General features: G+C 74.0%; 97 protein-coding genes and 3 pseudogenes (1 of these 100 running past the window's edge). 48 read left to right on the forward strand and 52 right to left on the reverse strand.

From position 1 onward, the window contains the following. The 3 genes in view from IE170_RS01110 to IE170_RS01120 are tightly spaced (at most 20 nt apart) and all read right to left on the reverse strand, a layout consistent with a single transcriptional unit that may run on beyond the window. On the reverse strand, positions 1-1,090 hold the 5' portion of the coding sequence (locus IE170_RS01110; protein ID WP_189807384.1) for a lipase maturation factor family protein. Its footprint begins 371 nt before the window's first position; 1,090 of the gene's 1,461 nt are visible here — the first part of the coding sequence; it begins with the start codon at positions 1,088-1,090; its stop codon lies beyond the left edge, outside the window. Positions 1,091-1,110: 20 nt separating this feature from the next. Further along, positions 1,111-1,644, reverse strand: coding sequence for a DUF1990 domain-containing protein (locus IE170_RS01115; protein WP_189807385.1), 534 nt, complete (start codon positions 1,642-1,644; stop codon positions 1,111-1,113). After that, positions 1,641-2,585 carry a YndJ family protein gene (locus tag IE170_RS01120; protein WP_189807386.1) on the reverse strand — a complete coding sequence of 315 codons (945 nt, stop codon included), beginning with the start codon at positions 2,583-2,585 and terminating at the stop codon, positions 1,641-1,643. Before IE170_RS01120 ends, IE170_RS01115 begins: the two co-directional genes overlap by 4 nt. Positions 2,586-2,892: 307 nt before the next feature. Between IE170_RS01120 and IE170_RS01125 the strand changes: the two genes are divergently transcribed. From IE170_RS01125 to IE170_RS01140, 4 genes are all read left to right on the forward strand, one after another. Further along, positions 2,893-4,215: a DUF6777 domain-containing protein gene (locus IE170_RS01125; RefSeq protein ID WP_189807387.1), complete on the forward strand. Its 1,323-nt coding sequence runs from the start codon at positions 2,893-2,895 to the stop codon at positions 4,213-4,215. 7 nt (positions 4,216-4,222) lie between these two features. Further along, positions 4,223-6,286, forward strand: coding sequence for a SpoIIE family protein phosphatase (locus IE170_RS01130; protein WP_229884540.1), 2,064 nt, complete (start codon positions 4,223-4,225; stop codon positions 6,284-6,286). Positions 6,287-6,367: 81 nt separating this feature from the next. Continuing rightward, positions 6,368-7,228, forward strand: coding sequence for an Fpg/Nei family DNA glycosylase (locus IE170_RS01135; RefSeq protein ID WP_189807388.1), 861 nt, complete (start codon positions 6,368-6,370; stop codon positions 7,226-7,228). Positions 7,229-7,267: 39 nt separating this feature from the next. Then, positions 7,268-7,687, forward strand: a complete 420-nt coding sequence (locus IE170_RS01140; protein ID WP_189807389.1) for a hypothetical protein — start codon at positions 7,268-7,270, stop codon at positions 7,685-7,687. Between the two features lie 34 nt (positions 7,688-7,721). On the opposite strand, the gene IE170_RS01145 is transcribed toward IE170_RS01140, so the two are convergent. Together IE170_RS01145 and IE170_RS01150 are read right to left on the reverse strand one after the other, a co-directional pair. Beyond that, positions 7,722-8,186, reverse strand: a complete 465-nt coding sequence (locus IE170_RS01145) for a hypothetical protein (RefSeq protein ID WP_189807585.1) — start codon at positions 8,184-8,186, stop codon at positions 7,722-7,724. A gap of 233 nt (positions 8,187-8,419) precedes the next feature. Further along, positions 8,420-8,959 carry a sigma-70 family RNA polymerase sigma factor gene (locus tag IE170_RS01150; protein ID WP_125546621.1) on the reverse strand — a complete coding sequence of 180 codons (540 nt, stop codon included), beginning with the start codon at positions 8,957-8,959 and terminating at the stop codon, positions 8,420-8,422. A 299-nt stretch (positions 8,960-9,258) separates the two neighbouring features. Here IE170_RS01150 and IE170_RS01155 point away from each other — a divergent pair, with 299 nt between their 5' ends. The 3 genes from IE170_RS01155 to IE170_RS01165 all read left to right on the forward strand — a co-directional run bounded on the left by IE170_RS01155 (position 9,259) and on the right by IE170_RS01165 (position 14,863). Continuing rightward, entirely contained in the window at positions 9,259-10,458 is a 1,200-nt protein-coding gene (locus tag IE170_RS01155; RefSeq protein WP_189807390.1) for a CapA family protein, read from the forward strand. A 105-nt stretch (positions 10,459-10,563) separates the two neighbouring features. Then, the gene (gene lysX, locus IE170_RS01160) at positions 10,564-13,869 is read left to right on the forward strand and encodes a bifunctional lysylphosphatidylglycerol synthetase/lysine--tRNA ligase LysX (RefSeq protein WP_189807391.1); all 3,306 of its coding nucleotides are present in this window, start codon (positions 10,564-10,566) and stop codon (positions 13,867-13,869) included. Between the two features lie 70 nt (positions 13,870-13,939). Beyond that, positions 13,940-14,863 carry a polysaccharide deacetylase family protein gene (locus tag IE170_RS01165; RefSeq protein ID WP_189807392.1) on the forward strand — a complete coding sequence of 308 codons (924 nt, stop codon included), beginning with the start codon at positions 13,940-13,942 and terminating at the stop codon, positions 14,861-14,863. Positions 14,864-14,900: 37 nt separating this feature from the next. Here the strand turns inward: IE170_RS01165 and IE170_RS01170 are convergent, their stop codons facing one another. Continuing rightward, a complete protein-coding gene (locus IE170_RS01170) occupies positions 14,901-15,587 on the reverse strand; it encodes a class F sortase (RefSeq protein WP_189807393.1) in 687 nt (228 codons plus the stop codon). Positions 15,588-15,939: 352 nt separating this feature from the next. Here IE170_RS01170 and IE170_RS01175 point away from each other — a divergent pair, with 352 nt between their 5' ends. Beyond that, the gene (locus IE170_RS01175) at positions 15,940-16,470 is read left to right on the forward strand and encodes a hypothetical protein (RefSeq protein ID WP_189807394.1); all 531 of its coding nucleotides are present in this window, start codon (positions 15,940-15,942) and stop codon (positions 16,468-16,470) included. 165 nt (positions 16,471-16,635) lie between these two features. Here the strand turns inward: IE170_RS01175 and IE170_RS01180 are convergent, their stop codons facing one another. Beyond that, a complete protein-coding gene (locus IE170_RS01180; protein WP_189807395.1) occupies positions 16,636-17,232 on the reverse strand; it encodes a hypothetical protein in 597 nt (198 codons plus the stop codon). 182 nt (positions 17,233-17,414) lie between these two features. After that, complete coding sequence (locus IE170_RS01185; RefSeq protein ID WP_189807396.1) at positions 17,415-18,185, reverse strand: bestrophin-like domain; 771 nt, start codon at positions 18,183-18,185, stop codon at positions 17,415-17,417. 1,136 nt (positions 18,186-19,321) lie between these two features. Here IE170_RS01185 and IE170_RS01190 point away from each other — a divergent pair. Together IE170_RS01190 and IE170_RS01195 are read left to right on the forward strand one after the other, a co-directional pair. Continuing rightward, complete coding sequence (locus tag IE170_RS01190; RefSeq protein WP_189807586.1) at positions 19,322-20,152, forward strand: SAM-dependent methyltransferase; 831 nt, start codon at positions 19,322-19,324, stop codon at positions 20,150-20,152. Positions 20,153-20,205: 53 nt separating this feature from the next. Further along, positions 20,206-22,395, forward strand: a complete 2,190-nt coding sequence (locus IE170_RS01195; RefSeq protein ID WP_189807587.1) for a putative bifunctional diguanylate cyclase/phosphodiesterase — start codon at positions 20,206-20,208, stop codon at positions 22,393-22,395. 320 nt (positions 22,396-22,715) lie between these two features. Here the strand turns inward: IE170_RS01195 and IE170_RS01200 are convergent, their stop codons facing one another. Further along, positions 22,716-23,240, reverse strand: coding sequence for a VOC family protein (locus IE170_RS01200; RefSeq protein ID WP_189807397.1), 525 nt, complete (start codon positions 23,238-23,240; stop codon positions 22,716-22,718). 118 nt (positions 23,241-23,358) lie between these two features. On the opposite strand from IE170_RS01200, the gene IE170_RS01205 reads away from it, so the two are divergent. Both IE170_RS01205 and IE170_RS01210 read left to right on the forward strand, forming a co-directional pair. Beyond that, entirely contained in the window at positions 23,359-23,784 is a 426-nt protein-coding gene (locus tag IE170_RS01205; RefSeq protein ID WP_189807398.1) for a contact-dependent growth inhibition system immunity protein, read from the forward strand. A 108-nt stretch (positions 23,785-23,892) separates the two neighbouring features. Then, entirely contained in the window at positions 23,893-24,087 is a 195-nt protein-coding gene (locus IE170_RS01210) for a hypothetical protein (protein WP_189807399.1), read from the forward strand. 105 nt (positions 24,088-24,192) lie between these two features. Here IE170_RS01210 and IE170_RS01215 read toward each other — a convergent pair whose 3' ends face one another. Beyond that, entirely contained in the window at positions 24,193-25,287 is a 1,095-nt protein-coding gene (locus IE170_RS01215) for an FAD-dependent monooxygenase (RefSeq protein WP_223855782.1), read from the reverse strand. 105 nt (positions 25,288-25,392) lie between these two features. On the opposite strand from IE170_RS01215, the gene IE170_RS01220 reads away from it, so the two are divergent. Next, on the forward strand, positions 25,393-26,037 hold the full coding sequence (locus IE170_RS01220; RefSeq protein ID WP_189807400.1) for a TetR/AcrR family transcriptional regulator: 645 nt from the start codon (positions 25,393-25,395) through the stop codon (positions 26,035-26,037). 42 nt (positions 26,038-26,079) lie between these two features. Here the strand turns inward: IE170_RS01220 and IE170_RS01225 are convergent, their stop codons facing one another. Beyond that, positions 26,080-26,961: a LysR family transcriptional regulator gene (locus IE170_RS01225; RefSeq protein WP_189807401.1), complete on the reverse strand. Its 882-nt coding sequence runs from the start codon at positions 26,959-26,961 to the stop codon at positions 26,080-26,082. 95 nt (positions 26,962-27,056) lie between these two features. Here IE170_RS01225 and IE170_RS01230 point away from each other — a divergent pair, with 95 nt between their 5' ends. The 4 genes from IE170_RS01230 to IE170_RS01245 all read left to right on the forward strand — a co-directional run bounded on the left by IE170_RS01230 (position 27,057) and on the right by IE170_RS01245 (position 31,287). Next, a complete protein-coding gene (locus IE170_RS01230) occupies positions 27,057-27,761 on the forward strand; it encodes a succinate dehydrogenase (protein WP_189807402.1) in 705 nt (234 codons plus the stop codon). 32 nt (positions 27,762-27,793) lie between these two features. After that, the gene (locus tag IE170_RS01235; protein ID WP_189807403.1) at positions 27,794-29,746 is read left to right on the forward strand and encodes a fumarate reductase/succinate dehydrogenase flavoprotein subunit; all 1,953 of its coding nucleotides are present in this window, start codon (positions 27,794-27,796) and stop codon (positions 29,744-29,746) included. After that, positions 29,743-30,498: a succinate dehydrogenase/fumarate reductase iron-sulfur subunit gene (locus IE170_RS01240; RefSeq protein WP_189807404.1), complete on the forward strand. Its 756-nt coding sequence runs from the start codon at positions 29,743-29,745 to the stop codon at positions 30,496-30,498. Before IE170_RS01235 ends, IE170_RS01240 begins: the two co-directional genes overlap by 4 nt. Before the next feature lie 132 nt (positions 30,499-30,630). Next, on the forward strand, positions 30,631-31,287 hold the full coding sequence (locus IE170_RS01245) for a hypothetical protein (RefSeq protein WP_223855781.1): 657 nt from the start codon (positions 30,631-30,633) through the stop codon (positions 31,285-31,287). 54 nt (positions 31,288-31,341) lie between these two features. Here the strand turns inward: IE170_RS01245 and IE170_RS01250 are convergent, their stop codons facing one another. After that, entirely contained in the window at positions 31,342-33,747 is a 2,406-nt protein-coding gene (locus IE170_RS01250) for an excinuclease ABC subunit UvrA (protein ID WP_189807405.1), read from the reverse strand. Positions 33,748-33,774: 27 nt separating this feature from the next. Next, positions 33,775-34,851, reverse strand: coding sequence for an MsnO8 family LLM class oxidoreductase (locus tag IE170_RS01255; protein ID WP_189807406.1), 1,077 nt, complete (start codon positions 34,849-34,851; stop codon positions 33,775-33,777). A gap of 60 nt (positions 34,852-34,911) precedes the next feature. Between IE170_RS01255 and IE170_RS01260 the strand changes: the two genes are divergently transcribed. Next, on the forward strand, positions 34,912-35,406 hold the full coding sequence (locus IE170_RS01260; RefSeq protein WP_189807407.1) for a phosphatase domain-containing protein: 495 nt from the start codon (positions 34,912-34,914) through the stop codon (positions 35,404-35,406). 73 nt (positions 35,407-35,479) lie between these two features. On the opposite strand, the gene IE170_RS01265 is transcribed toward IE170_RS01260, so the two are convergent. Further along, positions 35,480-35,695 carry a dodecin gene (locus IE170_RS01265; protein WP_189807408.1) on the reverse strand — a complete coding sequence of 72 codons (216 nt, stop codon included), beginning with the start codon at positions 35,693-35,695 and terminating at the stop codon, positions 35,480-35,482. 163 nt (positions 35,696-35,858) lie between these two features. Here IE170_RS01265 and IE170_RS01270 point away from each other — a divergent pair, with 163 nt between their 5' ends. From IE170_RS01270 to IE170_RS33315, 3 genes and pseudogenes are all read left to right on the forward strand, one after another. Then, positions 35,859-37,121, forward strand: a complete 1,263-nt coding sequence (locus IE170_RS01270) for an extracellular solute-binding protein (RefSeq protein WP_373298933.1) — start codon at positions 35,859-35,861, stop codon at positions 37,119-37,121. Positions 37,122-37,254: 133 nt separating this feature from the next. Next, the gene (locus IE170_RS01275; RefSeq protein ID WP_189807409.1) at positions 37,255-38,073 is read left to right on the forward strand and encodes a GNAT family N-acetyltransferase; all 819 of its coding nucleotides are present in this window, start codon (positions 37,255-37,257) and stop codon (positions 38,071-38,073) included. Continuing rightward, a pseudogene (locus IE170_RS33315) lies at positions 38,070-38,597 on the forward strand (lysophospholipid acyltransferase family protein); the annotation flags it as partial. The gene IE170_RS01275 and the pseudogene IE170_RS33315, both read left to right, overlap by 4 nt. A 239-nt stretch (positions 38,598-38,836) precedes the next feature. Here the strand turns inward: IE170_RS33315 and egtD are convergent. The 4 genes from egtD to egtA are packed head-to-tail and all read right to left on the reverse strand — an operon-like array spanning position 38,837 to position 43,309. After that, entirely contained in the window at positions 38,837-39,847 is a 1,011-nt protein-coding gene (gene egtD, locus IE170_RS01285; protein WP_308428346.1) for an L-histidine N(alpha)-methyltransferase, read from the reverse strand. Continuing rightward, a complete protein-coding gene (egtC, locus tag IE170_RS01290) occupies positions 39,844-40,602 on the reverse strand; it encodes an ergothioneine biosynthesis protein EgtC (RefSeq protein ID WP_189807411.1) in 759 nt (252 codons plus the stop codon). Before egtC ends, egtD begins: the two co-directional genes overlap by 4 nt. Next, the gene (egtB, locus tag IE170_RS01295; protein WP_189807412.1) at positions 40,602-41,924 is read right to left on the reverse strand and encodes an ergothioneine biosynthesis protein EgtB; all 1,323 of its coding nucleotides are present in this window, start codon (positions 41,922-41,924) and stop codon (positions 40,602-40,604) included. The genes egtC and egtB overlap by 1 nt, the downstream gene beginning before the upstream one ends. Next, entirely contained in the window at positions 41,921-43,309 is a 1,389-nt protein-coding gene (gene egtA / locus IE170_RS01300; RefSeq protein ID WP_189807413.1) for an ergothioneine biosynthesis glutamate--cysteine ligase EgtA, read from the reverse strand. The genes egtB and egtA overlap by 4 nt, the downstream gene beginning before the upstream one ends. A 131-nt stretch (positions 43,310-43,440) precedes the next feature. Between egtA and IE170_RS01305 the strand changes: the two genes are divergently transcribed. The 6 genes from IE170_RS01305 to IE170_RS01330 all read left to right on the forward strand — a co-directional run bounded on the left by IE170_RS01305 (position 43,441) and on the right by IE170_RS01330 (position 51,010). Beyond that, positions 43,441-44,280 carry a TIGR02452 family protein gene (locus IE170_RS01305; RefSeq protein ID WP_189807414.1) on the forward strand — a complete coding sequence of 280 codons (840 nt, stop codon included), beginning with the start codon at positions 43,441-43,443 and terminating at the stop codon, positions 44,278-44,280. Between the two features lie 747 nt (positions 44,281-45,027). After that, positions 45,028-46,017 carry a LacI family DNA-binding transcriptional regulator gene (locus tag IE170_RS01310; protein WP_229884557.1) on the forward strand — a complete coding sequence of 330 codons (990 nt, stop codon included), beginning with the start codon at positions 45,028-45,030 and terminating at the stop codon, positions 46,015-46,017. 159 nt (positions 46,018-46,176) lie between these two features. Next, positions 46,177-47,376, forward strand: a complete 1,200-nt coding sequence (locus IE170_RS01315; RefSeq protein WP_189807416.1) for a thiolase family protein — start codon at positions 46,177-46,179, stop codon at positions 47,374-47,376. Positions 47,377-47,564: 188 nt separating this feature from the next. Beyond that, complete coding sequence (locus IE170_RS01320; RefSeq protein WP_189807591.1) at positions 47,565-49,004, forward strand: aldehyde dehydrogenase family protein; 1,440 nt, start codon at positions 47,565-47,567, stop codon at positions 49,002-49,004. A gap of 88 nt (positions 49,005-49,092) precedes the next feature. After that, on the forward strand, positions 49,093-49,464 hold the full coding sequence (locus IE170_RS01325; protein WP_189807417.1) for a thioredoxin family protein: 372 nt from the start codon (positions 49,093-49,095) through the stop codon (positions 49,462-49,464). A 103-nt stretch (positions 49,465-49,567) separates the two neighbouring features. Continuing rightward, the gene (locus tag IE170_RS01330) at positions 49,568-51,010 is read left to right on the forward strand and encodes a dihydrolipoyl dehydrogenase family protein (protein WP_189807418.1); all 1,443 of its coding nucleotides are present in this window, start codon (positions 49,568-49,570) and stop codon (positions 51,008-51,010) included. A gap of 68 nt (positions 51,011-51,078) precedes the next feature. Here the strand turns inward: IE170_RS01330 and IE170_RS01335 are convergent, their stop codons facing one another. From IE170_RS01335 to IE170_RS01360, 6 genes are all read right to left on the reverse strand, one after another. Next, complete coding sequence (locus IE170_RS01335) at positions 51,079-51,750, reverse strand: hypothetical protein (protein WP_189807419.1); 672 nt, start codon at positions 51,748-51,750, stop codon at positions 51,079-51,081. Next, the gene (locus tag IE170_RS01340) at positions 51,747-52,238 is read right to left on the reverse strand and encodes a DUF6114 domain-containing protein (protein ID WP_223855777.1); all 492 of its coding nucleotides are present in this window, start codon (positions 52,236-52,238) and stop codon (positions 51,747-51,749) included. The genes IE170_RS01335 and IE170_RS01340 overlap by 4 nt, the downstream gene beginning before the upstream one ends. After that, the gene (locus tag IE170_RS01345; RefSeq protein WP_189807420.1) at positions 52,229-52,894 is read right to left on the reverse strand and encodes a DUF6230 family protein; all 666 of its coding nucleotides are present in this window, start codon (positions 52,892-52,894) and stop codon (positions 52,229-52,231) included. The genes IE170_RS01340 and IE170_RS01345 overlap by 10 nt, the downstream gene beginning before the upstream one ends. Positions 52,895-53,024: 130 nt before the next feature. Further along, positions 53,025-53,849, reverse strand: coding sequence for a MerR family transcriptional regulator (locus IE170_RS33105; protein WP_268255630.1), 825 nt, complete (start codon positions 53,847-53,849; stop codon positions 53,025-53,027). A 27-nt stretch (positions 53,850-53,876) separates the two neighbouring features. Then, positions 53,877-55,091 (reverse strand): methyltransferase, encoded by a 1,215-nt coding sequence (locus IE170_RS01355; RefSeq protein ID WP_189807421.1) that lies wholly within the window; start codon positions 55,089-55,091, stop codon positions 53,877-53,879. A 73-nt stretch (positions 55,092-55,164) separates the two neighbouring features. Beyond that, entirely contained in the window at positions 55,165-55,515 is a 351-nt protein-coding gene (locus tag IE170_RS01360; RefSeq protein WP_189807422.1) for a tetratricopeptide repeat protein, read from the reverse strand. A gap of 105 nt (positions 55,516-55,620) precedes the next feature. Between IE170_RS01360 and IE170_RS01365 the strand changes: the two genes are divergently transcribed. After that, positions 55,621-56,586 (forward strand): pirin family protein, encoded by a 966-nt coding sequence (locus tag IE170_RS01365; RefSeq protein ID WP_189807423.1) that lies wholly within the window; start codon positions 55,621-55,623, stop codon positions 56,584-56,586. A gap of 57 nt (positions 56,587-56,643) precedes the next feature. Here the strand turns inward: IE170_RS01365 and IE170_RS01370 are convergent, their stop codons facing one another. Next, positions 56,644-56,745 (reverse strand): hypothetical protein, encoded by a 102-nt coding sequence (locus IE170_RS01370; RefSeq protein ID WP_308428347.1) that lies wholly within the window; start codon positions 56,743-56,745, stop codon positions 56,644-56,646. A 24-nt stretch (positions 56,746-56,769) separates the two neighbouring features. Here IE170_RS01370 and IE170_RS01375 point away from each other — a divergent pair, with 24 nt between their 5' ends. The 8 genes from IE170_RS01375 to IE170_RS01410 all read left to right on the forward strand — a co-directional run bounded on the left by IE170_RS01375 (position 56,770) and on the right by IE170_RS01410 (position 66,236). Continuing rightward, positions 56,770-57,702 carry an HAD-IC family P-type ATPase gene (locus IE170_RS01375; protein ID WP_229884541.1) on the forward strand — a complete coding sequence of 311 codons (933 nt, stop codon included), beginning with the start codon at positions 56,770-56,772 and terminating at the stop codon, positions 57,700-57,702. Positions 57,703-57,977: 275 nt separating this feature from the next. Next, a complete protein-coding gene (locus IE170_RS01380; protein ID WP_189807424.1) occupies positions 57,978-59,267 on the forward strand; it encodes a hypothetical protein in 1,290 nt (429 codons plus the stop codon). Positions 59,268-59,353: 86 nt separating this feature from the next. Beyond that, positions 59,354-60,031, forward strand: coding sequence for a FadR/GntR family transcriptional regulator (locus IE170_RS01385; protein ID WP_189807594.1), 678 nt, complete (start codon positions 59,354-59,356; stop codon positions 60,029-60,031). Beyond that, on the forward strand, positions 60,028-61,458 hold the full coding sequence (locus IE170_RS01390) for an amino acid permease (RefSeq protein ID WP_189807425.1): 1,431 nt from the start codon (positions 60,028-60,030) through the stop codon (positions 61,456-61,458). The genes IE170_RS01385 and IE170_RS01390 overlap by 4 nt, the downstream gene beginning before the upstream one ends. Positions 61,459-61,556: 98 nt before the next feature. Further along, positions 61,557-62,573: an asparaginase gene (locus tag IE170_RS01395; RefSeq protein WP_189807426.1), complete on the forward strand. Its 1,017-nt coding sequence runs from the start codon at positions 61,557-61,559 to the stop codon at positions 62,571-62,573. A gap of 54 nt (positions 62,574-62,627) precedes the next feature. Beyond that, the gene (gene aspA / locus IE170_RS01400) at positions 62,628-64,037 is read left to right on the forward strand and encodes an aspartate ammonia-lyase (protein ID WP_189807427.1); all 1,410 of its coding nucleotides are present in this window, start codon (positions 62,628-62,630) and stop codon (positions 64,035-64,037) included. A 685-nt stretch (positions 64,038-64,722) separates the two neighbouring features. Further along, positions 64,723-65,580, forward strand: a complete 858-nt coding sequence (locus tag IE170_RS01405) for an ATP-binding cassette domain-containing protein (RefSeq protein ID WP_189807595.1) — start codon at positions 64,723-64,725, stop codon at positions 65,578-65,580. Further along, on the forward strand, positions 65,577-66,236 hold the full coding sequence (locus tag IE170_RS01410) for a hypothetical protein (protein ID WP_189807428.1): 660 nt from the start codon (positions 65,577-65,579) through the stop codon (positions 66,234-66,236). Before IE170_RS01405 ends, IE170_RS01410 begins: the two co-directional genes overlap by 4 nt. A 37-nt stretch (positions 66,237-66,273) precedes the next feature. Here IE170_RS01410 and IE170_RS33320 read toward each other — a convergent pair whose 3' ends face one another. The 4 genes and pseudogenes from IE170_RS33320 to IE170_RS01420 all read right to left on the reverse strand — a co-directional run bounded on the left by IE170_RS33320 (position 66,274) and on the right by IE170_RS01420 (position 67,709). Next, on the reverse strand, positions 66,274-66,471 hold the full coding sequence (locus IE170_RS33320) for a hypothetical protein (protein ID WP_308428350.1): 198 nt from the start codon (positions 66,469-66,471) through the stop codon (positions 66,274-66,276). A 229-nt stretch (positions 66,472-66,700) separates the two neighbouring features. Then, positions 66,701-66,997, reverse strand: a pseudogene (locus tag IE170_RS33325) (PIG-L deacetylase family protein); the annotation flags it as partial. Positions 66,998-67,035: 38 nt separating this feature from the next. After that, the gene (locus IE170_RS33110; RefSeq protein ID WP_263406960.1) at positions 67,036-67,161 is read right to left on the reverse strand and encodes a hypothetical protein; all 126 of its coding nucleotides are present in this window, start codon (positions 67,159-67,161) and stop codon (positions 67,036-67,038) included. Between the two features lie 86 nt (positions 67,162-67,247). Next, positions 67,248-67,709: a phosphotransferase family protein gene (locus IE170_RS01420; protein WP_189807429.1), complete on the reverse strand. Its 462-nt coding sequence runs from the start codon at positions 67,707-67,709 to the stop codon at positions 67,248-67,250. A 90-nt stretch (positions 67,710-67,799) separates the two neighbouring features. Between IE170_RS01420 and IE170_RS01425 the strand changes: the two genes are divergently transcribed. Beyond that, positions 67,800-68,066: a hypothetical protein gene (locus IE170_RS01425; protein ID WP_189807430.1), complete on the forward strand. Its 267-nt coding sequence runs from the start codon at positions 67,800-67,802 to the stop codon at positions 68,064-68,066. A gap of 213 nt (positions 68,067-68,279) precedes the next feature. Here the strand turns inward: IE170_RS01425 and IE170_RS01430 are convergent, their stop codons facing one another. From IE170_RS01430 to IE170_RS33435, 3 genes and pseudogenes are all read right to left on the reverse strand, one after another. Beyond that, positions 68,280-68,888, reverse strand: a complete 609-nt coding sequence (locus IE170_RS01430; protein ID WP_223855776.1) for a hypothetical protein — start codon at positions 68,886-68,888, stop codon at positions 68,280-68,282. Between the two features lie 192 nt (positions 68,889-69,080). Next, positions 69,081-69,566, reverse strand: a complete 486-nt coding sequence (locus IE170_RS01435) for a lactococcin 972 family bacteriocin (RefSeq protein ID WP_189807432.1) — start codon at positions 69,564-69,566, stop codon at positions 69,081-69,083. Between the two features lie 161 nt (positions 69,567-69,727). Continuing rightward, positions 69,728-71,560 (reverse strand): annotated as a pseudogene (locus IE170_RS33435) (ATP-binding cassette domain-containing protein). Between the two features lie 317 nt (positions 71,561-71,877). On the opposite strand from IE170_RS33435, the gene IE170_RS01445 reads away from it, so the two are divergent. Next, positions 71,878-73,590, forward strand: a complete 1,713-nt coding sequence (locus tag IE170_RS01445; RefSeq protein ID WP_189807433.1) for an alpha/beta hydrolase — start codon at positions 71,878-71,880, stop codon at positions 73,588-73,590. Positions 73,591-73,592: 2 nt separating this feature from the next. Here the strand turns inward: IE170_RS01445 and IE170_RS01450 are convergent, their stop codons facing one another. After that, positions 73,593-74,270 carry a CPBP family intramembrane glutamic endopeptidase gene (locus tag IE170_RS01450; RefSeq protein WP_229884543.1) on the reverse strand — a complete coding sequence of 226 codons (678 nt, stop codon included), beginning with the start codon at positions 74,268-74,270 and terminating at the stop codon, positions 73,593-73,595. A gap of 440 nt (positions 74,271-74,710) precedes the next feature. On the opposite strand from IE170_RS01450, the gene IE170_RS01455 reads away from it, so the two are divergent. Continuing rightward, a complete protein-coding gene (locus IE170_RS01455; RefSeq protein ID WP_189807435.1) occupies positions 74,711-76,612 on the forward strand; it encodes a copper resistance CopC/CopD family protein in 1,902 nt (633 codons plus the stop codon). A gap of 130 nt (positions 76,613-76,742) precedes the next feature. On the opposite strand, the gene IE170_RS01460 is transcribed toward IE170_RS01455, so the two are convergent. Together IE170_RS01460 and IE170_RS01465 are read right to left on the reverse strand one after the other, a co-directional pair. Next, positions 76,743-77,276, reverse strand: a complete 534-nt coding sequence (locus tag IE170_RS01460) for a hypothetical protein (RefSeq protein WP_189807436.1) — start codon at positions 77,274-77,276, stop codon at positions 76,743-76,745. A gap of 68 nt (positions 77,277-77,344) precedes the next feature. Next, a complete protein-coding gene (locus tag IE170_RS01465) occupies positions 77,345-77,875 on the reverse strand; it encodes a stress protein (protein ID WP_189807437.1) in 531 nt (176 codons plus the stop codon). 882 nt (positions 77,876-78,757) lie between these two features. Here IE170_RS01465 and IE170_RS01470 point away from each other — a divergent pair. Beyond that, positions 78,758-79,903: a LuxR C-terminal-related transcriptional regulator gene (locus IE170_RS01470; RefSeq protein WP_189807438.1), complete on the forward strand. Its 1,146-nt coding sequence runs from the start codon at positions 78,758-78,760 to the stop codon at positions 79,901-79,903. Between the two features lie 53 nt (positions 79,904-79,956). Here IE170_RS01470 and IE170_RS01475 read toward each other — a convergent pair whose 3' ends face one another. The 9 genes from IE170_RS01475 to IE170_RS01515 form a co-directional block, all read right to left on the reverse strand. After that, positions 79,957-81,000, reverse strand: a complete 1,044-nt coding sequence (locus IE170_RS01475; RefSeq protein WP_189807439.1) for a PI-PLC domain-containing protein — start codon at positions 80,998-81,000, stop codon at positions 79,957-79,959. A 78-nt stretch (positions 81,001-81,078) separates the two neighbouring features. Continuing rightward, positions 81,079-81,735 carry a DUF5825 family protein gene (locus IE170_RS01480; protein WP_189807440.1) on the reverse strand — a complete coding sequence of 219 codons (657 nt, stop codon included), beginning with the start codon at positions 81,733-81,735 and terminating at the stop codon, positions 81,079-81,081. Then, positions 81,716-83,623, reverse strand: a complete 1,908-nt coding sequence (locus IE170_RS01485; RefSeq protein ID WP_189807441.1) for a RiPP maturation radical SAM C-methyltransferase — start codon at positions 83,621-83,623, stop codon at positions 81,716-81,718. Before IE170_RS01485 ends, IE170_RS01480 begins: the two co-directional genes overlap by 20 nt. Positions 83,624-83,890: 267 nt before the next feature. Continuing rightward, the gene (locus IE170_RS01490; protein WP_189807442.1) at positions 83,891-85,051 is read right to left on the reverse strand and encodes an AMP-binding protein; all 1,161 of its coding nucleotides are present in this window, start codon (positions 85,049-85,051) and stop codon (positions 83,891-83,893) included. Then, positions 85,048-86,040: an ATP-grasp domain-containing protein gene (locus tag IE170_RS33115; protein WP_189807443.1), complete on the reverse strand. Its 993-nt coding sequence runs from the start codon at positions 86,038-86,040 to the stop codon at positions 85,048-85,050. The genes IE170_RS01490 and IE170_RS33115 overlap by 4 nt, the downstream gene beginning before the upstream one ends. Continuing rightward, a complete protein-coding gene (locus tag IE170_RS01500; protein ID WP_189807444.1) occupies positions 86,033-86,815 on the reverse strand; it encodes an alpha/beta fold hydrolase in 783 nt (260 codons plus the stop codon). Before IE170_RS01500 ends, IE170_RS33115 begins: the two co-directional genes overlap by 8 nt. Further along, positions 86,812-88,245, reverse strand: coding sequence for a class I adenylate-forming enzyme family protein (locus IE170_RS01505; RefSeq protein WP_189807445.1), 1,434 nt, complete (start codon positions 88,243-88,245; stop codon positions 86,812-86,814). Before IE170_RS01505 ends, IE170_RS01500 begins: the two co-directional genes overlap by 4 nt. Then, a complete protein-coding gene (locus IE170_RS01510; RefSeq protein ID WP_189807446.1) occupies positions 88,242-88,922 on the reverse strand; it encodes a class I SAM-dependent methyltransferase in 681 nt (226 codons plus the stop codon). Before IE170_RS01510 ends, IE170_RS01505 begins: the two co-directional genes overlap by 4 nt. 143 nt (positions 88,923-89,065) lie before the next feature. After that, a complete protein-coding gene (locus IE170_RS01515) occupies positions 89,066-90,019 on the reverse strand; it encodes an ion transporter (protein ID WP_229884558.1) in 954 nt (317 codons plus the stop codon). 1,001 nt (positions 90,020-91,020) lie between these two features. Here IE170_RS01515 and IE170_RS01520 point away from each other — a divergent pair. Both IE170_RS01520 and IE170_RS01525 read left to right on the forward strand, forming a co-directional pair. Further along, positions 91,021-91,971 (forward strand): AEC family transporter, encoded by a 951-nt coding sequence (locus tag IE170_RS01520; protein WP_189807597.1) that lies wholly within the window; start codon positions 91,021-91,023, stop codon positions 91,969-91,971. A 74-nt stretch (positions 91,972-92,045) separates the two neighbouring features. Further along, positions 92,046-92,357, forward strand: coding sequence for a DUF2087 domain-containing protein (locus IE170_RS01525; protein WP_189807447.1), 312 nt, complete (start codon positions 92,046-92,048; stop codon positions 92,355-92,357). Between the two features lie 10 nt (positions 92,358-92,367). Here IE170_RS01525 and IE170_RS01530 read toward each other — a convergent pair whose 3' ends face one another. Continuing rightward, positions 92,368-93,189 (reverse strand): peptidoglycan recognition protein family protein, encoded by an 822-nt coding sequence (locus IE170_RS01530; RefSeq protein WP_189807448.1) that lies wholly within the window; start codon positions 93,187-93,189, stop codon positions 92,368-92,370. A gap of 219 nt (positions 93,190-93,408) precedes the next feature. On the opposite strand from IE170_RS01530, the gene IE170_RS01535 reads away from it, so the two are divergent. Next, positions 93,409-93,624, forward strand: coding sequence for a hypothetical protein (locus IE170_RS01535; protein ID WP_189807449.1), 216 nt, complete (start codon positions 93,409-93,411; stop codon positions 93,622-93,624). A gap of 120 nt (positions 93,625-93,744) precedes the next feature. On the opposite strand, the gene IE170_RS01540 is transcribed toward IE170_RS01535, so the two are convergent. From IE170_RS01540 to IE170_RS01550, 3 genes are all read right to left on the reverse strand, one after another. Beyond that, a complete protein-coding gene (locus IE170_RS01540; protein ID WP_189807450.1) occupies positions 93,745-96,645 on the reverse strand; it encodes an ATP-binding protein in 2,901 nt (966 codons plus the stop codon). A gap of 194 nt (positions 96,646-96,839) precedes the next feature. Then, positions 96,840-98,195 carry a cytochrome P450 gene (locus IE170_RS01545; protein ID WP_189807451.1) on the reverse strand — a complete coding sequence of 452 codons (1,356 nt, stop codon included), beginning with the start codon at positions 98,193-98,195 and terminating at the stop codon, positions 96,840-96,842. A 14-nt stretch (positions 98,196-98,209) separates the two neighbouring features. After that, a complete protein-coding gene (locus IE170_RS01550) occupies positions 98,210-99,223 on the reverse strand; it encodes a terpene synthase family protein (RefSeq protein ID WP_229884544.1) in 1,014 nt (337 codons plus the stop codon). 453 nt (positions 99,224-99,676) lie between these two features. Between IE170_RS01550 and IE170_RS01555 the strand changes: the two genes are divergently transcribed. Beyond that, positions 99,677-100,153, forward strand: a complete 477-nt coding sequence (locus tag IE170_RS01555) for a hypothetical protein (RefSeq protein ID WP_189807453.1) — start codon at positions 99,677-99,679, stop codon at positions 100,151-100,153. Between the two features lie 357 nt (positions 100,154-100,510). Here the strand turns inward: IE170_RS01555 and IE170_RS01560 are convergent, their stop codons facing one another. Continuing rightward, the gene (locus tag IE170_RS01560; RefSeq protein WP_189807454.1) at positions 100,511-102,379 is read right to left on the reverse strand and encodes a serine/threonine-protein kinase; all 1,869 of its coding nucleotides are present in this window, start codon (positions 102,377-102,379) and stop codon (positions 100,511-100,513) included. A gap of 302 nt (positions 102,380-102,681) precedes the next feature. Between IE170_RS01560 and IE170_RS01565 the strand changes: the two genes are divergently transcribed. Together IE170_RS01565 and IE170_RS01570 are read left to right on the forward strand one after the other, a co-directional pair. Then, the gene (locus IE170_RS01565; RefSeq protein ID WP_189807455.1) at positions 102,682-103,842 is read left to right on the forward strand and encodes an alkaline phosphatase PhoX; all 1,161 of its coding nucleotides are present in this window, start codon (positions 102,682-102,684) and stop codon (positions 103,840-103,842) included. 90 nt (positions 103,843-103,932) lie between these two features. After that, the gene (locus tag IE170_RS01570) at positions 103,933-104,250 is read left to right on the forward strand and encodes a PRC-barrel domain containing protein (RefSeq protein ID WP_189807456.1); all 318 of its coding nucleotides are present in this window, start codon (positions 103,933-103,935) and stop codon (positions 104,248-104,250) included. Positions 104,251-104,287: 37 nt separating this feature from the next. Here IE170_RS01570 and IE170_RS01575 read toward each other — a convergent pair whose 3' ends face one another. Next, a complete protein-coding gene (locus IE170_RS01575) occupies positions 104,288-104,983 on the reverse strand; it encodes a DsbA family protein (protein WP_189807457.1) in 696 nt (231 codons plus the stop codon). An 83-nt stretch (positions 104,984-105,066) separates the two neighbouring features. Further along, complete coding sequence (locus IE170_RS01580; RefSeq protein ID WP_229884559.1) at positions 105,067-106,527, reverse strand: FAD-dependent monooxygenase; 1,461 nt, start codon at positions 106,525-106,527, stop codon at positions 105,067-105,069. A 255-nt stretch (positions 106,528-106,782) separates the two neighbouring features. On the opposite strand from IE170_RS01580, the gene IE170_RS01585 reads away from it, so the two are divergent. Both IE170_RS01585 and IE170_RS01590 read left to right on the forward strand, forming a co-directional pair. Beyond that, the gene (locus IE170_RS01585; protein ID WP_189807459.1) at positions 106,783-107,472 is read left to right on the forward strand and encodes a TetR/AcrR family transcriptional regulator C-terminal domain-containing protein; all 690 of its coding nucleotides are present in this window, start codon (positions 106,783-106,785) and stop codon (positions 107,470-107,472) included. Positions 107,473-107,571: 99 nt separating this feature from the next. Beyond that, positions 107,572-108,042, forward strand: a complete 471-nt coding sequence (locus IE170_RS01590; protein ID WP_229884545.1) for a barstar family protein — start codon at positions 107,572-107,574, stop codon at positions 108,040-108,042. Positions 108,043-108,102: 60 nt separating this feature from the next. Here the strand turns inward: IE170_RS01590 and IE170_RS01595 are convergent. Next, the coding region (locus IE170_RS01595) for a SpoIIE family protein phosphatase (RefSeq protein WP_229884546.1) at positions 108,103-110,573 on the reverse strand (2,471 nt) is incomplete at its 5' end.

A 110,573-nucleotide genomic window follows, 5' to 3' on the forward strand; every position in this document is an offset into this window, starting at 1 on the left:
AGCCGTACTCCCGCCACTCCCCGTCCTCCCGAGGCACCGCGTCCGGGGTGCCCTCCACCACGACCTCGTCGCGGACCCGGCTCACCGTGCCGAAGGCCCCGTAGGTGTTCACCAGGTGCAGCGAGTCGAAGGAGCGGTTCATCACCTGCCGCCGCGAGACCATGTTGCGCACCGGATGCCTGCTCAGCACCAGCACCAGCAGCGTCACCGCGCACACCAGCACCGCGAACCACACCGGCGGCGGTGCGGAGGCAGCGGCCGGCGGCGGGCCGGCGACCGGGGTGAAGTCGACCGCCGGCAGCGCGAGCGTGATCGTCAGCCAGTTCAGCCAGGCGAAGTTCCCGGAGAGCACCAGCCACAACTGCGTCGCCACGATCGCGCAGGCGGCGTACGAGGCCACCGGCTGCGGCGCGAACAGCAGCACCGGCACGACCAGTTGGGTGACGTGGTTGGCGGCGCACTCCACCCGGTGCAGCGGCTTCGGCAGGTGGTGGAAGAACCAGCTCAGCGGGCCGGGCATGGGCTGCGTCTCGTGGTGGTGGTAGAGGCAGGTCAGCTTCCGCCAGCAGGCGTCCCCCCGCATCTTGATCAGCCCGGCGCCGAACTCCACCCGGAACGCGGCCCACCGAAGCAGCCACAGCACCAGCACCGGCGGCCCGGTGTCGGCGTTGCCGAGGAACACCGCGAGGAAGCCGGCCTCCAGCAGGAGGGACTCCCAGCCGAAGGAGTACCAGGTCTGGCCCACGTTCACGATCGACAGGTACAGCGCCCACAGCACCGCCCACATCGCCATCGCCGCACCGAGCGGCACGGCGTCCCCCGCTCCGGCCGCCAGCGCCGCGGCCAGGGCCGCCCCCGTCCAGGCGCAGCCGGCGAAGAACCGGTCCGAGTAGTGGAGTTGGAAGAGGCTCGGGGCGCGTTTGAAGGGCACGAACCGCACGTACCGCGGGACGGGCAGCATGCCGCGGCTCCCGATCAGGGCCCGGAACTGGAGGGCGGCCGCCAGGAAGGCGACGAGGTAGACGCCGGCGAGGGCCCGCTGGAAGACCAGCCGGCCCAGCCAGAGGTCGGGCGCCGTGAACCAGTCCATCCCCCCCAGTATCGGCCGGTTCAGGTCGCGGCGGCCAGCCTGCGCAGGGTCCGGCCCAGGTGGCGGGCGTAGCAGCGCTGGAGGAAGGGGACCAGCGGTCCGGCGGCCCGCGTGTACCAGCGGGCGGGACGGCTGAAGGCGGTCACCTCGAACCACACCGTGCCGTCCCGGTCGAGGAGGACCAGGAAGGACTCCTCTCCCTGCTCGGGGTGGCCGGCCAGGGTCCCGTACGCGAACCCGGTCCGGGCGGGCTCGTACACCGTCCAGACGACCTCGCAGGGCACCTCGATCCGCAGCGGGCCCCAGCCCAGCCCGACCGCGACGCGGGTCCCCGGCCGGACGGCGCCGTGGCCGCAGCGGACCGACACGCCCGCGGCGCGGTGCGCGCCGAACGTGGTGACCGCGGCTCCGGCCGCCTCGAAGACGGCGCGGCCGCTGCCGATCCGGGTGCGGTGGCGGAGGTGGTTGTACTGCCGGGGCAGCGGCAGCGAGGCGGTGGCGCCCCGCTCCGGGTAGGTGAGCGAGGGGCGGGCAGCCCCGGTGAGTCGGGTCATCGGATCGTCTCCTCCTTCTGCGTCACGGTCTGCTTCTGCCCCGGCCGCCCGCGGTGCCCGCCGGCCCACCGGGGCTGCCGCCCGCGCGGTACGGGACCGGGCGGGCCGGCGGCCGCCAGACGGCGCCACGCGAGCAGCGAGCACACGGCGAAGCCGAGGGCGTTGCCGACGCCGTGGGTGGCGGCCGTCCAGGTCAGGGTGGGGTGCACGGTTCCGGTGGCCTCGCCGACCGCCCACCACAGGGCGAGGAGCATCGTGGCCCCGAGGACGGCCGACGACGCGGCGAGGAGCCCCCGGGTGAGCCGGTCGCGGGCCACAGGGCGCACCTCCCGCCAGGTCGCCAGCGCCACCGCCCACATCCCGGCGGTGAGCACGACCGCGCCCGCCAGCTCCGCCCAGTCGTCCACGAAGTAGCCGAAGAGCACCAGCAGGGTCCCGCCGGGGACGCTGTACGCCGCCAGGCGCGCCGCGGGCCCGGGGGCCGCCCGGCACACCAGCCCGGCGACGAGGGCCGCCGCGAACCCGGCGTAGTGGAAGTGCGGCACGGTCAGCGCGAGGATGTCCAGGTCGAAGCCGAAGAGCCGGTGCCCGGCCCGCTCGGCGACCAGCGCCGTAGCGGCGACCGACGGCGCGGCCAGGGCCGTGGCCACGGCGAGCGCGGCAGGGGCGGAGCGGGCCCGGTCCGCGGACGGCATCCGCAGGAGCCGCAGCAGCCGGCCCGGCACGCGGGCGGCGAGCGCGACGGCGGCCGCCGCGTACAGGGCGGCCATGGCCGTCGCCGTGGCGCCGCGCGGCAGCCACAGGCACACCGCGCCGGGCGCCGCGGCGAGCGGCCACCAGCGGGCGGTGCGGTGCAGGGCGGCCGGGTCGATCAGCCGCAGACCGGCGGGCACGACGTACAGCATGCCCACGGCCACGACGAGGTTCAGCAGGACGGTCACCGCGCATCCCTTCTCTTCCGGAAGCGCCGGACGCCGCGAGGCGCCCGGACCCCCTCCGCGCTTTGAACGCGTTCAGGTCCTGTTCGTGACCCTACGGGATTGGCTGAACGTGTTCAAGAACAGCTTTCCCGGGTGCCTTCGCACCGCCCGGGGGAGGTCGTGCGCCCGGCTGCGGGCGCTCCGGTTGCGGGGCCCGCCGGCATGCGGCAGACAGGAGGGAGCATCCGGGGCGAACAGGGAGAAAACCGTGCACGAGCCGACACCCCGTCAGGCGCCGCGTCGTCACACACCGGCCCGCGCAGCCCTCTTGACGCTGCTCGGCCTCGCCGCCGCGGCCTGCGGAGGCGGCGAGGAGGCCCCCGCGCCGGCCGGTCCAGAGAGCCAGGAGATCCACCTCCAGCCCGTCGGCTCTGCGGGCCCCGACCCCTTCACCCCCTCCTCCGCCACCGCCGAATCAGCCCCGGCCCAGCCACCGCTCCCGAACCCGACCGGCCGCGGCATCCGCACCGTCAACGCCGCCACCCCCGGCCTCTACGGCGGCACCAAGCGCCTCGGCAGCTGCGACGTCGAGCAGCAGCTGCGGGCCCTGACCGGCGACGAGAGCAAGGCCCGCGCCTTCGCGGCGGCCTCCTCCGTCCAGGAAGCCGGCCTCCCCGAGTTCCTCCGCGGGCTCACGCCGGTCGTGCTCCGCGCCGACACCCGCGTCACGAACCACGGCTTCCGCGACGGGGGCGCGTACGGCTACCAGTCGGTGCTCCAGGCCGGCACCGCCGTCCTGGTCGACGCGCAGGGAATGCCCCGCCTGCGCTGCGCCGGCGGCAGCCCCCTGCTCGCCCCGCTCAGCGCGAAGGGCACGCCCGCCGTCAAGGGCGAGCGGTGGAACGGCTACCAGCCCAACCAGGTGATCGTGATCGAACCCACCCCCTACCCGCTCGCCGGCCTGGTCATCGCCAACGTCGCGGACAACACGTGGATCGAGCGGACCACCGGCGACGACGGCGCCCAGGACCGCTCCCCGCGCGTCATGCCCGCGTACGATCCCGCCGACGGCATCCCCGTCGGGGCCGCGCCGGCCACCGCTCCGGCCGCCCCGCCCGGGCAGAGCGTCCCGGGCGGGCAGGACGCCCCGCAGCGCACCCCGTCCGAGTCCGGCCTGCCGGCGGACGGGTCCGCCGACGGGTCGGCCGGGGCGGACCCGGCGACGGGCGACGGAGGCGACCTGACGCCGTGGCCGGGCGGGGACGCCGCCGGGGACGCCGCCGCCGGGGACGTCCTCGTGGACGGGGGCGACCTCTACGATCCGAACGCCCCCGAGGCCGAAGCCGACGGGGCCCTGACCGACACGGGCGCCGACCCGTGGTCCGTCGACACGTACGGCACGGAGACCGACGGCGCGGACGCCTCCACCGACTTCTCCTCCACCGACCCCTCCGACGCCGGCATCGACGGCCTCGGCAATGACGCCGGCGGCACCGACGTCCAGGAGTCCGAACCCCTCGACGGCGCGGCAGGCGCGGCAGGCGCCCCCGGCACCGAAGCGGTGCAGGAGCCGGATCCCACCGCGTCCGGAGTGCCCGCCGCCGCGGCCTCGACCGCCGCGGTCGTCGCCGCGCACCCAGGGGGCGCCTGACCCGCCCGTGTGTCATGGTGGACCGGTGCCGACCACCGTATCGCTGCCGGACGACTGGCCCGCACACCCGGACCGGTCGCTCTCGCTCAACCGCATGGGCAGCTTCGACTGGGACCTGTCCACCGGCCTGATGCACCTGGACACGGCCGCCCTCGACGTGTTCGACACCGCCGCGGAGGAGTACGACGGCCGGCCCGAGTCGCTCGCCGCCCGCGTGCCCGAGGGGGAGTCCTCCCGCCTCTTCGACCTCGTCTCCCACGCCCTCAAAGGCGACGAGGACAGCTACGGTGCCTACTTCCGGATCCGCTGCCGCGACGGCCGGCTGCGCTGGACCCACACGCAGGGCCGCCTCATGCGCGATCCCGACGGCCGCCCCCAGCGGATCATCGGCATCGTCCGCGACGCCACCGAGGAGCTCAGCCATTCGGCCGAACGCCTCGGCCTCGACGAGGAGCGCCGCCGCCAGACCTCGGTGGTCGAGAGCACCACCGCGGCCCTGGCCCACGCCCGGACCGTCAAGGACGTCATCGACGTCATCGGCGACGCCCACGGGCTGGAGCGGCTCGGCTCGATGGGCATGGTCATGGGCCTGGTCGAGGCGGGCCGCATCCACCTCGTCGCCGAGGGCCCGTCGGGCAGCTTCGTCCCCGGCACCCGCTACACCCGCATCGACGAGAACTACCCGATGAGCGAGGTGGTCCGCTCGCTCCAGCCGCGCTTCCTCGACTCCGCGGAGGAGTTCGCCGAGGGCTACCCCGGCCTCTGGGCGAAGATCTCGTCCATGGACATCTCGGCGGCCGCGTACCTGCCGCTGATCGCCCAGGCCCGCCCGATCGGCGCGATCGGCCTGCTCTACCAGGACAAGGACGGCTTCACCCAGGACGAGCGGAACCTCCTCGTAGCCCTGGGCAGCAGCATCGCGCAGAGCCTCCAGCGGGCCATGCTGCTGGAGCAGGAGCACGACCTCGCCGAAGGCCTCCAGCAGGCCATGCTGCCGCGCCGCATCCCCACCGTCCCCGGCGGCGACATCGCCGTCCGCTACCGGTCCGCGCGTATGGGCCAGGACATCGGCGGCGACTGGTACGACGTGATCCCGCTGCCCGGCGGCCGCGTCGGGGCCGTCATCGGGGACGTCCAGGGCCACGACACGCACGCGGCCGCCGTCATGGGCCAGCTGCGGATCGTGCTGCGCGCGTACGCCGCCGAGGGCCACTCGCCGGGCACCGTCATGGCCCGGGCGTCGGTGTTCCTGCACGAACTGGACACCGACCGCTTCGCCACCTGCACCTACGTCGAGGCCGACCTGTCGACCGGCGTCCTGCAGATCGTCCGCGCCGGGCACATCGACCCGCTGCTGCGCACCCGCGACGGCGACTGCCGCCGGCTGGACGTGGAGGGCGGGATGCCGCTCGGCCTCTCGGCGGAGTTCGGCCGGCTGGAGTACCCGGTGACAACGGTCGAGCTCGACCCCGGCGAAACGATCCTGCTGTGCACGGACGGCCTCGTCGAGCACCCCGGAGCGGACCTCGACGACGGGGTGCGGATGCTGTCCGGGCTGGTCCGCGGCGGCCCGGAGGACCTCCAGCGGCTCGCGGACCGGCTGTGCGAGGTGATAGACGAGCGCGGCGGCGACGACGACATGGCGCTGCTCCTGCTGCGCCGCCGCGTGGAGGAGGCACCGCAGGGCGGCGGCCGGCTGCAACAGCACGTCGCCCCGAACGACCCCGAGGGCCTGGTGTCGGCCCGCCACATGATCGGCGCGGCGGTGCGCGCCTGGGGCGCGCGGGAGCGCTCCGACGAGATCGAACTCGTGGCAGACGAGCTGATCGTCAACGCCCTGATGCACACGGACGGCCCGGCGATCGTCACCCTGCGGATCCTGAGCGGGCCGGGCCGCCGGCTCCGGGTCGAGGTGGAGGACCGCTCCAGCGCCCTGCCGCGCCGGCGGGAGGCGGGCGAGGCGGGGGTCTCCGGGCGGGGGCTGATGCTGGTGGACCGGTTGGCGGACGTCTGGGGGGTGGAGGCGCGGGGCAGCGGCAAGTGCGTCTGGTGCGAGTTCCTGCTGACCTGAGCCCGCCCGCACCCGCTCGCGCCGCCCGCTCCCGGGCCGTGTCCGGTCGCGCATCGGCGGCCGGATGGGCAGGCTGGGGGCATGCCCGAGCTGCCGGAGGTCGAGGCCCTCAGGGAGTTCCTCGACGAGCACCTGACCGGGAGGGTCGTCGAACGCGTCCTCCCGCTCGCCGTGAGCGTGCTGAAGACGTACGACCCGCCGCTGTCCGCCCTGGAGGGGCAGGAAGCGGGGCCCACCGCCCGGTACGGCAAGTTCCTCGCCCTGCGGATCGGGGAACTCCACCTGGTCACCCACCTGGCCCGGGCCGGCTGGCTCCGCTGGCAGGACGCCCTTCCCGACCGGCCGCCGCGCCCCGGCAAGGGGCCGCTCGCCCTGCGCGTCGCCCTCGAAGGCGGCGGCGGCTTCGACCTGACGGAGGCGGGCACCCAGAAGCGCCTCGCCGTGTACGTGGTCCGGGACCCGGCGGAGGTGCCCGGCATCGCCCGGCTGGGGCCGGACCCGCTGGCAGAGGGCTTCGACCGGGACGCGTTCGCCGCGCTGCTGGCGGGGGAGCGGCGGCAGATCAAGGGGGTGCTGCGCGACCAGGGCGTCCTCGCCGGCATCGGCAACGCCTACAGCGACGAGATCCTGCACGCTGCCAAGGTGTCCCCGTTCAAGCTGGCCTCCGCCTTCGACGAGGAGCAGACCACCCGGCTGTACGAGGCCGTCCGGGACACCCTGCGCGAGGCCGTCGACCGGGCCCACGGCGTCGCCGCCGGCCGGTTGAAGGCCGAGAAGAAGAGCGGCCTGCGGGTCCACGGCCGCGAGGGCGAGCCGTGCCCGGTGTGCGGCGACACCGTCCGGTCGGTGTCGTTCGCCGACTCCTCCCTCCAGTACTGCCCCACCTGCCAGACCGGCGGCAAGCCGCTCGCCGACCGCAGGCTCTCCCGCCTGCTCAAATGACCTCCGCCCGGGCCCCGCCGCTGCGTAGACTCCCGCACCATGCAGGACCCCCCGCCGCAGCCGCACCGGCCGGCGGCGGCGCCCCGGCGGGAGACCGTGACGGGCGTGCCGCGCGCCGCCCGCCGCCGTGCCCCCGCGTACACCCCGGCCCGTTCGGAGATCTGCGAGCAGACCAGCCTCGGCACGACGTACGTCCGCGCCCTCATGCGCAGCCAACTGCGCGCCGGGCTCGGGGCGGTGGCTGCGCTGGCGCTGGCGGTGGGGGTGCTTCCGCTGCTGTTCGCGCTGCCCGGGAGGGTGCCGGGTCCGCTGGTGTGGGCGGTCCTCGGGGTGGCCGCCTATCCCGTGCTGTGGCTGATCGCCCGCTGGTACGTCGCCCGGGCGGAGCGCAACGAGGCCGACTTCGCCGGCCTGGTGCTGGACCCGGCCGACCCCCCGCCGGCGCGGCGGCGCCCGTAGCGGGCTGCGGGCGGGCTGCGGGCTCGCGTGCCGGTCAGAAGAGGTGCATGGCCAAGTTGCCCAGAGGGAGACCGAGTTGCCAGGCGGGCGTCCACACGCGGGCGTTCTCGTCCAGGCCCTGGCAGGGGTCGGGCCCGCCCGGCCGGGCGGCGTCGATGTTGGTGGCGAAGAGCTCCGTCCGGTCCAGCCAGCGCCAGGCGGCGCGGGCGAGTTCGAGGTCGGGGTCCTCGCCGCGGCCGCTCTCGCGGGCCTCCTCGCCCAGTGCGAGGAAGCGGGTGTGGACCCAGTCGCGCCAGGGGTGCCCGTACGCCGTCAGCGACATCCACTCGTCGAGCTGGGAGACCACGCGGATCCCGGAGAGCTCGCCGGCTGCGTCGGAGAGGTAGATGGTCAGGGCGAGCGTGTCGCGGCCGGCGCGGAACTCCAGGGTCCCGGCCGGGATCAGCCGTCCGGTGCGCAGCAGTTCGTCGGCGATGTACTCGGCGTACAGCCACGCCATGGGCACCGCGAGCCCGCCGTCACTGGTGCCGTTCGTACCCTCGGGCTGCACCGTTCCACCTTCTCCCGCGTGTCGAGCTTGCCGTCCGTGGGTACCGAGCCTTCCCTTCCCGGCTTGCGCCGTGGGGGATGTTTACTCAACTTGAACGGTCTGCGGCCTGTTTCCGCGCACTTCCTGTCCGATCCGCGTGCATTCGGATCGTTTCCCCGTGCGCCGGGCGGGCCGCGGTGCGCTCAGGCCCCGAGCCCGTACCCGTATCCCTGGAGCCCCTTGCGGAGGGCCCGCAGGGCGTAGTGGGTGCGGGACTTGACCGTTCCGGCGGGGATCCCCAGCTCGGCGGCGGCCTCGGCCACCGACCGGTCGCGGAAGTACACCTCCAGCAGCACCTCCCGGTGCTCCGGCCCCAGCGAGCCGACGGCGCGCCGCACGTCGATGGCCGTCACGGACCCCGCCACCCCGTCCTCGGGAGCGGGCGCCTGCTCCAGTGCGTCCGCGTCGACCTCCTGCGGCCGCGAGAGGCGGGCCCGGCGGGCGTCGATCGCAAGGCGCCGCGCGACGGTGAAGAGCCAGGGCCGCATGGACGCGTGGCCGCTCGCCAGGGCCTCAGGGTGCTGCCAGGCGCGGACGAGCGTCTCCTGGACGAGGTCCTCGGCGCGCTGGGCGTCCCCGGAGGTGAGCCCGAGCAGGAGGCCGAACAGGGCCCGGCCGTGCTCGCGCTGGAGCTCGGCCAGCGCCTCGGGGGCCGTGCGTGCGAGGGTGGGGGAGAGGGGCACGAGGGCCTCCTTCCTGGGGCCGTCCGGGTCCGACGCACCCACCCTCACCTGCGCCGGGCGCCCCGTGAACCGTCCCGCCGCGGTCTTGCGCCCAAGCGCCCGGGACGCCCGGTGGGCGGCCGCCCGGGCCGGTGAGCGGTCGCCGAACGGTCGAACGGTTGCGGTGAACGGCCGCCGTGCGGGTGTGGCCGGTATGCGGCCGCGGTGCGGCCGGCCGGCTCCTTTCGACGCGCAGCGCCTCCCCCCATGGATTAAAAGGTGATCAGATAGTCGTACTAATTGGAGAGAGAGTGGCGCCCATGACCCAGCGCACCCGCAAGGCCCTCGCGCTCCTGTCCGCCGCCCTGCTGTCGGCCGCCACCGCGGCCGCCTGCTCGGCCGGACGCACCCCGCCCGCCCGCCTCGGCGACGCGCACCCCCCGCCCTCCCGCGCCGCCGGCCCGGACGCGGCCGCCGCCCGCGGCTTCACGCTCGTCGCGAGCGGCGACGTCCTGCCCCACGACTCCGTCATCAAGCAGGCCGCGGCCGACGCCGACGGGGCCGGCCACGACTTCCGGCCGATGTTCTCGCACGTCAAGCCGCTCGTCTCCGCAGCCGACCTCGCGCTATGCCACATGGAGACCGTCTACGGCCCCGACGGCGGCCCCTTCACCGGCTACCCCGCCTTCCAGTCCCCGCCCGAGGTCGCCGACGGCCTGAAGGACGCCGGGTACGACGGCTGCTCGACCGCCTCGAACCACACCCTCGACGCCGGAGCCGAAGGCGTGGCGCGCACCCTCGACCGCTTCGACCGGGTCGGCCTGCGCCACGCAGGATCGGCGCGCACGGCCGCCGAGGCGGCCGCCCCGACCCTCTACACCGCGGGCTCCGCCAAGGTCGCCCACCTCGCCTACACCTACGACACCAACGGGTACCCGATGCCCGAGGGCCGGCCGTGGGCCGTCAACCTCATGGAGAAGGACAAGATCGTCGCGGACGCGCGGGCCGCCCGGAAGGCCGGAGCCGACGTCGTCCTGGTCAGCCTGCACTGGGGCACCGAGTGGCAGACCGCGCCGGACGAGCGGCAGCTCACCCTGGGCCGGGAGCTGACCGCCTCCCAGACCGGCGGCCGCCCCGACATCGACCTGATCCTCGGCACGCACGCCCACGTCCCGCAGGCCTACGAGAAGGTCAACGGCACCTGGATCGTCTACGGCATGGGCGACCAGGTGGCCGGCGAGATGTTCAACCACTCCGGCGACCGCGACCTGCGAGGCAACTACGGCTCCCTCGCCCGCTTCACCTTCGCCCCGCCGGCCGCGGCGGGCGGGCGCTGGCAGGTCGCCAAGGCCGAGTTCGTCCCCCAGATGATGGACCTCTCCGCCGGGAAGGTCGTCAACCTGCCGGCCGCCCTCGCCGAGGACCCCGACGACGCCGGCTACCGCCGCGCCCGCGACACCGTCACCGAGGCGGTCCTCGGCCGCGGCGCCACCGCACAGGGCCTCACCATGGGCCGCTGACCGGTCCGCCCCCGGGCCGGACGGGCGCGCTCCCCGCCCGTCACCCTCCCGGGGGACGCGCCGCTCGCCGCGCGGACCGCGGCCGGGCTCCCTAGAGTGCGAACCATGAGTGCCACGACGGAGCAGACCCGGGGGACCCGGAACCGCTTCCTGAACCGGGTGCCCGACGGGTCCGCCGCGTTCTTCGGCGCCCTCGGCCTGTTCTGTGCCGTCCTGGCGCTCTCGCCGGCGCTGCGGCACCTGCTGCGGCACGTCGTCCGCTTCCTCGACGACTACGTGGTCCCCGTCAGCGAGAACCTCGCCTACGCCGTCTTCCTCTTCCTCCTCGCCGCCGCACTCGGCACCCGCAAGAAGGTCGCCTGGTGGATCGTCGTCGCCTACCTGGTCCTCCTGGCCCTCGTCGACGTGCTGCTCATCGCCGACGGCTGGTTCCGGATCGGCGGCCCCTCCCTCCTCATCGCCGTCGCAGCCCTGGCGGTGCTGACCGCCGCCCGCAGCGAGTTCTACGCCGCCTCCCGCCCCGGGGCGTTCTGGCGGGCCCTGCTCGTCCTCGGGCTCGGCCTGCTCGCCGCCGTCCTCCTCGGCTGGGCGCTCGTCGCCCTGTTCCCCGGCACCCTGCCCCGCGGCCAGTGGCTGGACTGGGCCGCCAAGCAGGTCTTCGGCGGCCTGTTCTCGGCCCGCGAGTTCGACGGCCGGCCGCCGCGGCCCCTGTCCTTCCTGCTCGGCCTGTTCGGCGCGCTCGCCCTCCTCAATGCCGCGGCCACCCTCTTCCGCTCCCAGCGCATGACCGCCGCCCTCCACGGCGACGAAGAGCCCCGCATCCGGGCGCTGCTCGGCGCGTACGGCCGCTCCGACTCCCTCGGCTACTTCGCCACCCGCCGCGACAAGGCCGTCGTCTTCGCCCCCAACGGCATGGCCTGCGTCACCTACCGCGTCGAGGCGGGCGTCTGCCTCGCCAGCGGCGACCCGGTGGGCGACCCGGCCGCCTGGACCCCGGCCATCGACGCCTGGCTCGCCGTCGCCCGCCGCCACGGCTGGCAGCCCGCCGTCATGGGCGCCTCCGAGGACGGCGCCACCGCCTACGCCCGATCCGGGCTGAGCGCCCTCCAGCTCGGCGACGAGGCCATCCTGCACGTCGCCCACTTCGACCTCGACGGCCGCGACATGCGCGTCACCCGCCAGGCCGTCAGCCGCGTCCGCCGCGCCGGTGCCACCACCTCGATCCGCCGCCACTCGGCCCTGTCGGACGAGGAGATGCAGCGCATCATCGACCGCGCCGACACCTGGCGCGACACCGAGACCGAACGCGGCTTCTCCATGGCCCTCGACCGGCTCGGCGACCCCGCCGACGGCGACTGCCTGCTCGTCGAGGCCTTCGACGCCGACGGCGAGCTGATCGCCCTGCTGTCCTTCGTCCCCTGGGGCAGGGACGGCATCTCCCTCGACCTGATGCGCCGCGACCGCAACGCCCCGAACGGGGTCATGGAGTTCATGGTCGCCCAGCTGTGCGCCGCCGCCCCCGGCCTGGGCGTGCGCCGCATCTCGCTGAACTTCGCCGTCTTCCGCTCCGCCTTCGAGGAGGGCGGCCGGATCGGCGCCGGCCCCGTCCTGAGACTCTGGCGCCGGCTGCTGCTGTTCCTCTCCCGCTGGTGGCAGCTCGAGGCGCTCTACCGCTCGAACGTCAAGTACGGGCCCGAGTGGTACCCGCGGTTCCTCTGCTACCAGGACGCCGGCTCGCTCGCCCGGGTCAGCCTGGCCTCCGGCATCGCCGAGGGCTTCGTCTCCGTGCCGAGCCTGCGCAAGCTGTGGGGCAACGGCCATCCCAAGGGCGTCACCGCCCCCGCGAACACCGCGTCGCTGCCCCCGCTCGACACGCTCGGCCTGGACGCGGCGGACGGGCAGGGCGGGCCGGCCCTCCCGGCCGAGCGGCTGCCCGAGCAGGTCCGCGTCCGCCACGCCAAACTCGACCGGCTGCGCGCCGCCGGGATCGACCCCTACCCCGTCGGCATCCCCGCCCGCACCCACACGGCGTCCGCGCTGCTCGCCGCCCACCCCGGCCTTTCGCCCGGCGCCCGCGGCGACGGCCCCGCCACCCTCGCCGGGCGGATCATGGTCGTCCGCGACCTCGGCGGGGTCGTCTTCGCCGTCCTGCGCGACTGGTCCGGCGACATCCAGCTGATGCTCACCCGGGACGAGAGCGGCCCCGCGGCCCTCGACTCCTTCACCTCCCAGGTCGACTTCGGCGACCACGTCACCGCCACCGGACGCATCGGGGCCAGCAAATCGGGCGAGCCCTCCCTCCTCGTGGAGTCCTGGCAGCTCACCGGCAAATGCCTGCGCCCCCTGCCCGACAAGCGCAAGGGCCTCGCCGACCCCGAGGCCCGCGTCCGCCGCCGCTACCTCGACCTCGTGGCCAGCCCCGAGGCGCGCGACGTCGTACGGGCCCGCTCGACGGCCGTGCAGGCCCTGCGGCACGGCCTGCTGGAGCGCGGCTTCCTGGAGGTCGAGACCCCGATGCTCCAGCAGATCCACGGCGGCGCCAACGCCCGGCCCTTCCGCACCCACATCAACGCCTACGACCTCGACCTGTACCTGCGCATCGCACCCGAGCTGTACCTCAAGCGGCTGTGCGTCGGCGGCATGGAGAAGGTCTTCGAGATGGGCCGCACGTTCCGCAACGAAGGCGTCTCCTACAAGCACAATCCCGAGTTCACGATGCTGGAGGCCTACCAGGCCTTCGCCGACTACGACGTGATGCTCGACCTGACCCGCGAACTCATCCAGGGGGCCGCCACCGCCGCCTTCGGCTCGCCCGTCGCCCACAAGAGCGGCCCCGACGGCAGGCTCGCCGTCCACGACATCTCCGGCACCTGGCCCGTCAAGACCCTGTACGGCGCCGTCAGCGAGGCCCTCGGCGAAGCCGTAGACGCCGACACCCCCGAAGACGTCCTGCGCCGGCTGTGCGACCGCGCCGGGGTGCCCCACGCCCCCGCCGACACCCGCGGCGACGTCGTCCTGGAGATGTACGAGCGGCTCGTCGAGGAGAAGACCACCCTGCCCACCTTCTACAAGGACTTCCCCACCGACGTCTCCCCGCTCACCCGGCAGCACCGGCGCGATCCGCGCCTGGCCGAGCGCTGGGACCTCGTCGCCTTCGGGACCGAGCTCGGCACCGCCTACTCGGAGCTGACCGATCCCGTCGAGCAGCGGCGCCGGCTCACGGCCCAGTCGCTGCTCGCCGCGGGCGGCGACCCGGAGGCGATGGAACTCGACGAGGACTTCCTCGACGCCCTGGAGTACGCGATGCCGCCCACCGGGGGGCTCGGAATCGGAGTGGACCGCCTCGTCATGTTCCTCACCGGTCTGACGATCCGCGAGACGCTGCCGTTCCCGCTGGTGCGGCGCGGCTGATCGGGTGAGGGCACGCGGCCTCCTCCGCGCCTCTCGACATCCCGGCCGATCTCGTTGATACGTAGTAGTAATGAAAAATGACGAGCCGACAGTCGGGCGGCGTGTACTCCTGCGCACCGCAGTCTTCCTCGGAATCGCCACGGCCTCCGGACTCCTGGCCTCCGGCGAGTCCGGCCCGCCCGGAACCGGCGCCGCGGGCAGAACCCCCGTAGGCGGGGGAGCCGCCGGACCCGCGGGCGCCGGGCAGCCCGGCCCGGGGGGCGCGGCCGGCCCCGGAGGCGTCCGCGCCGTCCGCCCCCAGACGCCCGGCCGGACCGCCTACCGGCTGGCCCCCATGACCGCCGAGGCGCCGGTGCGCCCACCGGCGGCCAGGCCCGCCGTCCGCACCCGGCCCATCCTGGAGCTCGACCCGGCCGCGGCCGCCCGCAGCGCGATGGTCCTCACCTTCGACGACGGCCCCGACCCCCGCTACACCCCCGGCATCCTCGACACCCTCGCCCGGTACGGCGTCCGCGCGATGTTCTTCGTCTGCGGCGAGATGGCCGCCGAGAACCGCGACCTGGTGCGCCGGATGGCCGCGGAGGGCCACCTCATCGGCAACCACACCTGGTCCCACCCCCTCATCCCCAGCCTGAGCAGGCCCGGCCTCGCCTCCGAGATCGGCCGGACCAGCGAGGTCGTCGAGAAGACCGTCGGCGCCCCGCCCCTTTGGTTTCGCGCACCGTACGGCGCGTGGAACCGGGCCGCCTTCGAGATCGGCGCCGAACTGGGCATGGAGCCGCTCGCCTGGACCGTCGACAGCCTCGACTGGACGGAGCCGGGCGCCTCCGTCATCGTCTCCCGCGTCCTCAAGGGCGCCGGACCCGGGGTGATCGTCCTGTCGCACGACGCCGGCGGCGACCGCACGCAGAGCGTCCACGCCCTCGGCACCTACCTGCCGCAGCTCCTGGCCCGCGGCTACCGGATGACCCTGCCCGTGCTGCCGCCCCGCTGAGGAAACGTATCCGCAGCGGGGCGGGGGACCCGCCGGGTCAGCGGGCCTCGACCATGCGGGCGAACACGACGACGTTCCCGTCGTAGCCCCGCGCCTTCGAGTAGCCGCCGCCGCACGTGATCACCCGGAGCTCGGGCAGCCCGGTGTCCCCGTACACCCGGGCTCCGGGGAACGTCTCCTTCGAGAACACCTCCACGCCGTACACCTCGAACACCGCCGTGCGCCCGTCGTAGCGGTCGACCTCGACGCGGTCGCCCTTGCGCAGGGCGCCCAGCCCGTAGAACACCGCGGGGCCCCGCTCGTTGTCGACGTGGCCGACGACGACGGCCGAGCCGCGCTGGCCCGGCGCGATCCCGTTCAGATACCAGCCGGCCAGGTTCGGATCCTGGGCCGGCGGGGCCTCGATCCACCCCTGCGCGTCCAGCCCCACCGTCATCACCGGTGCGTCCACCCTGATCTGCGGAATCCGGATGCGCTGGACCGACGAGTGCTCCAGCTCCGCGACGCCCGCCGGCAGCGCCGCACCCGGCGGCAGCGGCATAGGCGCCTGCCCGTCCGACTGCCCGGCGGACGCCGACACCGCCGCGGCGGCCGTCGGCTGCGGCGGTCCGTCACCGGACTCGGCGCCGTTGCGCATCATGGCGAGGCCGCTGAGCATCACCAGCGCGAGCACGCCCCAGGGGGAGCGTCTCCTCGGCCGCTGCTCACTCTCGTCCTCGGTCATGGCTCTCCCTTCCCGACGCGGGGGTCCCGACCCGCGTCACGTCCCGCCCCCTTCACGCCCTTCTCCACGCACGCTAAGCCCGTGCGCGCAAGACGGCGATCGGTGCCGGGCGAACGGGTGGCGGGACCGGACGGGGTGCACCCGTCCGGGTATTCATCACACAAACTCCTGACGGGTCGTGACCTGCGGATCCGTCAGATGCGGTGCGCGGCCCACGGCGTGTCGCTCAACCGTGCGGACCAAAGCCGGACATGCGCCGCTTGCGGCCCGACCCGAGGGTTCGTGATGGGAGGCGTTCTCGTCGATCATCCCGGGCGACCGCTCCGGGGCGCTTTCCGCTGGAGGTTCCACCATGCGTGTTCTGCGCGCTCTCACCGTGACCGCGGCGGCGTGCGTCGCCGTCGGTCTCAGTATTCCGGTCGCCTCGGCGAACCCGGCGGCGGGGCCGCCGGAGACCGGGGGCCAGGGCGGCAACGGCGGCCGCGGCCCCAGCAACGTCTCCGTCACCCCGTACTCGGTGCACCAGGGGGCGACGATGCAGGTCAGCGCCGCCGGCTGCGGCCACGGCGGAACCGTTTCGTCGCCCGGCAACTTCTCGCCGGCGAACCTGTCGGCCGGGTCCGTCGGGTTCGCGACAGTGCGGATCTTCAACCACGCCTCGCCCGGGACGCACACGCTGTCGGTCAAGTGCAACGACAGCAACCTGATCGCCACCCACCGCTTCCAGATCCTCGACGGCCGCGGAGCCCAGGGCGGCATCGGCGGCTCCTTCGGCCCCTCCGCCGCCGAGACCGCCATCGGCGCGGGCCTCGTCGGCGCGGCGGCCCTCGGCGCGGGCGTCCACGTCCTGCGCCGCCGCCGCCCGCACCGCAACCGGGCCTGACGACCGGCCGACCTCCCCGGTCCCCGCCCGGAACACGCCGGTCGCCCCGCATCCCGTACGGGATCCGGGGCGACCGGCTGTCGGCGCCCGCCCCGGGGCGGGCGGATGCGGCACGCGTGCGGTGCGGTGGGGGCGGCGGGGCGGTGGTGCGGAAGGGCGGCCGGGTCAGTGGCGGTGGGCCGAACCGCGGCGCCGCAGCGCGAGGACCGTCCCGGCCGCGGCGGCCAGGAACAGGGCCGCGCCCGCGCCGAGTTCCAGGGCGTCCATCCCGGCGACGCTGCCGCCGAGCCCGCCCCGCACGCCGCGCGCCGCCGCCGACTCGGCGGGCGCCGTGGCGGTTGCGGTACGCGGCGCGGCCGGCCGGTCGGCGGAGGTGGAACTGGTGGTCGGCGTGCCCGTGCCGCCGGCGATGGTGAGGTCGGCGGAGCCGTTCTCGCCGTTGCAGGTGAACGTCACCGAGTAGACGGCTCCGCGGCGGGCGTCGCGGTCGACGGTCACGCGCGCGGTGCTGCCCCGGGCGATGCTCACGGTGTCGAAGACACCGGACGAGGCCGTCGCGAAGGCGGCGTCGCAGCCGGTGACGGACAGCACCGTCTGGCCGCCCGGGGCGACCGTCGACGGGGTGATGGCGAAGCCGAACGAGGTGATGGGCTGCGCCTCGGCCGCGAGGGCGGCGGGCGCACCGAAGACGCCCAGCGCAAGGACGGCGCCCGCGGCGCCGGCGCCGAGCAGGGCAGTGGCGGAGCTGCGTATCGCACCCATGGAATGGTTCTCCGGATCCCGGGGAGCAGCCGCGGAACGGTTTCCGCCGGCGGTGGGGGGTGCTCCCCGATGCCCGCCACGCTAGGCGGGGGCCGCCCGCCCCGCGATCAGGAGCGGGCGAATGGGGCACACTGCTGGGCCGAACCGGGGACGGCGGGCCCCTCCCCGGTTTGGCGCGGGGCTCAGCCGCCCAGGTCCAGGTGCGGGAACTGCGCGAGGAACGGCTCGGCGGTCGCGGAGATGCCCCGCCCGAACGGGGCGTCGAAGTCCCAGATCAGGAACAGCAGGAACGCGATCAGCGCGCTGAACAGGCCCGCCAGCAGCAGCTCCCGGAAGGAGCGGCGGATCTGCAGCATGAAGATCATCCCGACGGTGACGAGCGCCCCGACGATCAGCCCGAACCACACCACGCCCGGCATGGTGGCCCCCGCGCTCAGCCCCCGGGCGCTGCGGGCGTCGTCGACGAGCGCCACCTGGTCCACCAGCGGCTGGTACGCCTGCCCCTCGTGGTCGGTCTGCGGCTCGTAGTCGGTGACGTCCCGGCGGATCCGCTCCAGCAGTTCCCCGCCGCGGTCGGTGACCGTGCCGTGGTCGGCCATCTGCTGCCACTCGGTGTCCACCACGTACGTCACGTACGCGTCGACGTCGGCCCGGATCCGGTCGCGGACCTCGGCCGGGTAGACGTGGGAGCGGACGCTGATCTCGTGCAGCGCCTGGGCCTCCTGGCGCACGTACTCCTGGGCCGCTCCGCGGCCCTCCCATACGCCGGCGATCGCGAGGCCGAGCACGATCGCGTAGATCACGCCGATCATCATCGTCATGTACTCGATGACGTCGGGGGTCTCGCTGGGATCGTCGTCCTCGCCGATCCGCCGGTGGTTGAAGAAGGCGATGGCGAGGACGACGGCGCAGGCCGCGGCCATCGCGAGGGTCAGGACGAGCCATTCCGACAAGGGGACTCCCAATCGTGCGCGGGCGGGTCGCGGGTTGGTGGCGGCGGTGGCCGGGTGGCGGCGTGGACCGGGGCGGCGGCGGTCAGCGCGGGCGCAGGGCGACGATCGCGAGCACCGCGGGCGCCGCGGTCATGAGGGTGAAGGTCACTGGCGAAATGTGGTGCTCGACCGGTTTCGCGGTCGCGACGCGGTACGCGGGCCTCGGTACGGGCTTCTTCGCAGGCGGGGGCGGTGGTGGCGGCGGGAGGACCACGGGCACGGGCGCGGCCTGGGCCCGGGAGGGGGCCGGCGCGGGTTTCGGCGGGGCCGGTTCGGGCGCCTTCGGGACGGGTGCGGGCCGGGGCGGCGCCGGCTTCGGCGGGGGCGGGGGAGTGGGCCGCGGCGCGGGCGGCGGGGCCGGCTTCGGCGGGGGAGTGGGCTTGGGCGGTGTGGGGGTCGGGGTGGGCTTCGGCGGCGGGGTGGGCGTCGGCTTCGGCGGGCACGGCGGCGGAGGCGGCGGGCAGTGGTGGCCGCGGCCGTGCCCGTGGCAGCGGTGGCCCTTCCCCCGCCCCTTGCCGTGGCCGTGCCCACGGCCGTTGCCGCCGCCCCGGTCCCCTGCGCCGTCCTCGACATCCGGCGGACCGCCGCCGTGATGTGCGCCACCTCCGGCGGCTCGTGCGGCGCCGCTGCCGGCGACGGCGGTGAGGCTGATGCCGCCCCCGGCGCCGCCGTCGCCGATCGTCGCGTAGGCGCAGCTATCGGCCACGGCCGGCGTGGCGGACAAGGCCGCCCACAGCAGGGCCGGGAGCACGATCAAACGCCGGGTACGGGCTCTGTTCACCCGGGCAGCATGGGCTCGCGCGCGCTCGCGCACGCGGGGCCCGGCCCTGGTTCGCCTGAACGGGTGCTGTACGGACCGTAGAGGTTTGAGCCACGAACCGAACCGATGTGATCGCTTCTCGGGCGATTCCCAAAAGGGACGTGTCGGTTTCCGTCATCGGTGGCGCGGGGGGCCGCAGAGGTCTTTGGTGTGTGATGAAGAACGGATCACCAATTTCCGCTTTTGCTCGCCCCCTTGGGCGATGATCAGTACATTCGGCTCGGACAGGTGTCCGACCTCCCGGACGACCGCCACGGACTACGGCTTGGAGACCGAGATGGAGCGCCCCACCTGGGCCCCGCCAGGTATCGACATATCGGTGCCGAGCGTGTCCCGCATCTACGATTACTACCTGGGCGGCTCCCACAATTTCGAGGTGGACCGGCAGGCCGCCCGCCGGGCCATGGAATTCATGCCGGGCCTCCCGAAGATCATGCAGGCGAACCGGGCGTTCATGCGCCGCGCCGTCCGCCACGCCGTCGCCCAGGGCGTGACCCAGTTCCTCGACATCGGCTCCGGCATCCCCACCTTCGGCAACGTCCACGAGGTCGCCCGGGCCGCCAGCCCCGACGCGCGCGTCGTCTACGTCGACCACGACCCCGTGGCGGTCGCGCACAGCCGCGCCGTCCTGGAGGGCGACACCCAGACCGGCGTCGTCTCCGCCGACCTGCGCAAGCCGCAGGACATCCTCACCGCCGCCGAGGTCGAGCGGCTCCTGGACTTCGACCGCCCGGTGGCCCTGCTCCTCGTCGCCGTCCTGCACTTCCTGGAGGACGCGGACGACCCGTACGGCGCCGTCGCCGAACTCCGCGACGCCCTGCCCCCGGGCAGCCTGCTCGTCCTCACCCACGCCTCGTACGAGGGCATGCCGCTGTCCGAGGAGGTCGCCAGCGGCACGGTCGGCGTCTACCGGGACATCCGCAACCCGCTGGTCATGCGCACGCGCGAGGAGGTCGCCCGCTTCTTCGACGGCTTCGAACTGGTCGACCCCGGCGTCGTCTCGATGCCGAACTGGCAGCCCGGCGGGCTCGCGGACCCGCAGGACGGAGACATGCCGGAGGACCCGTACGCGTTCTCCGGCTACGGCGGAGTGGGACGCAAGGCGTGAGATCGACGGCCGCGGTGCCCTCCGGCACACCGACCCCGAAGGACGCGGAGCCCGTGCAGGGCGGCCCCTCCCGCGTCCCGCACCCGTGCCCGCAGGCAGCCCCGCACAGCGGCCTGGACGACCGGATCGCGCGTTTCGCCACGATCTGGGGGCGCGCCATCTTCCCGTTCACGGCGACTTCCCTGACGCGCCCGGAGTTCGAGCAGCACCTGGTGCCGCTGACCCGCACGCTCGCCGAAGCCCTGCACGCCAGGCCGTTCGACGCGGCCGTCGCCCAGCAGGTCGGGGCCGAACTCGTCACCGTGCACTGCACCGACCCCGAGGCGCTCGCCGGGACGCTCGGCGTCGTCGAGTCCTACCTCGTCCTGTACTGCGGGCCCGACGGCGTCGGAGTGGAGGGCGCCGAGGAGTACCGCTCCCGCTGCGCCCGCCTCCAGCACCAGATCGCCGCCGGCTTCGCCCGCGCCCTGCGCGAGCGCACCCTGCGGGAGCAGGAGGCGATCGCCCGCTCCGCGCTCACCGCGCGCATCGACGCCCAGCAGGCCCTGCACGCCAGCGAGGAGCGCTTCCGCGCGGTCTTCGAGGGCGCCGCGATCGGCATCGGCATCGCCGACCTCGAAGGCAACGTGCTGGAGGTCAACGACGCCCTGCTCCAGATGTTCGGCGGCATGGGCGGCCACGTCCGCGGCCGCAACATCAGCGAGTGGGGCCACCCCGACGACGCCCCGCAGGTCTGGCGCATGTACGGCGAACTCGTCCGCGGCGAGCGCGAGAGCTACCGCGTGGAGAAGCCGTACTACCGGCACGACGGCACCGTGCTGTGGACCAACCTGACGGTCTCGCTCCTGCGCGACACCGAGGGCCGCCCCCAGTACCAGCTGGCACTGATGGAGGACACCACCGAACGCCGCCTGCTGAACCTGAGGCTGCGCTACGAAGCCACGCACGACGCCCTGACGGGCCTGCCCAACCGGACGCTGTTCTTCGAACGCCTGGAGAAGGCCCTCAGCGGCGGCGGCACCCGCTTCGGCCTGTGCTACCTCGACCTGGACGGCTTCAAGGCGGTCAACGACAGCCTCGGCCACTCCGCGGGGGACCGGCTGCTCGTGGAGGTCGCGGACCGCCTCCAGAGCTGCGCGACGGGCCCCGGCGAGGTCGTCGCCCGGCTCGGCGGCGACGAGTTCGTGGCGCTGACCACCGGCCCTGACACGCAGGAGAAGGTGACGGAGCTCGCCGTCCGCATCCTGTCGGCCCTGTCGGCCCCGATCCGGATCGAGGGCCGCGAGCTGTCCGTCCGCGGCAGCATCGGCATCGTCGAGGGCCCGGCGGGGGAGCGCACCCCGGCGGAGGTGCTGCGCAGCGCGGACATCACCATGTACCGGGCCAAGGCGGCCGGCGGCAGCCGCTTCGAGTTCGCCGACGCGGAGGCCGACGCCCGCGCGATCACCCGCCACGGCCTGACGAACGCCCTCCCCGCCGCCTTGGAGCGCGGCGAGTTCTTCATCGAGTATCAGCCGCTCGTCCACATGCACGACGGCACGGTCCGCGGCGCGGAGGCACTCGTCCGCTGGGAGCACCCCCAGTACGGGGTGCTCGGCCCGGACCGCTTCATCCCGCTGGCGGAGCGCACCGGGCTGATCGTGCCGCTGGGCCGCTGGGTGCTGGAGGAGTCCGTCCGCCAGGCCCGCACGTGGCAGCGCGAACACGGCGGCTCGCCCCTGAGGGTCAACGTCAACCTCTCGCCGACGCAGCTCCACCACCCCGGTCTGGTCGCCGACACGGTCGCCGTCCTGGAGAACGCAGGCCTCGCCCCGGGCGCCCTGTGCCTGGAGGTCACCGAGTCGGCCCTCATCGGCGCGGACGACGACCTGCTGGAACCGCTGCGCCGCCTCGCCGACCTCGGCGTCGACATCGCCCTCGACGACTTCGGCACGGGCTACTCGAACCTCGCGAACCTGCGCCGCCTCCCGGTGAGCGTGCTGAAGCTGGACCGCTCCTTCACCAAGGGGATGCAGCAGCAGCCCGCCAACCCGGTCGACGTCAAGATCGTCGAGGGCATCGTGGCCCTGGCCCACAGCCTCGAACTCGCCGTCACCGTCGAGGGCGTGGAGACCGGCGCCCAGGCAGCCCAACTCCGCGCACTCGGCTGCGACACCGCCCAGGGCTGGTACTACGCCCGCCCCGGCGCCCCGGACCGCATCCACGCCCTCACCCTGGCCGACGCCATCCCCACCCCCGGCTGACCCCGTCCACCACAACCCGGCTCCACCCCGGCCACCTGCCTGACTCCAGCGGGGTAGGGGCGGGGGCCGGGGGTGCGGTCCACCCCGTCGTCCGACGGCCGCCCGCGGCCCGCCGGGCCGGCCGGGACGCAGGCTCGCCCGCGCACGTCGGCGGGGCCCGTTCCGCCCGCCCAGGACCGGCTCAACACGCCGGGACGACGGTCCGATCGCGTCGGGCGACCGGTCCGCATGCCCCGCGCGGGCCGGCCGGCCCGGAGCCGGCCCTGCGGTGCCCGCCCGCTCGGTCCGGCCGGCAGTCAGCACCACGCGCCCGGAACGGCTCAGTGGCTCGGGCGCCGCGGCGCACTCGCCACCCCTGTGGCCCGGCCGCTCAGCGCGGCGTCCAGCGTCTCCTGGGCCATGCGCATCGCCTCGGCGTACTTCGGCTCGGACATGCGCGCCCAGGCCCGGTCGGGTGCGACGTCCTCGACCCGGCTCACCACCCACCAGATGTTGCCGAACGGATCCCTCACCCGGCCACCGCGATCCCCCCACGCGCTGTCGGCGGCCTCGGTGACCACCTGTGCCCCGTGGGCGACAGCCGCAGCCATGGCGGCGTCCGCGTCCGGAACGTAGACCCGCAGCAGCGAGGGCATCACCGGCCAGTCGGGCCGCCGGTCGAAGGCCAGGACCACCGTGTCGCCGACACGGATCTCACCGTGGCCGATGGTGCCGTCCTCGATCGGCACCCGGGCGAGTTCCTCGCCGTCGAACGCGGCGGTGATGAAGTCGAGCAGCGCACCGGTGTCGTCGGTGACCACCCACGGTGCAACGCTGGTGTAACCCTCGGGTGCCCTGTGCCCCATTGCTGTCGTCCTCTCGTGTGGCCCTCGCGATGTGACGACCCTAGGGGTCGATCAGGACAACTACGGTCCTACTTCGCCGAGTCGTGGAGGTCCTTCTGTGCCGGCGACAATCAACCCCATGGACCGTCTGCTGCACCTCGCTCGCACGCTGGATGAGGTGGATCCGCCTCGCTGGGGGCCTCCTGGCTCTGACGCGACCCAACTGGTACGCAAGGTGCACGAACTGCGGAGGGTGCCCCTGGGCGAACTCGGACCGGCGGACCTCCGCACCCTCATCTCTCAGCAGGTGGCGCTGCCCCATGTGCTGCCGCTCGCAGTGTGCTTGCTGCTTGATGAACCGATGCTTGATGCCTGTTTCCACCCAGGTGACCTGTTGCTTGCCGCGGTGAGCGTCCCGGCGGCGGCCTGGCAGCCGTTCCCGGACCTGGGGGCCCGGTTGCGCAGCGCGATCCAGGCCTTGTCGGACGCGGCGGCGGCCGACCTGCCGCGCGGTGCCGCGGAGGAGCTCACCCGTTTCGTCACCCGGCCTGCATCGGTTCTCTGACCCGATGATGCACCTGCAGAGAGCCGGCGATCCAGGGTGGTGATATCGGCGCGGACCGGTTCGTGCCGATCACTTCCGCCGACCGAGGTTGTCGTTGATCATGTGCGTATGACTCACCGCATCAGCGCTCTGATATCGGCCTTCGGCGTCCTTGCCAGCCTGACGCTGCTCGCTGTTGCCATTCGTGACTACCGCTCGGGAGCCTCGGTTCTCTGGCTCGTGGCAGGCTCCGCGATCTTCCTCAGTGCTTCGTACACGCTCGTGCGGGACGCACGGCGGGCCGGCACCAGACCGACCGTCTGACGCGTGCCCCGCCGATCTCGTCGCCGCGCCCCCGCGCCGGCAAGCCCGGTTGGAGAAACGAAACTCCGATGCGGCCGATTGGCGGGGTGAGGGAACGGCGGGGCGTCAGTTCATGCCTGCCTCCGTGCCGCGGCCCGGAGTGCGGACCGCTTTGACGACGCGCTCGTAGCGCTGCGTCGTGTCGGCCACGACCGCTTGCGCCGCGGGTAGGCGTTCCGACTCGTAGTTGTCGAGTGCCTCCTCCGCGGCCGGTCCCGTCAGGGCTGCGGCGAGGGTTCGGGCGAGGGCGGTGGCGTCTTGGATGCCGGTGTTCATGCCGAGTCCGCCGGCTATCGGGTGCACGTGCGCCGCGTCTCCGGCGAGGAACGCGCGACCCCGGCGCATTCGCGCCGCCACACGCGCGTTGGCCCGCCACGACGACAGCCAGGTGGGGTCGGCCAGGCGTATGCCGGGGACCCGCGCGTACCGGTCGAAGAGGCGTTGGAAGCTTTCCAGGGAGGGCGGCAGTGTCCGGCCTTCCTCGTCCTTCTCGGGCGCTGCCTGGAGTTGGAAGGAGTCCGTCCCCGGCATGGGGCACAGCAGGATGCCTCCGCCTTCCGTGGTGAACCACTGGTGCCAGAACTCCCTGTCGAGGCCGGGGGCCCGCACGTCGCCGAGGACCATCGCCTCCTCCTCGGCCGTGCTCCCCTCCAGCGGAATGCCGAGCAGCCGGCGCGTGGTGCTGCGGCCGCCGTCGCAGCCGGCGAGGTAGGCCGCGCGCAGGGTCGTGCCGTCCGACAGTTCGGCGCGGATCCCTGCGGCATCCTGGTCGACCGCGGCGAGGGCAGCGCCGTGCTCTACGCGCACGCCCAGTTCCGCGAGCCGCTCGCGCAGCGCCTCCTCCACCTGCCACTGCCCCACGAGGATCCCGGCACCGGAGGGGGTGTCGCTGATGTGCCTACCGTCGAAGTACTTGCGCAGCACGATCCCGGTCCGGCCTGCGGCCCTGATGCGGTCGCCCGCGCCGAGTCCGCCGAGGAGTTCCAAGGCCTCCGGCTGCAGTCCCTTGCCGCGCGATTCGCGGTGGGGTGCCGGGAGCCGCTCCAGGACCCGCACCGCGACGCCCCGCCGGGCGAGGTCGCAGGCGAGGGTGAGGCCCGTCGGTCCCGAGCCGACCACCAGGACATCGGTCGCAGCGGTCAGGGCGTTCGTCATCGTCATGGCTCGTCCTTCCTTCGTCGTTGTCTCAAGGAAAGCGCCCCGCAGGAGAAAAAGCAACCCAGTTACAAATCTTACTCGGTCTCTCTTGTGTGATAGGGTTGCCCCATGGCGAACACGACCGGTCTGCGCGAGAACAAGAAGCTGCGCACGCGCCGCCTCCTGGCGGCCACGGCGCTGGAGCTCTTCCTGGAGCGGGGTTTCGACGAGGTGTCGGTGGCCGACGTCGCGGCGGCGGCCGAGGTTTCCAAGCCGACCCTCTTCCGGTACTTCCCGAGCAAGGAGGACCTGGTCCTGGACCGGTTCGCCGACCACCAGGACGAGGCGGCCCGTATCGTGCGCGACAGAGCCGCAGGGCAGACGCCGGTCGCGGCGGTGCGCGGGCACTTCATGGACGCCCTCGCCGCCGGCGACCCGATCACCGGCCTGTGTGACCACCCGGAGGTCGTCGCCTACCAGCGGCTGCTCTACACCACGGCCAGCCTGGAGGCGCGCCTGGGCCACTACACCTCGCGGGAGGTGGAGCTGCTGGCCGGCGCACTGGAGGCGGAGTCCGTCGCGCCGCTGGCCGCGCGGCTGGCGGCGATGCACCTGGTGGCCGTGCGGCACGAACTCGGCCGGGAGAACTGGCGGCGGATATCCGCCGGCCTGAGCGCAGCCGAGGCGCAGCCGGCGGCCGTGGCCGATGCCGAGCAGGCCTTCGCCATGCTGGCCGACGGGCTCGATGCCGCCCTGCCCATACGTCGCCCCTGACCGCGGGCGCGCCGTACCGGTCGCCGGCCAGGGGCTGGGCCCTCAGCGCTGGAGCAGGGTGCGCTTCAGTTCCCGGGCCGCCCTGGGCGGTGCGACGTCCGTCCGGTGTGCCAGGGCGATCGTGCGGCGCAGCGGGGCGCCCTCCAGCGGGGTGCTGCGCAGCCCCGGCGCGGCGTTCCCGGCGACCATCGCCGGGACGACGGCCACGCCGAGCCCCGCGCGCACGAAGCCGAGCACCGCGTCCATCTCACCGCCCTCCACGGTGAACACCGGCTCGAACCCCTCCGCCCGGCAGGTGGCCACCGTGAGGTCCCGCAGGTCGTAGCCGTGCCGGAACATCACCATCGGCTCGTGCCGCAGCGCCGACACCGTCAGCGGCCCGCCCCCGCCCGGCGGCGGCAGCCGCTCCGACGACACCACCACCAGGTCCTCGGTCAGCAGCTCCACGGTGTCCAGCGCGGGCGCCGACGGGGGCAGCGGCAGCGCGATCAGCGCCAAGTCCAGCGCGCCGCGCGCCAACTCCCTCACCAGGTCCAGCGATCCGCTCTCCTCGATCAGCAGCTCGATCCCCGGATGCGCGGCATGGAAAGCGCGCAGCACCTCCGGCAGCAGGCCCGTGCACACGCTCGGGGTCGCGCCCAGCCGCACCCGCCCCCGCCGCAGCTGCGCCAGCTCCTGCACCTCCAGCCGCGCCGTGTCAGCGTCGGCGAGGATCCGCCGCGCCAGCGGCAGCAGCGCCTCGCCCGCGTCCGTCAGCGCGATGTTGCCCCGCGCCCGACTGAACAGCTCCGCACCCAGCTCCCGCTCCAGCGCCTTGATCTGCTGCGACAGCGACGGCTGCGCGACGTGCACCCGCTCCGCGGCCCGGGTGAAGTGCCGCGTCTCGGCCACTGCCACGAAATACAGGAGCTGCTGGAACTGCATGAGCCCAGGCTACCCGCCTTCATAGACAACTTCTATCGATAGCAGCGCCATCATGTCTTGGACCTCTCGGGGGTGGCGTCCTTACCGTCGAAGGCATGGCTCTGGCAACGCGGACGGACCGACGGCCGTCCACCACGCGCACGCTCTGGGACTCCACCGTCGGCAAGAAGGCCGTGATGGCGGTGTCCGGGCTGATCATGCTCGGCTACCTGGTCGTCCACATGATGGGCAACCTCAAGATCTTCTTCGGTGCGCAGGAGTTCAACGCGTACGGGCACTGGCTGCGCCACATCGGCGAACCGTTCCTGCACAGCCACTGGGCCCTGTGGGCCGTCCGCGTCGTCCTCCTCGCCGCCGTCGCCGCGCACGCCGTGTCGGCGTACCAGCTCAGCCGCCGCGACATCAAGGCCCGACCCGTCGCCTACGCCCACAAGCGCCGCCGCGCCGGCTACGCGACCCGCACCATGCGCTGGGGCGGCGTCATCCTCGGCCTGTTCATCGTCTGGCACATCCTCGACCTGACCACCCTCACCGTCAACGAGCGCGCCTGGGCCGGCCACCCCTACGAGAACGTCCTCGCCACCTTCTCCACCTGGTACGGCAACACCCTCTACATCACCGCCATGGCAGCCCTCGGCCTGCACATCCGGCACGGCTTCCGGAGCGCCGCCCACACCCTCGGCGCCGGCAGCGCCCGCCGCGACCGCACGCTGAAGGCCCTCGCCAACGCCCTCGCCCTCCTCCTCTTCGCCGGCTTCGTCTCCGTCCCCGTCGGCGTCATGACCGGAGTGGTGAAGTGACCGCGCACGCACCCGACCACGGAACCGCCACCATGAGCGACACCTACGCGCACTACACCACCGGCGAACCCCTCGCCGACACCAAGGCCCCCTCCGGCCCCATCGCCGACCGGTGGGACCGCCGCCGCTTCGAGGCCCGCCTCGTCAACCCGGCCAACCGCCGCAAGCAGACCGTCATCGTCGTCGGCACCGGCCTGGCCGGCGGCGCCGCCGGCGCCACCCTCGCCGAACAGGGGTACCGCGTCGTCCAGTTCTGCTACTCCGACTCCCCGCGCCGCGCCCACTCCATCGCCGCCCAGGGCGGCATCAACGCCGCGAAGAACTACCGCAACGACGGCGACTCCGTCCACCGCCTCTTCTACGACACCGTCAAGGGCGGCGACTTCCGCGCCCGCGAGTCGAACGTCCACCGCCTCGCCCAGATCTCCGTCGAGATCATCGACCAGTGCGTCGCCCAGGGCGTGCCCTTCGCCCGCGAGTACGGCGGCCTCCTCGACACCCGCTCCTTCGGCGGCGTCCAGGTCTCCCGCACCTTCTACGCCCGCGGCCAGACCGGCCAGCAGCTCCTCCTCGGCGCCTACCAGGCACTCTCCCGGCAGATCGCCGCCGGCGGGGTCGAGATGCACGCCCGCACCGAGATGCTCGACCTCGTCGTCGCCGACGGCCGGGCCCGCGGCATCGTCGCCCGCGACCTCGTCACCGGCAGGATCACCACCCACTTCGCGGACGCCGTCGTCCTCGCGACCGGCGGCTACGGCAACGTCTTCTACCTCTCCACCAACGCCATGAACTCCAACGCGACCGCCGTCTGGCGGGCGCACCGGCGCGGCGCCTACTTCGCGAACCCCTGCTTCACCCAGATCCACCCCACCTGCATCCCGCGCACCGGCGACCACCAGTCCAAGCTCACCCTGATGAGCGAGTCCCTCCGCAACGACGGCCGCATCTGGGTCCCCAAGGCCAAGGGCGACACCCGCCCGCCCCACCGGATCCCCGAAGCCGAGCGCGACTACTACCTGGAGCGGATCTACCCCTCCTTCGGCAACCTCGTCCCCCGCGACATCGCCTCCCGCGCCGCCAAGAACGTCTGCGACGAGGGCCGCGGCGTCGGCCCCGGCGGCCAGGGCGTCTACCTCGACTTCGCCGACGCCATCCGCCGCATGGGCCGCGACAAGGTCGCCGAGAAGTACGGCAACCTCTTCGAGATGTACGAGCGGATCACCGCCGAGGACCCGTACGAAGTCCCCATGCGGATCTACCCCGCCGTGCACTACACGATGGGCGGACTGTGGGTCGACTACGACCTCCAGACCACCGTCCCCGGCCTCTTCGCGATCGGCGAGGCCAACTTCTCCGACCACGGCGCCAACCGGCTCGGCGCCTCCGCCCTCATGCAGGGCCTCGCCGACGGCTACTTCGTCCTCCCCGCCACCATCAACGACTACCTCGCCCGCCACCCCGCCCAAGACCCCGTCGACGACACCCACCCCCAAGCCGCGGCCGCCCTCCGCGAAACCCGCGACCGACTCGACCGGCTCCTGCACACCGACGGCGACCGCACCCCCGACTCCTTCCACCGCGAGATCGGCGAACTCATGTGGGAGCACTGCGGCATGGCCCGCAACGACGCCGGACTGCGCACCGCACTCGCCCGCATCCCGCAGATCCGCCAGGAGTTCTGGCGCCGCGTCAAGGTCCCGGGCAGCGGCACCCAGCTCAACCAGTCCCTGGAGAAGGCCAACCGGATCGTCGACTACCTGGAGCTCGCCGAGCTGATGTGCCTCGACGCCCTCCACCGCACCGAGTCCTGCGGCGGCCACTTCCGCGAGGAGTCCCAGACGCCCGACGGCGAGGCGGCCCGCCGCGACGACGAGTTCTCGTACGCCGCCGCCTGGCAGTTCCGCGGCACCGGCAAGCCGCCCGTCCTGCACAGGGAAGACCTCGCCTTCGAGTACGTCCACCCCACCCAGCGGAGCTACGCATGAAGCTCAACCTGCGCGTCTGGCGCCAACAGACCCCCGACGCCCCCGGCGCCATGGTCACCTACGAGGTCGACGGCGTCTCCCGCGACATGTCCTTCCTCGAAATGCTCGACACCCTCAACGAGGACCTCATCGTCCGCGGCGAGGAACCCGTCGCCTTCGACCACGACTGCCGCGAGGGCATCTGCGGCGCGTGCAGCCTCGTCATCAACGGCGAGGCCCACGGCCCCGAACGCACCACCGCCTGCCAGCTCCACATGCGCTCCTTCCGCGACGGCGACACCATCGACGTCGAACCCTGGCGCGCGGCCGCGTTCCCCGTCGTCAAGGACCTCGTCGTCGACCGCAGCGCCTTCGACCGGATCATCCAGGCCGGCGGCTACATCACCGCACCCACCGGCTCCGCGCCCGAGGCGCACGCCACCGCCGTGCCGAAACCCGACGCCGACCGCGCCTTCGAACACGCCGAGTGCATCGGCTGCGGCGCCTGCGTCGCCGCCTGCCCCAACGGCTCCGCCATGCTCTTCACCTCCGCCAAGGTCAACCACCTCGGCGCGCTCCCGCAGGGCTCGCCCGAACGGGAGACGCGGGTGCTCGACATGGTCGCCGCGATGGACGACGAGGGCTTCGGCGGCTGCACCCTGACCGGCGAATGCGCGACCGCCTGCCCGAAGGGCATCCCGCTGCCGTCGATCACCGCCATGAACCGGGAATGGCTCCGCGCCCTCCGCAAGGGCCGCGCCGCCCGCGACTGACCCCCGCCGCCGCGCCGCCTGCCTCGCCCGCTCCGCCGGTCGGCCGATCCGATCGGCCGACCGGGCGCTCGTACCGGGTACGCGACGTGCCGCGCCCGCCGGTGCCCGGCCGCGTCGGCGACAGTGGACCGCATGCCAGAAGCCCCCGCCGGGACCGGACCGCGCCTGCGACGCCGCACCGTGCTGGCCGCCGCCCTCGGCCCGCTCGCCGCGGCCGGATGCTCCGCCGAGGAGCCCGCCCCGGCCCCGGTGCACGGCCCCGCGGGCGCCCCGCGCGACGCCATGGTCATGCTGATCCGGCACGCCGAGAAGCCCTACCCCGGCGACACCGGCGAGGACGCGGAAGGCAACGAGGACCCCGGTTTCCTCTCCCTGCGAGGCCTGCGCAGGGCCGAGGAGCTCCCCGGGCTGTTCACCCCCGCCCGCGGCTCGTCCCTGCTGCCCCGCCCCGCCGCCGTGTTCGCCGCCGGCGGGGCCGGCGCGCCCGCCCGCTGCCGACTGACCGTCGAACCGCTGGCCGCGGCCCTGCGCATCCCGGTGCGCACCCGGTTCGCCGTCGGCGCCGAAGCGGCCCTCGCCCGCGCCGTCCTCACCGCGCCACAGCCCGTCCTCGCCTGCTGGGAGCACCACGGCGTCCCCCGCCTCGTGCGCGCCCTCGGCGCCGACCGGCTGCCGGGCGTGCCCGCCGCCTGGCCGGACCGGTACGACGTCGTGTGGGCGTTCACCCGCCGGAGCGGCCGCTGGACGTTCCGCGAGGTGCCTCAGCACCTGCTGGCCGGGGACGCCTGACCCGCCGACCGCGGCCCCCGTCGTACGTACGCCGCCCGCGCCCGGCCCCCCGGCTCAGTCCAGCCCCAGCGCCCTCGCCAGGTGCCCCGCCGTCCGCCCGCGCCCCGCCCGCGCGACCCGCTCCGGTGTGCCCGCGGCGACGATCCGGCCGCCGTCCGCGCCGCCGCCGGGCCCGAGGTCGACCACCCAGTCCGCGCCCGCCACCACGTCCATGTCGTGCTCGACGACCACCACCGTGTGCCCGGCGTCCACCAGTCCGTGCAACTGCCGCACCAGCACCTCCACATCGGCCGGGTGCAGCCCCGTCGTCGGCTCGTCCAGCACGTACAGCGTGTGCTCGCGCCGCAGCCGCTGCAGCTCCGCCACCAGCTTGATCCGCTGCGCCTCGCCGCCCGACAGCTCCGTGGCCGGCTGCCCCAGCCGCAGGTAGCCCAGCCCGATCTCCTCCAGCGCCCGCAGGCTCCGGGCCGCCGCCGGGACCTCCGCGAAGAACTCCGCCGCCGCCTCCACCGTCAGCCCCAGCACCTCCGCGATGCTCAGTCCCCCGTGGCGGACCTCCAGCGTCTCGGCGTTGTACCGCGCGCCCCCGCAATCGGGGCACGGCGCGTACGTACCGGGCAGGAACAGCAGCTCCACCGAGACGAAGCCCTCGCCCTGGCAGGTCTCGCACCGGCCGCCCGGCACGTTGAACGAGAACCGGCCCGCCTTCCAGCCGCGGGCGCGCGCCTCGCCGGTCGCCGCGAACAGCCGGCGCACCACGTCGAACAACCCCGTGTACGTCGCCAGGTTGGACCGCGGCGTGCGCCCGATCGGCTTCTGGTCCACCTCCACCAGCCGCCGCACCGGGAACCCCGGATCGGAGGCGAGCCGCTCTCCCACCTCGCGCGCCAGCACCTGCCCCACCAGCGTCGACTTCCCCGACCCGGACACGCCCGTCACGGCCGTGAACACGCCGAGCGGGAACTCGGCGTCGACGTCCCGGAGGTTGTGCCGCCGCGCCGCGGTCACCCGTACCGACCCGGCGGCCTCCCGCACCGCCCGCCGCGCACCCGCCGCGCGCTCCGCGAACAGGTGCCGCGCCGTCGCCGACCCCGCCACACCGGCCAGTCCCTCCGGCGGGCCGCTGTGCAGGACCCGCCCGCCGTGCTCGCCCGCCCGCGGGCCCACGTCCACGACCCAGTCCGCATGCCGCACCACGTCCAGGTGGTGCTCCACCACGAACACCGTGTTCCCGGCCGCCTTGAGCCGGTCCAGCACCCCCAGCAGGGCCTCCGTGTCGGCCGGGTGGAGGCCGGCCGACGGCTCGTCCAGCACGTACACCACCCCGAACAGCCCCGACCGCAGCTGCGTCGCCAGCCGCAGCCGCTGCAGCTCGCCCGCCGACAGCGTCGGCGCCGTCCGGTCCAGGCTCAGATAACCCAGGCCCAGCTCGACGACCGGCGCGATCCGGGACCGCAGGTCGGCCGCGAGCACCCGCGCCGCCTCCCCGTCCGCCGGCGTCCGCTCCAACAGCCCGTCCAGGCCCGTCAGTGGCAGCGCCGCCAACTCCGCGATGGTGCGCCCCGCGTACGTGACGGCGAGCGCCTCCGGCCGCAGCCGCCGCCCCGCGCACACCGGGCACGGCGAGTCGGTGAGGAACTTCTCCGCGCGGGCCCGCAGGGTGGCGCTGCGGCTCTCCGCGAACGTCTTCATCACCCACCGGTGCGCGCTCGTGTACGTCCCCCGGTACGGGCGCTGGATCCGCTCCGGGTCCCGCACGGGGTGCACGGTGACGACCGGCTGCTCCTCGGTGAACAGGATCCACTCGCGGTCCGCCGCGGGCAGGTCCCGCCACGGCGCGTCCACGTCGTGCCCGAGCGCCTCCAGGATGTCCCGCAGGTTCTTGCCCTGCCACGCCCCCGGCCAGGCGGCGATCGCGCCCTCGCGGATCGACAGGCCGGGGTCCGGGACGAGCAGCTCCTCGGTGGTGCGGTGGATGCTGCCCAGCCCGTGGCAGGAAGGGCACGCCCCGGCGGCGGTGTTGGGGGAGAAGGCGTCGGAGTCCAGCCGCTCGGCGCCCTCGGGGTAGGCGCCGGCGCGGGAGAACAGCATGCGCAGCGAGTTGGAGAGCAGGGTCACGGTGCCCACGGAGGAGCGGGAGCCGGGCGTGGAGCGCCGCTGCTCCAGCGACACCGCCGGCGGCAGACCGGTCACCGAGTCCACCTCGGGTGCGCCGACCTGGTGGATGAGGCGCCGCGCGTACGGGGCGACCGACTCGAAGTAGCGGCGCTGCGCCTCGGCGTAGAGCGTGCCGAAGGCGAGGGAGCTCTTCCCGGAGCCGGAGACGCCGGTGAAGACGGTCAGGGCGTCGCGGGGGATGTCCACGTCGACGCCGCGCAGGTTGTGCTCGCGGGCTCCGCGGACGCGTACGAACGGGTCGGGGGCGGTTGTCGGCGCCGGGCTCTCGTCGGACTGGTGCATTCGCCCCACTTTACGGGTGCCCGCAGGTCAGGAGCCGTCCGGGCCGACCGGCCCCGCCGCGGCCGCGCCCACCGCCTGCCCGTCCCCACCCGCCGCCGGCGCCGCGGCCGAGGCGTCCAGTCCGGCGAGCCGGGCGAGGCGGGTGAAGGAGTCGAGCAGGGCCGCCCGGTCGTGGGTGGAGGTGGTCACGAGCAGCTCGTCGGCGCCGGTCAGCGCGGCCACCTCGGCGAGCCGGTCCGCGACCTGGTCGGCAGTGCCGTGGATGTGCCCGGCCAGCGCGCCCTCGTACAGCTCGCGCTCCCGCGCCGTCATGGCCATGGCCTCGATCGCGGCGGCCGGGCGCAGCGGCGGGAAGCTGCCGCGCGTCCGCGAGGCGGCCAGCGACCAGGCCTCGGGGACGAGGATCCGCCGGGCCTCCTCCTCGGTGGCGGCCACGGCGACCGTCCCGGAGACCACGACGTACGGTTCGGGGCGGCCGGGCGCGGGCCGGAACTCCTCGCGGTAGCCCTCCACGATCCCCGCGACCCGCGCGCGGTCGCGCAGGTCGCCCGCCACGAGCGGCAGTCCGGCGCGGGCGGCGATCCGGGCGCCGTCGCCGGTGGCGAGGACGAACGCGGGGATCCGCAGCCCCTCCGCGGGCCGGGCGTGGACACCGGGGTGGGCCTGCTGGGTGCCGTCGATCCAGCCGAGCAGCTCGGCGAGCTGCTCCTCGAACCGGTCGGCGTCCGCCGTGTCGCGGCCGAGGGCCCGCCGGATCCCGCCGGTGAAGCCGACGGACCGGCCGAGGCCCATGTCGATGCGGCCCGGGAAGAGGGATTCGAGCACGCCGAACTGTTCGGCCACGATGAGCGGCTGGTGGTTCGGCAGCATGACCCCGCCGGTGCCGACCCGGATCCGGCTGGTCGCCGCGGCGACGGCGGCGGCGAGCACGGTGGGCGCGGAGCCGGCGGCTCCGGGAACGCTGTGGTGCTCCGAGACCCAGAACCGGTGGTATCCGAGCCGCTCCGCCGTGCGGGCGAGGTCCACCGTGTCGCGCAGGGCCCGGGACGCCGGGTGGCCTTCGCGGGTGCGGGAGCGGTCGAGGACGGAGAGTCTGCGGATCACACACGTGTTCAACGTTCGGCGGCCGCAGGGATTCCCGACGCGGACCCTAGGGTGGCCCGTATGAGTGAGCGCACGAACCGGCGGCCGCTGGCCGTCTTCGACATCGACAACACCCTGGCCGACACCGACCACCGCCAGCACTTCCTGGAGCGCCGGCCGCGGGACTGGGACGGGTTCTTCGGTGCGGCGCCGGCCGATCCGCCGCTCGCCCGCGGGGTGGCGCTGGCGGTCGAGCGGGCCGCCGACAGCGAGATCGTGTACCTGACCGGCCGCCCGGAGCGGTGCCGCGCCGACACCGAGGAGTGGCTGGAGCGGCACGGGCTGCCGCAGGGGCGGGTGTGGATGCGCGGGGACCGGGACCGGCGGCCGGCGCGGCTGACCAAGCTGGAGATCCTGCGCCGCCTGGCGCGGAGCCGCGAGGTGCGGGTGCTGGTCGACGACGACGAGCTGGTCTGCCAGGCCGCGCGCGGCGAGGGGTTCCCGGTGGTGCTGGCGAACTGGGCGGCACAGGCGCCGGAGCTGAGGTCCGCCCAGGAGGGCGAGGGCCGCACCTGACGCCGCGGTCCGGCGGCGGGGCGGCGGGCGCGCCGGGCCCCGGGGGAGTGTCCCCCGGGGCCCGGCGCGTGTCTCATGCCTCCTCGTCGAGCCGGAAGCCGACCTTCAGCCCCACCTGGTAGTGCGCGATCTCGCCGTTCTCGATGTGTCCGCGCATCTGCGTCACCTCGAACCAGTCGAGGTTGCGCAGTGTCTGGTTCGCCCGGGCGATCCCGTTGCGGACGGCCTGATCGATGCCCGTGGTGGACGTGCCGACGATTTCGGTCACCCGGTAGGTGTGGTTGGACATGGAGGTCTCCCGACGGTGGGGGCTTCGTCGCCTTCTACGGTGCCCCAGTACGCCCTGCGGCGCGAACTTTGTCGGATCAATTCCGCGGCAATTACCCTTGACCGGCCCATTGGTCTATGCCAATTTCAAGCCATCTCGGATTCCCCGCAGAAGGTGACCCCTCGTGAAGATGCGCTTCCTCGCCGTGTGCACCGCCGTCGCGGCCGCGGCCGCCCTGACCGGATGCAGCGGCGCGGACGGCACGCCCGCGGCACCGGACAAGGTGACGCTCTGGCTCATGAAGGGCAGCGCCTCCGACGAGTTCATCGCCCGCTTCACCGCCTCCTTCGAGCAGGAACACCCCGGCGTCGACCTCGACGTCCGCATCCAGGAGTGGACCGGCATCGGCGAGAAGGTCGACGGCGTCCTCTCCGGCAGCGGCGGCGAGAGCGCCGACCTCATCGAGGTCGGCAACACCCAGGTCGCCCGCTACATCGAGACCGGAGGTGTCAGCGAACTCACCCTCGAAGGCATGCGCAAGTGGGGCAACCAGGACTGGCTCGACGGCCTCGCCGACCCGGGCAGCATCGGCGGAGCCCAGTACGGCGTCCCCTGGTACGCCGCGAACCGCGTGGTCATCTACCACAAGGACCTCTTCGCGGACGCCGGCATCAAGACGCCGCCCAGGAACCGCCAGGAGTGGATCCAGGCCACCCAGAAACTCGACAAGGGCGACCAGCAGGGCATCTACCTCGCCGGGCAGAACTGGTACGTCCTCTCCGGCTTCGTCTGGGACGAGGGCGGCGACCTCGCCGTCCAGAACAACGGCACGTGGGAGGGCACCCTCCACGACGAGAAGGCCCTCGCCGGCATGGAGTTCTACAAGCAGCTCCAGGCCCTCGGCGACGGCCCCAAGGGCGCCGACGAGGAAACGCCCCCGCAGACCGAGGTCTTCGCCCGCGGCAAGGTCGCCCAGATCATCGGACCGCCCAGCCAGGCCGCCGCCATCGAGGCAGCCAACCCCGCCCTCAAGGGCAAGCTCGGCTTCTTCCCCGTCCCCGGCAAGACCTCCGACAAGCCCGGTGCCGTCTTCACCGGCGGCTCCGTCCTGATCATCCCGGAGAAGACCCGGCAGCGCGACCACGCCATCGACGTCATCACCGCCCTGGTCAGCGAGAAGTGGCAGACCGAACTCGCCCGCACCATGAGCTACGTGCCCAACAAGACCACCCTCGCCCACGTCGTCGCCGACAACGAGGGCGCCGCGAGCATGGCTGCCGGCGCCGCCCACGGCCGGGCCACCCCCAAGTCCGCCCGCTGGGCCGAGGTCGAGGCCAAGAACCCGATCAAGCCGTACATGACGGCCGTCCTCACCGGCCAGGACCCCCGCAAGGCGGCCCGCACCGCCTCCGAGTCCATCACCGCGGTTCTGAAAACCGACCACTGAGCCGCCGAGTTCAAACTCCGCACACCCGGCGGCCGCGAAGCGGTCACGCCGAATCCAGCCGGTCACGGAAGAAGTAGAGGAGCCGGGTCGCCACGCCTGCGGCCCGCGCTCCGTGCCCGGACCTGGAGCCGCCATGACCATCGCCGCCTTGTCACCGAGCGCCGCCCCCGCACGCCCCGCCTCCCTCCCGGCACCCGCCGGGGCCCGCGGCACCGCACCCGCCGCCCCCCGCTACGCGGTACGCCTCGCCCGCGACGAGGACGAGGTGCGCGCGGCCCAGCGGCTGCGCCACGACGTCTTCGCCGGAGAACTCGGCGCCCGACTCGACGGGCCCGAGCCCGGCCTCGACTCCGACGCCTTCGACGCCTACTGCGACCACCTCCTCGTCGTGGAAGAGGAGACCGGACAGGTCGTCGCCACCTACCGGCTGCTGCCCCCCGAACGCGCCGCCGTCGCCGGACGCCTCTACTCCGAATCCGAGTTCGACCTCTCGGCCCTCGCCCCGATCCGCCCCGGCCTCGTCGAGGCCGGCCGCTCCTGCGTCCACCCCGACCACCGCAACGGCGCCGCCATCGGCCTGATCTGGGCGGGGCTCGCCCGCTACATGGACCGCTGCGGCCACAACTGGATCGCCGGCTGCTGCTCCATACCGCTCTCCGACGGCGGCGTCCTCGCCGCCGCCACCCGCGAGAACGTCCTGCCCCGCAACCTCGCCCCCGCCGAGTACCGCGTCACCCCCCACCACCCCTGGAACCCCTCCGGCACCGCCTTCCGCGACCGCACGCCGCTCCCGCCCCTGCTGCGCGGCTACCTGCGCCTGGGCGCGTGGGTCTGCGGCGAACCCGCCCTCGACGCCGCGTTCGGCTGCGCCGACCTGTACGTCCTGCTCTCCCTGCAGCGCACCAACCCCCGCTACCTCCGGCACTTCCTCTCGCTCGCCCCGTCGGCATGAACGCCTGGCTGCCGGCCTCGCCCTGCACACCCCCGGCCTGCGCAGGCCACGACGGGCCGGCCGCGGGAATCCCGCGCGCCCTCCTGCGGATCTCCGCCGCCCTCGCCCTGCTCCTCGTCGCCGCCGGCGCCGCGCCGCCGGTCCGGCTGCTGCCCCGCAGGCCCCGCCACGCCCTCGTCCGCGCCTGGTCGACCGCCTTCCTGCGGGCCTTCGGCCTGCGCGTCCACGTCCACGGCAGCCCCGGCCCCGACGGTCCCTGCCTCATCACCCCCAACCACGTCTCCTGGCTCGACATCCCCCTCGTGGCCGCGGCCCTGCCCGGCCGCACGCTCGCCAAGAGCGACATCCGCAGCTGGCCCGTACTGGGCCGGCTCGCCGCCGGCGCCGGAACCCTCTTCATCGAACGCGACCGGATCCGCGCGCTGCCTGCCACCGTCAGCGCACTCACCCGCGCCCTCCGGGCCGGCGACCGCGTCACCGTCTTCCCCGAGGGCAGCACCTGGTGCGGGCGTGCCGGCGGCACCTTCCGCAGGGCCGCCTTCCAAGCCGCCCTCGACGCGCGCGTCCCCGTACAGCCCGTCCGCCTCGCCTATGTGCTCGCCGACGGCACCAGAGCGGGGGCATGCGCCTTCGTCGGCGACGACCCGCTCGCCGCCTCCCTGTGGCGGACGGCCCGCGCGGGCGGGATCACGGCGGAGATCCGGCTGCTGCCGCGGATCCCGCCGGGCCGGCACACCGGCCGGCGGGATCTCGCGGCCGCGGCTCAGAACGCCGTACGGCCCCCCGCCGCGGCGGGGCCCGGGGCTCCGACCGCCACCGACAGCGACAGCGCGAACCGGCCCGCGGAGTCCGTCCACCAGCGGGCCGGCTCCAGTTCGGCGGCCGTCAGCTCCCGCCGCACGCCCTCCTGACGGAACTTCGCGGACACCTCCGTCAGGATCTCCTCACCCGCCGCGAACGGCACCAGCATGTCCAGCGCCCGGACCTTCACCACGAGCTCCGACCGGGCCCGCAGCCGCATCTCGATCCACTCCTCCTCCCGGTTCCACACCGCGACATGCTCGAAGTCGCCGAGCGGGAAGTCCGCGTCCAGCTCCCGGTTGACCACAGCCAGGACGTTCCGGTTGAACTCGGCCGTCACTCCCTGCGCGTCGTCGTACGCCGCCACCAGCACGCCCTCGTCCTTCACGAGGTCCGTCCCCATCAGCAGCGCGTCCCCCGGCTCCAACACCGCCCGCACGGACGCCAGGAACCGCGCCCGCTCCGCCGGCAGGAGGTTGCCGATCGTCCCCCCGAGGAAGGCCACCAGCCGCGGCCCGGGCGACTCCGGAAGCCGCAGCGGCTTCGTGAAGTCCGCCACCAGCGCGTGCACCCGCAGTCCCGGATGCTCCTCCAGCAGCGCCCGGCCCGCCCCTTCCAGGGCGCTCCCGCTCACGTCCACCGGAACGTAAGCCTCCAGCGCGGGCATCGCCTCGATCAGGTGCCGGGTCTTCTCCGAGGAGCCCGAACCCAGCTCCACCAGGGTCCGCGCCCCGCTCGCGTCCGCGATCTCCGCGGCCCGCTCCCGCAGGATCTCCCCCTCCGCGCGCGTCGGGTAGTACTCGGGCAGCCGGGTGATCTCCTCGAACAGCTCACTGCCGCGCGCATCGTAGAACCACTTGGGCGGCAGCACCTTCGGCGACTGCGCCAGCCCGTGCAGCACGTCCGCGCGCAGCGCCGCGTCCGCGGCGTGCTCGTCCAGGGTCCGGGTCAACTGGAAGTCACTATTGCTCACTGGACGGTCTCCTTGAGCGGGGTCAGAACGACCCCCGTGCGGTGGGCGGTCAACAGGGTCCGGTCGGGCACCTCGCACCAGCGGGTGTCGTCGTCGTACGGCTCCGACGCCACCACCACGCGGCCCGCGGGCGGATCGGCCAGATACCACAGCGAATCCCCCCAGGCGGTCGCGGCGATCGCCGTGCCGTCGGTCAGCAGCAGGTTCAGCCGGGAGCCCGGCGCGGCCTCCGCCACTTCCCGCACCGGCTCCGCGAGCGCCCTCCCAAGGTCGTCGCCGCGCTGCAGCCGGTGCAGCACCAGCGCCCACACCAGCGCGGAATCGGTCGCCGCGGGCAGCGACAGCAGCTCCGGCGGCGGCAGTCCGGCCGCGATCTCCGCCACCGACAGCGGCCAGCCCCGCACCGCCCCGTTGTGGCTGAACAGCCACGGGCCCGCCGTGAACGGTGCGGCCGCCGCCTCCCCCTCCGCCCCCGCCAGCGTCGCGTCCCGTACGGCGGCCAGCGCGGCCTCCGCCCGGACGACCCTGGCCAGGTCGGCGAACGTCAGGTCCCCCCAGATCGGGCCCGCCCGCCGGTATCGGGCCGGCGCCGGGTCCCCCTCCGCGTACCAGCCCACGCCGAACCCGTCGGCATTGACCGTCCCGTGCCGCTGGCGGCGCGGCCGCCACGACTGCACCACCAGCGAATGCTCCGGATCGCTGAACACCCGGCCCAGGGCCGTCCGAGGCCCCAGATAAGCGATATGACGGCACATCAGGCATCCCTCGCCGTCCGGAACCCGGAGAAGATCTGCCGGCGCACCGGCAGGTCCCAGTTGCGGAACGTGCCCCGGCAGGCCACCGGGTCCACCGCGAAGGAACCGCCCCGCAGCACCTTGTGCTCCGGACCGAAGAACACCTCCGAGTACTCCCGGTACGGGAACGCCCGGAAGCCCGGGTACGGCAGGAAGTCCGACGACGTCCACTCCCACACGTCGCCGATCAGCTGCCGCACCCCCAGCGGCGACGCCCCCGCCGGATAGCTGCCCGCCGGGGCCGGCCGCAGGTGCCGCTGGCCCAGGTTGGCGTGCGCCCGCGTCGGGTCCTCGTCACCCCACGGGTAGCGCCGGGAGCGGCCCGTCGCCGGATCGTGGCGGGCGGCCTTCTCCCACTCCGCCTCCGTCGGCAGCCGCCGCCCCGCCCAGCGGGCGTACGCGTCCGCCTCGTACCAGCTGACGTGCAGCACCGGCTCCGCGTCCGGCACCGGCTCCGTCACACCGAACCGGCGCCGCAGCCACTGGCCCGCCTCCCGGCGCCAGAACAGCGGCGCGCCGATGCCGTGCCGCCGGATCTGCTCCCAGCCCTCCCGGGCCCACCAGCGCTCGTCCCGGTAGCCGCCGTCCTCGATGAACGCACGGAAGGCTTCGTTCGTCACCGGCACCGTGTCGATCCAGAACGCCGCGGTCTCCCGGACGTGCGCCGGCCGCTCGTTGTCCAGCGACCACGGCTCCGCGGACGTGCCCATCGTGAACGGCCCGCCCGGAACAAGCACCTCCGCCGCGGCGGGCGGCGGGCCCGCAGGCGGATCGGGGTCCGGCGCCGCCAGCACCGCCTCCCCGCGCCGCAACTGGTGCGTGATCAGCATCGTCTCGTCGTGCTGCTGCTCGTGCTGCGCGATCATCCCGAACACGTAGCCGCCGTCGAGCAGCGCCGTGCCCTCCAGCGCCGTGCCCTCGAGCAGGTCGAAGACCCGCCCGCGGACCTCCGCCGCGTACCGGCGGGCCTCCGCCGGCCCCAGCAGCGGCAGCTTCGGCCGCTCGGCCCGCGGATGCTCGAACGCGTCGTACAGCGGGTCGATCTCCGGGTGCATCGCCTCACGGCCGCCCACGTTGCGCAGCAGCCACAGCTCCTCCATGTTCCCGATGTGCGCCAGGTCCCACACCAGCGGCGACATCAGCGGGGAGTGCTGGGCGGTCAGGTCCCGGTCCGACACCGCGTCCGTCAGCGCGGCCGTCCGCGCCCGCGCCGCAGCCAGGGCCTGCACCGCCCGCGCCCGCACATCCTCCGACAGTCCGGGAGCGTACGACTCCGCCGTCACCGCGCCACCCCCGTCCCCGCGGCCGTGCCCGCCCCCGGGCCTGGCGGCCGGTCGTCCGCGGGACAGCGCCCGCGCCGCACGTACCGGTCGGCGAAGCCCGCGACCGCATCCACCACGTACGTGGCCGCCCCCAGCCGCGGCAGCGCGTCCACGGCCGCCCGGAAGCACACCGCAGCAGCTGCCCGCAGCTCCGGATCGGCCGGCCCGAACCGGGCCGCCGACCGCCACAGCCGGTTGCGCGGAGCGGCCTCCGGCCCGTACCCGTCGGCCAGCCCCTTCGCCACCCGGTACGCCGTCTCCGCGGCCTCCGGATCGTCGAACAGGGCGTGGACCACCGCGACCGGCACCAGCCAGCCGTCGTCGCCGGGTTGGGCGTCGATCATCCGCAGCTCCAGGTGGCCGCGCGGACGGACCGGCGGGAACAGCGTGGTCAGGTGGTACTCCAGGTCCTCCGCGGTGGGCGGCCGCAGCGTCGCCGCCGGACCGGCGTGGGCACCGCCGTCCCTGCCGTCCCCGCCTTCCGGCGCGGCCGCGGCGCGCAGCCAGTCGCGGAACGTCACCCCGCGGGGCACCGCCCACGCGCCGCGCCCGTCGCCGTGCGACCGTACGCACATCACCTCGGTGTCCAGCGCATGCGCCGCCCACGCCGCCCGCGGCTCGGCGTCCAGCGCCGGGGCGAGCGTGCGGCGGGCGTCGAGGTCGCCCCAGATGCCCTGCCGCGCGCAGCGCCAGCCCGCGTAGCGGCCGGAGGCCGAGGGCGAATTGGCGAACGCGGACACGAACACGGCGCCCAGCAGGTGCGCCATCCGCCAGCGCCGGCCGTGCCCGAAGGGGCCCGGCTCCTCGAACCCGGCGTCGACGCACACCTGCACGGACGCGGACGCCCGCATCATGGCGCGGCCGCCGGGGCCGGAGCGGTCGAGGTAGGACTCCATTGCGTCGTAGCGGGGGCTGGCCACCAGTCGGGGCACCGCTTCCCGCGCATCACAGCCCGAGCCCTGGAGGGCAAGGCCCATGGAGCCCAGCGCGGAACGGACGGCGACGAGATCGGCCCGCAGGCCGTCGAGGCACTCGGTGAGCGACGCGGCCGGCGCGGAGCTGAGCTCCAACTGGCCGCCGGGCTCGATGCTGAAGCCGGACCGCAGGGGAAGGGCGCGCGCCGCGTCGTGCGCGGCGTTCAGCCGTTCGGGGGACACGAGCTCGCCGGGGCGCTCGGCGTCGACGACGAGCCATTCGAGTTCGGCGCCGAGGACGCGGGGCGGGCCGGTCTTGAAGCAGATGCCGCGGACGAGGTCCTCGGCTCCGGCTTCGGTGATGGGGGAAGGGGCGGGGTCGGGGTCGCCCGGAGTGCGGGCGGCAGACGGGTCGGTCGAGTCCTGGTGCATGGCCGATCTCCTGTCCTGGACCGTTGACTTGACCATGCCTACCCGTCCTTCACGGGATCGAAGGGCCGATTCTCGCCGCATTGCCGTCAATTCGTTGGCCGGGGCCCCGCCCTGCCGTCGATGATGACGGCGTGAGCAGCAGATTGCGCGAGATCGCGCGGGAGAACGCGACCATCCTTGCGGCCGGCGGGTACCGGACACGGTCGGGGCGGCTCGTCTCCCTGGCCGCCGCCTTGGAGGAATCCAAGGCGGGAACCAGACTATATGGACCAAACCAGGTCATTCCAGACGAGCAACTTTCGGCCGGGGCGCATGACACCACCATCGAGGTGACGGCCGAAAGCAGCACGGCGGCGGCCCGCAGGCTCGCGGGGGCGGTGGACGGTGCGGGGGAGGGGCCGGGCGTCGTGGCCGTGCTGAACTTCGCCTCGGCCCGCAACCCCGGCGGCGGCTACCTCCGCGGCGCGAAGGCACAGGAGGAGGCCCTCTGCCGGGTCTCCGCCCTCTACGAGACGCTGCTCATGGCCCCCGAGTACTACGAGGTCCACCGAGCGGGCAGCAGCACGTTCTACACCGACCGGGTGATCCACTCGCCCGGCGTGCCCGTCTTCCGCGACGACCGCGGCGAACTGCTCGACACCCCGTTCCGCGCCGGCTTCCTCACCTCGCCCGCCCCCAACGCGGGCACCATCCGCCGCCAGGAACCGGAGCGCGCCCCGGAAATCCCGGCCGCCCTGGCCCGCCGCGCGGAACGCGTCCTGGAGACGGCGGCCCTGCACGGGTACCGGCGACTGGTGCTGGGGGCATGGGGGTGCGGCGTGTTCCGCAACGACCCGACGGAGGTGGCGGAGGCCTTCCAAGCCCTGCTGACCGGCCGGTTCGCGGGGGTGTTCGAGCGGGTGGTGTTCGGAATCCTGGATCGCAACCCGGAGCCGCGGGAGGCGTTCGAGCGGGTGTTCGGCGGGGGGTGAGGGCGGGGCGGGCAGGTGGGTGGGCGCGATCTGCGGCGCCTGACGGCGACAACGGGCCGCAGCCGCCCACTTCACCGGGGGCGTGTAGCGGTCTGCGGCGCCCGGCAGCGACCACGGCCCGCAGCCGCCCACCTCACCGGAACCGTGTAGCGATCCGGGGCGCTGGGACGGACCGGCGGGCCGCAGACGCCGCCCTCACCGGAACCGTGTAGCGATCTGTGGCGCGGGGCCGGGGCCGGAAGGTACGGCTGTGCCCCTAACGTGTCTCGTCCCTCCTCCCGTTCCTCGGGGGCTTCCCGGCAGTCTCTGTCTTTCCGGGGCGGGACGGCCTGCCAAGGGTGGCCGTAGGCCATCGCGAAGCGACGCGACGACGAAGGAGGAGCGCCCTTGACAGGCCGGCCCGCCCCGGAAGGACACTGGACTGGCGGGAAGCCCCCGCCGCCCTTCACCCCCGCCCGGCGGAACCACCGCTCCTCCCCACCGCCGTGATCGCGCCGACGCCCACGCCCAGGGCCCCGCAACCGTCTCCCGAGTGCGCCCGATCGCTGCCTCCGGGCTGCCGGTTCAATCCGGCCAAGCCGCATCCGACCGCACTTGTGCGTCTGCAAGGATGCGACGGCAATGTCACAGTCACAGTCATCGAAGCCGCCCGCGGCACCCCCGGCACCCCCGGCACCCCCGGCACCCACGCCGCCGACGCCGCCCGCGTTACCCGCGCCGAGGCTGCCCGCGTCGCCCGCCCCCGCCATACCCACCAGTGCCGATGTGGCCCGGCTCGCCGGGGTGTCGCGGGCCACCGTGTCGTACGTGTTGAACAACGCCGCCTCCGTGCGGATCAGCGAGCCGACCCGGCTCAGGGTGCGGCAGGCCGCCGAGGAGCTCGGCTACGTTCCGCACGCCGCCGCGCGCAGTCTGCGGGCCGGGCACACCCGGATCGTGCTGCTCGCCGGGTGGCACGTTCCCGTCGGGCCGCCGTACGGCTCGTTCCTCGGCGAGCTCCAGGCCGCCCTGCACCGTATGGACTACACCGTCGTCCAGTACGGCAGTCCCGGCCTCGGCGGCGACGAGGCGGCCCGCGCCTGGGCCGAGCTGCGGCCCGTCGCGGTGATTTCCGTCGGCGGGGTCGTCCTTTCGGCGCACAACGTCGCGACGCTGAAGCGGGCCGGGGCGCGGGCGGTCGTCACCGTCGGGCCGACCCGGGTGCCCGGGGCGCACGCCCTCGTCCTCGACCAGGCCGAGGTCGGTGCGCGGGCCGCGGCGCACCTGCTGGAGCGGGGGCGGCGCCGTATCGGGGTGGTCGTCCCCGCGGAGGGTGGGCTGGAGCCGTTCTCCGGGCCGCGTCTGGAAGGCGCCCGCCGTGCCGTGTGCGCCGCCGGCGCAGCCGGGGTCGTGGCGCTGCCGATGGCCTGTACGGAGGAGTCGGCGGCGGCGCTCGCCGCCGGGTGGCGGTCCGGCGGGCTCGACGCGGTGTTCGCGTACAACGACGAGTACGCACTGCTGCTGATGGCCGCACTCCACGACGCGGGGCTGCGCGTGCCCGCGGACGTCGCGGTGATCGGCGCCGACGACCTGCTCCTCGGCCGGCTCCTGCGGCCCCGGCTGAGCACGGTGCGGTTCGGGATGCCCACCGGGGAGCGGCTCGCCGAACTCGTGGACCAGGCCGTGCGCGAGCCCGCCGGGGCCACCGAGCGGCACGGGCCCGCGGCGGCCGAGGCCGTCCGCCGGGAGTCCACCTGACCCGTGGCCCGTCCGGTGCGGTCCGGGAGGCCGTTGACAGGCGGTGACCGGCGGACGGAGACTGCGGGCGCGCCCCACCGGGCGCGCCCGGCGTCGTACGGGTGCCGACGGCGGCACCCTGGCGGCGCCGCCCGTACGGATCCGCCCAGGAGAGACGCCATGAGCATCCGCACCGTCCGCGACGTGTACGTCGTCGACGCCGTCCGCACCCCCGTCGGCAAGTTCGGCGGCGCCTTCGCGGGGGTCCGGCCGGACGACCTCGCCGCGCACGTCGTGCGCGCGCTGGTGGACCGGACGCCCGGACTCGACCCGTCCCGGATCGACGACGTCGTCTTCGGCGACGCGAACGGCGCCGGCGAGGACAACCGCGACGTGGCGCGCATGGCCGTGCTCCTCGCGGGCCTGCCCGTCACGGTGCCCGGTGTCACGGTGAACCGGCTGTGCGGCTCCGGGCTCGAAGCGGTCGTCCAGGCGGCGCGCTCCATCGCGCTCGGCGACTCCTCCGTGGCCATCGCGGGCGGTGTCGAGTCGATGACGCGGGCCCCCTGGGTGGTGCAGAAGCCGGAACGGGCCTACCCGGCGACGCACCAGCAGATGTGGTCGACGGCGCTCGGCTGGCGGATGACGAACCCGCGGATGCCGCAGGAGTGGACGGTGTCCCTCGGCGAGGGCGCGGAGCTCGTCGCGGAGAAGCACGGCATCACGCGGGAAGAGCAGGACGCGTACGCGCTGGAGAGCCACCGCAAGGCGGCGGCCGCCTGGCAGGCCGGGCTGTACGCCGACGAGGTCGTGCCGTTCCCCGGCGTGGAGCTGGAGCGCGACGAGTCCGTCCGCGAGGGCTCCACGATGGAGGCGCTGGCGAAGCTGAAGCCGGTCTTCCGTACGGACGGGACCGGGACGGTCACTGCCGGGAACGCCTCACCGCTGAACGACGGCGCCGCCGCGCTGCTGCTGACCGATGAGGCGGGGCTGCGGGCCACCGGGCGGGAGCCGCTCGCCCGGATCAGCGCCTCCGCGGTCACCGGCATCGAGCCGCAGCTGTTCGGGCTCGGCCCGGTCGAGGCGGTGCAGCGGGCACTGGAGAAGGCCGGTACGGGCTTTGCCGACCTGGCCGTCATGGAGCTGAACGAGGCGTTCGCGGCCCAGGCGCTCGGCTGCCTGGCGTCCTGGCCCGAGCTGGACCCGGTGGTCGTCAACCCGCGCGGCGGGGCCATCGCGATCGGGCACCCGCTCGGTGCGTCCGGGGCCCGGCTGGCGGGCGCGGTCGCCCACCAGCTCGCCGCGGCGGGGTCGGGCAAGGGCGTGGCGTCGCTGTGCATCGGCGTCGGGCAGGGCATCGCGCTCGTCCTGGAGCGCTGAGCCGGAGCGCTGAGCCGGGGCGCCGGGCCGGAACGCCCGACCCGGGGGCGTCTGCCCGGGGCGATCGTTTCCGGTCAGGGAGGGTCCTGAACTGCCCGAGAACCCGACAGAACCGGGCCCTCCCATCTGGCACGATGGCGCGTGCCGCCGCCCCCCGCTCCGCCGAACCCCCTTCGGAGGCCCGCGCCATGCCGCTCCTCGACCCGACCTCGTGGCAGGACGGACCGACCCTCACCGGCGGTACCGCGCCGGTCGTCGAGCCCGCCACCGGCCACACCCTGGCCACCGTCCGCCTGGCCGCCCCCGCCGACGTCGCCGAGGCAGCCGCACGCGCCCGGGCCGCCCAGCAGGAGTGGGCGCGGGCCACACACGTGGAGCGCGCCGCCGTGCTGCGCCGGGCCGGGGAGCTGTTCGCCGCCCACGCCGACGAGCTGCGCGAGTGGCTGGTGCGGGAGTCCGGCTCCATACCCGGCAAGGCCGACTTCGAGCTGCACGTCGCCGCCCAGGAGTGCCACGAGGCCGCCGCGCTGGCTTCGCGACCCGCCGGGCAGGTGTTGCCGAGCGAGGCGCCCCGGCTGTCCTTCACCCGCCGCGTCCCGGCCGGTGTGGTGGGCGTGGTCGCACCGTTCAACGCGCCGCTGATCCTGTCGATCCGCTCGGTGGCCCCGGCGCTCGCGCTGGGCAACGCCGTCCTGCTCAAGCCGGACCTGCGCACCGCCGTGTGCGGCGGGCTCGCCCTGGCCGCGGTGTTCGCGGCGGCCGGACTGCCCGCGGGCCTGCTCCAGGTGCTGCCCGGCGGCGCCGACACCGGGGCGGCGGTCGTCGCGGACCCGCTGGTGCGCGTCGTGTCGTTCACCGGGTCGACCGCCTCCGGGCGGGCCGTCGGAGAGCTGGGCGGGCGCCACCTGAAGCGGATGCACCTGGAGCTCGGCGGCAACTCGGCGCTCGTCGTGCTGCGCGACGCCGACGTCGAAGCCGCCGTCGCGCAGGCCTCCTGGGGCTCCTTCTTCCACCAGGGCCAGATCTGCATGACCGCCGGCCGGCACCTCGTCCACGCCTCGCTGTACGACGAGTACGTGGAGCGGCTCGCCGCCAAGGCCGAGGCGCTGGCGGTGGGGGACCCGTACCGGGAGCAGGTCCACTTGGGGCCGCTCATCGACCGCACGCAGCTCGACCGGGTCCACGGGCTGGTCGAGGCCAGCACGGGGCAGGGCGCCAAGCTCGTCGCCGGGGGCACGCACCGGGACCTGTTCTACCGGCCGACCGTGCTCGCCGGGGTCGAGGACGACACCCCCGCGTACGCGGAGGAGGTGTTCGGGCCCGTCGCGCCGGTGCGGTCGTTCACCACCGAGGACGAGGCCGTCGCGCTGGCCTCGCAGGGCCCGTACGGGTTGTCCCTCGGCATAGTCACCCGGGACGCGGCGCGCGGGCTGGAGCTCGCGGGGCGGATTCCGACCGGCATCGCGCACGTCAACGACCAGACCGTCAACGACGAGGCGGTCGCACCGTTCGGCGGGGTCGGCGCCTCCGGCACCGGCGTCCGCTTCGGCGGCGAGGCCAACCTGGACGCCTTCACGGAGCTGCGCTGGACCACGCTGCGGTCCACTCCGGCCGGTCACCCGTTCTAGCGGTTTCCGTTGCCGCGCCGGCCGTGCGGAATTCCGGGGGGTGGTCCGTCGTTCACGGGGTACGCCCCAACCAGGAGGTTCGAAAGCCGTGGCCACTGTCGAGCTCACCAAGGAAAACTTCGACCGGACGGTCAGCGACAACCCGTTCGTGCTCATCGACTTCTGGGCCGGCTGGTGCCGGCCGTGCCTGCAGTTCGCCCCGGTGTACGAGAAGGCCGCCGAGGACAACCCCGACCTCGTCTTCGGCAAGGTCGACACCGAGGCGCAGCAGGAGCTCGCCGCGGCCTTCGGGATCACCTCCATCCCCACCCTGATGATCGTCCGGGACCAGGTGGCGGTGTTCGCCCAGCCCGGCGCCCTGCCGGAGGCCGCCCTGACCGACCTCATCACGCAGGCCCGCGCCCTCGACATGGACGAGGTCCGCGCCAAGATCGCCGCCGCTGGGGAGGAGCGTGGCTAAGGTGGCGGGGACGCAGGGCCCGGCGGGGCCCCTGGCCCCGGGCTGACCCTCCTCGTCCCGGCCTCCTCGTCCCGCCGTGCCCCCGGATCTCCTGGAGGCGCGCGTGACGCAAGCGGTGGAGTACGACGTCGTGGTCCTGGGCGGCGGTCCGGCCGGTGAGAACGTCGTCGACCGGACCCGCGCCGCCGGGCTGAGCACAGCCCTGGTCGAAGCCGAACTCGTCGGCGGCGAATGCTCGTACTGGGCCTGCATCCCCAGCAAGGCGCTGCTGCGCCCGGTGCTGGCGAGGGCCGACGCGCGGCGGGTGCCGGGCCTCGCGGGCGCCGTCGGCGGACCGTTGGACGTGCGGGCCGTCTTCGACCACCGCGACTACTGGACCGGCGGCTGGAAGGACGGCGGCCAGCTCGACTGGCTGGCGTCCATCGGCGCGCACGTGTACCGCGGCCACGGCCGGCTCGCCGGGGAGCGCCGGGTCGCCGTCGAGGGGCCCGAGGGCGAGCACATCCTCCTCGCCGCCCGGCACGCGGTGGTCGTCGCCACCGGCTCGCGCGCCGTCGTGCCCCCGCTGCCCGGGATCGCGGGCGCCCGGCCGTGGACCAGCCGCGAGGCGACGTCCGCGCACCGGGTGCCGCCCCGGCTGCTCGTCGTGGGCGGCTCCGTCGTCGCGGCCGAGATGGCCACCGCCTGGCAGGCACTGGGCTCGCAGGTCACGGTGCTGGCGCGGGGCGAGCGGTTGCTGCCGCGCATGGAGCCCTTCGCGGGCGAGCTGGTCGCCGAGGCGCTGCGGGAGGCCGGTGCCGTGGTCCGTACCGGGGTGTCCGTCGAAGCGGTCGTGCGGGAGGACGCGGACGGGCCCGTACGGGTGGTGCTGGAGGGCGGCGAGATCCTGGAGGGGGACGAGGTGCTGATGGCGACCGGGCGGGCGCCGCGGACCGAGGACATCGGGCTGGAGAGCGTCGGCCTGGAGCCGGGCGACTGGATCGCCGTGGACGACGGGCTGCGCGTGCCGGGGCACGACTGGCTCTACGCGGTCGGCGACGTCAACCACCGGGCACTCCTGACCCATCAGGGCAAGTACCAGGCGAGGGTCGTGGGCGCCGCGATCGCGGCCCGCGCCGCCGGGCCGGGCGGGGACGCCGCTGCCGAGCCGTGGAGTGCGTACGCGGCGACCGCCGACACGAGGGCCCTGCCGCAGGCGGTCTTCACCGACCCGGAGGCCGCGGCGGTGGGCCTGACCCTGGAGGAGGCCGAGCGGGCCGGGCACCGGGCCCGGGCCGTGGACCACGACCTGGGGGCGGTCTCCGGCGCAGGCCTGTACGCGGACGGCTACCGCGGGCGGGCGCGCATGGTGGTCGACCTGGACCGGGAGGTGCTGCTCGGGGCGACGTTCGTCGGGCCGGGCGCGGCCGAGCTGGTGCACGCGGCGACGATCGCGGTCGCCGGGGAGGTCCCGATCGCCCGGCTGTGGCATGCCGTCCCCGCCTTCCCGACGATCAGCGAGGTGTGGCTGCGGCTGCTGGAGGCGTACCGGGGCCCGGGCGGCTGACCGGAAGCGGTACCGCCGCGCCGCGGAACCGCGGTGCGGTCCGTGGCGCGGCGGGCCCGGCCGGTCCGTCAGGGGGCGACGGTGATCTGCTGCGCGGGGTCCGTGGTGTCGGTGACCTTGTACACCGCGTTGAATGTGGAGGTGGTCGCGCTCGTCGGGCAGCCGAACCCGCCGGTGACGCTCACGGGGACGGTCGCGTTGGTGAAGGTCAGGCTGGGCGGGGCGCCGTTGGTCCAGGTGCCGCTGACGTTCGCCGGACCGGAGGGCGCGGTGGTGACGGTGCAGTTGGCGAGCCCCGTCGTCTTCAGGACCAGGCCGCCCGCCGGCACCGTCATGACGGCGGTGATCGGCGAGCCGTGCTGCATCGAGACGGACCAGGCGCCGCTGGTCGTGACCGTCGGGGTGACGCCGGGGATGCTCGCGGTGCACGAGCTGTACGTCGGCGGGGTGATCGGCGAGGAGACCGGCCCGGCGGGGTTGTGATTGCCGGGGGCGGCGGGGACGGTGCCGGTGGCGACGGAGACCGAGCAGGTGACGGTCACCGACCCGGCCTTCAGGGTGGCCTTGCCACTGAGGGCGGCCGTGAAGGCGTGCCCCGCAGGGGTGACGGTGGTCGACCCGGCGGCGGCCGACCGGGGCGAAGGGGCGGCGGAGGCGGAGGCGGTGGAGGTGGCGGAGGCCACCGACAGGACGCCGGCGGCCGCCAGCCCGAGGGCGGCCGCGGTACGCGTACGGCTCATGGCTGTGCTCCTTGGGGATCGTGGTGCCGTGTGGAGCGGGAGGGGGCGGTGTCGTGCGGCAGTGCGGGCGTTGCGTCTGCGGTGCCTGTGGTGCCTGTGGCGTCCGAGGCGTCCGTGGGGGAGGGGCGCACCGGAACGGCCGGGGCGGCGTGCGGCTGCCAGGCGAACATCAGCCCGCCGCCGAGGATGCCGAGCAGCGTGCCGATCAGGAACCCGCCGAGGTTGGACAGCACCAGCGCGGCCGTCGCCACGAGCGTGGTCAGCACCCCGGCCAGGCCGCGCTGCGCGGGCGCGAACCATGCCGTGAGGCCGAGCACGATCATGACGGCGCCCATCAGGACGGAGGGGATGCCCGCGACGCCCTGCTGGAGCATGACCTTCAGCGGTGCCAGCGGCAGGGCGCAGATCTCGGCTCCGGCGAGGACGGCCAGGAGCCCTCCCCAGAACGGCCTGCTGCGCCGCCACCGCCGCCAGCGGTTCAGAAGCATTCCTTCTTGCCCTTGCTGATGTTCATGCTGAGGCCGGAGAGCTTGAAGGTGCCGGCGTTGGTGGCCCAGGCGGTCTGCTGGAGATCGGTGATGCGGACGGTGTCCGCCTGCTGGGCGAACAGGTCCTGCATGCCGACGGCCTCGGCGGGACCCTTGTCGAGGGTGGAGGCGTCGCGTCCGATCTCGATGTTGGTGAAGACGGCGTTGCCGGAGAGCTGGGTGGCGTCGACGAAGAGGTTCGATGCCTCGACGGGCGTCTTCTTGCCGGCGGTGAGGTTCAGCGAGATGTCGCCCACCATGGGGAGCGTGGTGACCACCGACTGGCAGAGGTTGTTGAGCTTGGCCTCCCTGATGGCGGTGACCGCCACGGGGATCAGCTCTTGGCGGGCGTTGGTGTCGATGCCGCCGTACTGGGCGAAGCCCTCGCCTTCCAGGCTGGTCGCGGAGACCTTGAACTGCTGCCCCGAGACGGCGAAGGAGGCGGCGAGCGCACCCTGGGCGAGGGCGATGCCGAGGCCTGCGGTGACGGCGACGGCGGGGATGGTGAGGACGGCGAAGCGGCGCCAGCGGACGGAGCCGGTGCCCGGTTCCGGCCGGTCCGCGGCGTCTCTGCCGGGCGGCTCGGCTGCGTCCGGTAAGTGCGGGGAGTCCGTCATGAGATCGTCCCTTGTCTTCGGAAGTGCACCGTTGTTACCGACGAGTTGAATGTAAGAGTGCCAATGGGGGTTGGCAAGGTTGCTCGAGCGTACCTTTCCGGCCGAGTCCTACTCGTCGGTCCCGCCCCGACTACCGCTCCCGCCCCAGGAGTTCCGCGACCTCGGCCTCCATCCGCACGGCCATCGCCCGGGCGAACTCCGCAGCCACGACCTCGCCCGCGACCGGGCGCAGATCCGCGGCCGCGCCGGCGATGTGATCCAGTTGACTGGCCGAAAGGCGCTCCAGGCCCTCCGGACCGATCACGTGCCGGCGGAACAGTCCGACGAACCGGTCGGCGAGCGCGGCCGCCTGCGCCTGCAGCAGATCGGCCGCGTCCAGGATCTCCGCCAGCGGAACCCCCTGGCGCACCAGCGCGAGCGTCGCCTCCAGCAGCCGGCGGTTGCGGTGGGTGACCAGATCGCCGTCGATGCTCACGTAGCCCAGCCGGGCCGCACGCCGGGTGTCCTCCGCCGTCGCCGCCGGGCCGAACAGCTCGACGAGCTCGGCCGTGCTCATGGTGACCGGCTCCTCCTGCACCCAGTCCCGGACCATCGCCCGTTCCAGCCCCAGCAGTTGGGGCAGCCCGCCGCCGTCCTCCCAGGCCCGCAGCAGCTCCCCGATGCCGTTGACGGTGTAGCCGCGCCCCAGCAGGTCGCTGATCAGCCGCAGCCGCACCAGGTGCTCCTCCGAGTACCAGCCGATCCGGCCCTCGCGGCGCGGCGGGGGCAGCAGGCCGCGCTCCTGGTAGTAGCGCAGGTTGCGCTCCTTCACGCCGGCCGCCCGCGCCAGGTCCTCCCGGCGGTACCGCCCGCAGGCCGCCCCGCCCGTACCACCCGCACCGCTCGTACCGCCGCCGGGCACGCCGCCCCCGGTCGTGCCGTCCTCGTCCGCTTCGTCCCGCACCAGGCTGCTCACGCGGCGAGTCTAGGACGTACCGGCAGGTCACATGGGGCGCGGACGCTTCTCCCGCTTCACCGCGCGCAGCACCACGAACCGCGGTTCGCTCGCGACGACTTCGCTGTTGCCGAAGAGGCGGCGCAGGTGCGTGTGGTAGCCGAGGTGCCGGTTGGCGACGATCCACAGCTCGCCGCCCGGGCGCAGCGCGCGCCGCGACTGCGCGAACATCCGCAGCGCGGTCGCGTCCGTCGTCGCCTGGTGCGAGTGGAACGGCGGATTGCTGAGGACGAGGTCCACGGAGGCGGCGGGCAGCATCGCCAGCCCGTCGCCGACGAGGAACTCGGCCCGCCCGCGGCGGGATCCGCCGGGCACGTTGGCCTCGTACGTGGCGCGGGCGGAGGCGACCGCCTGGTACGACTCGTCCGCGAAGACGACCTCCGCGTCCGGGTCGGCGACGGCGACCGCCGTGCCGACGATGCCGTTGCCGCAGCCCAGGTCGACGACGCGGGCGCCGGCGGTGTTGTTCGGGATGCTCTGCAGGAAGAAGCGGGTGCCGATGTCGAGCCGGTCCGCGCAGAAGATCCCCGCGTGGTTGACGGCCGCCAGGCCGGCGCCCGAGCCGGCGTCCCCGTCCAGCGTGTACGTGACCGGCCACTGCGAGTCGTCACCCGAGGCGGTCTGCCCACCGGCCGCGAGGTCCGGCGTACAGAAGATCAGCCGGGCCTTCTTCTCCGCGAGGGAGGTGCGCGTCGGGCCGAGGATCCGCTCGAAGAGGTTCAGGGTGGAGGTGTGGATCTCCTTGACCATGCCGGCGCCGACGACGACGGTGCCCGCGTGGACGTGCGGCGCCAGGCGCAGCAGCTGGTCCTCCAGCAGCGCCAGGCTCTTCGGCACCCGTACCAGCAGGACGTCGATCCGCTCCGGCGGGGCGTCCTGCGTGGTCAGCAGCGTCACCGCGCCCTCGGGCACGCCGGCCCGCCGCAGGTTGGCCTCGGTGGCCGCCCGGGTCAGGTAGGAGTCGGTGATCTGCACCGGCCGGTGCGCGGCCAGGGCCGTCGCCAGCGCACCCCACCGGTCCCCGAAGACGGTGATCCGCCCGGCGGCGGCGGGCAGGTCCACCGGGCCGCGCTCGCCGGTGCCGGCGTGCAGGTGGCGCAGCAGGTACTCGTCGGCGGCGTCCCAGGCACGGAGCCGGTCGCGCGGGTCCTCGGGGAAGCGGGTGAGCTCGTGGGAGCCGAAAGGCGTGGTCAGGCGGTTCATCGTGCCCCCAGGCTATCCGAGCTCGCCGCCCCGCCCCGCACCGGCGAGCCGGCCGCCCGCGGGCGGCCGCGGGCTATTCGGGGAACTCGCCGGCCATGGCCGCGGCGAGCCGCAGGTGGGGCGCCGCCTCGGCGGTGCGGCCCTGCCGCTGAAGGGTGCGGCCGAGCAGCAGCCGGGCGTAGTCCTCCACCGGCCAGCGCTCCAGGATGGCGCGGAGCTCCCCCTCGGCGCGGGCCAGCCGGGCGGAGTGGTAGTACGCGCGGGCCAGCAGCAGCCGCGGCGCGAGCTGCTCGGGCGCCTCGCCGGCCAGCCCCTCCAGGATCTCCACGGCCGGCCCGTACTCCTTCGCGTCGAAGAAGAGCCGGGCGCGCGCCCAGCGCTCGGCCGCCGTCCCGTGCTCGAAGTACGTGCTGCGCGCGTCCATCGCGTCCCTTCCGCTGTCCGGATGCTTCCGACGCCCCCTCCAACGCAGGGTCGGACCCGTGCATTCCATGGGGTGTGGCGGGGCCGCCGGTACTAAGTTGGGGGCATGAGCAATCTCGAGCGCCAGCCGGCCCTCTCCGCCTGCGGCGGCCGCGGCTTCGTCGTGGCCGAACCGGTCCGTGAGCTCCTCAGCCCCCGGACGGTCAAGCTGGGCGAGTCCTCCGAGGTCCGCCGCCTCCTGCCGAACCTGGGCCGCCGCATGGTGGGCGCCTGGTGCTTCGTCGACCACTACGGCCCCGACGACATCGCCGGCGAGCCCGGCATGCAGGTCGCGCCCCACCCGCACACGGGGCTCCAGACCGTGAGCTGGCTGCACGACGGCGAGGTCCTGCACCGCGACAGCACGGGCAGCCTGCAGACGATCCGCCCGCGCGAGCTCGGCCTGATGACCTCCGGCCGCGGCATCAGCCACTCCGAGGAGAGCCCCCGCGACCACGGCCGCCTCCTGCACGGCGCCCAGCTGTGGGTGGCCCTCCCCGACGCCCACCGCCACGTCGAGCCGCACTTCCAGCACCACGCGGCCCTCCCGCGCGTGACCGCGTCCGGGGTGGACGCCACGGTCATCCTGGGCACCCTGGACACGGCGACCTCGCCCGGGACGGCGTACAGCCCGATCGTCGGCGCGGACATCGCCCTCGCGGAGGGCACCGACGCGAAGCTGCCGCTGGAGCCGGACTTCGAGTACGCGGTCCTGTCGATGTCGGGCGAAGCCCACGCCGACGGCGTCCCGCTCCTGCCCGGTTCGATGCTCTACCTCGGCTGCGGCCGCACGGAACTCCCCCTCCGCGCCACGTCGGACGCCGGCCTGATGCTCCTGGGCGGCGAACCGTTCGAGGAGGAGATCGTGATGTTCTGGAACTGGATCGGCCGCTCCCACGAGGACATCGCCCAGGCCCGCGAGGACTGGATGAACGGGACGCGCTTCGGCGAGGTGAAGGGCTACGACGGCCCTCCGATCCCGGCCCCGGAGCTGCCCCCCACCCACCTCAAGCCCAGGGGAAGGGTTCGCTGACCTTCCTCTTCGCCGGGGACTCTCACGCAGGTGATCGGCCGTGGCCGTCCGCCGAGTTCATTTGGAGGGTGCTGCCTGCAGGCGGCAGTGGACGTCGACGATTCCCTCGACGGATCGGGTGAGGCGTTCGGCGAGGGGGATCCGGTCCTCGTCTCTCACCTGGCCGGTCAGGGTGGCGATGCCGTGGAACGCATCGTCTTCGCGCGTTCCTCACCCGAGACCAAGCTGAAGGTGGCCGACGCGTTGCGGAGCCGCGGACAGATCGTGGCCATGACCGGCGACGGCGTGAACGATGCTCCCGCCCTGCACCGCGCCCACATCGGCGTGGCCATGGGACGCTCGGGCACGGACGTGGCCCGCGAGGCATCGACCATGGTCCTGACGGACGACAACTTCGCCACCATCGTCACGGCGATCGAATCCGGGCGCCGGGTCTACGACAACGTCCGCAAGTTCATCGTCTACATCTTCGCCCACCTCACCCCGGAGGTCGTCCCCTTCCTCGTCTTCGCCCTCTCCGGCGGGGCCGTACCCCTGCCCTTGACCGTGCTCCAGATCCTCGCCATCGACCTCGGCACCGAGACCCTCCCCGCCCTCGCCCTCGGGCGCGAACGCGCCGAACCGGGCGTCATGAACCGCCCGCCCCGGCCCAGCACCCAAGGCGTGATCAACAAAGACATGCTGATCCGCAGTTGGGGCTGGCTCGGCACCGTCTCCGCCGTCTTGGTCATGACCGCGTTCTTCTACGTCCTCTGGCGTGCGGGCTGGCAGCCCGGAGAACCGACCGGGCCGGGCACACCGCTCCACGACGCCTACCTCACCGCCACCACGGCAACCTTCGCGGGCATCGTCACCTGCCAGGTCGGCACCGCGATCGCGGCCCGCACCGACCACGCCGCCCTGCGCGACATCGGCCTCTTCACCAACCCCCTGCTGCTGGCGGGCATCGCGTTCGAACTCGCCTTTACTGCCGCCCTCGTCTACGTGCCGCCGCTCCAGCACCTTTTCGGCACCGCGGCCCTCCCTCTGGACGTCGTCCTCCTCATCGCCGCCTTCCCGCCGCTGGTCTGGGGAACCGACGAGATCCGCCGCTGGTCCCGTCGCCGTCACCAGTGATCCCGAGGCCACCCACCGGAGGAACGCCATGGCGCACGCGGGAACCGGCGCGAGTCCCGGGCCGAGCGCACGTCAGGCCCCGACAGCCGTGCCAGGCATGTAAAACAAGACAACCTGGCACCCGTGGCGAACGCGCGTAGACCTCCATCTGCCACAGAAGCCGGTGGGCTGGCCTCCCGGGTTGTCGAGGCGGTCAAATGGCTGAATGTTGAACTATTGGCTGACAAGCGCACTACGGTTGCGGAGGTTGTTGTTCCACCGAGAGGAAACCCCTCATGAGCACTGCCGAAGCCCCGAGAGCGGCCTTCATCCTCACGGGCTACCGCCCCGAGGACGGCTTCTTGGCCGCCGAACTGAATCCGCCCCCAGCCGAGTACGTCTGGCACGACAGGGGTGCCGAGCAGCAGGAACAGCGGTACGGCCCCGGAGTGGGGTACCAGCAATGGCTGGCCGTCGACGCCTGCACCGGCGCGGTCTGGTTCGGGGATGTCGACTGGCGGGCTCCGCGCGAAGACGTGGAAGGCAGGCTTCCGGGTGTACCGCGCAAGGCCCTGGGCGACGGCATGCTGCCGGCCCCCGGGGTGCTGGTGCAGCTCCTGAGCCACATGACACACGACGAGCAGCGCGGCTGCTCCTGGCGCTTCTTCACCGCCCGGGAGTTGCATGCGCTCGCACTGCGCGTCCTGCCGGCCGTTCAGCGGCTCGTCGACTCGATCCACCGGACGGGGCCGGACGAAGAGCTGGAGTGGTCCGCCGAAGCGGCCACCGCATGGGAAGACATCGAGCGGGTCGCCACCCACACCTTCCAGGTTTCCGGAGCGGTCGACTGGCCCAGGCTCCGTACGGCTCCCGTCCCCCCGTGGCGGGTCGAGGTCGGCGCCTTCCTCGAGAGCAACCCCGACCTGTGCGACCCCGCCTGGGCGGTGGCCACCGACGCGGAGCTCGACGCCTTTGCTGACTACCGGCCCGACTCGGGCTACGGCGGCGTCCCGGGACGTGTCTGCCTCGCCGCCGGTCGGCAGATCGAGGACGGTTTCACCTTCTACGGCCACCGTGCCGCCCTGTACGCCCACCGCGCGCGAGCCTGCGGTGGCCGTACCCCGACGGACGCCCGCACGTGGCTTGAGACGACGGAGGCCGGCAGGAGCGCCTGGGAGGCGGCCAAACCCCTCGGGGCCACCCTCGCCGACGTGCCGGACTGCGTCCTGTCCCTGCTGGCCGAAGGATTCCACAGCGCCGCGCAGGAGGAGGGGCTGGCTCTGATGGGACTGCCCGCCCACCTGCGGACGCTGCGCGCCGAGGAACGGGAGGCCGTCGACCGGCAGCTCGTCCGCGAAGGCGAGGAGGTCGAACGCCTGGAGAACGTCCTCAGGGAGTTCCGGGCCGCACGCAACCGCACCGTGACCCGGATCCTGGCGTGGGCCGACGGGCGCAGCGACGAAGAGATAGCCCGCCTGGCCTCCACCTCCGCGGACCTCGTCGGCGACTGGCGCGCCCGCCTGGGCGACGAGCAGACCTCCCGGGATGCGGGAAGCCTCTCTCGCCGGGTTCCCGGCGACTCTTGACAGCCCTGCTCGGCAGCCCCCAAGATCAGGCCGTGAACCTGTCAGACAGCCAGACAGGTGGTGGGATGCCGCGGCGCGTGAGCGCGATGGAAGCGGTGTTCGGCCACCTGCGCACCGCCATCGAGCGCGGTGAGTATGCAGTGGGGGACAAGCTCCCCTCCGAAGCCGAGCTGTGCCGCACTCTCGAGGTGAGCCGGCCCGTTCTGCGCGAGGCGCTCCGCGCCTTGCAGGCCATGGGCCTGACCGTCTCGAAGACGGGCAAGGGAACCTTCGTCGTGGCGAACACGGTCGAGGACCCGACCTTCGGCGACTACGCCGCCAGCGACCTGCTCGAGGTACGCCGACACGTCGAGATCCCGGTCGCCGGGTACGCCGCGCTGCGCCGCACACCGGAAGACCTGGACCACCTGGCCCACCTGCTGGACCGGATGGAGCAGGAGACCGACACCACGGCATGGGTGGCCCTCGACACCGTCTTCCACCTTGCGGTCGCCGAGGCCTCCCGCAACCCGGTCTTCCGCCGCGTCATCGAGGAGATCCGCGACGCACTGGCGCGCCAGTCGACCTTCCTCAACGAGCTGGGCGGCCGCCGCGAGCAGTCCAACTGCGAGCACCGGGCGATCTACGAGGCGCTGATCGACGGTTGCGAACCGGACGCGGTCGAGGCCATGTCCCACCACCTCCACAGGGTCGAGACGACCCTGACCGACATCGTGCACCCCAAGCGCACGGACAGCCCCACGGAAGGCGGACCCGAGGCGTGAGCGAGCAGTTCCTCGAAGACGGAAGGCGCCCCGCCCCCCGTCACGTCGACGCCGGCTACAGCAAGTCGCTGCAGCCCCGGCACGTCAACATGATCGCCATCGGCGGTGCCATCGGCACCGGGCTCTTCCTCGGTGCGGGCGGCCGGCTCGCCGAGGCCGGGCCCTCGCTGTTCATCGCCTACGCCGTCTGCGGCATCTTCGCGTTCCTCGTCGTGCGGGCGCTCGGCGAGCTCGTCCTGTACCGGCCGTCGTCCGGCGCCTTCGTGTCCTACGCCCGCGAGTTCCTGGGCGAGAAGGGCGCCTACACCGCAGGCTGGATGTACTTCCTCAACTGGGCCACCACCGGAATCGCCGACATCACGGCCGTGGCCGTGTACACCCACTACTGGGGTCTGTTCTCCGACGTCCCGCAGTGGGTGATCGCCCTCAAGGCCCTGACCGTCGTCCTCGCCGTGAACCTCATCTCCGTGAGGATCTTCGGAGAACTGGAGTTCTGGTTCGCCATCGTCAAGGTCGGCGCCCTCGTGGTGTTCATGGCCCTCGGAATCTTCCTCCTGGTCACCCGCCACCCCGTCGACGGCGCCGTACCGGGACCCTCCCTGATCACCGACAACGGCGGGATCTTTCCCAACGGCCTGCTGCCCATGCTGCTGATCGTCCAGGGCGTCGTCTTCGCCTACGCCTCCGTGGAGCTGGTCGGCGTCACGGCCGGCGAGACCGAGAACCCCGAGAAGATCATGCCCAAGGCGATCAACTCGATCATGTGGCGCGTGGGCCTCTTCTACGTGGGCTCGGTCGTGCTGTTGTCGATGCTGATGCCGTGGAACGGCTACAGCGCCGACCAGAGCCCGTTCGTGACCGTGCTCTCCCACATCGGCGTCCCCGCCGCCGGCGGCGTGATGAACCTCGTCGTCCTCACCGCGGCCATGTCCTCGCTCAACTCCGGCCTCTACTCCACCGGCCGCATCCTGCGCTCGATGGCCGCCAACGGCTCCGCCCCCCGCTTCACCGCCCGCATGAGCCGCACCCAGGTGCCCTACGGCGGCATCCTGCTCACCAGCGGCGTGTGCGTCCTCGGAGTCGGCCTCAACTTCGTGGTGCCCGACGACGCGTTCGAGATCGTCCTCAACCTCGCCGCCCTCGGCATCCTCTCCACCTGGGGCATGATCATGGTCTGCCACCTGCTCTTCTGGCGGAAGACCCGTGACGGCGAACTCACCCGTCCTGTCTACCGTCTGCCCGGCTCTCCGTGGACCCAGATCATCACCCTGGCCTTCCTCGCCTCCGTCCTGGTCCTGATGTACGCCGACGGCGGGGCGGGACGCACCACCGTGCTGTGCGTGCCGCTGATCGCCGGAACGCTCGTGGCCGGCTGGTACGCGATCCGCGGCCGCCGGGCACGCGCCGCCGCCAAGAGCAGCAGCTGACCCGGACGGCGTCCGCTGCACGATCCGCGCAGCCGGCGCACCGCCACCGACACAAGCCCCCATCGGCTCGAACCAGCACACACTCGAAGGAGGCACTGATGCGCAGCGCACCCCTCGTGGACGCGCCCGGCATCCGGGAGCCCCTGCACGCACCCGTCGCCCACGTCACCCGAGGCGGCGTCATCGAGGGCATCCATTACGGCTCGCTCGTCGTCCTCGGCCGGGACGGCGAGGTCCGCTTCGCCCTCGGCGACACCGAGGCGGCCTGCTACCCCCGCTCGGCCCTCAAGCCCGTCCAGGCGGCCGCCATGGTGCGGGCCGGCCTGCCCCTCGACGGCGCCCTGCTCTCCCTCGCCATGGGCAGCCACTCCGGCGAGGAACGCCACCTCGCCGGGGTCCGGCGGATCCTGGCGCTGGCCGGCGCCACCGAGGAGGACCTGGGCAACGTCCCGGACCTTCCTGGCGATCCGGCCGTTCGGGACACCTGGACGCGGCAGGGGCGCCCCCCTTCCCGTCTCGCCCAGAACTGCTCCGGCAAGCACGCCGCGATGCTGTACACCTGCGTCCTGGCCGGCTGGCCCCTGGAGACCTACCTCGACCCCGCCCACCCGCTCCAGAGGACGATCGCCGAGGTCGTCGAGGAGCTCACCGGCCAGCGCACCGCGAACGTCACCGTCGACGGCTGCGGCGCCCCGCTGTTCTCGGTCTCCCTGCACGGCTTGGCCCGCGCCGCCGCCCGCATCGCCACCGCGGCGCCGGGCACGGCCGAGCACAGGGTGGCGGATGCCCTGCGCAGCCACCCCGAGATGGCCTCCGGCACCGGCCGGGACGTCGCCGACCTCATGCGCGCCGTGCCCGGGCTGCTCGCCAAGGACGGCTTCGAGGGCGTCCAGGTCGCCGCTCTCCCCGACGGCCGGGCCGTGGCCGTGAAGATCGCCGACGGGGCGGACCGCGCGCGCATCCCCGTGACGGCCGCAGCCCTGGCCGTGGCGGGAGCCGACCCGCGACTGCTCGCCCGGTTCACGGAGCAACCCGTCACCGGCGGCGGCCGGCTGCTCGGTGCCATCCGGCCGGTGCCGGAACTGGCCCCGGCAGCCGCCCCCGCACCCGCCTGACCGCACAGACCGCCGGAATCCGGCCACCACCTCAGGAAGAGGACCCGCACACCCATGACCGCCGCCACCCGCAGGGAACACGACCTGCTCGGAGACCGCGACGTTCCCGCGGACGCCTACTGGGGCGTCCACACCCTGCGCGCCACCGAGAACTTCCCCATCACCGGCACCCCCATATCCACCTACCCGCACCTCATCGACGCCCTCGCCGCCGTCAAGGAGGCCGCCGCCCTGGCCAACGAGGAGCTCGGCCTGCTGGAGGCCTCCAAGGCCGCCGCGATCGTCGCCGCCTGCCAGGAGATCCGCGGCGGGAAGCTGCACGACCAGTTCGTCGTCGACGTCATCCAGGGCGGCGCCGGCACCTCGACGAACATGAACGCCAATGAGGTCGTCGCCAACCGGGCCCTGGAACTGCTCGGCCACACCAAGGGCGCATACGAGCACCTGCACCCCAACGAGGACGTCAACCTCAGCCAGTCGACCAACGACGTCTACCCGACCGCCGTCCGGATCGCCACCGTCTTCGCGGTGCACGGCCTGCTCGACGCCATGGCCGTCCTTCAGGAGGCCTTCACCCGCAAGGCCGTCGAGTTCCGCGACGTCCTGAAGATGGGACGCACCCAGCTCCAGGACGCCGTGCCGATGACGCTGGGGCAGGAGTTCTCCGCCTTCGCCGTCATGCTCGACGAGGACCGCAGCCGGCTCGCGGAAGCCGTGCAGCTGATCCACGAGATCAACCTCGGCGCGACCGCGATCGGCACCGGCCTCAACGCCCCCGCCGGATACGCCGAAACGGCCCGCCGCCACCTCGCCGGCATCACGGGCCTGCCCCTGGTCACCGCGGCCAACCTGGTCGAGGCCACGCAGGACTGCGGCGCGTTCGTCCAGATGTCGGGCGTGCTCAAGCGGATCGCCGTCAAGCTGTCCAAGACGTGCAACGACCTGCGCCTGCTCTCCTCAGGCCCGCGCGCAGGCCTCGGCGAGATCAACCTGCCGCCGGTGCAGGCCGGATCGAGCATCATGCCGGGCAAGGTCAACCCGGTGATTCCCGAGGTCGTCAACCAGGTGGCCTTCGAGGTGATCGGCAACGACGTCGCCGTCACCATGGCCGCGGAGGCGGGACAGCTCCAGCTCAACGCCTTCGAGCCGGTCATCCTCCACTCCCTGTCGGAGTCCGTCACCCATCTCCGCGCGGCCTGCCTCACCCTCGCGGAGCGCTGCGTGGCCGGCATCACGGCCAACACCGAGGCGCTGCGCGCGACCGTCGAGAACTCGATCGGCCTGGTGACCGCCCTGAACCCGCACATCGGGTACACCGCCGCCACCGACATCGCCAAGGAGGCACTCGCCACCGGCCGCGGGGTGGCCGAACTCGTCCTGGACAAGGGACTGCTCCCGGCCGAGACACTTGCCGCCCTCCTACGGCCCGAAGCGATCGCCGGCCCGCGCGCACACATCGCCTGAGACCGCCCGCCGGCCTGCCGGACGCGCCCCACTCCCCGCAGGAGTGGGGCGAGCCGGCCACCACGCGCTCGGGCGGGACGGAGGCGGCGGCCTCGGCGAAGGAGCCGCCGGCCTCGGTGGGGCGTCTCCTCTCCCGCCGCTTTTCGGAGTCGAGGGCGATCCGGGCGTCGCCCGGCCGCATGGGCCGCCTCGAGGGCCTTGAGCAGTGCGGTGGCCGCCTTCGCCACGCGCGCGGCCGGCATCCTGCCCTCCACCCGCAGGTACTCGCTCAGGGAGCACCCCTCCACGAGACGCATCACGATCCACGGAGTACCCTCCTCGACCACCACGTCGTGGACGGCCGCGATGTGCGCCTTGTCGCGCGGCTTCGCCGCGTTGCGGGCGTCCCGTGTGGCACGGGACGCCCCGTCCCCGCCTGGGGACCGCCTGTCGCGGTGGTGACGCGGGCCTACCACCAGCGCCGGACCAAGGGTCGGGGCGTGAACACCCCTACAGGGCGCTACACGCAGACGGTGGCCCCGGCGGACATCCAGCCCCCGCTCAACGCGCTCGGCACCCGGGAAGACGCGCCCACGAGCCCTGGCCGATGACCGTCCCACCCGTCGGCGGCTGACTCCCGGCATGGTCCGGCCGGGTAACGTGCGGGAGGTGGGCGGGCGTTGTACGGGGCGGGGGAGGGCTGTTGTTGCGGCTTGAGGCGGTGGGCAAGCGGTACGGCCGGGGCCGGTGGGTTCTGCGGGACGTGGACGTGGAAGCGCAGCCCGGTGAGGTCGTGGCCTTCACCGGAGGCAACGGGTCGGGGAAGTCGACGCTGCTGCGGATCGCTGTCGGACTGTCCCGGCCGACCCGCGGCACGGTGGCCGCGCGGCCACCCGTCGTCGGCTACGTGCCGGACCGGTTCTCCCCGAACGAACGCATGTCGGCCGCGGCGTACCTGACGCACATGGGCCGCATCCGCGGCCTGACCACCTCCGTTGCGGCGGCCCGGGCCGGAATGCTGCTCGACCGCCTCGTCCTGGTGGGCGGCAGGCAGGTCCCGCTGCGGAGCCTGTCGAAGGGCAACGCGCAGAAGGTCGCGCTGGCCCAAGCCCTCCTCGTGGAGCCCGGGCTGCTGGTCCTCGACGAGCCGTGGTCCGGGCTGGATGCCGACGCGCACGGCGTGCTCGCCGAGATCATGACCGAGGTCGCGGCGTCCGGCGGCACCGTGGTGTTCACCGACCACCGCGAGTCGGTCACCCGAGCCGGCGCGACCCGGACCTACACGGTCAGCGGGGGCCGAGTGTCGCTGCCGGCTCCGGACTCCGGGTGGGTGCCCGCGTCCGACATCGTCCTGACCGCACCAGGAGGCGGGCGTGCACCGCAGGACCTGGTGTGGGAGGAACTGGAGGGAGTGCGGACGGTGGACCGGGACGCCGCGGCGGTCAGGCTGCACGTGGCGCGCGAGTCCGCCGACGCCCTGCTGCTCACGGCGCTCCGGCACGGCTGGTCCGTCGAGCGGGTAGCGGGCATGCCGAACGCCGCGACGAGCGGAGACCCGCGGTGATCGCGCTCATCCGCTACACCTTCGCCACCATGCTGCACACGCAGCGCTACGTCGCCCCGCTCCTGCTGTTCATGGGCCTGATGGGCGTCCTGACCGCCAACGGCAACGGCCCGCTGCCGGCCGCCTACGCCTCCTCCGCCGGCGCGATGTTCGTCTGCTCGACCTGGCTGGCCATGGCCGTGGTGAGTCTGGACGAGCCGCCGCAGCGGGCGATCACCGTCGTCACCGCGGGCGGGCGGCCGCTCAGGGTCCTGCTCGCGGCGATCGGCACCGTCCTGCTGAGCTGTCTCGCCCTGATGGTCGTCGGGCTGGCCTTCCCACTGTGGCTGGGCGACCACGCGGTCACCGCGGCCGACCTCCTCCTGGGCATCGAGGCCCAACTCGCCTGTGCCCTCACCGGCACCGCCATCGGCGTGCTGTGCTCCCGCCAGGTCTTCACACGTCAGGGCCATGCCGTGGTCGCCGCCCTGGCGCTGCTGATGGTTGCCCTCTTCACGAAGGGCCTGCCCCCGGTCAACGGCCTGTTCACCTTGATGGCCACCACCTCCGACGCCGCTCCGCTCCTCGCGCCCGCCGGCGCCATGTCGGCCCTCTCCGCGCTCCTCCTGACCGCGGCCACGGCCGCCACCCACTTCACCGGCAGACGCCGGCAATAGGGCGGCGGCCACCTCTGCCGCCGGCAGAGCGGTCCCGCTACGGCACGAGCTCGCGGAGGCCCCTGTGTACGGCGTCCAGGTCGTGGCGGATGAACCACTCGGTGCCCGGCACCGCCTCGCGCTCCCGCCGCGGGATCCCGCTGAGCAGGGCCGGCAGCGAGCGGGCACGCACCGTTTCGGAGCGGTGCGCCCGGATCGCGGCCCACTTCCGGTCCAGCCAGGATCGCACGTCCACCCGGGCCGTGACCCGGCCGTCGGCACGCTGTGCAGGAGCTTGCCCGCTCCGGACAGCAGATCGGCCAGGGCACCGCTCGCCCTCCGCGGATGTGCCGAGAGTAGAGGGCGCAGGGCTGCCGCGCCGGCCCCGTCTGGGGATACAGACCGTCGAGGCCGGCTGCGCGTGCAGCCGGCAGGGTGACGCGGTGGGTGTGATGGTGGTCGGGGTGTCCGGAGGACCCGTACGCGTCGTGCGTGACGATGACGTCCGGGCGGAAGGCCCGGATGCGGGAGACGACGCGCCGCACGGATTCCTCCAGCGGGGCGTCGCAGAACCGCGGCTGTCCCGGCGCGGAGTCGGGGACCCGGAGGTCGGCGTAGCCGAGCATGCGCGGCTCGCCGGCGCGGTGGCTGGCCGGGGACCAGGTGGCTGTGACGACGGCGGTGCGTGCGCCTGCGGCTGCGTGGCGCGCGAGCACTCCTCGAGCGACGAGGGATTCGTTGTCGGGGTCCGCGTAGGACGCGAGGATGCCCGGTGCGGTCATGGGAGCCCGTTCTGTGTGAGGGGCGGACAAGCGGGCTCCTACGGAGGGCGGTTGGTGCGCAGGTGGTGCAGGGTGCGGAGGGCGGGTTCCGTTACCTCGGGGTCGGTGTGGCTCGAGCCGTAGGCGATGCCCGAGACGGCGTCGAAGGTGGACGCGCATGCCAAGCGGAGTTCCTCGGCCGGGCTGAGAGGGCGGCCATACCCGCCGAGGAACGCGGCGCGGAGGTCCGGGCGGCCGGTCCAGGTGTCGCTCAGGTGCACCATGTCCCGGGTGGCCGGGGCGAACCCGAGCGCTCGAAGTCGAACAGTCGCGGCTCGCCGGCGTCCGTGAGCGAGACGTTGCGGTCCTGGAGGTCCCCGTGAGTGGGTACGAGGGCGGGCTGCGGAAGGTCCGCGTACGTGCGGGCGAGCGCCGGGATCAGCTCCTCCTCGGCTGCGGCGAGGTGCGGACGGGCCGCCTTCAGGTGGCGTTGCAGCTTGCCTGCGGGCGACCCGGTGCCGGCCGGCTGCTCGGGAGCTGACGTGTGCAGGGTGCGCGCGAGGCGGCCCAGGGCGTGCCGGACGAGGGCCTCCGCGGCCGGGGCGAGGGCCATGCCGTGCAGGGGCCGTCCCGTCAGGGCGCTGACGACCACCGGCTGCGCCGTGGTGTCCGCAACGACGAGGCGGGGTGCGCTCGGGCCGCGCGCCGGAACCCACGTCCGGTACGCGGCCACCCCCCCCGGTCGTTGGACTTCGGTCCGCGGTGTCGCTTCAGGAACCAGGTCCCGCCGCCGGGCCCGGTCAGCCGCCACACGCGGCTCCCGGTGCGTACCCAGGGCACCTCCACCGCCTGCGCGATCCGGCCGACGGCCCGCTCGGTGAACCCGCAGCACGCGCGGCAGTTCCGGCCCGCCGGCTGGCGGGCCCGGCACGAGGCGGGGGCGGGCGGGGCCGGCCGACGTGTGCGCGACGGAGTCGCCCGGCTCCTGGAAGTGCACGGCGGCTGGCAGGCCGGCGCGGTATGCGTCCAGGCCGGCCCGCTGCGGCAGCAGGACCTCTGTGCCTTCGTCGCCTGCGCGGCGCAGGATTAGGTGGACGTCGACCGGTACCGTGTACCGGGCTTGGCCTCTCACCAGTGGGCCCTTGAGGATGTGACAGGGAGCCTTCGTCAGTCACCGCGAGGCCTTTGGGCGGGGGAGGATGCGACGGTCACGTAAGCGTTCACCACGTGAACCGAGCCCTGCCCTCAGTGCAGGCGGGGCTGTCTGCACTGTGGGGGCTCCGCCGTCAGGGCGGACCAGGAGTCACAGGCGTTGGGCAGGCGCTGCAGCTTCCGTCTGCCCGGAAGCTCGGCTGTGCCGAACGCGCCAGCGCCACACAGTGTGTCCCACGAGAGCCAGGGCGACGACGCATGCGGCGACGCGGGTTGTGTTCCAAGTCAAGGCGAAAAGGGGACCCTGCGAGTCCGCTTCTACGCGCAACCGTTGAGTCGCCTCGAAGAAGGCGATGAGCGGCACGAGCAGGCGGAACAGAAGGCCGCCCACACCGGGAGTCCGTGCGACGTTCCCGATGAGTCCCAAGGGTGCTCCGAAAACGAAGGCGGCTGTTCCCCACACGAGGATCTGCCCCTCGGGTCCGGAGGATTCGACCCCCATCCCGGCTGGAACAGAAGTGGCAAGTGTCGTTCCGGCCGGAATGGCGGGGTACATGTCCTTGAAGAGGTAGTACGCGACCACGCCGATGGCCAGCCCGACGGACGCCAGCAGTGCCGACTCCGTTTTGCGCCGACGGAAAGAGCCCACCAGCAGCGCGTAGCAAGCCCACGGCCAGCCGCTGGAAAAGATAATACTCGTGGCGGCTAAAACGGAATGGTCCCATTTTCCGGCAAGGGGTCCCACCAGGCCGAGTGCCAAGCCTGTTCCGAGAGACACGGCGACCGGCGCTACGCTACGGCGTGTGATGCGGGTGATTTTTCTTCCCCGTTCAGTGGGCAAGTCCGAGTTGAGGTGTTGCCGCTCCAAGGCGCCGAAGGCCGCGCAGCCCCAGAGCGGCTCGGTAACCTACCGCACCTTGCGGAGAGTTGCGCCAGACGCGGTGATCAGGTCTTAGTCGACGCTGTAGTAAGCGGAACAACTGTAGGCAATGCCCGCTGTGAGGTTGGCGTTGGAGGTGCCGCCTGCTGCGGCCCAAGCACGGCGCGTACTGTTGGCGATCTTCACAGTGGACGAGTGTCCCTTCGTCCAGTGGATGTAATTCGAGTAGCAGTACTTGTTGAATACCCCCGGGCTGACCTCTCTCGTCTGCGTGCCGTAGCACCAGGTGCCACCGCTGGAGGGATTGGTGCAGGAGCCGTCCTGCGGGCCGAGGGAGCCCGTCGCCGGGCTCATGCTGAACGTCACCACACCCCATTCGGAAGGGTTCCCCAGCTCCGCGGGCGGCTGAAAACCGTCCCCGCGGTGGTGTACGGTGACAGTGACTCCGCGAGCGCTGTCGGTCGTCGGCGCGTCCGCCATTGCCGGCGTCGCCAGGCCAAGAGCTGCAATGGATGCACTCGCCATGACGAGAGCAGCATATTGCTTGGGTGTTTTCATTGTATTCCCTCCCTGGTTCCCCATGCGGGAACGGGAGGGATTTTTTCATTGCCCTGCAGCCGCAGGCAAAGGATATTGACGTCATTGGCTCAAGGTCCTGCTGTCTGATTTGCGCGATTCGATAGATTTGTGGCTATTTCTCTTCACCTATCGCAGCATGATTACCCGGCGCGGAGGTTGACTATTGCCCCTCGGCCTTCCGCCGCCTTCGGCCTTGATCGTCGGCCGCTATCCGGCGTTCTGGCTGGTGGGTTGGGTGGCACGATGGCTTCGAAGGCGGCGGCCTGGGTGAGGTAGGCGTTGCGGAAGTCTCCGGTGGCGGTCTTGTCGTCCATGAGCTCCGTGAAGGTGCCCGATTCGGCCACGCGGCGGTCCTTCAGGACGTGGATCAGGTCGGCGTGGCGTACCGAGTGCAGGCGATGGGTGATCAGGGCGATCATCCGGCCGGTCGTCGCCGCGAGGGACCTGATCCGGTCGAAGACGCCCTGTTCCGCGACCGCGTAACAGGGCACTGGTGGGTTCGTCCACGATCAGGATCTCCGCCCGCCGGTACTTGGCGGGACATCAGGGCGACGCGGTCGAAGAGCTGGTCGCAACCCGCGGTGCGGGAGTCGACGCCGTCCCGCCAGATCATGCCGCCGCCCTCGTCCGGCGCGTACAGGCCGGCCAGGAGTTTGACGAGGGTGGACTTGCCTGAGCCGGTCTCGCCCACCAGCGAGGTGATCTTCCCGGCCGGGAAGGACAGGCTGACGTCGCGCAGCGTCGGTTCCGGCAGGGCAGCCGCGCCGGCGGGGCTGGGGAACGTGCCGCTCTCGAAGCGGACTTCGCGCAGCCGCTCGGGCAGCGGCTGACCGCCCGCCGGAATGGCCGGTCCTTCGCCTCCCGGCACAGCTGTTCGAAGTCGGCGACGAACAGGGACTTCTGGTGCAGCTCGGTGATCTGAAGGACGAGGGTGTCCAGGCTCGCGCCGCCGGTACGGATGGCCGAGACGGCCGTGCCCGCGACCGCCGGATCCATGGCCCCGCCCCGCAGCAGCCCGCCGAGGGCGCGCCGTACGTGAGCAGGGTGGCGAAGCCCCCGCGCCGTCCGCGACGAGCCCGATCCGGGCGGCGCGGCGGGCCAGCCGGGTCTGCTCGGGCTCGCTGGTCTCGGCCATGGTGCGGAGTGGCCCAGCAGGAACGGCCCGATGCCGTGGACGCGGAACTCCGCCGCGGCCTCCTTCTGGGTCAGCAGCCGGCCGAGCAGGAGCCCGGCCCGCGCGTGCTGCACGAAGGCGTGGAAAGACAGGTACTCCTTGCGGGAGGTCATCAGCGAACTCCACGCGCTGGGCAGGGTCATCAGCACCAGCAGGGGCAGCAGCGCAGGGTGAGGACGGTCAGCACGCCGGCCGCGGCGATCAGCGACACCGCGGCGTTCAGGGTGGTGGTGCAGTAGCGATCACGCGGCGGGTCGAGTCGGCGCCGTGGCGGGCCGCGTCGAGGAGCCGGTGGAGCTCGTCGTCCTCGATCGCCGCGAGCTCCGTACGGTGCACCACGCCCGATTACTGCTCGGTCGCCACCCGCTGCACCTTCGGCTCCAGTGCCCTGGTGGCCCGCGGTGGAGGCCGAGCGCAGGAGGGAGCCGGCGAACGCCGTGGCGGCGACGGCCTCCAGCGCGGGGACGGCCCCGGTGAAACGCTCGTCGGTGCTGCCGTCCGCGAGGACGTGTCCGAGCACACTGTTGACGGTGACGAGGCCGACCGCCTCAGCGATGCCGCGGCCGGCCTCGGAGGCCAGGACGACCGGCAGGGCCCGCGGGTCGGCCAGGCGGGCGAGGCGCAGCCCGGTGCCGACCAGGCGGGGCAGCTGCCTGGCCATCGACCACAGACCGAGACCGAGCCAGGCGCCCTCGTGCCGGTACCAGCCGATGTCGTAGGCGAGCGCACCGCCGAAGAGGAGCCGCTCCGAGTCCGACACCCCGGAGGCGCCGGATCCGGTCTTCTCGTCCGCGGTCATGCGGGCCTCCCGGCGGCCCGGCGGGCGCCGCACGGGGCGGGGCGGGCGTCAACACGGCGCCGGTGCGCCGGGCCGAGGTGCGGGACACGCCCGTCCTGTTCGAACGGGGAGGGTTCTGGGGGGTGGTGCGGCCGTCGTGTCACGGGGTTCTCCGGGTGCGGCCCGGCAGGCTCGGAGCGCCGGGTGCCGCCGCGTTGGAACTTGCTCGAGCAGGTTCCTGTCACCCCGCGGAGGGATTGCGGCCCCGTACGGGCGCCCGCCGCAGCCGGATGGCAGGGCGGGCCGCCGCGCGGGACCATGGCTCGGGAAGGAATGCCATGACCCAGGACCCGTCGGCCGCCGACCCCTCCCCGTCCCCGCCTCCGCCCCCGCCGCAGGGCCCGCCGGAGGGCGAACCGCAGCGCCGTCGTCCGCTTCGGGCCGCGCTGCCCGGGTGCTGGGGCGCGCTCGTCCTGGCCTGCCTGTCCTTCACCCCGTCACTGCTTCCCCGCGGGGGCGTGCTCCAGGGCGTGGTCGCCGGCATCAGCGCGGCCATCGGGTACGGGCTCGGGGTGCTCGCCGCCTTCGTGTGGCGGGCCTTCGCCGACCGGGACCAGCGGACCCCCTCGCGCCGCTCCTGGCTCGTCTTCGCGGTCTGCGCGGTCGTCCTGTTCGGCCTCGCCTTCTGGCTCGGGCAGACCTGGCAGCACCGGATCCGGCAGCTCATGGGGGTCACCGAATACAGCGTGTCCGCCACCGTCGCCTGCCCGTTCGTCGCGGTCGCCGTCTTCCTGGTGCTGCTGGCCGTCGGGCGCGGGCTCCGCCGCCTCTATCGCGCGGCCGCCCGCCTGCTCGGGCGGTGGATCGGCCCGCGCGCGGCGCGGGTGGTCGGCTGGGTGGCGGTGGCCGCCCTGGCGTGGTCGGTGTTCAGCGGGCTGCTGCTGGGCGGCTTCGTGAACGCGGCGAACGAGGCCTTCTCGGTGCGCGACACCGAGACACCCGAGGGCGTCAGCCGCCCGACGTCGGTCCTGCGCTCCGGCGGACCCGGCTCCCTCGTGCCGTGGGAGACCCTCGGCCGGGAAGGCCGGGCCTTCACCGGCAGCGGGCCGACCGCCGAGCAGATCGGGGCGTTCGCCGGCGGCGAGGCGAGGGAGCCGGTCCGTGCGTACGCCGGCCTGGCGACCGCCGACGACGCCGAGAGCCGCGCGGAGCAGGCCGTCGCCGACCTGCGCCGGGCCGGCGGCTTCGAGCGCGAGAACCTACTCGTGATGACCACCACGGGCAGCGGCTGGGTCGATCCCGCCGCCGTGGACACCTTCGAGTACCTCGGCCGCGGCGACGCGGCGACCGTCGCGATGCAGTACTCGTACCTGCCGTCGTGGCTGTCCTACCTCGTCGACCAGTCCAAGGCGCGCCAGGCCGGCCGGGAGCTCTTCGACGCCGTCTACGACGTCTGGTCGAAGCTGCCGCCGGAGCAGCGGCCGCGGCTGTTCGTCGCGGGCGAGAGCCTGGGGTCGTTCGGCGGGGAGACCGCCTTCAGCGGGGAGTACGACCTGCGCAACCGCACCGCCGGCACCCTGTTCGCCGGCCCTCCCAACTTCAACACCCTCTTCCGCGAGTTCAGCGACCAGCGGGATCCGGCCAGCCCCGAGATCGAGCCCGTCTACAAGGACGGGCGGACCGTCCGGTTCACCGGCGACCCGGCCGGAGGCATGGCCCCGGCCGGCCGGCCGTGGGACGGGACGCGGGTGCTCTACCTGATGAACCCCTCCGACCCGATCGTCTGGTGGAGTCCGTCGCTGGCCCTCACCGAACCCGACTGGATCGGCCAGGCCCCCGGCGACGACGTGCTGGAGGAGATGGTCTGGCTGCCCTTCGTGACGTTCTGGCAGGTCACGGCCGACCTGCCGTTCTCCACGGGCGTCCCGGACGGCCACGGCCACACGTACAAGACCGCGTACGTCGACGGGTGGAACGCCGTCATGCGGCCGGAGGGCACCACGGCGCAGGACCTCGACCGCCTCCGCGGCATCGTCCGGCCGGACGGCTGAGGTCAGCGCAGCAGGAAGCCGACCAGGTAGCCGAGGGCGTTGACCGCCCAGTGCAGGCCCAGCGGGGCCAGCAGGCTGCCGCTGCGCCGCCGCAGCTCGCAGAACAGCACGCCCGCCGCCCCGGTGAACAGCACGGCCGACAGGACCGCGAGGGCGGGCCCTGCCCCGGAGCCGCCGAGCACGCTGCCCAGGGCGGGTTTGGCGGATGCCAGGCCCAGAGAGGGCAGCACGTGCCACAGGCCGAACAGCACACTCGACACGCAGGTCGCCCACACCGTCCCGCGGGCCCGCCGCACCAGGCCGTAGAGGACGCCCCGGAAGGCCGTCTCCTCCACCAGCACCGTGGCGACGGGCACCAGCACGAGGACCCGCAGCGCCAGCTCCCCGCCGTCCATCCCCGCATACCGCCGGTCCTCGAACAGGGTCCGGCCCGCCGGCAGCAGCGCAGCGGCGAGGTACACGGCGGCGACGATCCCGATCAGGGCCAGCGCCCAGCGGGCGCCGCGGGCCAGCGTGCCGCGCGCCAGGCCCGCGTCCGCCCGCGTCCCGCCCGCCCAGCGGAGCACCCCGAGCAGCAGCGCGGTGACGGCGACGGCCGCCCCCGTGCGCACCGCGGTGTCCGCGGGCCCCGCATGCGCGGCGACGTTCGCGGCGGCGAGCACGGCCAGCGTGAGCCCCACGGCCGGCCAGGTGCCGAGCGTTCCGCGCCACCGCCTCGGCGGCGGCGTTCGGGTTCCGGTACGGGGCCCCCGGCTCTGGCGCGGATCGGCGCCACCGGGGTCGAGGCAGGACATGCGTGTTCCGCCCTTCCGTCCGGCCGGCGGTGCGGCCCGGTCCCCCCGGGCCCCGGTCCCCCCGGACCCCGGTCCCCCCGTCCACGCTACCGGGCCCCCGACCCGCCCGCCCGCTCTCGTCGCACGCCCTCCGCCTTCGCACGGCCGGCCCGCCGGGGCAAGCGGATCGGGTGTGCCCGGACCGTTCTTTAGCGGAAGTTGCTCAAGCCCGGTCCGGGGCGCTCCGGCGGCACTAGCGTCCACAGCCCGGCCAGCGCACCGCCCGCCGCGGCTCGCGGCGCGGCGACGCAGCCACCGACGCACACCATCCCGGAGGCCGCCCGACCATGCACACCGGATCGCCGCCCGCCAGGACACCGCTCGCCGTCCTGGCGCTGGTCGCCGCCGTGGCCGCCCTGCTCTTCGGCGGGGCGGGCCCGGCCTCCGCGCACTCCGGACTCACGGGATCCGACCCCGCGGACGGCTCGGTCCTCGCCTCGGCGCCCCCGCACGTCACGCTCACCTTCACCGAGACGGTCGGCCTCTCCGAGGACTCGGTGCGGGTGCTGTCCCCGGACAACGAGCGGGTCAACCCCCGGCCGGCGCAGCACGCCGACGGCAAGGCCAACACCGGCCGGGTGCAGCTCGCCGACGGTCTGGCCCAGGGCACCTACACGGTGGCCTGGCGGGTCGTCTCCGCCGACGGCCACCCCATCTCCGGCGCGTTCGTCTTCTCCGTCGGCAAACCGTCCGAGACCGCGGCCGAGGTCCCCGACACGGCCGCCGGGGACACGGCCGCCGGCCGCCTCCACGGGGTCTTCCGCCACGTCGCCTACAGCGGGCTCGCCCTCCTCGTCGGCGCCGCCGCGTTCGTCCTCGTCTGCCTGCCCGGGGCCGGGGCGCTGCGCCCGGTGCGCCGGCTGCTGGCCGCCGGGTGGGCGGCGCTCGCCGTGTCCACCGCAGCCCTGCTGCTGCTGCGCGGCCCGTACGAGACCGGCGGCCCGCTGACGGCGGCGTTCGACCCGGCGGTGCTGGGGCGGACCGTCACCGGGAAGGCCGGAGGAGCGCTCGTCGTACGCCTCCTCCTGCTCGGCGCGGCGGCCGTGCTGCTGCGGCGGGCGGCCCGCCGGGCCGCGGCCCCGGACGGCCGGGAGGAGGAGTGGTCCCCCGGCCGCCGGGTCCGCTGGGCGGCGGCGGGGCTCGCCGCGGGCCTGGCACTCACCTGGGCCGCCGCCGAGCACGCCGCCGCCGGGATCCAGGTGCCGCTTGCCGTCGCCGCCTCCGTACTGCACCTGCTCGCCATGGGCGTCTGGTTGGGCGGCCTCGTCACGCTGGCGGCCGTCCTCGGGAGCCGGGGGGCCGGCGGCCCCTCCGTGCCCGCCTCCGCCGTCGGCCGCTTCTCCGCGCTCGCCTCCGCGGCCGTCGCCGTCCTGGCCGCCACGGGCCTCTACCAGTCGTGGCGGCAGGTCGGCTCCTGGGAGGCGCTGACCACCACCTCCTTCGGCAGGACCCTCCTCGTCAAGACCGCCGCCGTGATCCTGATGCTGTGGGCGGCGTCCTTCTCCCGGCGGCTGGCCGGCCGTGTCCTCGCCGCGGTCGGCACGGCCGGTACGACGGGTGCGGACGCCGGGGCCGAGCCGGTGCGGGAGCCGGCCCTGGCAGGGGCGGGGAAGGCCGCCGCGGGCCCGGCTCACGGCCCCGGCGCGGCGGCTGCCGGCGTCGAGGCCGACCCGCCGGCGCCCGGCGGGGCGGACGGGCAGCGGCGGCACCTGCGCCGTACCGTGGCCGCCGAAGCCGCGCTCGGCGTCCTGGTCCTGACCGTCACCACCGTGCTGACGGGGACGCAGCCCGGCCGCGCAGCCGTGAAGAGCGCCGAGGCGGCCGCCGCGCGGGGGCCGCAGGTGCGGGTGGTCACCGTCCCCTTCGACACGGGGACGGCCGGGCACCGCGGCACGGTGCAGATCACGCTGTCGCCGGGGCGCGTCGGGGAGAACTCGGTCGAGGCCGTCGTGTTCACGGAGGACGGCGGGCTGGCGGCCGTGCCCGAGATCCGCCTCAACCTCACCCAGACCGAGCTGGACATCGGACCGGTCGACGCGAAGCTCACCGACCGGAAGGGGTACTGGGCCGCCTACGACCTGCGGCTGCCCGTGCCGGGCGAGTGGACCGCCGCCGTCACGGTCCGCACCGGCGACATCGACCAGGCGACCGTCCGCGCCCCGGTGCCGGTCACGGGGCGGCCGAAGTGAGCGGCCGGCCCGCCGGGTGACGGGGAAACGCCGACGCCCGGCGGCCCTCCCCGGGTCCCGTGAGGGGCCGGAGGGGGCCGCCGGTCGGCGTGCGGGGCGCGGGGTCCCCGGGCGGGGGCCCGGCCCGCGGCTACCAGGAGCGGCGGAAGTTGACGTGGCCGCCGTCGCGGTCGAACCAGCCGCGGAAGCCCCAGTTGATCCAGCCGCCGTCGCCCTGGTTGGTGAACTGGCCGGACTCGAAGATCCACAGGCCGTAGTGGACGTTGCCCCACTGGACGTTGGCGTAGACGCGGGTCCCGCTGAAGCGGTCGTCGTAGTTGTGGCTCAGGTTGAACAGCATCACGTTGTGCCGGCCGCCGGCGGCGTCGAAGGCCTTGTCGACCGCCTGCTGGACGAAGGAGCCCCGGTCGTCGGTCTTGATGCCGCGCAGCGCGTCGGCGATGGCCTTGCCGCGCCCCAACTGGTCCATGGAGACGTTGACGGTGACGCTCTTGTCGGCCGCCGCCGCGGGCCGGCCGCTGTCCGCCGCCGCGGAGGGGGAGGATTCGGGCGCCGAAGCGGCGGCGACGGCGGGGCGTTCGGCCGCCTGGGCCGGGAGCGAGGCCGCTCCGGTCAGGGCGACGGCGGTGAGGGCGAGAGTTGCGAGGGTGGTCTTGCGGCGCATGGGAGGAAGTCCTTTTCCTTGCGGGTGGATTGGCGAAGAAGTGGGCCAGGGGAGTGCGCTGCCGCGGGTTACCAGGAGCGGCGGAAGTTGACGTAGCCGCCGTCGCGGTCGAACCAGCCGCGGAAGGCCCAGTTGATCCAGCCGCCGTCGCCGTGGTTGGTGAACTGGCCCGACTCGAAGACGATCACCCGGTACTTGCCGTGGATGCCGCTGACCTTGGCGTCGTAGACGATGCCGTTCAGGTGCGCGGTGTGCCCGTTGGCGTCGTTGATGACCATGACGTTGTAGCGCTGGCCGCTCTCGTAGAAGGCCCCCTCCATCAGGGACTTCACGTAGCCGGAGCGGTTCTGCTTCCGCTCGATCGCCTCGGTGACGATGTTCATGATCTTCTGGGTGATGTCGAGGACCGCGGAGGCCACGTCGACCTTGCCCGCGAGGGCGCCGGCCTCGCCCGGGACGGCCGCCTGCACCGCGGCCGGCCGGGGCTTGGCCGCGGACGACGCCTCGGCGGCGTACGAGGCGGTGGCGGGGAGCAGGACGCCGGCGGCGGCGACGGAGCTGACGAGGGCGAGGGCGATGCGCTTGCGGCTGATGTGCATGATTTTTCTCCTTCTGGCAGTTTTTCCGATGATTTTTCGGGCGCACGGTGGCCGTGGGGCCGCCGGGCGGACGAAGGCGAGGGGGCTGCGGGTGAATACCGCGGAAGGGGCGCAAGGTTCCGCGGCGCCGTGGGCCGGGCCGCGTACGGCCTGAGGGGCCCGGCCGGGAAAAGGGAGGGAATCGGCCCGATTTCGGCCGGTCCTTTTCGGCGCGCCCCTCCGGAGTGCCGCACGGCTGATTTACTCGGTGGACCTTTCGGGCCGCGGAGGCAGAGGGGTGCTTTTCCTCACCACGAGGTGGTGAGGTGCGCGGCGGCGTCGTCCCGGAAGGGGCGGCGGGCGCCGCCGGTGAGGCCCGCCGGCGAAGGGGGAGCGCCGGCGGCCCGCCTGAGGAGCAGGACCGCGCAGGATCCGGCGCAGATCAATGAGAGGGTCGACCACCAGGGGAAACGCACTTCCCGGCGGTCGGGAGAGGGGTTCGGCATCGGGTCTTTCCAACGGCTTTCGCGTGAAACGGAACCCGGTAGGGCCGGAAGGGCTCTAGAGGACCGGGGGGCAGTGGGTCGCGGGGTTCGTCCACTCGGTGTCCCCCGGCCGGCTGTCGCAGGGGGCCGGCGGCTGTGCCGAATTCGCACCGGCGTGGCCGGCGGGTACCGCTGCGGCCGCGAGGCCGCCCGCAATGACCGTGGCCAGTGCCGCCGCACAGAGGAACCGGGTGAACTTCATGCTGAACTCCTGAGGGCCTGGATGTGAATTCCGAGCGGAGAATCCTGTCGGCGTTTTTCCTTTCCGACGACTCAAGAATCGCCCGGGGGAGAACTCCCGGTCCAGGGTGGGCGGCCCTCAGCAAGGTGCGTGGCACGAAAGAGAGGGGTGGCAAATTTGGACAGAATCCAGCAAAGGGGAACATCTGACGGCGGTGGGAGCCGCTTACGGGCGGCTCCCGGCCGCGGGCAGGAGGAGGCGCCGCACGAGCCGGGCGACCTCGGCCCCGCGGCCCTCCGGCTCTACACGCGGCTGCTGGAGCACGGCCCGGCGCCCGCCGCGGCCCTGGCGGCCGAGCTGGGTCTGGACGAGGACGCGGCGGAACGGGCCGCTGCCGAACTGACCCGCAACCGCCTGGTGGCCCGCGACCCCGGCGCCCCGGCGGCGCCGCTGCGCGCCGTCAGCCCCTACACCGCGACGGCCGAACTCGTCGGCCCGGAGGAGAGCGCGCTGCGCCGCCGCCTGGAGGCCCTCGAACGCACCCGGGCCCGGCTGAGCTCGCTGATCCCGCGGTACGAGGAGGCGTACCGGCGCGGAGCCGACACCGGAGCCGTCGAGGTCGTCGAATCCCGCGACCGGGTCATGCTGCTGATCTCCGACGCGGCGGCCCGCTGCACCGAGGAGGTGCTCACCGTGCAGCCGGGCGGCGGCCGACCGCCCGGCTACCTGGAGCGCGCCCTGCCCCGCGACCTGGAGATGCTGCGCCGCGGCGTCCGCATGCACACCCTCTACCAGCACACCTCCCGCTACAGCGCGGGGACCCAGGAGTACGTGCAGGCGGTCACGGCGGCCGGCGCCGAAGTACGCACCCTCGGTGAACTCTTCGGCAAGATGCTGGTCTTCGACCGGGCCACCGCCTTCCTGCCGGTGTGGGACGACCCCGACGCGGCGGTGGTGTTGCGCGAGCCGTCCGCCGTCGCCTTCCTCCGCTCGGTCTTCGGCCACGCCTGGAGCCTCGCGGAGCCGTACGGCGCCTCGTACACGGCGGCGACCTCGGCCCAGCTGCACGACGCCATCGCCGCGCGGCTGGCCGACGGGGCGAAGGACGAGCAGATCGCCCGGCGGCTCGGTATGTCCCTGCGGACCTGCCGCCGGCACATCGCGGAACTGATGGACGAACTCGGCGCGGAGAGCCGGTTCCAGGCCGGCTACCTGCTGGCGCTCCGCTCCCACGGCGCCCTCGACGGGGCCGGGCCGGCGGAGGCGGTGCCCGAGCCGGCCCCGCCTGCGCAGGCGCCCCGCCACGCCGCAGCCGGCGGCTGACGCCCCGTACGCCGTGCCGGGGACAGTGGGGGAGCCCCGGCGCGGTAGGGCCTTCAGGGGCGGGCGTTCAGCTCGGCGACGATGGAGGCCGGGTTGTGTCCCGAGCCGTCCGACAGGCGGTGGAAGTCCACCGACACGTAGTTCGGATTGCGGCCGCCGGCCGCCGGCCGGCAGTGCTCGGCGATGCGGCCGCGCAGCTTGGCGCCGTTGTCCAGGGCCGCGGTGAGGACGGTCGGCACGTTGCGGTGGTGGCTCATCGTGAACAGCCGCCGGAAGCCCGGCTCCCGGCGGTCCAGGGGCACGTCCGGCCAGCGCGTGACGCACGCGAGGTCGTTGCCGAGGTCGCCGAGGCTCCAGTAATTGCTCACCGTCCACGACCGGTCGTGCATGACGCCCAGGTGCTCGCGGTCGGAGCGGTCGGAGAAGACCAGCAGGCGCTTGCCCGCCGTGACGAGGTCGGCGACCTTCGGCCAGCCGTGCTGCCGCACGCCCCACTCGTCCGGCCGGAACAGCAGCTCGGACAGCCCGCGGACCCGGGAGAGGGAGCTGCCCAGCTGCTCGGCGCCGACGTAGTCCTCCAGGAAGACGGTGACGACCTCTTGCGGGTGGGCGGCGAGGAAGTCCACCACCGTCTGCATCGTGCCGTGGAAGGACTGCCGCGGCAGGGCGTAGGTGGCGCCGGCGAAGGTCTTGCAGCCGCCGTGGCACAGGTAGACGTCGCTGGGGTAGCAGTCGCTGCCGAAGCTGATGACGCACAGCCAGGTGCTGCGCTCGTACCAGTGGGTGTCCAGGCTGAGGCCGCGGACGCCGTTGTCGAGCTGGGCGCGCACCGACTCGGACTGGTTCACCGAAGTCCAGCGGGAGTCCTCGTAGTTGGTGAAGGCGTTGTGGGCGGTCAGGAAGGTCGCCTCGTCGAGGCGGCGGTCGCCCCAGCGCGCTGCGGCGGCCGCCGCGCCGGCGCCCGTACGGGGCCCTGCCGGGCCGGGGGCGGCCTGCGTGGCCGGGGCGGCGCCGAGGAGGGTCAGCAGAAGGAGGCACAGCAGGCCGGTCAGGCCGGCTCTGCGCGGCCGCCCGGAAGGCGTGTCCATGTCAATCATGCGCGGAGGGTAGCGCGTCGTCCCGGGAACCGCCCCCGCGCGGACGCGTTCGGCCGGGAACCGACGCCCGACCCCGCGTCACAGGGCGAACGAGCCGAACGGCCACCGGTGCACGGCGAGCGGCAGCCACCAGGCCCGCCCGCCCGACCGGGACACCAGCCGCGCCCCTTCGAGCTCCGCCAGCACTCCCTCCGGCACGGCGCCCGCGGCGGCGCCGTCGCGCAGCACCCCGATCGCCGCCAGGAAGGCCGGCTCGTCGACGGTGAACAGCTCCAGGGCCCCGAACCGGCGGTCCCTGACCTCGACGAACCCCGGCCCGCGCCGGAAGACGCACTTCCCGGGGAAGTACGCCTCCCGCCAGGCACGGGCCACCCCGGCGGCCGCCCCCTCGACCTCCTCCGGCGGATAGAGGTGCCCCGGCTCCCCGCGCGCCGCGCATCCGTCCCCGCACCGCGCCGTCCACTCCACCGCGACGGCCCGGCCCGTCAGCTCCCGCACCAGCGCCAGCGCCCGCGCCGACCGAGGCCCCGCCCCCGCGCACACCTCGACCGGCTCCGGCAGGCGGACGCAGCGCGCCCCGGCCGCATGGAGCCGCTCCGCATCCTCCCGTGCGGTGGCTCCGCCCGGCTCGGGCACCAGGCGCATCCCGGGCAGCGCGCGGGTGGCGGGGTCGTAATCGCGCCACGCCTCGACCGGTACGGCCGCACCCCGTGCTTCAGCCGACGCAAGCGGCACTGCGCTGCTCCTCTCCGTGGTGGCGGTGCCCCGGCCGGAGCAGCGCCTGGTTGTCGGCCTCGACGGCCACGTGCACGTACGCGCCGTTCTCGTGGAAGAGCAGGCCGAGGCCTGTCCAGCGGTCCAGCACGGCCCGCACCCGCTCGGCCGGCAGGCCGGACTTCGCGCCCAGCACGGCCGCCGTGCGCGGCTGTTCGAGCAGCCGGAACAGGGCGGTCTCCGCCGGGTCGGCCAGCTCGTGGACCGTCCAGTCGTACGCCGTCCTGCGGCTCACGAGCACGATCCGGCCCCCGGCCTCCTGCCAGGTGAGGCGGCATGCCGGGTGTTCGGCCCGCCAGGCCTCGACGGCCGCCCCCAGCTCGGCGCCGAGGTCGTCGCCGATGCCGCGGGGCTCCGCGGCGAACAGGTAGGCGAGGCCGGCGAGCTCCTCCTCGGGCAGCCGGTAGACCTCCGCGTACTGCGGGGCGGGCCGCAGGTCGGCGAAGCCCAGCTCGGGCCGGTCGAAGTAGGGGCTGAACCGCTCGATCGCGATGCGGGACGCCCCCGCCGGCGGCTCCAGGTGGTGCAGCAGGGGCAGCTGCGCGAGGACGCCCCGGTAGTCCTCGGGGGCCTCCCCGGGGAACCCGTACAGGTAGTTCCAGCAGGCGCTCACCCCGGCGCTCTGCGCGTCGCGCAGGGCGCGGACGTTCTGGCAGCCGGTGACGCCCTTGTCCATCAGCTTGAGCACCCGCGTGCTCAGGCTCTCGATGCCGGGCTGCACCATCACCGCACCCGCGTCGCCGAGCATCCGGAACTGGTGCTTTCGCAAGTTGGACTTCACCTCGAAGTGGAGCCGGACGTCGTACTCCCCCTCGGCCAGCCGGCGCAGGACGGTGTCGAAGTACCCCATGTCGAGGATGTTGTCGACGACGACGAAGTCGAGCACCTGGTGGCGGGCGGCCAGGTCGAGCAGCTCCGCGTGGAAGCGGTCGGGGCTCTTGCTGCGGAACTCCATGGAGGAGCCGTTCAGCCCGCAGAAGGTGCAGTGGTGCTTCTCGCCCCACCAACAGCCGCGGGAGCCCTCGACGAGTAGCTTCGGCTGCACCCACTGCGCGGCGGCCGAGGCGTCGAGCCGCTCGAAGAAGCCCTCGTAGGAGGGGGCGAGGATCTCGCCCGGGGGCAGCGGCCGGCGCGCCATCGGCTGGGCGCGGGCGGCGCCGCTCCGGTCGCGCCAGCACAGCCCGGCGATACCCGCCAGGGCGCTCTCGTACGCGGCCTCGGGCCCGGCGCCGGCCCGCAGGCCGGCGACGGCGTCGAGCAGGGCCGGGAAGGCCGTCTCGCCCTCGCCCCGCACGACGTGGTCGACGAACGGGAAGCAGCGGTGCAGCGCCGCGCCCATCTCGCCGTCGCAGTTGGCCCCGCCGAACACGACGTGCGTCCCCGGCGCGAGCTCCTTCAGCAGCCGTGCCGCTGCCAGCGCGGCGGTGTTCTGCTGGAAGGTGGTGGTGAACCCGACGACGTCCGCCTGCTCGGCGGCCAGCTCGGCGGCGAGGCGGGCGGTGAACTCGGGGACGAGGCCGTGCAGGGCGCGGGTCATGGCGGTCTCGTCGGGGCTCGCGCCGTGCCGGGCGAGGAACCGGGAGAACGCGTCGGCGTCCCCGGGGGAGCCGTGGAGGGCGCCGGAGAAGACCCAGTCGCCGGCGCCCTGGAAGTACGAGTTCGTCGCGTAGTAGGTGTAGTCGTCGAGGGTGAACGGGGTGCGTTCGGTGATCCAGTCGACGAAGTCGAGGTTCGCCTCCCGGACCAGCACCTCGTGGCCGCGCGCCTCGGCGGCCGTGCGCAGGATCCCCAGCGCGAGCGAGGGCACCTCGACCGACCCCCAGGGCATGTTCACGAGCAGGACCTTCACTTGCCTGACCTCCGGGGCCTCCAGCGGACTGCCCGCCGTGTCCGGGGCCCGGGTCGTGCGGGCCCCGGACACGGCGGGGAGCGGTGCGTCACTTGCGGGCGGCCGGGGCCGCCCAGACCATCCAGCGGCCGCTCCCTGCGGCGCTGTCGGTGCTCTGGACCGTGCGCTTCTTCATCGTCGTCACCTCCGTTCCGGTTCCCGTTGCGGTCGAGGGGGCCGCGGCGCCGTCCCGGCAGGCGGGCCGGCCGGGCTGGGGCGCCGCGGACGTCAGGTGGGGGTCCGCCACACCACCGGCGGGACCTTCCCGGTCCGGTCGATCCGGGCCAGGCGGTCGACGCGGGCGACGGCGAGCGCCTCCGGGTGGTGGACGGCGATGCCGAACAGCCGGGCGGACGCGGCGAGCAGGGTCCGGCGCACGTCCTCCGGGTCCGCGCGGCCGGTGAAGTGCACCGCCATGCGGCGGACCCCGTGCCAGGAGTCCTCCTCCCGGACCAGCTCCAGCTGGGCCGCGGCCACACCGGGGACGGCGGCGGCGGCGTCCAGCAGCTCGCCCGCGGCGAGGAGGCTGCCGTGCAGCTTGAACGCGTCGTCCGCGCGGCCCAGCACGCGCAGCCCGTCGCCGCGCCCGCACCGGCACTCCGCCGGGGCGAGCCGGTCGCCGAGCCGGTAGCGGACGACCGGGACGGTCCAGCCCTTCCCCACCCGGCTGAGCAGGGCGCCCCCGTCGTCCGGCTCCAGCACCTGGTCGGGCATCAGGTGCAGCACCCGCAGGTCGCAGTCGGGGGTGTTGGCGGCGACCGCGTACGTCTCCACCGACCCGTAGTTCCCCCAGAAGCCCGCATCGGGGAACGCGGCGCGGACGGTCTTCTCCGCCGCCTCCGTCCACGGCTCGGCCATCCACACCACCGTGCGGACGGGCAGCGTCCGGCCCGACTCCAGCATCCCCTCGGCGAGTTCGACGAGCCCGCTCGGGGTACCTGCCACCGCATCGACGCCGAGACCGGCGAACACGTCGAGCCAGTAGTCCAGTTCGCCCGGCTCCAGGGGACCGCTCGGCACCACCCGGCACCGGCTTCCCTCCGCCAGCGCCTGCATGTAGTAGTGCGAGGCCCACATCCGGCCGGGGCTGAACATGTTGAGCAGCACGCTGTCCGGCCCGAGCGGCCGCCACTGCTCCGACAGCCGGCCGACCGCCTGCCCGTACCGCACGAAGGTGATCTTCGGGGGTCCGGTGGTGCCGCCGCTCGACAGGACGATCCCGCCCTCGGCGGCGGTCTCCTGCCGGGACGCGGCCAGGATCTCCGCCGGGCCGGACACCGCCAGGTCCTCCAGGCCCGCCGCGCGCTCCGGCACCGGCGGCCCGCCCGCGCGCGCCAGCCGGTGCGCCGCGTCGAGAAGCCGCTCCCAGGGGACGTCGCCGACGGTCACCGCGCCGCCCCCCGCGCCGCGGCGTGGCCGGCCAGGTAGGAGCGGAACCGCGCCCGCACCACGTCGGCGGCGATCCGGTCCGAGGCCTCGTCCAGGCCGAAGCCCGCCGCGCCGTCCAGCTCGACCTCCGACAGCCAGTCCCGCTCGCCGTCCGAGAGGAAGTCCACCGTGAAGTACGGCGCCGGGTGCAGCTTGCGCGCGACGTGCTCCACGGCGCCGCGCAGCCGCTCCGGCAGCTCGGTGTACGCCCACGAGCGGCGGCCCCCGATGCTCCGGTTGACCATCCCGCAGTAGCCCTCCTTCCAGCCCTGCACCACCGCGCGCGGCTCCCCGTCGACGACGTACACGCGCGTCTCGCGCGGATCCCGCACGTACGGCTGGACCACCAGCGCGGTCTCCGCCCCGCCCGCGAGGGCGATCACACCGCGCAGGTCGTGCACGTTCGCGACGACCGATATGCCGAGGCCCATCGCCCAGTTGGCCGGCTTCACGAGCAGCGGGTACTGCAGGCCCGCCAGGGCGGCGTCGTAGTGGCCGGTCATGGCGTCCCGGCCCGTCGCGATCCGCACGGTCGGCAGCGGCGGCAGCGGCCCGTCGGCCAGGTGCAGCGCGGTGGCCGCCTTGTCCGCGACGACGTACCCCAGGTGCGGCGGGACCGGCAGGTGGAAGCCGAGCCGGTCCAGGACGGTGAACAGGAACAGCTGGTTCGCCACGTCCTGCATCTGGTGCGGCAGCGCGTACAGCATCGTGACGAACACCGTGTCGTCCGGGGTGACCGGCTCCCCTCGGAGGAAGACCCGCGGCCGGGCCGGGTCGGAGGCGTCCACCGCGACCTCCTCCGGATGGTGCAGGCTCAGCTCCAGCGACAGCTCCTTCGCCAGCGCGCGGTAGGCGTCCCACACCGCGCGGTCCTCGTAGGCCCGCTGCCAGGCCGTGCCGCGTTCGGGGTAGATCCAGCACAGGCGCCGGACGGTGCTCTGCTCAGGCATGGGAGACCTTCCTCGCGACGAAGTCGGCCACCGCGCGGACGAACGCGCGCGGCTCCTCGACGAACGGCAGGTGGCCGCTGTCCTCGAACACCCGGAGCTCCGCCCCGGGTATAGCGCCGGCCAGCCAGCGGCCGACACCGGTCGGGTACACCGGGCTCCGCGCCCCGTGGACGAGGAGCACCGGCAGGGAGAGCGCGGCCACGCAGGTACGGAAGTCCCGGCGCGCGGCGTCCGCGAGGAGCGCGGCACAGGCCCGCGGGTCCCAGCGAAGCGCCTGCGCCGCCAAGTCGTCGACGAGGCCCGGGTCGGGCTCGCTCCCGGCCGCGAAGGAACCCCGTACGAGCCGCTCCGCGAAGGCCGCGGGTTCCGCCAGGGCGGTGGCGCGCAACTCCTCGGCGCCCGCGGCGTCGAGGCCGCCGAACGCCGCGTGCGGCCAGTCCGGCGCCAGAGTCAGCCGGGGCGACTGCTCGACGGAGACGAGCGCCGCGACGCGCTCCGTGCCGAACCGGTCGAGGTACTCGTAGGCGACGGTGGCGCCGAGCGACCAGCCGAGCAGGACCGCCCCGCGCAGGTCGAGGCGGTCGAGGACGCCCGCGAGCTCCTCGGCCGCCCGCCGGACGGTGGCGTCCGGCAGACGGGACGGCAGTTCGACGGTCACCACCCGGTGGCGGTCGGCCAGGCCGGCGGCGGCGTCCGAGAAGAAGCGTCCGGTGGCGGCCAGCCCGGGCACCATGACGAGCGGGGGTCCGCCCCCGCGGACGTCGAAGGCGGTCACCGCAACCCCCACCGTGCACGCAGCAGCGGCTTGTCCACCTTGCCGACCTCCGTGCGCGGCACCGCGTCCACGCACGCGACGCTGCCCCGCAGCCCGTGCCGCAGCAGGACCGTGCGGGCCGCCGCGACCGCCTCGGCGCCGCCCCCCTCGGGCCGGACGGCGACCACGACCTCGCTGCCGAGGCCGTCGGTGCGCCGCGGCAGGGACACCGCCTCGGCCACGGCCCCGGTCGCGGTGATCTCCTCGTCGAGGACGGGGGCGAGCAGCGGACCGGCCGGGGTGGCAAGCGCCTCGGACAGCCGGCCGAGGATCCGGAAGCCGCCGTCGTGCGTCCGGGCGGCGACGTCGCCGGTCCAGAACTCGCCGCCGCGCCAGGCCCGGCCGGCGGCCGCCGGATCGCCGAGGTAGCCCTCGCTCGTGCACTCCGAGCGGAGGACCAGCTCCCCGGTGCCCGGCGAGCCGGGCAGCGGCTCGATCCTGGCGCCGACGCCGGCGACCGGGACCAGCCCGCGCCCGTCGATGTCGCCGAGCGCCAGGCCGAACTCGGTCGACCCGTACACCTCCTGCAAGGCGGTGCCCAGCGCCGAGCGGACCCGGCGGGCGGTTCCCGCCCCCAGGTACGCGCCCCCGCACAGGGCCCGGCGCATCAGCGGCAGGGCCGTGCCGGGCGGGGCCGCGGCGGCCAGCTCCTCGTAGTGGCGGGGCAGGGCGCTCATCGCGGTGGCCCGGTGCGAGACGATCTGGCGCAGCAGCACCGCGGGCGGCGCCGCGGGGTCGGCGAGGACGACGCGGCCGCCCGCCAGCAGTGCGGCGAAGAGGTGCAGGTCGGTCGCGTGCGCGACGTCGAGCGGGTGCCTGCAGAAGAACACGTCCGTGCTCCGGATACCGGTGTCGGCGAGCCAGCGCCGTCGCTCCGCGACGAAGGCGTCCTGGCGCCAGGCGATCCCCTTGGGGAAGCCGGTGGACCCCGACGACCACAGGATCCGGAACACGCCCGTCCGAGGTGTGCGGTCCGGGCCGCCCTCCCCGCCGGGCGCCGCCTCGGCGGCCGGGCCGGAGGCCGCGAGGGCCGTCGGGGACACCGCCGGCAGGCCGGGCGCGGTCACCGCACGGTCGGCCACCAGCAGCACCGGCCGGGTCCGCCGCAGCGCCTCGGCGACCTGCCGTTCGCCGAACCCGGTCAGCAGCGGTACGTACCGGGCGCCCAGCTTCGCGGCGGCCAGGACCAGCGCCGCGTACGGGATCCCGCCGCGCAGGGCGAAGGCGACGCAGTCCCCGGCGCGCACGCCGCGCGCGGCCAGCCCGCAGGACATCCGGTCGGCGAGGTCCAGCAGCCCGGCGTAGGTGGCCGAGCCGCCGCCCGTCTCCTCGACCGCGCACCGGCCGGGGCCGCCCCGCGCGACCCTGCGCACGGCGTCGTAGAGGGTCACGGCGCCGTCCACCCCGCGTACGTGGCGAACCGCCAGTCCTTCGCGAGGCAGTCCACCTGCCGGAAGCCGGCCTCCCGCAGCCAGCCCAGCTGGGTGTCGAGGTCGGTGCAGATGTCGTACGCCATCCGCCGCCGCCCGGCGGCCCACTCGTGCTCGGGGGTGCCCGATGCGTGGACGTGGTCCTCGTGCCGCCGGTCGTACATCCGCTCCACGCCCGGGCCCGCCGCCAGCACCTGCTCCACGTTGACGAACACCCCGCCCGGAGCGAGGACGCGGCGGATGCGCGCGAACAGGTCCTGCTTTTCCTCGTGGGGCAGGTGGTGGATGGCGAGTCCCGAGACGACGGCGTCGAACGGCCCGTCCGGCAGCTCGTCGGCGAGCCCGCCCACGAGGGTGGCGACCCGGCGGCGGCCGCGGAACCGGTCGGCGGCCTGGCCGAGCATGCCCGGAGAGTGGTCGACGAGGAGCAGCTCGGCATCGGGGACGCGGTCGAGCACGGCGGCGCTGAGCAGGCCCGTGCCCGCACCGAGGTCGAGGACGTGCGGCTGCCGAGGCACCGTCATGGCGACCGCGTCGGCCGCGCTGCCGTACAGCAGGTCGAAGGACGGGATCAGCTGCCGCCGCAGGGCGTCGAAGGTGGTGGGATCCCAGAGTTCGGGAAGTGTACGCGTCCCCATGTGTGTTCCCCCAGACTCGGGCGGCTCGTTCGGATGGGCCGATCGTGCCGTCGGGGGTGCCCGGCCGGGCAGGGAAGAACGCGCAGAGACACCGGCAGCGCTTGCCGGCGCGGGCGGGGCGAGGGGGTGGGCGGGTCGGCGGGTCAGGCGGTCGGCCGCCCGGCCGCCGCCGTCAGTTCGGCCGGGGCGGGAGCGCCCGCCGGGGACGGCGGACCGGACCGCACTGCCGGCGGCGCAGCGGCCCCGGGCAGGGCGCCCTCCAGCGCGTCCAGGGCCCGCCTGGCCTCCGCAAGGCGGGCCCGCAGCTCGGCGGCCTGCGCAGCCGGGTCGACGTCGGGGCGGCTGCGCTGCTTGAGGTCCAGGCGGGCCTGCCGCTCCTCCTCCCGGGCCTCTTCGAGCGACCCCAGCACCACCCCGATCAACACGTTGACCAGCACGAACGAAGCCAGCAGCACGTACGAGGCGTAGTACACGAGCGTGAGCCGCGACAGCTCCAGACCGGACCGCACCGCATCTCCGAAGCCGTCCATGGTGGTGAGCAGGAACAGGGTGAGGCAGGCCCGGCCGACGGAGCCGAAGCGCACCGGATCCGTGGCGGAGAAGCACAGCCAGCCCACCATCGCGTACACGTAGACGATCAGCGCGCCCATGCACAGGAAGCTGAGCGTGCCGGGAACGGCGCGGGCCACCGCGAGGAACAGGACCCGCAGCTGAGGCAGGAAGCGGGCCGTCCGCAGGACACGGGTCAGCCGCAGCAGCCGCAGCAGGCTGGTGTTCTCCCGGACGAACGGCAGGCACGCCGCCAGGAGGACCGCCAGGTCGAAGAGGTTCCAAGGGTCGCGGAGGAAAGCTTTCGGCCGGTCGGCGCAGGCCGCGGCGCGTACGGCGAGCTCCAGGGCGAACAGCGCCAGGAAGGCGTTCTCGGCGCCGGACAGCATCGGCCGGTGCGCGGCGGCGAACCCGCTGTAGGTCTCGGCCCCGAGCAGCACCGCGTTGCACAGGATCAGCGCGAGGACGCCGATCCCGAAGGCGCGGGAGTCCACGGCGGTCCGGCAGCGTGCGGCCAGGCGGAGGCGGGCCGGGGCGGAGGAGGCGATGGCAGTCAAGCGTGGTCCTCGAACGGTCGGAAGCGGGTGGGGTGCGCGGCGGTGCGGAGGCCGCGGTGCGCAGGCGGCGGCGCCGCGGGGCCAGGTCGGCGTCGGCCCGGGGCGCGGCCTGCCGCGGCCGGCGGGCGGGCGCGGTGGTTCCGCGGCCGGGGGGCTGCGGGCGTGCGGCGGCACGGCCCGACCCGCCCGTCCGGACCCCGTCCGCTGCCCGGCGGCGGCGCGGGCGCGGAGGCGGCGGCGGATGCGTCACCGGCGGTGATCGTGACACCCCGGGCGTGTTCTGCCTGTGTGCGCTCACTCGCAGGAGTGGATTGAAGCGGCTTTCTCACACCATCGGGTGAGGCCGCTGCGGCCGCACGGCGCCCCCGCGCACGCCGGGGCGCGTACGGACGTTCCGTGAGCCCCCGGCCGGGCGCGGCGCGTCGGCCACGCCCGGCCCGACCTCCGCACCGTGAACGGCCGCCGCTTCCGTGCCCCCTGGCCGGATTGCGCACCGTCGCGGCTGGGCACCGAAGACGCCGCGCGTGCCGCCGGCAGGGGAGACCTCCTGCCGGCGAGTGCGCCCGCGGCGGTGGCGGCGAGCGCCCCGCCGGCCCGGCAGTTCGCCCTCATGGCGGAGGAGACCCGCACCGTCCGGCCCGATCCGGAGCCCTGCCCGGAGCCCGACCCGGAGCCCGGCGCGCCGCCGGCACCCGGCCCGGCCCCGTACACGCCGTACGGGCACCTGCTCGCCGAGGACCGCCGGCTGCGCACCCGGCCGCCGAATTCCTCGGCGAACCGGCCGGAACCCGCCTGTCCGCCGTGGACACATGCAACGCTGAGCGGTGGAGCCACGCCGTCGAGTTCCTCCTGCGCGCCGGACGGCCACCTCCGGGCGGGCGGCGGAGCTGCGCGAACACCTGGCGGCCCGGTTCGGCTGGAGCAGGCCCGCGGCCGCGCTCCCGGCCCGAACCGGCCTGACCGGGCCGGCGATTACGGACGAGAGCGTGCACATGGGAGCAGTGGAGGCACTGGAGAAGCTGGCACCGGTGGTGCTGGCCTTCGGCTGCGGGGTCCTCCTCGCGAGGCGGAAGGTGGTGCCGGCGGAGAGCTCGAAGGCCTTCGCGGACTACGCCTTCCTCTTCGCCGTCCCCTGCTTCCTCTTCGGCAACATCTACCGCAGCGACCTGGGCGTCCTGTTCGACTGGCGGGCCCTCACCGGCTACGCGGCCGCGGCATGCACCGGAGCCGTCCTCGTCGGCGGCCTGGCCCGGACGGCCGGCGTGCGCGACCCGCGCGGCGTTGCCTTGCGCGTCATGGCCGCCGTCCAGGTCAACACCGCCTACTTCGCCGTGCCCGTCTTCATCATGCTGTTCGGCAACGCCGCACCGATCTTCCCGGTGCTGCTGTTCCAGGTGTGCGTCCTCTCCCTGGTCATCATCTCGATCATGGAGTGGGGCCGCCCGGACCGCGTCGGCAGCCCGGCCCGCCGACTCGGCTCGGCGGTTTCCGCCTCGCTGTTGACGCCCGTGGTCATCGCCTGCAACGCGGGCATCCTGCTCAACCTGCTGCCGGTCACCGTGCCCGGCGTGGTCCTCGACGGCTTCGCGTTCGTCGGCGACAGCGCCTCGCCCGTCGCCCTGTTCGCCCTCGGACTGCACCTCGGCGGCAGCGGCCTGAAGATCCGGGGCACCACCCGCGAGGAGACGGGGATCATCGCGTTCAAGTGCGTCGCCATGCCCCTGATCACGTACGCCGTCTGCCACCACCTGTTCGGCGTCGAGGGGGAGTGGCTCGGCCACCTCGTCCTCATCGCCGCGATGCCGGCACCGCAGAACCTCTTCATCTTCGCCCAGCGCTACGACGTCGGCGTCGACCTGTCCGCCGCGCTCGTCATCAAGAGCTCCGTCGTCGCCCTGCTCCTGCTCCCGCTGTGGGCCCAGTGGGCCGTACACCTGGCCTGAAAACGGCCGCAAGCCCCGTGCGGCGCCGCAAAACGCCTTGCCGCGGGCGCACACCGCGCGGCAGGCTCGCCCGCATGCCACAGGAAAGCGCACACCGAACCCGGCCCCCGCACACCGCACCGGCACCCGACTCCCTCAGCCGGTTCTTCGCCGACGGCAGGCTCACCGCCGTCCCGCGCCGCCCCGCCGTCCGAGAGACCCTGCTCGCCCACCTCGCGGACACCCTCTTCGAGTCCGGGCGCGCCTATACCGAGCCCGAGGTCAACGACGTCCTGGGCACCGTCCACGAGGACACCGCCGCACTGCGCCGCCACCTCATCACCTCGGGTCTGCTGGACCGGACCCGCGACGGCAGCACCTACCGCCGCGCGGCCGCCGCCTGCTGACGGCCCGCCACTACGGCAGGAGATGCGGCGGGAGGTACTCCGGCAGCGCCGACAGCGGGTCGGAGGCGGCCTGGTCGAGGAGGTCCCGGATCGGATCCCGGACCGGATCCGGCTCCGCCACCGTCCCGGACCCGGCCGCGCCCGCCCCCAGCCGCGCGGCCACGTCCCGGCGCAGCGCCGGCAGCAGCGCGTACAGCCGGTCGCCGGGGCAGGACGTCGCGTTGAAGTCCCGGTGCCCGTAGATCGCGGTCGCGGGCAGCCGGTACTGGGTGCAGACGTACGCGCACAGGTCCGCGAGCGCCGCGTACTGCGCGGCCGGAGGCTCCTCCGAGGTGTAGGTGCCCTCGTTCTCGATGCCGATCGACACCGTGTTCTGGCCGACGCAGTGGGCCGCGCGGACCTGGCGGGCGCCCCCGCGCAGCTCGGCGAGGCTACTGTGCCGCCCCTCCATCACGAACGCGCCCCGGCTCACGGTGAAGTGCTGCCCGGTGTCGATCCAGCCCTGCGCGTCCATGTGGTACGTCTGGATCGCCCTTGCCAGGGCGAACGCCCGCTGCTGCGAGTAGTCGGTGACGTTCGCCGTCGCCGTGTGGTGGACGATGATCCGCTGCGGGCGGTTGGCGAGGACCACGACCGGCTCCGACGAAGGCCGCGCCCCCCAGGTGGCGCAGCTCGCGATGGCCGGAGCGGCCGCGTCGGCGGCGAACGCCCGCCCGGCCGCGAAGGAGGGGAGAGCGGCGCCCGCCGCCAGGGCCAGCGCGCCCGTGAACACGGACCGCCGGGTGTGGTGCGGGGTTGCCGCCGGTGCCTGCTGCTGCGCGGAAGAGGTCATGCCGTGCCCGTTTCCGTTCGGAGGCTGCCCATTGAAGGGGCCGCGGCCGTACGGGGCGCGCAGACACACCGCGCGCGCCGCCGCCGGGTGGGCGCGCGGCCGCCATCCGGGTGGGCGCGGGCCGTGTCCGGCGCACGGCCCCTGCCCGCCGTCCCCATCCTGGGCGGGGGCCGCCGCAGGCCCGTCCGCCACACCCCCACGCCACGCAAGGAGTACGGGATGCCCCTGGACGCCGTCGGACGTTTCCTGGCCGCCCTCGACCCGGCCCACCGGGACGCCGTCGCCGGCGAGCCGCGCGAGGAGCAGGAACGGCTCGCCGCCGCCTGGGAGGAGGAACTGGAGTCGGACACCGACATCGACACCCTCGACGAGCTGTCTCCCGCGGCGGCGGAGAGCGAGGCTGCCCGGCGCGTGATGGAGCGCCGCCCGCAGTAGCAGCCTCGGCACCGCCGGACGCGGAGGCGGACGCGGACGCGGAGGCGGACGCGGAAACGGACGCGCCCCGCGCGCCCCCTGTCGGGGGCGCGCGGGGCGCGCCGTGCGGGCGCCCGCCCGTCACATTCCGAGGGCCCGGCTCAAACCCGTCCGGTTGGTCCCCAGCTTGGTGAAGACCGCCGACAGCAGCTCGCCGACTGCCGCGGGATCCATGCGCATCTCCTTGGCGATCGCCGCGTTGTCGAGTCCCCGCGCCGCGTGCCGCGCGGCCCCGGCCTCCGCCACCGTCAGCGTGTCCTGCTCGGAGGTGTGCAGACGGCGCGGGCGCAGACCGGCCGAGGCCAGCAGGCCGCGCGCCCGGTCCGCGAGAGCGTCCGCACCGCATGCGGCGGCACCCTCCATGCCCCGGTACAGCTGCTGCGCCGCCCGGTGCGGATCGCCCATCGTCTGCAGCACCGTGCCGTGGTCGACGAGCGCGTGCGCGAACTCGCACGCCGCCGGCGACTGTTCCAGATGGGCCACCGCCTCCTCCAGCAGTACGGCCGCCTGCGCCGGCTCCACAGTGGCAGCCTGCACGCGCAGCGCCTGCTCGATGATGCTCGCCGCCCCGAAGGCACGCGCCCGGGCCACGGCCTCGTCCGCGGTGGCCCGCGCCAGCCCGGTGTCGTGCGTGGCCTGCGCCAACGCCAGGTCGAGCTGCCACGAACTCCACGACGGGTTCCGCGTACCGCGCAGGTCCAGGCGCCGGCCCGCTTCCGCGAGCTGCCGCTCGGCCTCCTCCACGCGCCCCTGCGCCAGCAGCAGCCTGCCGAAGACCGTCTGCGGATCCGGATAGACGATGGCCTGCGGGAAGCCCTCGCCCAGCCGGTAGTTGCGCGCCACCTTCTGCGCCTCGGCGAGGTTCCCGCGGGCGAGGAGCGTCTCGACCAGCGTGCCCACCGCGTACCACTGGGCCGGGTTGTCCTGCCCGATGCGGTTGGCGATTTCCAGGCCGTTGCGGACGAAGTCCTCGGCCTCGGCGAGCCGGCCGCGCCGGTAGCGGACGTAGCCGAGCAGCGTGTACACGAACGACAGGTGCGTGCCGCGCCAGCCCTTCGCCTCGAACTCCAGGATGCCGCTGTTGAAGAGCTCCTCCGCCCGGCCCGGCTGGTCGCAGTACATGAGGGTGACCGCGACGACGACCGGCACCTCGAAACCGAAGTCCTGGTCGGTCCAGCTCATGCCGCCGTCGAGCGCCTGCTCCGCGAAGTCGAGGGCGGTGCCCACGGGTTCACCGCGCATGGCGGCGTCCCAGGCGCGCAGGCCCAGGATGTGCCGCTCGGCCAGACCGCGGCCGACGAGCCGCTTGGCGAACTGGGCGAGCAGCCGCGACCGGGCGGGCGAGTTCTCCTCGTCTCCGCGGACCGAGTTCCACTTGAACTGCTCGGCCTGCATGCGCAGCCGGGTCCGGGCGCTGGTCGACCTGCGTGCCTCGTCGTCGAGCAGGCCGACGGCCTCCGCGAGCTGGCCCGTGTGCGCGAGCGCCTGGGCGAGGCGGTAGGTGATCGCCTCGCGCAGCGTCGGCTCGGTCTTCGGCTCCTCCAGTGCCGTCCGCAGCTGGTTGATGGTGGTCATCGGGTCGTGGAGGAGGTTCGCGGCGCCGAGCTCGAACAGCACCTGCGCCCGGTCCTCCGGCTCCGGGGGTTCGCGCAGCGCCCGCGCCAGGTAGCGGCGTGCCGCGTCGGGCGCACCGGCTGCGAAGCTCTCGTTGGCTGTCAGGCGCAGCTGCTGCACGACCCACGGGTCGCCCTCGGGGTGCATCTCCAGTAAATGCCGTGCGGCGGCCGAGGCGCCGTACCCGCCGTCGATGAGGGCCTGGGCGGCCATGCCGTGCATCGCGACCCGCACGCCGGGCGGGATGGACCGGTACACGGCCGTCGCGATGAGCGGGTGGTAGAACTCCACGACCTCCTTGGTGCGCAGCCCGGTCAGGACGGTCAGGATGCGGGCGGCCCGCAGCTGCGAGATGGCCTCGGAGGCCTGCGCCTCGCCGAGGGCGGCGACGCTCGCGACGGTGCCGGCCGGTACCGCGTTGCCCAGGACCGCGGCGGCCCAGGCGAGCCGGACCGTGGAGGGGCCGAGCTGCTCCAGGCGGTCGATGAGGCCGCTGCCCTTGACGGCGGACGCGAGGTCGCGCAGCTCCGGGATGTTGTCCTGGTTCGGCTTGAGCCCCTGGTCGCGGCCCTTCATCGCCAACTCGACGACCTCGAAGGGGTTTCCGGCCGTGATCGCCCAGCATTCGCGGCAGAACATGTCGTCCGCGCCGGAGCCGAGGGCGTCGCGCACGATCCGCGCCACCGCGCCGGTCGTCAGCGGTGCCAGCTCGTGCGGGCGGGTCCCGCGGCGCCCCATGAGGGCGCGCAGGAACGCGGCGTCGGCCGGGATCTCGTCCGGCCTGCACGCCACGATGATCAGCATGGCGAGTTCTTCGGCCCGCGCCGCAAAGGACGTGAGCCAGGCCAGGGACTCCGCGTCCGCCCAGTGCGCGTCGTCGAGGACGAGCACCACCGGTGCGTTGCGCACCGACAGTTGGGTGACGACCCAGTCCAGGCCGTCGCGGACGCCTTGCGGGTCGGGCGCCGCGGGGCCCTGGGCGGCGGCGGTCAGGCCGAGCGCCGGCGCGACGATGTCGTACCAGGCGCCCAGCGAGTCGCGCCGTTCCCCTTCCGTCATGGCCGCGTACGCCGGCTGGATGAGCTGGCGCATGACGTGGAACGGAACCTGCTTCTCCTGTTCGCCGCCGCGTGCGAAGAGCACGGTGCAGCCCCGCTCGGCGGCGTGCCGCCGGGCCTCGGCCAACAGGGTGGTCTTGCCTATGCCTGCCGATCCCGCGAAGGTCAGGACGCCTCCGCGGCGGGTGGCCGAGCCGAGGTCGGACCCTCCGCACAGATCGTCCACGGCGCGCTGGATCGCCAGGATTTCGGACTCCCGCTCGAGGAGGGGCCGGGACGCCCCTCCTCTGGGTTCAGCGGCATACGACATTCTTGTTGCCCCCTCCTGCGCGTGCGGCCGAGTGTATGGCCCTGGGGGGCGAGATGTTCTCGATTCAAGTTGTATTCCCGCATCTCGCCACTCGTGCGAGTGCAATGCTGTACCCTCCGCTCACGGCGGCGCCCACCGTTGATCAGGAATTGGCGGGAAGACGTCCCCGGGCGGGCGCAAACGATCAATCCTCGTCAGCGCCGGGGCAGCGGGATCAGGGGCAGGGCGCTGGGCTGCGGAATTCCGGCCGGCACTTCCCGCACGGTGACGCCGGGCGCGGGCGTCAGCCGCCACCGCGATGCGACGGCCGCGATCGCGGTCATGATCTCGGCGACGCCGAACGTGTCGCCGATGCACTTGTGCTGGCCGGCCCCGAACGGGATGTACCGGTGCGGCCTGGGCCGCTGCTCGGCGCCCGGCTGCCAGCGGTCCGGATCGAACACCCGGGGATCGCGGAAGAGCGCCGGGTCGCGGTGCAGGGCGTACGGGCTGTAGGCCAGTTCGGCGCCCTCGGGGATCGCGACCCCGCCGAGCGTGAGCGGGGCGAGGGCGCGGCGGGTGAACAGCAGGGGGGAGTGCAGCCGCAGCGCCTCCTGGAAGACGTGCCGCGTGTAGCCGAGCGCGGGCAGGTCGGAGGGCCGGACCGGCCGGTCGCCGACGACGGAGTCCACCTCGGCCTGCAGCCGCTCCTCGACGGCCGGGTGGCGGCTGATCTCGTACAGCGCCCACGCGAGGGTGGTCGCGGAGGTCTCCGTGCCGGCGAGGAGGAGCGAGACGACCTCGTCCCGGACCTGCTCGGGCGCCATCGCGGCGCCGGTCTCGGGGTCGGTGCTCGACATCAGCAGGGTGAGCAGGTCGTGGCGCTCCTCCGGCTGGGGCTCCCCGTACTGGCGGATCACGTCGTCGATGACGGCGCGCAGGCGCTCGGCAGCCGTGTCGAAGCGCACGTTCGGCGGGATGGGCAGCCGGTCCAGCGCCTTGGGCATGACCGCGCGCAGCAGCATGCCCTCCAGGACGACGGGCAGCGAGCGGTGCACCTCGTCGACGGCGGGGCGGCTCAGCTCGCCGGAGAAGACCATCTCGGCGACCGAGGACACCGCGTAGCGGCGGGTCTCGGTGAGGATGCACACCTCTTGCCCGGGCGCCCAGGAGGCGGCCATGGCCTCCGCCTGCCGGCTCATCGTCTCCGCGTACCGGGCGATGTGGTTGCGGTGGAAGGCGGGTTGGATCATCCGTCGCTGCTTGCGGTGGAACTCGCCGTCGGTCGTCACTATGCCGTTGCCGAAGACGGGCCGCAGCCGGTCGAAGATGCGGCCGCGGCCGAACCGCTCGGCCCTGGCGACCAGTACCTCGTGGACCAGCTCGGGGCTGGTCAGGAGGTGGACGGGCCAGGTGCCGATGTCGAGGCGGACCACCTCGCCGTGGTCCCGGAGGGACTCCAGGAAGGCGATGGGCTCCCGCCACAGGGGGACGGCGTGGCCGAGGAGCGGTAACCGCCCCGGCGCGACCGGGGCCCGGACCCCGGTGGCCTCCGGTGCTGCGTGTGCCATGGCCCGACCCCCTGTCATGCCACCGATACCAGGTCCGGACGGGTGTAGGCAGACTCCAGCCCGGCCGCGAAGCGTTCGTCGCGGTACCGCGTGCACTCGTAACGCTGCCACAGATCGGCGCCGATCATCCAGTCTTCGCAGCTGTGCACGTACCGGGCGACTGCGTCCCGGAGCCGGTCGTCGGTCGAGGGGTCGGCGTCGAGCACCTCGAAGAGGCGTGCGCGGCCGGCCAGGTACTCCTCTATGCGGACCTGGATGCGCTGCTCGACGGCGCGGACGGCGTCGGGCAGCGAGCGGCCCTCCCAGGCGGCGACCAGGGAGACGAGGTTGTTGGTGTCGCCGCAGGAGTGCTCCTTCGGCAGGGAGAAGACGTCGTTGCCCCAGGAGATGACGTCGAGGACGCTCGCGACGAGCTGCCGGAGCTCGCGCATCTCGTGGACGTGCTGCGGCAGGTCGAGGCCGAGGCCGGCCTCCACCATGTCCATCATGGGCAGGATCTGGGAGCTGTGGCGGCGCAGGAGGATGTACTCCTCGACGGTCGGCCGCCCGTTGCCGCCGCGGTTGCCGGCCTCCTGGTCAAGCGAGGCCAGGACGAGCCGGACGTGGGTGCGGTAGCGGGTCGCGGCGTCCGGGGACAGTCCCGCCAGGATGCGGTCGCAAAGCTCGGCGAAGCCGCTCACCAGCGGGTTGCGGGCGAGGTCGGGGCCGGCGATGCGGCCCGTGTCGAGGTATTCGGTGATGGCGCCCACCACGGGCCGCCAGGCGGCGACTTCGCCCTTCCTGATGAGGTGGTCGTGCTGGTCGTCGAGGACGAACGACCAGGCCATCCACTGGGCGAGCAGCAGGACCCGCTCATAGGTCGCGTCCCCGCTGACCCGGCCGGCGAGATGGCCGCAGCCGATGCCCGCGAACTGGTCCACGGCACTCGTGACGAGTTCGTGGCGGACCACCCACGAGGTGGCTTCCGCGTTTGCCCGCGCGGCCAGCGGGTGCTTTGCGTTGCCGAATGGCAGGTGGAAATCCGGCACGGAGAAATTCTGCAGCGGCGGCATTTGGCTCCCCCCAAAGACGTCTGATTCACCAATGGTCGCCCGGTCGGTCGCCCGGGCGTCACGACCTGGAACGTTCCTCCCTCATGAAGAATCGTCACGCGGTCAGGGTGGTGTCAGTGGGGAGGAACCGGCCGCACGGCGACTGGTTCCGGCCATCCGTAAAGCAATTAACCCCCAGAAGGGCGCGGAGTGTCAATGTAGGCCACGGGAAGATGGTGAATTGATCCCAAAAACACCACGAGGTGTTCACCTCAAATATGTGAGCGGCATAGTCACGGCCGGTTGCACGGTCCACGGGACCGGCGGGACGGCGCACGCTGGGGCGCACGAGCGGTCGTGAGCGCGGGATCGTGGCCGAAGAGCGCCTGTGGCCAAGGGCGTTCGGCCTAGACTTGGGGGCGGGCGATGCAGCCCGGGAGGGGTGGGGAAGTGACCGAGCAGCGTCCGGCCGACCCGTCCGACCTGTCGGATCCGTACCACTCGTACGATCCGGCGCCCGACGGCCCGGAGGGCGACGTACTCGGCTCCTACCTCGTAGACCTGCGGGCCCGCCTCGGCGGCGCACGGTTCGAGGCGCTCATCCGCACCGTCCAGGCCACCTGCGCCCTCCTCGCCGACAGCCCGAGGCCGGTGCTGGAGGTTCCCGGCGGCAGCGGACTTCCGCCCGATCTGCGGCGCGAGTACGTGGCCCTGCTCGCCGTGATGATCACCGGCCGGGCCGACCACCGGCTGGTACGACTGGACGCGGCCGACGGAGACGCGGGATGGGCGGTCGTCGACGCCACCGCCGCGGCCGCGCACGCTCCCGGACGCCTGCGCGTCCGCGATACGGAGCCGAACGGCGTCGCAGGCGCCGGGAGCCGCCTGCCGGGCCGGGCGCATCCGCTCCCGCGGCAACACCGTTAGGAGCTGTCCGGCCGCGCATGTGTGACTGCCTCGTGCCCGGGTTGCCGCCGTGAGCACGGGGCGGGGTGATCTCGGTCGCCTCCGCCATCGGGCCGGCACATCAGCACGCCGCCGGCGCCCGCACCGAAAGCGCGGCACCGTCGAACGGGCGGAAAACCGGCTCAAGCAAGCCGGAGAGCGTGGCTACCCGCGGCGACAAGCGCGGCTGCGTCTTCCTCGGGACCCCGACTGCCGCAGCCCTCGCCATCCGGCTCCGTACATGATCGGCCGGACAGAGCTCGGAGCTGCTCGCCGACACGGAAGGCCGGGGCCGCGGTGCGGCCCCGGCCTTCCACGCGGTGCTGTACGGCGCTGCGATCAGCGGGAGTTGAAGCTTGCCGTCGCGTTCCGCCAGACGGTGACGTCCAGGGTGAGGTACTTGCTCGGCGAGCCCTCCGGGGAGATGCCCCGCACCGTGACCAGGCCGATGTGGCCGTTGCCGGTCGTCACGCAGACCTGACGGCCCGTCCCCAGCTGGTTGGTCTTCACGTTCTGCGTGAACCGGGTGTCGGCCCGGCAGGTGGCGAGCGATCCCTCCTGGCCGGGGTCGAGCAGGACGAGCGATCCGCCCTGGGTCTCCGCGTCGAGGTAGTTGCCCGTGTCGTACGAGAGCTCGTAGCCGCCGTCCTCGCCCTTCTGCGGGCGGAGGTTCTCGTCGCCCAGGGTCAGGTGGTAGCCCGCCACGAGGTCGATGCCCTTGTACTCGGCGGGCTGCGGATCGGGCCGGGTCGCGGCGCCGGACGGCTTGGCCGCCGACCCCGAGCTCCCGCCGCTCCCGCTGCCGTTCGCACCGGCGCTGCTGCCGGTGGCCTGGGAGCCGCCGTCCTTCCCCTTGATCACGTTGTAGCCGACGGCGCTGACGGCCACGGCGAAGCCGATGGCCAGCGCCACCACGACGGCGCCGCGCGGCTTGCGCTGCGCGCCGGACGCCGGCGGGACCTGGAACTGCCCGGTGTGAGAGGGGTGCGGGTGCGCGGGGGCGAACTGCGGGGCCGTGTAAGGGCCGGCGGGCTGGTACCCGTGCTGCGGCGGGTGGGCCGGGGGAGCCGTGGGGGCCTGCGGCGGGACAGCCGCAGGCGGGGGTGTGTACGGGACGCCCGCGGGGGAGGTCGGCTGGTGGGCCACGCCACCCGGGGCGGTGGGCTGGTGGGCCACGCCTGCGGGGGCGGTCGGCGGGTGCGCCGGGGCGGCCGGCGCGGTCGCCGGCGCCGTCGCGGGAGAGGCGGGCGTGGCGGGTGCGGCGGCCGGGGTCGCGGACCGCGCGGTGATCTCCGCGGTGACCGCGGCGGGCAGCCAGTCCTCGGCCCGGCGCAGCGTGGTGGCGTCGTTCGCGGACTGGCACAGGGCGATGACCTCGGCCACGGTCGGCCGGTCGGCCGGGTCCTTGGCCAGGCAGCGGGTGACGAGTTCGGACAGCCGTTCCGGCACCCCGGAGAGGTCCGGCTCCTCGTGGACGATGCGGTACAGCACCCCGTGGGAGGCGCCCTCCCCGAACGCCGGCGCGCCGGCGGCGGCGTACGCGGCGACCTGCCCGAGCGCGAAGACGTCGGTCGCCGGGCCGATCCCGCGGCCCGCCGCCTGCTCCGGCGCCATGAAGGCGGGCGTGCCGACGGCTACGCCGCTGCCGGTGAGGGAGGTCGCGTCGGCGGCGTGGGCGATGCCGAAGTCGATGACGCGCGGTCCGTCGGCGGCCAGCAGCACGTTCGACGGCTTCAGGTCGCGGTGCACGATGCCGGCGCCGTGGATGACCTGGAGCGCCTCCGCGATGCCGGCGACCAGCAGCAGCACGGTCTCGACGGGCAGTGCCCCGTGTGCGGACACGGCGGCCGCCAGGGAGGGGCCGGGCACGTAGGCGGTGGCCAGCCACGGGTGCGGGCCGTCGGTGTCGGCGTCGATGACGGGAGCGGTGAACAAGCCCTGGACGCGCTGCGCGGAGCGGATCTCCTGCGCGAAGCGCCTGCGGAATTCGGGGTCTTCGGCGAACTCGGGCCGGATCATCTTGACCGCGACCGGGCGTCCGCCCGGCGTGTGCGAGAGGTACACCTTGCCCATGCCGCCGGCGCCGAGCCGGGCCGCGATGCGGTATCCCGCGACGGTGGCGGGGTCATCCGGTCCCAGCGGCTCGAAGTGCACGGGTTTGCCGGTGCCTTCCGTGCCGCCGCCCCCGTGCGGATGCTGACCGTTCATCACCTTGCTGCTCCCAAGTCCTGCACGTTCGATGCGCACCGCACCCTATCCGAGTGAGGACGGGGGCGCGGGATTCCGGGACGGCCAATGTAATGACATGTATCTGACAGGCCGAGGGGTAGGGTGGCGCCGCGCGACGCCCGGAGGACCGGCAGCGGCCGCCCCCACGACACCCCGCGTTGACCCGCCTGCCACGCGCGGCCCGTACCGTCCTCGGCGCCACCACCCCGCTCACCGCTCCGCCCCCCACCCCGCCCCCCGACCCGACCGGGCTCGGGGCGTCCCCTTTTCGAGGAGTGACCGTGGAACGTCGTACCTTCCTGCGCGGCGCCGTCGTCGGCACGTCCGCCGCGGCCTTCGGCGGCACGCTCATGCACGGCGCCGCGTACGCCGCCCCGGCCCAGCCGGGCGCCGGCCCGTACGGAGCGCTCGGCGCGGCCGACGCCAACGGCATCATGCTGCCTGCCGGTTTCACCAGCCGGGTCATCGCCCGGTCGGGGCAGACCGTCCCCGGCACCTCCTACACCTGGCACAGCGCCCCCGACGGCGGCGCCTGTTACGCCGACGGCACCGGCTGGATCTACGTCTCCAACTCGGAGGTCAACCCCTCGGGCGGCGCCGGTGCGGTCCGCTTCGACTCGTCGGGCACCATCACCTCCGCATACCGCATCCTCTCCGGCACCCGCCAGAACTGCGCGGGCGGCAAAACGCCGTGGAACACCTGGCTCTCCTGCGAGGAGGTCAGCCTCGGCTACGTGTACGAGGCCGACCCGTGGGGTGTGAACGCGGCCGTCCGACGGCCCGCGATGGGCCGGTTCAAGCACGAGGCGGCGGCCGCGGACCCGGTCCGCCAGGCGGTCTACCTGACGGAGGACGAGTCGGACGGCTGCTTCTACCGCTTCCTCCCCACCACCTGGGGCGACCTCTCCTCCGGCACCCTCCAGGTCCTCAAGGCCGGCTCCGGCACCTCCGGCTCCTTCACCTGGCAGAACGTCCCGGACCCGGACGGCTCCCCGACCGCGACCCGCAACCAGGTCTCGGGCGCCAAGCGCTTCAGCGGCGGCGAGGGCTGCCACTACGCCAACAACACGGTCTGGTTCACCACCAAGGGCGACAACCGGGTCTGGCAGCTCAACCTCTCGACCAACACCTACGAGCTGGCCTACGACGACTCCCTCGTGGTCGGCGGCGGCGCCCCGCTGACGGGCGTGGACAACGTCACGGGCTCCTCCTTCGGCGACCTGTACGTGGCCGAGGACGGCGGCACCATGGAGATCTGCGTGATCACCCCCGACGACGTGGTCGCACCGTTCCTGCGGATCACCGGCCAGTCCGCCTCCGAAATCTGCGGCCCCGCATTCTCGCCGGCCGGCGACCGCCTGTACTTCTCCAGCCAGCGCGGCACGACCGGCAGCTCCTCCGGCGGCATCACCTACGAGGTCACCGGCCCCTTCCGCACCTGACCGCCACCCGGCCGGGCGGACCGGGTGGCATGCCGGGCGCGGCCCGGGGTAGGCGCTGGCACCCGAGACGCGCAGGGAAGGGGACGCCCCATGGCCGGAACGGACATGGCCCGGTTCGTCGGGTACAAGGTCGACGCCTCCGACGGCCACATCGGCAAGATCGACAGGCACAGCGAGTACGTGGGCCGGCAGTTCATCGTGGTGGACACCGGCCCGTGGATCTTCGGCCGGCACGTGGTGGTGCCCGCCTCCCTTGTCGCCCGCGTCGACGAGGCGAACGAGACGGTGCACCTGTCGGCCTCCCGGGACCAGGTGAAGCACTCGCCCGAGTTCGAGAGTGGCCGGTACGAGGACGACGTGGCCCTGCTCCAGGTCATCGAGCGCTACTACGCGGACGGCCACACCTGAGGGCGGGAGCCGCTGTCCACGCGGCAGGCGCCCGGCCTCAGCCCCGTGCCGAACGCTGCCGTGCCCGCCGCAGGTACCGGGCCAGGGCGTCCGGGTCGTCGAGGACGTCCTGGTCGCCCTTGCCCACGGGCCGCCCGTCGACCTCCAGAGCCGGTGTGGCCTTGATCCACGAGCTGCTCACGGCCCGGTCGGCCGCCTCGACGAACTCCCGGTGCTTGCCGGTGCGCACGGCCTCGTCGAAGCCGGCGTCGCGCAGCCCGTCCACGGACGAGGCGAGGGAGAGCAGCCTGTCGCCGGTGAATCCGCCGCGCTTCTTCGCCGTCGCCTGCCCTCGGTGCAGCACCTCGTGCAGCTCGGCGAACTTCCCCTTGTCCAGGGAGGCCCGCAGTGCGTTGACCGCCCGTTTGGAGCCGTTCCCGAGGAACGACCCCAGGACGTAGTGCACCTGGACGTCGCCGTCGGCAGCCATCCTGCGCAGCCGCGGTCCGCTTCCCTCCGTCTGGAACTCGGCGCATCCGGGGCAGCTCGGGTCCTCGTAGACCCGGACGGTCACCGGCGCCCCCGGATTCCCGACGACCACCGTGTGCCCTTCCGCGCCGAGCGCCGCGGCCACCGGCCCGGTGTACCCCTCGTCCTCCCGGCTGCCCCACCGCGCCGGCAGGCATCCCGCAGCGGTGGGCACGATGACGGCCGCTCCCGCAGCGGCGAGCACCGAACGTCTGCTGACCTGCACGAACATTCCCTCCCCTGACCCAAAGGGGGAAGCGTACGCACCCCCTCCGACCTGCCCCCGCCCGGGGTCCCCGCGGGGACCGTTCAGGGGCAGGCCGGCGCCGGGGTGGCGGTGCGGCCGGTGGGCGTCGCGAACCATGCCGCCCAGTGGGTGAGGTCGTATGCGTCCGCCGCGGAGCTGCCCGCCCAGGCGACGTACCCGTCGGGGCGTATGAGGAACAGTCCCCGGCCGTAGGCCGCGTAGGCACCGATGCGGGCCGTCCGCAGGCGCGGCAGCGGTGGCAGCTCCCCGGGCAGGTCGGTGTCGACGGCGAGCAGGGTGAAGTGGGGGCCCCGGTAGAGGTCGAAGAGCCGTATGCCGTCGCGCCGCCCGTCGGGCGCACGGTCGCCCGCGACGAGGGCGCCCTCCGGCAGCCCGTCCCGGGTCTCCCGGCTCAGCGGCGACTCCCGCAGGTGTATGCCGAGCTGCCGGGTGGCTGCGCCGCGGCGGTCCTGCCCCCGGTGGATCCGGGTCGACAGGCCGAGCATCTCGGCGGCCTGCGGCCGCCGCTCCTGCTCGTACGTGCCGAGCAGGGTCTCGGGGGCCCCGTCGAGAAGGACCGCGGCCAGCTTCCAGCCCAGGTTGTAGGCGTCCTGCACGCTGGTGTTGAGCCCCTGCCCGCCGGCGGGGGAGTGGATGTGGGCGGCGTCCCCCGCGAGGAAGACCCGGCCCTCGCCGAACCGGTCGGCCAGCGCGGCGTTGACCGTGAAGTCGGAGGCCCAGCGCACCTCGCGGACGTCCTCCGCGCGTATGTGTGTGAGGCGGGCTATCAGGGCCCGGACTTCGCCCTCCGCGGGCTCGGCGCGGCCCCCGCTGTACTGCCCCACGAACTGGAACAGCTCGGTGTGGGGGAGGGGGCACAGGGCTGCGTACCCCCGGCTGCCGTCCTCGGCGGGCGCGAACAGGTGCCAGTTGTCGCGATCGAGCCCGTCGATCGCGACGTCGGCGACGACCAGGGGGGCGGGGTCCACGCGTTCCCCGGTCATCCCGACCCCGGTGAGCCGGCGGACCGTGGACCGGCCGCCGTCGGCGCCGACCGCGTACCGCACGCGCACGGTCCGCGGCGCTCCGTCTGCACCGGTCAGCTCCGCGGTCACCCCCGCAGCGTCCTGTGCCAGACCGGCAAGCGTGGTTCCGAACGACACCTCGCCTCCCCACTCGTGCAGCCGGGCCAGCAGCACTTCCTGCGTCGCCCACTGCGGGACCAGCCACGGCTCCGCATACGGCGCCTGCTCGGTGGGCGCGACCTCTTCGAACATGCGGTGCTCGCCCAGCCGCACCCCTTCCCTCCAGGCCATTCCCACCGGCGCCGGCCCGCCCCGGTCGAGGACCGCCCCGAGGATGCCGAGGTCCTCGAACACCTCCAGCGTGCGCGGCTGGATGCCCTTGCCCCGCGAGCCCGGGAACAAGCCCGCCGAGCGCTCGACGACCAGCGGCCGCACACCGCGGCGCGCGAGGTCGCAGGCCAGCGCGAGCCCGGTCGGCCCGGCCCCGACGACCAGCACCCCGCTGCCCGCCGGTTCCGCCTCGGGCCACCCCCTGCCCGGCCCCCTCCCGGCTTCCGCGCCGCCGACCGTGTCCGCCACCCCGCACGCGTCCATCTCCGTGCCCCCGTTCCCATCCGATCCCGCATGAGCGTGCGTGTGCGTGCCTGGTAAGACACGTTCCTTAACGACGTTAAGGAACGCATGTTCAAAAGTGTGTCCTTAACGTTGTTAAGCTGTCAACCCCCGGAAGCAGCAGCCCGAAGAGAGGCAGCGATGACCCCCAAGCCCGACCGCACACCACCGCGCGTCCCGCCCCTGAGCCGCACCACGGTCGCCGAAGCGGCGCTGCGCCTGCTGAACGAGAAGGGCCTGGAGAAGCTCACCCTGCGCGCCATCGCCGCCGAGCTGGACGTCAAGGCCCCGGCGCTCTACTGGCACTTCAAGAACAAGCAGGAACTCATCGACGAGATGGCGACGGAAATGGTCCGCCGCATGACGGCCGGCGACGCCGGCCACGAACCGGAGGCGGCCGGCCCGGCCGGCCCCCCCTGGCGCGATCAGCTCCTTGCCGCGAACCGCGCCCTGCGCCGCGCGCTGCTCTCCTACCGCGACGGCGCCCGCGTCTTCAGCGGCTCGCGCTTCTCCGGGACCGACCACGCCGAACACGTCGACGCCCAACTCCGGGTCCTGGTCGAAGCGGGCTTCGAGCTGCCCCAGGCGGTCCGCACGCTCACCACCGCCTTCCTGTACACGCTCGGCTTCGTCACCGAGGAGCAGGGCGTCCACCCCGTGCCGGGCGAGCGCCGCGAGGGCTGCGACGTCGCCGAGCGCAGCAAGCGACTGGCCGCCCACCCCCTGGCGGCGGCCGCCGGACCGCACCTGTTCGAGGACTACGACGCCCACTTCGAGGAGGGACTCGGCCTCATCCTCGACGGCGCGGCCGCACGGTACGGCATCCGCTGAGGAGGGCCGCACGCGCCCCCAGGGCGTTCAGTTCGGCCTACACTGTGCAGCTCTGCCGCCGGCCTCGGCGGCCGTCGAGGGCCCGGAGGGAGGGTGGCGGTGCACGCTGTGCCCTGGTTCCACGTGGTTTCGGAACCGGCCGCTCTACCCGTCGACCTGCTGCTTCCCCGCACCGGCAGGACGTACGTGGCGCGTCTCGACGGTCGCGAGATGCGCGACGCGGACGCCGTCTTCCAGCAGTTCTACGACGCTCTGCGGCTGCCCGACTACTTCGGCTGGAACTGGCACGCCCTCTCAGACTGTCTGCGTGACCTGACGTGGCTGTCCACGGACCACCACGTACTGATCATCGAGGCCGCGGACGAAGTGCTGCCGGGAGACGTCCGCGGACAGCGGCTGCTCTTCGCCACTCTGCTGCGGGCCGGACGGCGATGGTCCTTCATGCGGAAGCCCGAGGGCGCGGAACGCGGCGGACTCGTCGTGGTCATGTCGTGCGACGCCGCATCCGTCCCGCCCATGAAGGAACAGCTGCGGTCATGCCTGGAAGGGGCGCCCCACCCACCGAGGTGACCCGGTCCGATCTTCCGGGCGGACGCGTCGTGCTCGCCTCAGGAGGGTCCCACCACCGGCCTACGCCCCCGCGACGCGCCCCGCAGGCCCGGGGGAGCCGGCGGCGTCGCCGAAGCCCGCCGCGCCCGCAGCGTCCACGGCCGCGGCGTCCGCCGCCAGGCCCCCGGTGCCTTCCCCCAGGTCCGGGATCTGCTGCTCCGACCAGATGACCTTCCCCTCGGGCGTGTACCGGGCCCCCCACCGCCGGCTCAGCTGGGCGACGAGGAACAGCCCGCGGCCTCCCTCGTCCGTCGTCGTCGCGTAGTGCAGGCGCGGGGAGCTGCTGCTGCCGTCGAAGACCTCGCAGGTCAGCACCCGGTCCCGCAGGAGTCGTACGCGGACCGGCTCGGCGCCGTGCCGGATCGCGTTCGTGATCAGCTCGCTGAGCACCAGCTCCGTGCTGAACACCAGCTCCTGAAGCCCCCACTCCTCCAGCTTCGCGGTCGCGGCGGCCCGCAGCTGCCCCACCGCGCTCGGCTCGTACGGCACGTCCCATTCGGCGATCCGGTCGGCCGACAGCGACGACGTACGGGCGACGAGCAGGGCGACGTCGTCGCGGGCCCGCACCGGCAGCAGCTCGGCGAGGACCGCCCGCACGGTGTCCGCCGGGCTCCGGCCGGCGCGGGACAGGGCACCGCGCAGCAGGTCGAGCCCTTCGTCGATGTCCCGGGCGCGGTCCTCGATCAGCCCGTCCGTGTACAGGACCAGCCGGCTCCCCTCGGCCAGGTCCAGTTCCGCCGCCTCGAACGGGAACCCGCCCAGGCCCAGCGGCGCGCCGGCCGGCAGCTCGGGCGCCTCCACCCGGCCGTCCGGGTGCACCACGAGCGGCGGCACGTGCCCCGCGCGCGCCACGGTGCAGCGCCGCGCCACCGCGTCGTAGACGGCGTACAGGCAGGTGGCGCCGAGGAGGCCGCCTTCGGCGCCGCCGCCCTCGCCGTTCTGGTCGGTGTACTGCACCAGGTCGTCGAGGCGGGCGAGCAGCTCGTCCGGAGGGAGGTCCAGGGAGGAGAAGTTCAGGACGGCCGTGCGGAGCCGGCCCATGGCGGCCGCCGCGTGCAGGCCGTGCCCGACGACGTCGCCGACGACGAGCGCGACGCGCCCGGCCGGCAGCGGGATCACGTCGAACCAGTCACCGCCCACCCCCGACTGCGCGGGCAGGTAGTAGTGGGCCACCTCCACGGCACTCTGCTCCGGCAGGTCCCGGGGCAGCAGGCTGTGCTGGAGGGTGATGGCCACGGCGTGCTCGCGGGTGTAGCGGCGCGCGTTGTCGATGCTGACGCCGGCCCGGGCCACCAGCTCCTCCGCCAGCGACAGGTCCTCCTCGTCGAACGGCTCGGGTTTCTCGGAGCGCCAGAAGTTGACCACGCCGAGGACCACCCCGCGGGCCTTGAGGGGCGCCGTGATCAGCGAATGGATGCCGTAGTCGATGACGGCCTGGGCGCGCGGCGGGTCCTGCGCGTACCAGCCGGGCGCCTTCTCCAGGTCGGCGATGACCTCGGCCCTGCCGCTGCTCAGGCCCCGCGCCTGCGGTGTGGACGGCAGGAAGTCGATCACCCGGCCGCGCGGGTAGAGCGGGATGTCGTCGCGGATGCCGCTGATGCCGGTGCGGCGCAGGTCGCCCGGTGCGGCGGTGGGCTCGTCGCCCCGCAGGACCGGCTCCGCCAGGTCGACGGTCGCGAAGTCGGCGAACCGCGGCACCGCCACGTCGGCGAGCTCCTGGGCCGTCCGCTCCACGTCCAGGGTCGTGCCGACGCCGACGCCGGCGTCGTACAGCAGCCGCAGCCGCCTCCGAGCCGCCTCGGCCCGCGTGCTGAGCACCCGCATCTCCGTGGAGTCCCTGATGGTGACCGCCATGCCCTCGGGGCGGCCGCGGGGCCGGGTGGGCCGCTGGTTGATGACCAGCAGCCGCTCCCCGGCCTCCAGCACCTCGTCGGTCGCCTCGCGCCCTGACAGCACCAGGTCGGCGAGGTTGCCGTCGAGTTCGGCGAGCTCGCGGATGTGCCGCCCCTCGGCGTCGGGTGGCAGACCCAGGAGGCGTTTCGCCTCGTCGTTCGCGAGGAGGAGCCGGCCGTCGCGGTCCGTGATCAACACGCCCTCCCGCACCGCGTGCAGCACCGCGTCGTGGTGTTCGTACATGCGGGTCATCTCGAGCGGGCCGAGGCCGCGGGTCTGCCGGCGCAGGCGGTTGCTGATCAGGGCGGCGCCCGCCGTGCCCAGGGCCAGGCCGGCCGCGCTGGCGCCGAGGATCACGGGCAGCTGCCGGTCGACGAGGCCGCTGACGTTCTCGACGGTCAGGCCCGCGGACACCAGGGCCTCCACGGGGCCGCTGTCGCCCTCGGCGAAGACCGGCACGACGGCCTGGATCTCCTTGCCGAGCGGGCCGTCCACGCTCTCCACGTGCACCTGCCCGGCGAGCGACGGCTCGATCGTGCCGACGAACCGCTTGCCGATGCGGTCGGGGAGCGGGTGGGTGTAGCGGATCCCCTGGGTGT

This window comes from Streptomyces toxytricini (assembly GCF_014649915.1).
Lineage (GTDB): Bacteria > Actinomycetota > Actinomycetes > Streptomycetales > Streptomycetaceae > Streptomyces > Streptomyces toxytricini.

What these genes read in the sequence shown, in the direction of transcription:
- IE170_RS01115 (WP_189807385.1), bottom strand. Translation starts at nt 1,644, where the DNA reads ATGACCCGACTCACCGGGGCTGCCCGCCCCTCGCTCACCTACCCGGAG.
- IE170_RS01135 (WP_189807388.1), top strand. Translation starts at nt 6,368, where the DNA reads ATGCCCGAGCTGCCGGAGGTCGAGGCCCTCAGGGAGTTCCTCGACGAG.
- IE170_RS01140 (WP_189807389.1), top strand. Translation starts at nt 7,268, where the DNA reads ATGCAGGACCCCCCGCCGCAGCCGCACCGGCCGGCGGCGGCGCCCCGG.
- IE170_RS01145 (WP_189807585.1), bottom strand. Translation starts at nt 8,186, where the DNA reads ATGGCGTGGCTGTACGCCGAGTACATCGCCGACGAACTGCTGCGCACC.
- IE170_RS01155 (WP_189807390.1), top strand. Translation starts at nt 9,259, where the DNA reads ATGACCCAGCGCACCCGCAAGGCCCTCGCGCTCCTGTCCGCCGCCCTG.
- lysX (WP_189807391.1), top strand. Translation starts at nt 10,564, where the DNA reads ATGAGTGCCACGACGGAGCAGACCCGGGGGACCCGGAACCGCTTCCTG.
- IE170_RS01165 (WP_189807392.1), top strand. Translation starts at nt 13,940, where the DNA reads ATGAAAAATGACGAGCCGACAGTCGGGCGGCGTGTACTCCTGCGCACC.
- IE170_RS01170 (WP_189807393.1), bottom strand. Translation starts at nt 15,587, where the DNA reads ATGACCGAGGACGAGAGTGAGCAGCGGCCGAGGAGACGCTCCCCCTGG.
- IE170_RS01175 (WP_189807394.1), top strand. Translation starts at nt 15,940, where the DNA reads ATGCGTGTTCTGCGCGCTCTCACCGTGACCGCGGCGGCGTGCGTCGCC.
- IE170_RS01180 (WP_189807395.1), bottom strand. Translation starts at nt 17,232, where the DNA reads ATGGGTGCGATACGCAGCTCCGCCACTGCCCTGCTCGGCGCCGGCGCC.
- IE170_RS01190 (WP_189807586.1), top strand. Translation starts at nt 19,322, where the DNA reads ATGGAGCGCCCCACCTGGGCCCCGCCAGGTATCGACATATCGGTGCCG.
- IE170_RS01200 (WP_189807397.1), bottom strand. Translation starts at nt 23,240, where the DNA reads ATGGGGCACAGGGCACCCGAGGGTTACACCAGCGTTGCACCGTGGGTG.
- IE170_RS01205 (WP_189807398.1), top strand. Translation starts at nt 23,359, where the DNA reads ATGGACCGTCTGCTGCACCTCGCTCGCACGCTGGATGAGGTGGATCCG.
- IE170_RS01210 (WP_189807399.1), top strand. Translation starts at nt 23,893, where the DNA reads ATGACTCACCGCATCAGCGCTCTGATATCGGCCTTCGGCGTCCTTGCC.
- IE170_RS01215 (WP_223855782.1), bottom strand. Translation starts at nt 25,287, where the DNA reads ATGACGATGACGAACGCCCTGACCGCTGCGACCGATGTCCTGGTGGTC.
- IE170_RS01220 (WP_189807400.1), top strand. Translation starts at nt 25,393, where the DNA reads ATGGCGAACACGACCGGTCTGCGCGAGAACAAGAAGCTGCGCACGCGC.
- IE170_RS01225 (WP_189807401.1), bottom strand. Translation starts at nt 26,961, where the DNA reads ATGCAGTTCCAGCAGCTCCTGTATTTCGTGGCAGTGGCCGAGACGCGG.
- IE170_RS01230 (WP_189807402.1), top strand. Translation starts at nt 27,057, where the DNA reads ATGGCTCTGGCAACGCGGACGGACCGACGGCCGTCCACCACGCGCACG.
- IE170_RS01235 (WP_189807403.1), top strand. Translation starts at nt 27,794, where the DNA reads ATGAGCGACACCTACGCGCACTACACCACCGGCGAACCCCTCGCCGAC.
- IE170_RS01240 (WP_189807404.1), top strand. Translation starts at nt 29,743, where the DNA reads ATGAAGCTCAACCTGCGCGTCTGGCGCCAACAGACCCCCGACGCCCCC.
- IE170_RS01245 (WP_223855781.1), top strand. Translation starts at nt 30,631, where the DNA reads ATGCCAGAAGCCCCCGCCGGGACCGGACCGCGCCTGCGACGCCGCACC.
- IE170_RS01250 (WP_189807405.1), bottom strand. Translation starts at nt 33,747, where the DNA reads ATGCACCAGTCCGACGAGAGCCCGGCGCCGACAACCGCCCCCGACCCG.
- IE170_RS01260 (WP_189807407.1), top strand. Translation starts at nt 34,912, where the DNA reads ATGAGTGAGCGCACGAACCGGCGGCCGCTGGCCGTCTTCGACATCGAC.
- IE170_RS01265 (WP_189807408.1), bottom strand. Translation starts at nt 35,695, where the DNA reads ATGTCCAACCACACCTACCGGGTGACCGAAATCGTCGGCACGTCCACC.
- IE170_RS01275 (WP_189807409.1), top strand. Translation starts at nt 37,255, where the DNA reads ATGACCATCGCCGCCTTGTCACCGAGCGCCGCCCCCGCACGCCCCGCC.
- egtC (WP_189807411.1), bottom strand. Translation starts at nt 40,602, where the DNA reads ATGTGCCGTCATATCGCTTATCTGGGGCCTCGGACGGCCCTGGGCCGG.
- egtA (WP_189807413.1), bottom strand. Translation starts at nt 43,309, where the DNA reads ATGCACCAGGACTCGACCGACCCGTCTGCCGCCCGCACTCCGGGCGAC.
- IE170_RS01315 (WP_189807416.1), top strand. Translation starts at nt 46,177, where the DNA reads ATGAGCATCCGCACCGTCCGCGACGTGTACGTCGTCGACGCCGTCCGC.
- IE170_RS01320 (WP_189807591.1), top strand. Translation starts at nt 47,565, where the DNA reads ATGCCGCTCCTCGACCCGACCTCGTGGCAGGACGGACCGACCCTCACC.
- IE170_RS01335 (WP_189807419.1), bottom strand. Translation starts at nt 51,750, where the DNA reads ATGAGCCGTACGCGTACCGCGGCCGCCCTCGGGCTGGCGGCCGCCGGC.
- IE170_RS01340 (WP_223855777.1), bottom strand. Translation starts at nt 52,238, where the DNA reads ATGCTTCTGAACCGCTGGCGGCGGTGGCGGCGCAGCAGGCCGTTCTGG.
- IE170_RS01345 (WP_189807420.1), bottom strand. Translation starts at nt 52,894, where the DNA reads ATGACGGACTCCCCGCACTTACCGGACGCAGCCGAGCCGCCCGGCAGA.
- IE170_RS01355 (WP_189807421.1), bottom strand. Translation starts at nt 55,091, where the DNA reads ATGAACCGCCTGACCACGCCTTTCGGCTCCCACGAGCTCACCCGCTTC.
- IE170_RS01360 (WP_189807422.1), bottom strand. Translation starts at nt 55,515, where the DNA reads ATGGACGCGCGCAGCACGTACTTCGAGCACGGGACGGCGGCCGAGCGC.
- IE170_RS01365 (WP_189807423.1), top strand. Translation starts at nt 55,621, where the DNA reads ATGAGCAATCTCGAGCGCCAGCCGGCCCTCTCCGCCTGCGGCGGCCGC.
- IE170_RS01380 (WP_189807424.1), top strand. Translation starts at nt 57,978, where the DNA reads ATGAGCACTGCCGAAGCCCCGAGAGCGGCCTTCATCCTCACGGGCTAC.
- IE170_RS01385 (WP_189807594.1), top strand. Translation starts at nt 59,354, where the DNA reads ATGGAAGCGGTGTTCGGCCACCTGCGCACCGCCATCGAGCGCGGTGAG.
- IE170_RS01395 (WP_189807426.1), top strand. Translation starts at nt 61,557, where the DNA reads ATGCGCAGCGCACCCCTCGTGGACGCGCCCGGCATCCGGGAGCCCCTG.
- aspA (WP_189807427.1), top strand. Translation starts at nt 62,628, where the DNA reads ATGACCGCCGCCACCCGCAGGGAACACGACCTGCTCGGAGACCGCGAC.
- IE170_RS01435 (WP_189807432.1), bottom strand. Translation starts at nt 69,566, where the DNA reads ATGAAAACACCCAAGCAATATGCTGCTCTCGTCATGGCGAGTGCATCC.
- IE170_RS01445 (WP_189807433.1), top strand. Translation starts at nt 71,878, where the DNA reads ATGACCCAGGACCCGTCGGCCGCCGACCCCTCCCCGTCCCCGCCTCCG.
- IE170_RS01455 (WP_189807435.1), top strand. Translation starts at nt 74,711, where the DNA reads ATGCACACCGGATCGCCGCCCGCCAGGACACCGCTCGCCGTCCTGGCG.
- IE170_RS01460 (WP_189807436.1), bottom strand. Translation starts at nt 77,276, where the DNA reads ATGCGCCGCAAGACCACCCTCGCAACTCTCGCCCTCACCGCCGTCGCC.
- IE170_RS01465 (WP_189807437.1), bottom strand. Translation starts at nt 77,875, where the DNA reads ATGCACATCAGCCGCAAGCGCATCGCCCTCGCCCTCGTCAGCTCCGTC.
- IE170_RS01475 (WP_189807439.1), bottom strand. Translation starts at nt 81,000, where the DNA reads ATGATTGACATGGACACGCCTTCCGGGCGGCCGCGCAGAGCCGGCCTG.
- IE170_RS33115 (WP_189807443.1), bottom strand. Translation starts at nt 86,040, where the DNA reads ATGCCTGAGCAGAGCACCGTCCGGCGCCTGTGCTGGATCTACCCCGAA.
- IE170_RS01510 (WP_189807446.1), bottom strand. Translation starts at nt 88,922, where the DNA reads ATGGGGACGCGTACACTTCCCGAACTCTGGGATCCCACCACCTTCGAC.
- IE170_RS01520 (WP_189807597.1), top strand. Translation starts at nt 91,021, where the DNA reads ATGGGAGCAGTGGAGGCACTGGAGAAGCTGGCACCGGTGGTGCTGGCC.
- IE170_RS01525 (WP_189807447.1), top strand. Translation starts at nt 92,046, where the DNA reads ATGCCACAGGAAAGCGCACACCGAACCCGGCCCCCGCACACCGCACCG.
- IE170_RS01530 (WP_189807448.1), bottom strand. Translation starts at nt 93,189, where the DNA reads ATGACCTCTTCCGCGCAGCAGCAGGCACCGGCGGCAACCCCGCACCAC.
- IE170_RS01535 (WP_189807449.1), top strand. Translation starts at nt 93,409, where the DNA reads ATGCCCCTGGACGCCGTCGGACGTTTCCTGGCCGCCCTCGACCCGGCC.
- IE170_RS01540 (WP_189807450.1), bottom strand. Translation starts at nt 96,645, where the DNA reads ATGTCGTATGCCGCTGAACCCAGAGGAGGGGCGTCCCGGCCCCTCCTC.
- IE170_RS01545 (WP_189807451.1), bottom strand. Translation starts at nt 98,195, where the DNA reads ATGGCACACGCAGCACCGGAGGCCACCGGGGTCCGGGCCCCGGTCGCG.
- IE170_RS01560 (WP_189807454.1), bottom strand. Translation starts at nt 102,379, where the DNA reads ATGAACGGTCAGCATCCGCACGGGGGCGGCGGCACGGAAGGCACCGGC.
- IE170_RS01570 (WP_189807456.1), top strand. Translation starts at nt 103,933, where the DNA reads ATGGCCGGAACGGACATGGCCCGGTTCGTCGGGTACAAGGTCGACGCC.
- IE170_RS01585 (WP_189807459.1), top strand. Translation starts at nt 106,783, where the DNA reads ATGACCCCCAAGCCCGACCGCACACCACCGCGCGTCCCGCCCCTGAGC.